Annotated in this window: 92 protein-coding genes and 5 pseudogenes (1 of these 97 running past the window's edge); 49 read left to right on the top strand and 48 right to left on the bottom strand. The window is 41.0% G+C overall.

Annotated features, from left to right (window positions below; genetic code table 11):
* The 7 genes and pseudogenes from cysN to BACFIN_RS20805 all read right to left on the bottom strand — a co-directional run.
* Nucleotides 1-1,400, bottom strand: partial view of a sulfate adenylyltransferase subunit CysN gene (cysN, locus tag BACFIN_RS09240; RefSeq protein WP_007753737.1) — the 5' portion only. The gene continues 61 nt to the left of window position 1, outside the view; only the first 1,400 of its 1,461 coding nucleotides appear in the window; the start codon lies at nucleotides 1,398-1,400; the stop codon falls past the left edge of the window.
* 12 nt (nucleotides 1,401-1,412) lie between these two features.
* Nucleotides 1,413-2,321: a sulfate adenylyltransferase subunit CysD gene (gene cysD / locus BACFIN_RS09245; protein WP_007753735.1), complete on the bottom strand. Its 909-nt coding sequence runs from the start codon at nucleotides 2,319-2,321 to the stop codon at nucleotides 1,413-1,415.
* A 73-nt stretch (nucleotides 2,322-2,394) separates the two neighbouring features.
* Nucleotides 2,395-3,003: an adenylyl-sulfate kinase gene (gene cysC, locus BACFIN_RS09250; RefSeq protein WP_007753733.1), complete on the bottom strand. Its 609-nt coding sequence runs from the start codon at nucleotides 3,001-3,003 to the stop codon at nucleotides 2,395-2,397.
* Nucleotides 3,004-3,019: 16 nt separating this feature from the next.
* Complete coding sequence (locus BACFIN_RS09255; protein ID WP_007753732.1) at nucleotides 3,020-4,573, bottom strand: SLC13 family permease; 1,554 nt, start codon at nucleotides 4,571-4,573, stop codon at nucleotides 3,020-3,022.
* Nucleotides 4,574-4,584: 11 nt separating this feature from the next.
* Nucleotides 4,585-5,412 carry a 3'(2'),5'-bisphosphate nucleotidase CysQ gene (cysQ, locus tag BACFIN_RS09260; RefSeq protein WP_007753728.1) on the bottom strand — a complete coding sequence of 276 codons (828 nt, stop codon included), beginning with the start codon at nucleotides 5,410-5,412 and terminating at the stop codon, nucleotides 4,585-4,587.
* 252 nt (nucleotides 5,413-5,664) lie between these two features.
* Entirely contained in the window at nucleotides 5,665-6,159 is a 495-nt protein-coding gene (locus tag BACFIN_RS09265) for an SPOR domain-containing protein (RefSeq protein ID WP_007753726.1), read from the bottom strand.
* Between the two features lie 117 nt (nucleotides 6,160-6,276).
* Nucleotides 6,277-7,048 (bottom strand): annotated as a pseudogene (locus tag BACFIN_RS20805) (SDR family oxidoreductase).
* 202 nt (nucleotides 7,049-7,250) lie between these two features.
* Here BACFIN_RS20805 and BACFIN_RS09275 point away from each other — a divergent pair.
* The 3 genes from BACFIN_RS09275 to BACFIN_RS09285 are packed head-to-tail and all read left to right on the top strand — an operon-like array spanning nucleotide 7,251 to nucleotide 8,118.
* A complete protein-coding gene (locus BACFIN_RS09275; RefSeq protein ID WP_007753720.1) occupies nucleotides 7,251-7,460 on the top strand; it encodes a YtxH domain-containing protein in 210 nt (69 codons plus the stop codon).
* Between the two features lie 31 nt (nucleotides 7,461-7,491).
* Nucleotides 7,492-7,854, top strand: coding sequence for a phage holin family protein (locus tag BACFIN_RS09280; protein ID WP_007753717.1), 363 nt, complete (start codon nucleotides 7,492-7,494; stop codon nucleotides 7,852-7,854).
* A gap of 3 nt (nucleotides 7,855-7,857) precedes the next feature.
* Nucleotides 7,858-8,118 (top strand): hypothetical protein, encoded by a 261-nt coding sequence (locus BACFIN_RS09285; protein WP_007753715.1) that lies wholly within the window; start codon nucleotides 7,858-7,860, stop codon nucleotides 8,116-8,118.
* Between the two features lie 73 nt (nucleotides 8,119-8,191).
* Here the strand turns inward: BACFIN_RS09285 and BACFIN_RS20800 are convergent.
* Nucleotides 8,192-8,539: pseudogene (locus BACFIN_RS20800) on the bottom strand (nucleotidyltransferase domain-containing protein).
* A 601-nt stretch (nucleotides 8,540-9,140) separates the two neighbouring features.
* Complete coding sequence (locus tag BACFIN_RS09290) at nucleotides 9,141-10,112, bottom strand: type I phosphomannose isomerase catalytic subunit (protein ID WP_007753704.1); 972 nt, start codon at nucleotides 10,110-10,112, stop codon at nucleotides 9,141-9,143.
* 164 nt (nucleotides 10,113-10,276) lie between these two features.
* On the opposite strand from BACFIN_RS09290, the gene BACFIN_RS09295 reads away from it, so the two are divergent.
* From BACFIN_RS09295 to galK, 3 genes are read left to right on the top strand one after another with little or no spacing between them, the layout of a single operon-like run.
* Nucleotides 10,277-11,374 carry an aldose epimerase family protein gene (locus tag BACFIN_RS09295; RefSeq protein ID WP_007753702.1) on the top strand — a complete coding sequence of 366 codons (1,098 nt, stop codon included), beginning with the start codon at nucleotides 10,277-10,279 and terminating at the stop codon, nucleotides 11,372-11,374.
* A 49-nt stretch (nucleotides 11,375-11,423) separates the two neighbouring features.
* Entirely contained in the window at nucleotides 11,424-12,734 is a 1,311-nt protein-coding gene (locus BACFIN_RS09300) for an MFS transporter (RefSeq protein WP_007753700.1), read from the top strand.
* Between the two features lie 38 nt (nucleotides 12,735-12,772).
* Nucleotides 12,773-13,927 carry a galactokinase gene (galK, locus tag BACFIN_RS09305; protein ID WP_007753699.1) on the top strand — a complete coding sequence of 385 codons (1,155 nt, stop codon included), beginning with the start codon at nucleotides 12,773-12,775 and terminating at the stop codon, nucleotides 13,925-13,927.
* Between the two features lie 283 nt (nucleotides 13,928-14,210).
* Here the strand turns inward: galK and BACFIN_RS09310 are convergent.
* The 4 genes and pseudogenes from BACFIN_RS09310 to BACFIN_RS23890 form a co-directional block, all read right to left on the bottom strand.
* Nucleotides 14,211-14,654: pseudogene (locus BACFIN_RS09310) on the bottom strand (family 43 glycosylhydrolase); the annotation flags it as partial.
* A gap of 8 nt (nucleotides 14,655-14,662) precedes the next feature.
* Nucleotides 14,663-16,645, bottom strand: a complete 1,983-nt coding sequence (locus BACFIN_RS09315; protein WP_007753695.1) for an alpha-L-arabinofuranosidase C-terminal domain-containing protein — start codon at nucleotides 16,643-16,645, stop codon at nucleotides 14,663-14,665.
* Between the two features lie 24 nt (nucleotides 16,646-16,669).
* Nucleotides 16,670-16,879: a lipocalin-like domain-containing protein gene (locus tag BACFIN_RS23895; RefSeq protein ID WP_007753693.1), complete on the bottom strand. Its 210-nt coding sequence runs from the start codon at nucleotides 16,877-16,879 to the stop codon at nucleotides 16,670-16,672.
* Between the two features lie 37 nt (nucleotides 16,880-16,916).
* Nucleotides 16,917-17,169, bottom strand: a pseudogene (locus BACFIN_RS23890) (lipocalin-like domain-containing protein); the annotation flags it as partial.
* A 331-nt stretch (nucleotides 17,170-17,500) separates the two neighbouring features.
* Between BACFIN_RS23890 and BACFIN_RS09320 the strand changes: the two are divergent.
* The 10 genes from BACFIN_RS09320 to rpiB all read left to right on the top strand — a co-directional run bounded on the left by BACFIN_RS09320 (nucleotide 17,501) and on the right by rpiB (nucleotide 31,597).
* On the top strand, nucleotides 17,501-18,640 hold the full coding sequence (locus BACFIN_RS09320; RefSeq protein WP_007753689.1) for an aldose epimerase family protein: 1,140 nt from the start codon (nucleotides 17,501-17,503) through the stop codon (nucleotides 18,638-18,640).
* 25 nt (nucleotides 18,641-18,665) lie between these two features.
* Nucleotides 18,666-20,360 carry a sodium:solute symporter gene (locus BACFIN_RS09325; protein WP_007753687.1) on the top strand — a complete coding sequence of 565 codons (1,695 nt, stop codon included), beginning with the start codon at nucleotides 18,666-18,668 and terminating at the stop codon, nucleotides 20,358-20,360.
* Between the two features lie 27 nt (nucleotides 20,361-20,387).
* Nucleotides 20,388-21,065 (top strand): NUDIX hydrolase, encoded by a 678-nt coding sequence (locus BACFIN_RS09330; RefSeq protein WP_007753685.1) that lies wholly within the window; start codon nucleotides 20,388-20,390, stop codon nucleotides 21,063-21,065.
* Between the two features lie 5 nt (nucleotides 21,066-21,070).
* Nucleotides 21,071-21,754 carry an L-ribulose-5-phosphate 4-epimerase gene (locus tag BACFIN_RS09335; RefSeq protein ID WP_007753683.1) on the top strand — a complete coding sequence of 228 codons (684 nt, stop codon included), beginning with the start codon at nucleotides 21,071-21,073 and terminating at the stop codon, nucleotides 21,752-21,754.
* 40 nt (nucleotides 21,755-21,794) lie between these two features.
* Nucleotides 21,795-23,321, top strand: a complete 1,527-nt coding sequence (gene araA, locus BACFIN_RS09340; RefSeq protein WP_007753681.1) for an L-arabinose isomerase — start codon at nucleotides 21,795-21,797, stop codon at nucleotides 23,319-23,321.
* A gap of 12 nt (nucleotides 23,322-23,333) precedes the next feature.
* The gene (locus tag BACFIN_RS09345; RefSeq protein ID WP_007753679.1) at nucleotides 23,334-24,929 is read left to right on the top strand and encodes a xylulokinase; all 1,596 of its coding nucleotides are present in this window, start codon (nucleotides 23,334-23,336) and stop codon (nucleotides 24,927-24,929) included.
* A 107-nt stretch (nucleotides 24,930-25,036) separates the two neighbouring features.
* Nucleotides 25,037-27,439: a beta-L-arabinofuranosidase gene (locus tag BACFIN_RS09350; protein ID WP_007753677.1), complete on the top strand. Its 2,403-nt coding sequence runs from the start codon at nucleotides 25,037-25,039 to the stop codon at nucleotides 27,437-27,439.
* Between the two features lie 28 nt (nucleotides 27,440-27,467).
* Entirely contained in the window at nucleotides 27,468-29,012 is a 1,545-nt protein-coding gene (locus BACFIN_RS09355) for an alpha-N-arabinofuranosidase (RefSeq protein ID WP_007753676.1), read from the top strand.
* Between the two features lie 141 nt (nucleotides 29,013-29,153).
* Complete coding sequence (locus BACFIN_RS09360; RefSeq protein WP_007753675.1) at nucleotides 29,154-31,163, top strand: transketolase family protein; 2,010 nt, start codon at nucleotides 29,154-29,156, stop codon at nucleotides 31,161-31,163.
* Entirely contained in the window at nucleotides 31,163-31,597 is a 435-nt protein-coding gene (gene rpiB / locus BACFIN_RS09365) for a ribose 5-phosphate isomerase B (RefSeq protein ID WP_007753674.1), read from the top strand. Before BACFIN_RS09360 ends, rpiB begins: the two co-directional genes overlap by 1 nt.
* A 68-nt stretch (nucleotides 31,598-31,665) precedes the next feature.
* On the opposite strand, the gene BACFIN_RS09370 is transcribed toward rpiB, so the two are convergent.
* The 9 genes from BACFIN_RS09370 to BACFIN_RS09410 form a co-directional block, all read right to left on the bottom strand.
* Nucleotides 31,666-32,142 (bottom strand): DUF456 domain-containing protein, encoded by a 477-nt coding sequence (locus tag BACFIN_RS09370; RefSeq protein ID WP_007753671.1) that lies wholly within the window; start codon nucleotides 32,140-32,142, stop codon nucleotides 31,666-31,668.
* Nucleotides 32,143-32,345: 203 nt separating this feature from the next.
* Nucleotides 32,346-34,694: a beta-galactosidase gene (locus BACFIN_RS09375; protein WP_007753670.1), complete on the bottom strand. Its 2,349-nt coding sequence runs from the start codon at nucleotides 34,692-34,694 to the stop codon at nucleotides 32,346-32,348.
* A gap of 326 nt (nucleotides 34,695-35,020) precedes the next feature.
* Nucleotides 35,021-36,382 carry an alpha-d-galacturonidase gene (locus tag BACFIN_RS09380; protein WP_007753668.1) on the bottom strand — a complete coding sequence of 454 codons (1,362 nt, stop codon included), beginning with the start codon at nucleotides 36,380-36,382 and terminating at the stop codon, nucleotides 35,021-35,023.
* Nucleotides 36,383-37,639, bottom strand: coding sequence for a DUF2264 domain-containing protein (locus tag BACFIN_RS09385; protein WP_374728451.1), 1,257 nt, complete (start codon nucleotides 37,637-37,639; stop codon nucleotides 36,383-36,385).
* A 27-nt stretch (nucleotides 37,640-37,666) separates the two neighbouring features.
* On the bottom strand, nucleotides 37,667-38,839 hold the full coding sequence (locus BACFIN_RS09390; RefSeq protein ID WP_032839609.1) for a glycoside hydrolase family 88/105 protein: 1,173 nt from the start codon (nucleotides 38,837-38,839) through the stop codon (nucleotides 37,667-37,669).
* 207 nt (nucleotides 38,840-39,046) lie between these two features.
* A complete protein-coding gene (locus tag BACFIN_RS09395; protein WP_007753656.1) occupies nucleotides 39,047-40,588 on the bottom strand; it encodes a hypothetical protein in 1,542 nt (513 codons plus the stop codon).
* A complete protein-coding gene (locus BACFIN_RS09400) occupies nucleotides 40,563-40,988 on the bottom strand; it encodes an ExbD/TolR family protein (protein ID WP_007753653.1) in 426 nt (141 codons plus the stop codon). The genes BACFIN_RS09395 and BACFIN_RS09400 overlap by 26 nt, the downstream gene beginning before the upstream one ends.
* 8 nt (nucleotides 40,989-40,996) lie before the next feature.
* The gene (locus tag BACFIN_RS09405; protein WP_007753646.1) at nucleotides 40,997-41,443 is read right to left on the bottom strand and encodes an ExbD/TolR family protein; all 447 of its coding nucleotides are present in this window, start codon (nucleotides 41,441-41,443) and stop codon (nucleotides 40,997-40,999) included.
* Nucleotides 41,427-42,815, bottom strand: a complete 1,389-nt coding sequence (locus BACFIN_RS09410; RefSeq protein WP_007753643.1) for a MotA/TolQ/ExbB proton channel family protein — start codon at nucleotides 42,813-42,815, stop codon at nucleotides 41,427-41,429. Before BACFIN_RS09410 ends, BACFIN_RS09405 begins: the two co-directional genes overlap by 17 nt.
* A gap of 288 nt (nucleotides 42,816-43,103) precedes the next feature.
* On the opposite strand from BACFIN_RS09410, the gene BACFIN_RS09415 reads away from it, so the two are divergent.
* The 3 genes from BACFIN_RS09415 to BACFIN_RS09425 are packed head-to-tail and all read left to right on the top strand — an operon-like array spanning nucleotide 43,104 to nucleotide 48,430.
* The gene (locus BACFIN_RS09415) at nucleotides 43,104-44,216 is read left to right on the top strand and encodes a carboxypeptidase-like regulatory domain-containing protein (protein ID WP_032839608.1); all 1,113 of its coding nucleotides are present in this window, start codon (nucleotides 43,104-43,106) and stop codon (nucleotides 44,214-44,216) included.
* Complete coding sequence (locus BACFIN_RS09420) at nucleotides 44,209-45,687, top strand: hypothetical protein (RefSeq protein WP_007753631.1); 1,479 nt, start codon at nucleotides 44,209-44,211, stop codon at nucleotides 45,685-45,687. Before BACFIN_RS09415 ends, BACFIN_RS09420 begins: the two co-directional genes overlap by 8 nt.
* A 4-nt stretch (nucleotides 45,688-45,691) precedes the next feature.
* Complete coding sequence (locus BACFIN_RS09425; RefSeq protein WP_007753629.1) at nucleotides 45,692-48,430, top strand: hypothetical protein; 2,739 nt, start codon at nucleotides 45,692-45,694, stop codon at nucleotides 48,428-48,430.
* A gap of 294 nt (nucleotides 48,431-48,724) precedes the next feature.
* On the opposite strand, the gene BACFIN_RS09430 is transcribed toward BACFIN_RS09425, so the two are convergent.
* From BACFIN_RS09430 to BACFIN_RS09515, 19 genes are all read right to left on the bottom strand, one after another.
* The gene (locus tag BACFIN_RS09430; protein WP_007753626.1) at nucleotides 48,725-49,603 is read right to left on the bottom strand and encodes a leucine-rich repeat domain-containing protein; all 879 of its coding nucleotides are present in this window, start codon (nucleotides 49,601-49,603) and stop codon (nucleotides 48,725-48,727) included.
* A 33-nt stretch (nucleotides 49,604-49,636) separates the two neighbouring features.
* A complete protein-coding gene (locus BACFIN_RS09435; protein WP_007753622.1) occupies nucleotides 49,637-50,182 on the bottom strand; it encodes a hypothetical protein in 546 nt (181 codons plus the stop codon).
* A gap of 124 nt (nucleotides 50,183-50,306) precedes the next feature.
* Entirely contained in the window at nucleotides 50,307-51,023 is a 717-nt protein-coding gene (locus BACFIN_RS21250) for a hypothetical protein (protein WP_007753620.1), read from the bottom strand.
* A 31-nt stretch (nucleotides 51,024-51,054) separates the two neighbouring features.
* Nucleotides 51,055-51,810 carry a hypothetical protein gene (locus BACFIN_RS09440; protein WP_007753618.1) on the bottom strand — a complete coding sequence of 252 codons (756 nt, stop codon included), beginning with the start codon at nucleotides 51,808-51,810 and terminating at the stop codon, nucleotides 51,055-51,057.
* A 12-nt stretch (nucleotides 51,811-51,822) separates the two neighbouring features.
* Nucleotides 51,823-52,512, bottom strand: a complete 690-nt coding sequence (locus BACFIN_RS09445; RefSeq protein ID WP_007753615.1) for a hypothetical protein — start codon at nucleotides 52,510-52,512, stop codon at nucleotides 51,823-51,825.
* Nucleotides 52,513-52,549: 37 nt separating this feature from the next.
* Nucleotides 52,550-53,305 carry a hypothetical protein gene (locus BACFIN_RS09450; RefSeq protein ID WP_007753613.1) on the bottom strand — a complete coding sequence of 252 codons (756 nt, stop codon included), beginning with the start codon at nucleotides 53,303-53,305 and terminating at the stop codon, nucleotides 52,550-52,552.
* Nucleotides 53,306-53,598: 293 nt separating this feature from the next.
* On the bottom strand, nucleotides 53,599-53,910 hold the full coding sequence (locus BACFIN_RS09455; protein WP_007753611.1) for a hypothetical protein: 312 nt from the start codon (nucleotides 53,908-53,910) through the stop codon (nucleotides 53,599-53,601).
* Nucleotides 53,903-55,696, bottom strand: coding sequence for an alkaline phosphatase family protein (locus BACFIN_RS09460; protein ID WP_007753609.1), 1,794 nt, complete (start codon nucleotides 55,694-55,696; stop codon nucleotides 53,903-53,905). Before BACFIN_RS09460 ends, BACFIN_RS09455 begins: the two co-directional genes overlap by 8 nt.
* Nucleotides 55,697-55,708: 12 nt before the next feature.
* Nucleotides 55,709-57,826: a M60 family metallopeptidase gene (locus tag BACFIN_RS09465; protein ID WP_007753607.1), complete on the bottom strand. Its 2,118-nt coding sequence runs from the start codon at nucleotides 57,824-57,826 to the stop codon at nucleotides 55,709-55,711.
* Between the two features lie 16 nt (nucleotides 57,827-57,842).
* A complete protein-coding gene (locus tag BACFIN_RS09470) occupies nucleotides 57,843-59,663 on the bottom strand; it encodes a LamG-like jellyroll fold domain-containing protein (RefSeq protein WP_007753605.1) in 1,821 nt (606 codons plus the stop codon).
* A gap of 20 nt (nucleotides 59,664-59,683) precedes the next feature.
* Nucleotides 59,684-61,408, bottom strand: coding sequence for a DUF5124 domain-containing protein (locus BACFIN_RS09475; protein ID WP_007753604.1), 1,725 nt, complete (start codon nucleotides 61,406-61,408; stop codon nucleotides 59,684-59,686).
* Between the two features lie 2 nt (nucleotides 61,409-61,410).
* On the bottom strand, nucleotides 61,411-62,166 hold the full coding sequence (locus BACFIN_RS09480) for a fasciclin domain-containing protein (RefSeq protein ID WP_007753603.1): 756 nt from the start codon (nucleotides 62,164-62,166) through the stop codon (nucleotides 61,411-61,413).
* A gap of 33 nt (nucleotides 62,167-62,199) precedes the next feature.
* Nucleotides 62,200-63,714: a RagB/SusD family nutrient uptake outer membrane protein gene (locus BACFIN_RS09485; protein ID WP_007753595.1), complete on the bottom strand. Its 1,515-nt coding sequence runs from the start codon at nucleotides 63,712-63,714 to the stop codon at nucleotides 62,200-62,202.
* Between the two features lie 18 nt (nucleotides 63,715-63,732).
* Nucleotides 63,733-66,930, bottom strand: coding sequence for a SusC/RagA family TonB-linked outer membrane protein (locus tag BACFIN_RS09490; protein ID WP_007753579.1), 3,198 nt, complete (start codon nucleotides 66,928-66,930; stop codon nucleotides 63,733-63,735).
* Nucleotides 66,931-66,950: 20 nt separating this feature from the next.
* Complete coding sequence (locus BACFIN_RS09495; RefSeq protein ID WP_007753578.1) at nucleotides 66,951-67,997, bottom strand: DUF5007 domain-containing protein; 1,047 nt, start codon at nucleotides 67,995-67,997, stop codon at nucleotides 66,951-66,953.
* On the bottom strand, nucleotides 67,984-68,769 hold the full coding sequence (locus tag BACFIN_RS09500; RefSeq protein ID WP_007753577.1) for a hypothetical protein: 786 nt from the start codon (nucleotides 68,767-68,769) through the stop codon (nucleotides 67,984-67,986). Before BACFIN_RS09500 ends, BACFIN_RS09495 begins: the two co-directional genes overlap by 14 nt.
* Before the next feature lie 77 nt (nucleotides 68,770-68,846).
* Nucleotides 68,847-70,394, bottom strand: coding sequence for a RagB/SusD family nutrient uptake outer membrane protein (locus BACFIN_RS09505; protein ID WP_050761266.1), 1,548 nt, complete (start codon nucleotides 70,392-70,394; stop codon nucleotides 68,847-68,849).
* Between the two features lie 17 nt (nucleotides 70,395-70,411).
* Nucleotides 70,412-73,384, bottom strand: coding sequence for a SusC/RagA family TonB-linked outer membrane protein (locus tag BACFIN_RS09510; protein WP_007753575.1), 2,973 nt, complete (start codon nucleotides 73,382-73,384; stop codon nucleotides 70,412-70,414).
* A 274-nt stretch (nucleotides 73,385-73,658) separates the two neighbouring features.
* Nucleotides 73,659-77,705 carry a hybrid sensor histidine kinase/response regulator transcription factor gene (locus BACFIN_RS09515; protein WP_007753574.1) on the bottom strand — a complete coding sequence of 1,349 codons (4,047 nt, stop codon included), beginning with the start codon at nucleotides 77,703-77,705 and terminating at the stop codon, nucleotides 73,659-73,661.
* A 305-nt stretch (nucleotides 77,706-78,010) separates the two neighbouring features.
* On the opposite strand from BACFIN_RS09515, the gene BACFIN_RS09520 reads away from it, so the two are divergent.
* The 3 genes from BACFIN_RS09520 to BACFIN_RS09530 are packed head-to-tail and all read left to right on the top strand — an operon-like array spanning nucleotide 78,011 to nucleotide 82,756.
* Nucleotides 78,011-79,468, top strand: coding sequence for a carbohydrate binding domain-containing protein (locus tag BACFIN_RS09520; RefSeq protein WP_007753566.1), 1,458 nt, complete (start codon nucleotides 78,011-78,013; stop codon nucleotides 79,466-79,468).
* Between the two features lie 7 nt (nucleotides 79,469-79,475).
* Nucleotides 79,476-80,960, top strand: a complete 1,485-nt coding sequence (locus tag BACFIN_RS09525) for a family 43 glycosylhydrolase (RefSeq protein ID WP_007753564.1) — start codon at nucleotides 79,476-79,478, stop codon at nucleotides 80,958-80,960.
* A 41-nt stretch (nucleotides 80,961-81,001) separates the two neighbouring features.
* The gene (locus BACFIN_RS09530; RefSeq protein ID WP_007753562.1) at nucleotides 81,002-82,756 is read left to right on the top strand and encodes a family 43 glycosylhydrolase; all 1,755 of its coding nucleotides are present in this window, start codon (nucleotides 81,002-81,004) and stop codon (nucleotides 82,754-82,756) included.
* Nucleotides 82,757-82,843: 87 nt separating this feature from the next.
* On the opposite strand, the gene BACFIN_RS09535 is transcribed toward BACFIN_RS09530, so the two are convergent.
* Nucleotides 82,844-84,928 (bottom strand): DUF5695 domain-containing protein, encoded by a 2,085-nt coding sequence (locus tag BACFIN_RS09535; RefSeq protein WP_007753560.1) that lies wholly within the window; start codon nucleotides 84,926-84,928, stop codon nucleotides 82,844-82,846.
* A 26-nt stretch (nucleotides 84,929-84,954) separates the two neighbouring features.
* A complete protein-coding gene (locus BACFIN_RS09540; RefSeq protein ID WP_007753558.1) occupies nucleotides 84,955-86,370 on the bottom strand; it encodes a family 43 glycosylhydrolase in 1,416 nt (471 codons plus the stop codon).
* A gap of 380 nt (nucleotides 86,371-86,750) precedes the next feature.
* On the opposite strand from BACFIN_RS09540, the gene BACFIN_RS09545 reads away from it, so the two are divergent.
* The 10 genes from BACFIN_RS09545 to BACFIN_RS23875 all read left to right on the top strand — a co-directional run bounded on the left by BACFIN_RS09545 (nucleotide 86,751) and on the right by BACFIN_RS23875 (nucleotide 96,116).
* A complete protein-coding gene (locus tag BACFIN_RS09545) occupies nucleotides 86,751-87,020 on the top strand; it encodes a hypothetical protein (protein ID WP_007753557.1) in 270 nt (89 codons plus the stop codon).
* 9 nt (nucleotides 87,021-87,029) lie between these two features.
* Complete coding sequence (locus tag BACFIN_RS09550; RefSeq protein WP_007753555.1) at nucleotides 87,030-87,584, top strand: 1-acyl-sn-glycerol-3-phosphate acyltransferase; 555 nt, start codon at nucleotides 87,030-87,032, stop codon at nucleotides 87,582-87,584.
* 12 nt (nucleotides 87,585-87,596) lie between these two features.
* Nucleotides 87,597-88,376, top strand: coding sequence for an amidohydrolase (locus BACFIN_RS09555; RefSeq protein ID WP_007753549.1), 780 nt, complete (start codon nucleotides 87,597-87,599; stop codon nucleotides 88,374-88,376).
* A 145-nt stretch (nucleotides 88,377-88,521) separates the two neighbouring features.
* Entirely contained in the window at nucleotides 88,522-90,513 is a 1,992-nt protein-coding gene (locus tag BACFIN_RS09560; protein WP_007753536.1) for a glucosamine-6-phosphate deaminase, read from the top strand.
* 216 nt (nucleotides 90,514-90,729) lie between these two features.
* Entirely contained in the window at nucleotides 90,730-93,633 is a 2,904-nt protein-coding gene (locus tag BACFIN_RS09565; RefSeq protein ID WP_007753532.1) for a golvesin C-terminal-like domain-containing protein, read from the top strand.
* Between the two features lie 78 nt (nucleotides 93,634-93,711).
* The gene (locus BACFIN_RS09570) at nucleotides 93,712-94,029 is read left to right on the top strand and encodes a hypothetical protein (protein ID WP_007753530.1); all 318 of its coding nucleotides are present in this window, start codon (nucleotides 93,712-93,714) and stop codon (nucleotides 94,027-94,029) included.
* Nucleotides 94,029-94,241: a sulfurtransferase TusA family protein gene (locus tag BACFIN_RS09575; protein ID WP_007753529.1), complete on the top strand. Its 213-nt coding sequence runs from the start codon at nucleotides 94,029-94,031 to the stop codon at nucleotides 94,239-94,241. Before BACFIN_RS09570 ends, BACFIN_RS09575 begins: the two co-directional genes overlap by 1 nt.
* A gap of 16 nt (nucleotides 94,242-94,257) precedes the next feature.
* Complete coding sequence (locus tag BACFIN_RS23885; protein WP_007753528.1) at nucleotides 94,258-95,202, top strand: radical SAM domain protein; 945 nt, start codon at nucleotides 94,258-94,260, stop codon at nucleotides 95,200-95,202.
* A complete protein-coding gene (locus BACFIN_RS23880) occupies nucleotides 95,199-95,828 on the top strand; it encodes a radical SAM protein (protein WP_007753527.1) in 630 nt (209 codons plus the stop codon). The genes BACFIN_RS23885 and BACFIN_RS23880 overlap by 4 nt, the downstream gene beginning before the upstream one ends.
* Before the next feature lie 9 nt (nucleotides 95,829-95,837).
* Nucleotides 95,838-96,116 carry a DUF3362 domain-containing protein gene (locus BACFIN_RS23875; RefSeq protein ID WP_007753526.1) on the top strand — a complete coding sequence of 93 codons (279 nt, stop codon included), beginning with the start codon at nucleotides 95,838-95,840 and terminating at the stop codon, nucleotides 96,114-96,116.
* Here the strand turns inward: BACFIN_RS23875 and mfd are convergent.
* On the bottom strand, nucleotides 96,099-99,470 hold the full coding sequence (gene mfd / locus BACFIN_RS09580) for a transcription-repair coupling factor (protein WP_007753525.1): 3,372 nt from the start codon (nucleotides 99,468-99,470) through the stop codon (nucleotides 96,099-96,101). The two genes, BACFIN_RS23875 and mfd, sit on opposite strands and share 18 nt — an antisense overlap.
* Nucleotides 99,471-99,805: 335 nt before the next feature.
* Between mfd and BACFIN_RS09585 the strand changes: the two genes are divergently transcribed.
* Genes BACFIN_RS09585 through BACFIN_RS09605 form a run of 5 tightly spaced genes read left to right on the top strand, consistent with a single transcriptional unit; the run spans nucleotide 99,806 to nucleotide 103,931 of the window.
* The gene (locus tag BACFIN_RS09585; protein ID WP_007753522.1) at nucleotides 99,806-100,549 is read left to right on the top strand and encodes a polyprenol monophosphomannose synthase; all 744 of its coding nucleotides are present in this window, start codon (nucleotides 99,806-99,808) and stop codon (nucleotides 100,547-100,549) included.
* Entirely contained in the window at nucleotides 100,546-101,883 is a 1,338-nt protein-coding gene (locus BACFIN_RS09590; protein ID WP_007753520.1) for a dihydroorotase, read from the top strand. Before BACFIN_RS09585 ends, BACFIN_RS09590 begins: the two co-directional genes overlap by 4 nt.
* Before the next feature lie 36 nt (nucleotides 101,884-101,919).
* The gene (locus BACFIN_RS09595) at nucleotides 101,920-102,831 is read left to right on the top strand and encodes a vitamin B12 dependent-methionine synthase activation domain-containing protein (RefSeq protein ID WP_007753518.1); all 912 of its coding nucleotides are present in this window, start codon (nucleotides 101,920-101,922) and stop codon (nucleotides 102,829-102,831) included.
* Between the two features lie 5 nt (nucleotides 102,832-102,836).
* Nucleotides 102,837-103,349, top strand: coding sequence for an RNA polymerase sigma factor (locus tag BACFIN_RS09600; protein WP_007753506.1), 513 nt, complete (start codon nucleotides 102,837-102,839; stop codon nucleotides 103,347-103,349).
* 6 nt (nucleotides 103,350-103,355) lie between these two features.
* Nucleotides 103,356-103,931, top strand: a complete 576-nt coding sequence (locus tag BACFIN_RS09605) for a hypothetical protein (protein ID WP_007753503.1) — start codon at nucleotides 103,356-103,358, stop codon at nucleotides 103,929-103,931.
* Nucleotides 103,932-103,950: 19 nt separating this feature from the next.
* Here the strand turns inward: BACFIN_RS09605 and BACFIN_RS09610 are convergent, their stop codons facing one another.
* The 3 genes from BACFIN_RS09610 to BACFIN_RS22665 all read right to left on the bottom strand — a co-directional run bounded on the left by BACFIN_RS09610 (nucleotide 103,951) and on the right by BACFIN_RS22665 (nucleotide 108,720).
* On the bottom strand, nucleotides 103,951-106,818 hold the full coding sequence (locus BACFIN_RS09610; protein ID WP_007753501.1) for an AAA family ATPase: 2,868 nt from the start codon (nucleotides 106,816-106,818) through the stop codon (nucleotides 103,951-103,953).
* Nucleotides 106,815-108,065, bottom strand: a complete 1,251-nt coding sequence (locus BACFIN_RS09615; RefSeq protein ID WP_007753500.1) for an exonuclease SbcCD subunit D — start codon at nucleotides 108,063-108,065, stop codon at nucleotides 106,815-106,817. The genes BACFIN_RS09610 and BACFIN_RS09615 overlap by 4 nt, the downstream gene beginning before the upstream one ends.
* Before the next feature lie 493 nt (nucleotides 108,066-108,558).
* Nucleotides 108,559-108,720: a hypothetical protein gene (locus BACFIN_RS22665; RefSeq protein ID WP_157037695.1), complete on the bottom strand. Its 162-nt coding sequence runs from the start codon at nucleotides 108,718-108,720 to the stop codon at nucleotides 108,559-108,561.
* A 452-nt stretch (nucleotides 108,721-109,172) separates the two neighbouring features.
* Between BACFIN_RS22665 and BACFIN_RS09620 the strand changes: the two genes are divergently transcribed.
* The 12 genes and pseudogenes from BACFIN_RS09620 to BACFIN_RS0219880 all read left to right on the top strand — a co-directional run bounded on the left by BACFIN_RS09620 (nucleotide 109,173) and on the right by BACFIN_RS0219880 (nucleotide 115,144).
* Complete coding sequence (locus tag BACFIN_RS09620) at nucleotides 109,173-109,508, top strand: hypothetical protein (RefSeq protein ID WP_005867698.1); 336 nt, start codon at nucleotides 109,173-109,175, stop codon at nucleotides 109,506-109,508.
* A gap of 7 nt (nucleotides 109,509-109,515) precedes the next feature.
* The gene (locus BACFIN_RS21765; protein ID WP_007753494.1) at nucleotides 109,516-109,731 is read left to right on the top strand and encodes a hypothetical protein; all 216 of its coding nucleotides are present in this window, start codon (nucleotides 109,516-109,518) and stop codon (nucleotides 109,729-109,731) included.
* Between the two features lie 11 nt (nucleotides 109,732-109,742).
* On the top strand, nucleotides 109,743-110,000 hold the full coding sequence (locus BACFIN_RS09625) for a DUF6926 domain-containing protein (protein WP_007753492.1): 258 nt from the start codon (nucleotides 109,743-109,745) through the stop codon (nucleotides 109,998-110,000).
* A gap of 4 nt (nucleotides 110,001-110,004) precedes the next feature.
* Entirely contained in the window at nucleotides 110,005-110,433 is a 429-nt protein-coding gene (locus BACFIN_RS09630; RefSeq protein WP_008645426.1) for a PcfK-like family protein, read from the top strand.
* Nucleotides 110,430-111,713, top strand: coding sequence for a PcfJ domain-containing protein (locus tag BACFIN_RS09635; RefSeq protein ID WP_007753487.1), 1,284 nt, complete (start codon nucleotides 110,430-110,432; stop codon nucleotides 111,711-111,713). Before BACFIN_RS09630 ends, BACFIN_RS09635 begins: the two co-directional genes overlap by 4 nt.
* Nucleotides 111,714-111,737: 24 nt before the next feature.
* Entirely contained in the window at nucleotides 111,738-111,995 is a 258-nt protein-coding gene (locus BACFIN_RS09640) for a hypothetical protein (protein WP_007753484.1), read from the top strand.
* Between the two features lie 18 nt (nucleotides 111,996-112,013).
* On the top strand, nucleotides 112,014-112,244 hold the full coding sequence (locus BACFIN_RS09645) for a DUF3873 domain-containing protein (RefSeq protein WP_007753482.1): 231 nt from the start codon (nucleotides 112,014-112,016) through the stop codon (nucleotides 112,242-112,244).
* Nucleotides 112,184-112,489, top strand: a complete 306-nt coding sequence (locus BACFIN_RS09650) for a DUF6956 domain-containing protein (RefSeq protein ID WP_072546547.1) — start codon at nucleotides 112,184-112,186, stop codon at nucleotides 112,487-112,489. Before BACFIN_RS09645 ends, BACFIN_RS09650 begins: the two co-directional genes overlap by 61 nt.
* Nucleotides 112,490-112,542: 53 nt before the next feature.
* Entirely contained in the window at nucleotides 112,543-112,851 is a 309-nt protein-coding gene (locus BACFIN_RS09655) for a hypothetical protein (RefSeq protein WP_008645427.1), read from the top strand.
* Nucleotides 112,852-112,969: 118 nt separating this feature from the next.
* Nucleotides 112,970-113,044: pseudogene (locus BACFIN_RS23975) on the top strand (DUF7688 family protein); the annotation flags it as partial.
* Nucleotides 113,045-113,189: 145 nt separating this feature from the next.
* Entirely contained in the window at nucleotides 113,190-114,578 is a 1,389-nt protein-coding gene (locus tag BACFIN_RS09660) for an ATP-binding protein (RefSeq protein ID WP_007753474.1), read from the top strand.
* Between the two features lie 11 nt (nucleotides 114,579-114,589).
* Nucleotides 114,590-115,144 carry a hypothetical protein gene (locus BACFIN_RS0219880; protein WP_232281654.1) on the top strand — a complete coding sequence of 185 codons (555 nt, stop codon included), beginning with the start codon at nucleotides 114,590-114,592 and terminating at the stop codon, nucleotides 115,142-115,144.
* A 12-nt stretch (nucleotides 115,145-115,156) separates the two neighbouring features.
* Here BACFIN_RS0219880 and BACFIN_RS09665 read toward each other — a convergent pair.
* On the bottom strand, nucleotides 115,157-115,343 hold a 187-nt coding region (locus BACFIN_RS09665), incomplete at its 5' end, for a transposase (RefSeq protein ID WP_007753466.1).

The following is a 115,343-nucleotide window of genomic DNA, read 5'->3' as shown; positions in this document are numbered from 1 at the left end:
GCTTCATAATGTTCCGGAGCAATTCCCAACTTCGGTAAGTCCAAAACAGGAATATCATCCGTATTGCTCATATCCTTCACCTCAACCCGATCGATAATCATACCGACAGCCGAAGTATTATTCGTAATAGGATCAATCAAGATAAATGAACCGCATGACTTATTCTTCTTATACGGATCAAAGAAAAGTTCTTTGGCAGTAGTCAGCACCACACGTGCAATCTGATTGAGCTGCAATGGCAAACTATCTGCCGTCAATTGTCCATTATCAACAGAAAGGTGTTCCATTGTGTTTACATCCACCTTATATTTAATCGCATCAATACGGGTACGGCTCAGATTAGTCGTTTGCTTGATAAAGAAAGACTTATTGATATCCATCGGTTCCTCGTCCATCCACACCATCATTGCCTCAAAATTACGGTCGATAATAGGCAAGTTATCCGGATGTACCAGCATTTCACCACGAGACACATCAATCTCATCTTCCAAAGTCAATGTAACAGATTGCGGTGGAAACGCATAATCCAACTCCCCGTCATAAGTTACGATACTTTTTACCTTAGACGTTTTTCCCGAAGGAAGTGCCATCACTGTATCCCCCTTACGGACAATACCGGATGCGACCTTACCGCAGAAACCTCTAAAGTCCAGATTCGGGCGAAGTACATATTGAACCGGGAAACGGAAATCAGACAGATTATGGTCATTATCAATATGAACGGTTTCCAGAAAATCCAACAAAGAGATTCCTTTATACCACGGAGTACGTTCCGATTTATCCACTACATTATCTCCATCCAAAGCGGAAAGAGGAATACAGTTCACATCAGGAATTCCCAACGGAGCAACGAATTTCTTGTATTCGGCAACAATCTCGTTGAACCGTTCTTCCGAGAAGTCCACCAAGTCCATCTTGTTTACGGCCAATACGACATGCTTGATACCCAACAGAGATACCAGGAAAGTATGGCGGCGTGTCTGTGTAATCACTCCCATACGGGCGTCTACCAGAATAATAGCTAAGTTAGCCGTAGATCCGCCGGTGATCATATTACGAGTATACTGCTCATGTCCCGGAGTATCCGCAATAATAAACTTACGGCCGTTGGTAGAAAAATAACGATAAGCCACATCAATCGTAATACCCTGTTCCCGTTCGGCTTTCAAACCATCGAGCAACAATGCGTAGTCTATATGCTCACCCGCATTTCCTACACGTTTGCTATCACGCTCCAACGCATCCAACTGGTCTTCGTACAATTTCTTACTGTCAAACAACAAACGTCCGATCAGCGTTGATTTCCCATCATCAACCGAACCGGCGGTCAACAGTCTCAGCAAGTCTTTCTGCTCATCCTTATCCAGAAAAGCCTTTATATCTAATTTATTATCTGCCATCACTTGTTACAATTAAAAGTATCCTTCACGTTTCTTCTGCTCCATACTCGCATCCTGGTCGAAGTCAATCACGCGAGTTGTTCGCTCACTCTTAGTAGTAGTCATCATTTCTTCCACAATCTCCTCAATTGTTGAAGCTCCGCTTTCTATAGCACCCGTCAATGGCCAACAACCCAACGTACGGAAACGGACCATCTTCATTTCAATCTGATCACGGTATTTTTCCGGCAAGCGGTCATCATCCGCCATAATCAGATTACCATCCATTTGTACTACCGGACGTTCCTTTGCATAATACAACGGGACAATCGGAATATTCTCCAGCCGAATGTACTGCCAGATATCCAACTCTGTCCAGTTACTCAACGGAAATACGCGAATACTTTCCCCCTTGTGTACACGGGCATTATAAATATCCCACAATTCAGGGCGCTGGTTTTTCGGATCCCACTGATGGAACTTATCCCGGAAAGAGAAAATACGTTCTTTCGCACGTGATTTCTCTTCATCACGACGGGCTCCCCCAAACGCTGCATCAAACTTATACTTATCCAGAGCACGAAGCAATGCCTGTGTCTTCATCAGATCAGTGTGTACTTTGCTTCCATGCGTAAAAGGTCCCACCCCTGCATTGAAAGCTTCCATATTACTTTCTACAATCAGATTCCATCCATATTTCTTTGCATATTCGTCACGGAACTGAATCATCTCCTTGAACTTCCATTTCGAATCGATATGCATCAAAGGGAATGGTACTTTACCCGGATAAAACGCTTTTTCCGCCAAACGTACCATCACCGAAGAATCTTTTCCGATACTGTAAAGCATCACCGGATTCTCAAATTCCGCCGCCACCTCGCGAATGATATGAATAGACTCTGCTTCGAGCTCTTTCAAGTGACTTAATTTATATTCTTCCATTTATTTTAAAAGTTATGAATTACGAATTATGAATTTGCCGACAACCGCATACCAATTCTTCATTCCTAATTCTTCATTTCACATTCTTCACTTTAGGTAAAATCAGCTCCAGCAAACGATTTACAGATTCTTCCAAACTTAGTTTAGAAGTATCCAACGACAAAGCCGGATGTTCCGGTATCTCAAAAGGCGCGGAGATTCCCGTAAAATTCTTTATTTCTCCTTTGCGGGCTTTCGCATACAAGCCCTTTACATCGCGTCTCTCACACTCCTCCAACGGGGTACTTACGAAAATTTCCAGAAAATCATCCTTTCCGATTATATTCGCTGCCATTTCGCGAATATCATTATTCGGACTGATAAAAGCAGCAATTGTTATAATGCCGCTGTCCAAAAACAACTTTGACACTTCGGCTATACGGCGAATGTTCTCCACCCGGTCGGTTTCCGAAAAGCCCAAATTATTATTAATTCCGCTACGGATATTATCCCCGTCCAGAATACGGCAAAGCAGTCCACGCTTATGCAGTTCGCGTTCCAATGCAATGGCAACTGTACTTTTCCCCGACCCGCTCAGTCCGGTAAACCATATCATGACACTATGCTGTCCCAAAAGCTCTTCTTTGTCTTGCCGTGTCATCATGCGGTCAAATATAGGATATATATGATTCTTTTCTTCCATCTATAAATTAGTTTTATTAAAAGTTCCAGATCATCGGGATCAGAATAACAGAAATTAAGAAGGTTATAATATTTAGCGGTAATCCGATACGCACAAAATCCATAAACTTATAGTTACCGATACCTTGCACAATCAGATTCGTCTGATAACCAATCGGTGTAGAGAAACTGGCAGATGCAGCCATACAAATCACCACAAAGAAAGGTGTCGGGCTGACTCCCATCTGTGTCGAGATCGACAGTGCCAAGGGAAACGCCAAAGCCGCCGCTGCATTATTGGTTATCAACTCCGTAAACAGATTTGTAATAATAAATAGCATTGCAAGCAACACGTGCGGACCGTAATCATCACTTAACCCAATGATGAACTTAGCAACGCAATCCGCCACTCCCGAATTTACCATCGCCTTACTGATCGCAAAAGCACAAGCAATCGTAATCAGGATATCCCACGAAATGTATTTAGTATATTTGCGGGCAGGAAACAGATTTGTCCATGCCATAATAATAGTAGTAATAGAAACAAAGAAGAACATATCCAGTTTGATATCCGGAAACATTTCCCTCACAATAGGAAGTTCACCCACTGTTGCACCTACAATCATCAACACCAAAAGAAACAAAGCAAACCAACGTTTTTTCTTTCCGGCAGTATCAGGGTCACTTCCATTTGTCAACAGCACGAATACGGAAGATTCTCCCCATGTCGGAATAAACGTATCATCAGCCATCACCACAAGAGTATCTCCTTCATGAAGCACTATATCTTCCAGATTCGTAACAAAACGTTGCCCGTTACGTGTCTTTATCTCCTTCACTTCCGCCCCATAATGGCGTTGGAAATTAAAATCCTTCAGTTTCTTATTAATACCGGGAAAACGCGCACCCAATACAGCCTCTACCCGGTGCAGCTTCTCCCCTTCCTCTACTTCCTCATCCGGCACCGCCGTATCCGGACGTGCATCCGGCAACAGACGCTTCGAAAAAACAAACAGATAAATAATACCGGCAATGGCTATAAAGATTCCTACCTTTCCAAGTTCAAACATCGAGAAGCCTTCGAACCCGGCATCCAATATCATACCATGCACCACCAGATTAGTAGAGGTACCGATCAGCGTACAAATACCACCCAGAATAGTGACATAAGAAAGAGGTATCAAGAATTTTGTAGCAGGAAGCTTCACCGAATTGGCCCAATGCTTGATTATAGGAGCAAAGATAACCACGACAGGAGTATTATTCAAGAAAGCGGAGATGAACGCCACCGAAGGTAAAAGACGCAACTGTGCCTTAAACACCGTTGTCTTCCCCTGAGGCAACAGCTTCTTTATCACCTGTCCCAGCGTACCCGACTGTCGGATCCCTTCACTCACCAGAAATAGCAAAGCAACAGTTATCATACCTTTGTTGCTAAAGCCTTCAAGCATCTCTTTGGGAGTCAGAATACCGGCACACAAAAATAATACCACTACTGAAAAAAGTATCATACCCGGACGCATCTTATCTGCAACCAAGGCAGCTACCATTCCTAATAGGGCCAATAGTACAAATACAATTTCAAATGTCATATAAACATCAATTAGTGTTCTCTCTTGGGCTCAACAATAAACCAAGGATTCAATAAGTCCTCCTTATTATATCGTAACGGTTCATCCTTTCCGGCTTGATACACTTCCATTCCAGCAGCACGTGCAATCGCATGTCCGGCAGCCGTATCCCACTCCATAGTCGGAGCAAAGCGCGGATACACGTCAGCCTCTCCTTCCGCCACCAGACAGATCTTCATAGAACTTCCACGCGATATCAACTCAATGCCACCGCGTTTCTTTTTCCTCAGGTCTGCAATATATTCTTCCGTTTCAGGCGACAAGTGCGAACGGGAAGCAACGACTATGAAATGATCGCGAGGATCATCCAAAGGCAACCGTTCCGAATCTTCGATCATCTGTTTCAATGTCAGCGTATTATCTTCCAGACCGACAAGACCGGAGCACTTATATGCTCCCACACCCTCAACCGCAAAATAGAGTATTCTCTTTACAGGCACATAAATAACCCCTATCACAGGCACCGAGTCTTGCACCAAAGCAATATTTACAGTAAATTCTCCATTACGCTTGATAAATTCCTTTGTACCATCCAAAGGATCCACAATCCATAACGTATCCCATTTACGGCGGACCTCATAATCCAGATGTCTCCCTTCTTCACTAAGGATCGGGAAAGGAGTCTTGCTCAAAACGGCAACAATTGCTTCATGTGCTTTTCTGTCCGCTATTGTCAGTGGAGAATTATCAGCCTTTCTTTCTATTTCAAAATCCGATGCCGGATCCTCATAAATAGACAGTATTTCTTCACTTGCTTTCAATGCTGCATCAATAGCAGCCATTACATATTTTTGTTCCATTTAATTCTTTTATTAAAACCTCATTTCCATCAAGGCTTTGAATTCTCCAAATTAAGAATTGACAAAAGTAAAAACTTTCTTTGCTATAAAAGTTTCCCCGCTGGCATTTATAACTTCTTTTAGTAGAAAGATAAAAATATCTAAATAGATATTCAACCCTTTCTTCAATAAAAAAGCAGTAACTTCCCAGTTACCGCCTTCTTATTTGGAAACAACATTTGTTCTTTCCAAGTATATATTACCAAAAAGAAATCAATAAACACGATACAGCAACCAGGCTCCCTGGAAATCCGAACGGTTCGGATACTTAGCTTTAAAAGCATCACGGGCTTCAGCTGCTGCAGCTTTATCGGCAAATGAACTTACGATAACACGATACATCGCCTTATCTGCATTGAACGCAATAGTTGACTGATAACCTTGTGCGTCCAACCAATCTTTCAGACCTTCCGCATTTGCTTTAACGCCAAAACTACCTGCCACTACACTATAATCTTTCAATCCCTCATTGCCGGAAACCACTGTAACTTTTTCCTGGCGAACGCCGGATGTATCTGCCACTTTAGGTGTTGCCACAGGAGCTGCCACTACCGGAGTCACTTCTACCGGAACTTCCACCTGCGGTTCCGCCAGTTCCTGCTGTTTTGCTTTCTCGTAAGCTTTCTTATAGGCGCTTTCGCTGGATTTACAAGATGCAAAAGCCAGCACCAAGCATACTCCCATTCCCAATACGACTAATTTTTTCATAATCCTATACTCATGTTTTAATTAATAATTCTATATCCTTGTCCATCTACATTTAGTTTCGGGCAACAAAATAATAGAAATTTTATCATCCGGCAAAGAAATCCGGCAAAAAAACCTCTATTCCGTCTTTTTCTTGTACGAAATAGTACCCGTAGCCTGATAAGTAGGCATTAAAAGCACTTCCGCAATCTGAATATGCTCGGGAGCCGATGCGGCAAAATAGACAGTCTCGGCAATATCATCTCCCGTCAACGGACGAATCCCTTTGTAAAAAATTATCAGCAGCCTCTTTATCTCCACGATAACGTACTACCGTAAAATTTGTTTCCACCATACCCGGCTTAATATTCGTTACTCTCAATGGTGTATCCACCAAGTCAATCCGCAAACCGTCCGACAGAGCTTTTACAGCAGCTTTAGTCGCACAATACACGCTTCCTCCGGGATAAGCGGCATCACCGGCAATGGAACCGATATTGACAACATGTCCGCGCCCGCGTTCCACCATACCAGGTACTACCATGCGTGTCATAGCCAGCAACCCTCTTATATTCGTATCGATCATGATGTCCCACTCATCCAAACTCCCCTCAAACTCCTTATCCACGCCAATCACCAGTCCGGCATTGTTGACCAGCACATCAATCGCTTTCCACTCTTCGGGCAAAGATTCCAAAGCTGCAGCAGCCTGCTTCCGGTCACGTACATCAAAAGGAAGTATATATACCCGCACACCATACATCTTTTCCAATTCAGCCTTCAGTTCCTCCAACTTCGACACGGTACGCGCATTCAAAATCAAGTTCCATCCCTCTTTTGCAAACTTACGGGCACAACCTTCACCAATTCCGCTACTGGCACCGGTAATAAAAACAATTTTAGCTTCCATTATGTTTCGATTTACAATATTAGTTAGCAAAAGTACGCCTTAAGTTATATTGATTAGCCTCGAAAGTCAGTTAAATAAGATTAAAACCGAAGAAGAAAAAAAATAAATATAAAACTGAGCACTTTTTTTTCGTTTTCATGAACAACCTTTCAATAAAAATGTTATATTTGTTGTATCATAATCATTTTAAACATTACAAATTATGAAAGGATTGAATGTATTAGCAGCTTTTCTGGGTGGTGCAGCCGTAGGCGCAGCCCTTGGTATTTTATTTGCTCCTGAGAAGGGAGAAGATACTCGTCATAAAATTGCAGAGATTCTCCGTAAGAAAGGTATCAAGCTCAACCGTAATGAGATGGAAAATCTTGTTGACGAGATTGCAGCTGAGATGAAAGGAGAAATAGCAGAGTAAATGAGTAACAACAGACTAAAACAGAGCGACCATGTTTGCAGACGATAAAAGTATTGAAAATTTCCAGCAGTTATTTTTCGAGTTCAAGAAATATTTAGAACTTCAGAAAGAATATACCAAATTAGAATTAACGGAAAAGTTAACCATACTATTCTCAACGTTAATCATGATATTAGTACTTATTATCTTAGGCATGGTAGCCCTGTTTTACCTGCTTTTTGCATTGGCTTACATATTAGAGCCATTGCTCGGTGGTCTCATGGCTAGTTTTGCCATTATTGCCGGTATCAACATTGTCCTAATCTTCCTAGTTATTATTTTCCGCAAGCAGCTCATCATCTCTCCGATGGTGAACTTCCTCGCTAATTTATTTTTAACCGATCCAAATAAATAAATTATGAGTGCACAAACACCAGCACAGAAAATTACTTTAGAAGAAATCGCAGAACGTAAAAAGAAACTTCTAAATGAGATTCATGTTCAAAAGAAAGCCATGACTGCCACAACACGCGAGATATTCGCTCCGCTAGCTCCGGCTACCAACAAAGCGGATGCCATTATGCGTTCGTTCAATACAGGCATGGCGATATTCGATGGGGTGGTAATGGGAATCAAGATTATGAGGAAGATACGTGCATACTTCAGGAATATGAGATAAAATAAGGGACTTCACTATATCCTACTTAAAAGTCAACAAATCCTCCATTTTAGAAATAAACATTACAGTCTTATCAATAAGCGGAAGAATTTCTTCTTCTGCACTTAACATAAATCACCCCCTCTCGTTCCACATTCTTGTAAAATGATGAAAAACTCCTTTCCATCCAGTCCTTAAAAGTATAAAGAATGGGATGAATTTGTATGTCAATAGTCCATCCAAGTTCCAAAAAGGATAAGAAATATAATCATGGTCATCTAATCCAACTTTATCTTTATTCAGTAAAATAAGAATATTCCCCATCCAAATCCTCCCTCGCATCTCCACGAGCTTGTGATCCGAATAAAATAACTTTAGCGCCAGATGGTATTGTCTTAGCTATTGTTTCTTTGATCAATCGTAATATTTCCTCTTTTTGCATATTAAAATACAATTAATAGCATCTTCACTACAAACGATAATAAGTAAACCTGAAAACACACAGCCTAAGCCACAATTATTTTCTTCTGAATGAAGAAATCATCTAAACATAGTACTCTAAAGCAATATATCAAAAAGGATTTATTTCTATAATTTTAAAACAATATTTTAACTCTGCCATAAATTTTTGCTGTGACTGAAATCCCCACTCTATTAATAAAAAATCAATTACCGAATCAATGCGTTCCTCCGCTCTAGGAAATATAATGAGATTATACTGACTCATTTCTCATACTTATTCATAAAAGAAGAAATACTACGATATTCTCCTCTCTTATACTATTTTAATCCAATACGGATATCTTCTTTCACATAATCAGGTATCTCTTTTGTATAGAACATACTAGAATAATAAGCACCTGCCTGTTCTTTAGCTGCTCCTTTGTACAGGCTTCCTCTTTTTTTCTATGTGAATAATCCTCTGTCATTTGTTCCTTTATTTTTTGCAAAGTTATCTCTTTAGAGATAAAAAGTCACCCGGCTTTGCCCATTATCATAACAGAACAAAGTCGGATGACTAAATTATGGCGATTAAGTATTAATTATACGTACGTTTCCAACAGTTTCACATTACCTCCTACGGGAGTAATAGTGACATCCTGCGTCGTAGCAGGCAGCAAGATCGATTCTCCCGCATTGACCGTCAGTTCATTACCTTCATTATCTTTCATCACACATGCTCCCTCCATACAGATAAAGATCACGAATGAGTCGAGTTCCGAATAATCGCAACTGATTTCTTCAGTCATGTCATACAAAGAAGTAGTGAAGTAAGGACAAGCCACCAATTCCACCGGTTCATCCTTCAAAGGTTCGTACTTCGTGCGATAATCATCCAATACCTCATAGTTGATGGCTTCACGGGCTAAATCAGTGTGAAGCTCACGGGTTTTACCATTCGCATCTTTACGGTTGAAGTCGTAGATACGGTAAGTGATGTCGGAAGTCTGCTGAATCTCGGCGATGAATGAACCTGCCCCGATACTGTGCACACGTCCGGCAGGAAGAAAGAACACATCACCCGGATGAATCTCGTATTCCTGCAATACGTCAGTGATCGTATTGTTCAACACACGTTCTTTATATTCTTTCGGAGTAATCTGTTCGGAAAATCCCGAACGCAACTTTGCTCCTTTGTCGGCATCTACCACATACCACATTTCTGTCTTACCCATTGAATTATGGCGTTTCTTCGCCAGTTCGTCTGTCGGGTGTACCTGGATGGACAAATCCTGTTTAGCATCGATAAACTTGATGAGCAACGGAAATTTGTTTCCGAAACGAGCATAGTTCGCTTCTCCCACCAATTCCTCGCGATACCTTCTTACCATATCAGCCAAGGTTAAACCTTTGTCCGGGCCATTCGCCACAACGGACTCATTGTCTTCAACGCCGGAAATCTCCCAGCTTTCTCCTACTCCCTTCAAGTCAGCGTTCAGATGCTTGAACGGAATAATTTTGTCGCCCCCCCAAAGCGTCTGCTTCAGAATGGGTTCGAATTTTAATGGATACATTTTTGTTTTTCTTGTTATAAACTTAGATTAAATTCGCTCGGATTGTTTCAATCCGGGAACAAACATACGAAAAATAGTTCAAATTTTAGACTATATTTAATAGGAATATTTGTGAGTAAGAAAGAATTTCCTTTTATTTGCAGGAAATTTTAATAATACCAGACATGAATAACACATTCCCAACAGAAGGGAATCTATCAGGGCTCAGCCGGAAAGATTTCCAAAAGGAGATAAACAATAAAGAGACTGATTTATTTATCCTCAAAAACAAGAAGGGAATGGAAGTAGCTGTAACAAATTACGGATGCGCCATTCTTTCTATTATGGTACCGGATAAAAACGGTAAGTATGCCAATGTGATTCTCGGACACGACAGTATCGACCATGTAATCAACAGTCCCGAACCTTTCCTGAGTACGACTATCGGACGTTACGGCAACCGCATTGCCAAAGGAAAATTCACCTTGTTCGGCGAAGAACATGAACTCACCATCAACAACGGACCGAACTCCCTGCATGGAGGACCTACCGGTTTCCATGCCCGCGTATGGGACGCTGTTCAGATTGATGAAGGCACAGTGCAATTCAATTATGTTTCCGCCGACGGCGAAGAGGGGTTCCCCGGTAATCTGGAAGTAGAAATGACTTACCGCCTGGATGACGAGGTGAATGCTCTGAATATTGAATATCGTGCTACAACGGACAAAGCTACAGTAGTCAATCTGACCAATCACGGTTTCTTCAATCTTGCCGGCATAGCCGCTCCCACTCCTACTGTCAACGACCATATCGTTACTATCAACGCTGATTTCTATACACCTATTGACGAAGTTTCCATCCCTACCGGAGAAATAGCCAAAGTAGAAGGTACACCGATGGATTTCCGTACTCCGCACACCGTAGGCGAACGTATCGATGATAAGTTCCAGCAATTGGTATTCGGCGCAGGATATGACCATTGCTACGTATTGAACAAGACAGAGAGCGGTTCGCTTGAGTTGGCCGCGACCTGCAAGGATCCGAAAAGCGGACGTCTCATGGAAGTATATACAACGGAAGCCGGTGTACAGCTTTATACCGGAAACTGGCTCAACGGATTCAAAGGCGCACACGGTGCTACCTTCCCTGCAAGAAGCGCTATCTGCTTTGAAGCTCAATGTTTCCCGGATACTCCGAACAAACCTCATTTTCCATCGGCTACCTTGCTACCGGGCGATGAGTACCAACAAATCACTATTTACAAATTTTCCGTAGAAGAATAACAATTAAAAATAACTAACCTAATTTATAAACTAACATTTTTTTTGAACCATGACACAAGAAAAAAAGAACGGTAAAATCATTGCAATCATTACGATGATTTTCCTTTTCGGTATGATTTCATTTGTTACTAACCTTGCTGCCCCTATGGGTATCGTGCTAAAAAATCAGTTCGACGTATCAAACGCATTAGGCATGCTGGGAAACTTCGGAAACTTCATTGCTTATGCAGTAATGGGTATTCCAAGCGGTATACTGCTGCAACGTGTGGGATATAAGAAAACAGCACTTATCGCAGTGGCTATCGGTTTCATAGGCGTAGGTATTCAATTCTTATCCGGTCATTCAAGCCCGGAAATGGCTTTTGCCGTTTATCTGATCGGTGCATTCGTTGCAGGTTTCTCCATGTGTCTGCTTAACACGGTCGTAAACCCGATGTTGAACAAACTTGGAGGTGAAGGCAACAAAGGAAATCAACTTATTCAGGTCGGTGGATCTTTCAACTCTGTAATGGCTACCATTACTCCGATGTTTGTAGGTATCCTTATCGCCGGTTCTATCGAAAAAGCGACTATCTCTCAGATATTCCCTGTGATGTATACCGCAATGGCTGTATTTGCTTTTGCATTCTTTGTTCTCCTGTTCGTACATATACCGGAACCCAATGCCGCTACTTCAACAGAACCTATTGGAAAATTGATGAAAGGCGCTTTGAAATTCCGCCATTTCATCTTAGGAGCTATTGCAATCTTTGTATATGTAGGTATTGAAGTGGGTGTGCCGGGTACTTTGAATTTGTTCTTGACAGATTCTGTAGAAAAAGGTGGAGCAGGTATAGCGTCTACAATCTCAGGATTCGTAGTAGGAACTTATTGGTTCTTAATGTTGGTCGGACGTCTGGCCGGTGCTTCACTAGGTGCCAAAGTCTCCAGTAAAGCTATGCTTACATTTACTTCCGGCTTAGGCTTGATCTTGGTAATCCTTGCTATCTTCTCATCTACTGAGACATTAGTGAATCTTCCTGTACTTCAACAAAGCGAAACGGGTGGTTTGTCTTTCGGATTTGCCGAAGTACCTATTAACGCCATGTATCTAGTTTTAGTCGGACTGTGTACTTCCATTATGTGGGGCGGTATCTTTAACCTTGCAGTAGAAGGACTGGGCAAATATCTTGCTGCAGCTTCCGGCTTATTCATGGTATTGGTTTGTGGTGGCGGTATCCTTCCTGTCATTCAGGGTATAGTTGCCGATATCGCAGGTTTCATGCCGAGCTACTGGGTTATTATCGCTGCTCTTGCTTATCTGCTGTTCTACGGTCTGGTAGGTTGCAAGAATGTAAACAAAGATATTCCTGTGGAATAATAATATACCAATTTATTCATCTTTAAAATATCAATATCATGGATACAGAATATGTAAGAAGTCGCTTTATCAAACACTTTGACGGAACTACTGGTTTTTTATATGCTTCTCCGGGCCGTATCAACCTGATCGGTGAGCATACCGACTACAATGGCGGATTCGTTTTTCCGGGTGCAGTAGACAAAGGTATGATTGCAGAAATCAAACCGAACGGTACTGACAAAGTAAGAGCGTACTCTATCGACTTGAAAGATTATGTAGAATTCGGCTTGAACGAGGAAGATGCTCCCCGTGCAAGTTGGGCAAGATATATTTTCGGTGTTTGCCGTGAAATGATCAAACGTGGCGTTGACGTAAAAGGATTCAATACGGCTTTCGCAGGTGATGTGCCCCTGGGTGCAGGTATGTCTTCTTCGGCTGCTTTGGAAAGTACATACGCTTTCGCATTGAACGAATTGTTCGGTGACAACAAGATAGATAAATTTGAACTGGCTAAGGTCGGTCAGGCTACAGAGCATAATTATTGTGGTGTGAACTGCGGTATCATGGACCAATTCGCTTCCGTATTCGGTAAAGCCGGCAGCTTGATCCGACTGGATTGCCGTTCATTGGAATATCAGTATTTTCCGTTCCATCCGGAAGGTTACCGTCTGGTGTTGATGGATTCAGTTGTCAAGCACGAATTGGCTTCTTCCGCTTACAACAAGCGCCGCCAAAGTTGTGAAGCTGCCGTTGCCGCTATCCAGAAGAAACATCCGCACGTAGAATTCCTGCGTGACTGTACGATGGAGATGTTGGAAGAGGCTAAAGCTGAAATCAGTGCCGAAGACTATATGCGTGCAGAATACGTAATCGAAGAAATCCAACGTGTATTGGACGTTTGCGATGCTTTGGAAAAAGATGATTACGAAACTGTAGGTAAGAAGATGTACGAAACTCATCACGGCATGAGCAAGCTGTACGAAGTAAGCTGCGAAGAACTCGACTTCCTGAACGACTGCGCTAAAGAATACGGTGTAACCGGTTCACGCGTTATGGGTGGCGGTTTCGGTGGTTGTACAATCAACCTTGTCAAGAACGAATTGTATGACAACTTCGTTGAAAAGACCAAAGCTGCGTTCAAAGCTAAATTCGGCAGAAGCCCGAAAGTGTACGATGTAGTAATCGGTGACGGTTCTCGCAGATTGGAATAAAAGACCATCCGGTTGTATCAGATAATTATGTAGGGCGGCTTTCCGTAATGGAGAGTCGCCCTTTTATATACCAAAATCATTTATACAATGATGAAGGAGAAATTATCGGAGAAAACCGTTTTTCGATGAAAGGACATGAGTCATCAGGAACTAATAAATTATTTGACTTAGCGGCTTTAGTTATCGGCCAATTGGATTTTGGTTATCCGTTAATTGTGGATGAACTTGATTCCAAGCTTCATCCGTTGCTAACCCAACATATAATTAAAGATTGAAGCACAGAGACAGGCGAATCCGACACAGCCACACCGATTGACTTTCCGGGAATCGTCTTATGTTCCACCGTCACATACCAGTAAAACTTACCGTCCCGTTCAATGACCTGACTTGCCCATGCTTCCCCCTTTGCCCAACTGAAATCTTTCGCTTTCAAAGGAACGGGATGCTCCGTCCATGTCTTCAAGTCGGGAGAAGAAAAGACACACCACTCATTGATTAAATAATGCTCATTGAGAGGGGGACACTCATCGTGTCCGTCATAAATATACACTTTCCCATCATGTACCATAGCAGCGGAATCACCTACATACTTATATTTTATAATGGGGTTTTCATTCGCAACAAACGTAGTATCATTCTGCGCCGACAGCCCGGTAAAGGCTGCCAGCACAAATGATAAAACAACTAATCTAACCCCAACCAACCTTGCTTTATTAAAACGAATCATGTTATCCTTTATTTCTTCGTAAATTTATAAACAGCGAATGTGTTCGGCTCCAGCTCGGCAGTAAACACGTGGCCCTGAATAGACACGGGTATTTCCTTTGGAGTGATGGCAAAAGGCTGTTCAAGCGTATTATCCTTGTCCAAATCAAGTGAGCGAAGCTTGATGCAACGGCCGTCAGATAATACGTTTTGTTTCTTCAAGCCTTCAAATTTCAACGAAACCGGTTGAGCCGTATCGGAAGTATTGGCTACTTTTACGATAAGCTCATTCTTATTCTTGTCGTACACCGCACTGGCGAAAAGCCCGTTCTGTCCTTCAGCTCCCGTCACATTTCTCTTGTTCATGGTAAGCGGAAGAACATTGGTCCCCTTATTATGGGCAAACAACTGTTGCACATAGTAGCTTACAGTGCGTACGGAATTCAGATTGTCGAACCAGATCATGTCCGGACACCATTGCCATCCTTCCACATGAGCGAAAAGCGGAGCGTATGTAGCCATATGGACAATATCGGCATTACGTTCCAAACCGGTCATAAAGGCAGCCTCGAGCAAGGCTGCGTGGAAATGATTCCATTTCTTACCTTTACCGTGACAAGCATATTCACCGGCAAAAACTTTCGGACCTTTGCGGTCGTAATTATCATAACGCGCACCTTGAGCCAAGAACCAACTTTCAGGGCGATAGAAATGCTCGTCTACCAAATCAGCTTTCAAGCGTTTCATTTCAGGCCACAGATAATCAAATTCTTTTCCTTCGGAATTAGGGCCGGAACTACCTACAATCTTCATATCCGGATAAGCCTTACGAATAGCCTTTATGAACGGTTCAAGACGTTCCGGATATTCTTTTCCCCATTGCTCGTTACCGATACCGATAAATTTCAGGTTGAAAGGAGCAGGATGTCCCATATCGGCGCGCACCTTTCCCCATGTAGAGTTCACATCACCATTGGCGAACTCAATCAGATCGAGTGCATCCTGAATATAACCGTCCAGATCGCAAACGGCAACGTGCGCTTTCGGATCGTTATTCTGGTATTGGCAGGAAAGACCGCAATTCAAAATAGGAAGCGGTTCGGCACCCATTTCTTCCGATAACAGGAAGTATTCATAGAATCCCAATCCGTAACTCTGATAATAATCCGGATAGAAACGATGGGTAAAAGTGTACTGCCAACGGTTCTCGTTCAAAGGTCGGTTTTCTACCGGACCCACCGATTTCTTCCAGTCATAACGGGTATTCAAATCAGTACCTTCCACAATGCAACCACCGGGAAAACGGAAGACTCCCGGATGGATATCTGCCAAAGCCTGTGCCAAGTCCTTGCGAAGTCCGTTTTCATGTCCTTTCCACGTTTCGACCGGGAAGAGAGAGATATGCTCCAGATCCACTGTTCCTTTGGAAGTAAGGAAAATACGAAGTGTCGATTTCGGCTGGGTCATACCCGGCTTCAAGATCAGCTGGTACTTCTTCCATTCTTTCGAATCGACTGTCAAATCAGCGGTGGCAAACGCCTGATGTTCACCCATAGATTTGGTATCCACCAATTCAATCCGCAATGTTTCTTTTCCGTTCCCCTGCGGCAGACGTGCCCAAACAGAGAAACGATACTCCTCCCCTTTTCGGACACCGATACCGAAGAAGCCTTCGTTATCCAGTCCGGTATGTTTATGGGCATGTCCCGGATTGGAAAGACGCACATAATGCGGATTCCGTTCAAAAGGACCGTCGTCCATCAAAGTTACTTTACCGTAAGTTTTCCATCCCATCAGGTTCTGCGGAAACTCAAACGAGCGGTTCTTCACCAGTTCGGCGTACAAGCCACCGTCGGCCGCATAGTTGATATCCTCAAAAAAAAGTCCGTACATGGTAGGCTGGATTTCCGCTCCCAGTTTCTTTGTCTGTATCACCATTTCATTGGTTTGCGCATGAAGTGCCATTCCGGCAGATAAGGCCACTACAGCCAATAAATTTGTGTATCTTCTCATGGTTTTCAATAAAAAATTATATAGTTATTCTATTCTTTTTCCCCAGACAGAACGTCCCCGACTATCGAGTCCGGTAAAGAGAATGGTTTCCGTCTCATTCTCCCAGTCGTGTCCTGCAAAGATAATCAGATTTTCTATCTTCTCCGTACCCAAATCAAGCATTAACAGATAGTTTTCGGTCAAAAAAGGCCACTTCCCGCTTGCAAGGACAAACTTTCCCTCCACATCAACCATTTCACCGTTGCAAGTACCGTCTTTTAATAAATGGAAGCGGGAAGAATCTGTCCGGCTTCCAACTGACGCTCATATCTCGGCTCCTGTACCCGTATGATCTCCCACTCCCCTGCCAGATCGGCTTCGGTGAAACGGCGTGACGGTGTGCCTGCATACCTTTCGGGAGAAACGACCAGCCAACCTTCCGGAGTAAAGGACAACTGGCGTAAATGCAGCACCATCAACTGATTCTGCGGAGAGAGGCGTCCCTGATGTGCCAGATAGTAATTTCCTTCCCCATCGGAGATCAGTGTATTTGTTCATCAATCATGGTACAAAAATACGCCCCGTTACACTAATCACAGGTGGACATACGAACACATATCATAAAAAACGCCCTTATTTCTCATGCAAAGAGAACACATAGACCGATATACATTCGCAACCGAATATTTTTCCTTTATCAGAAAAATATTTTTTTTATATCCGCCCTTTTATATATAATAATAAGGTATAACAATAAGTGCATTTTTTACGTTTTATGTTGTATAACATACATCAGTGTATTGAACACACCGAAACAAAGTGTTACTTTTACACCCGAATTAAGATAATCAACTCATTTACATAAAAAATATAACCATGAAAAAACATTTTCTACTAGCAGGATTTGCCACACTTATGCTCTTTGCGTGCAATAACAAGCCGGTTTCCGAGCTGACTCTATCAGGTCTTGATCCGGCAAAATTTCAAACAGAAGTAAATAATACCCAAACCAATCTTTATACTTTAAAGAATAAAGCAGGCATGGAAGTGTGCATTACTAATTTCGGAGGTCGTATCGTGTCTATCATGGTACCGGACAAAAACGGAAAGATGCAGGATGTAGTTTTAGGCTTCGATAGTATTGCCGACTATATCAATGTCCCCAGCGACTTCGGTGCTTCCATCGGACGTTATGCCAATCGTATCAATCAAGGACGTTTTGTTCTTGACGGTGATACCATCCAGCTACCACAAAACAATTTCGGGCACTGTCTGCACGGAGGTCCCAAGGGATGGCAATATCAAGTATATGAGGCAAATCTTATTGATCCGATGACATTGGAACTAACCCGTATCTCACCCGACGGTGATGAAAATTTTCCAGGTAATGTAACAGCCAAAGTCACTTACACACTGACAGAAGACAACGCTATCGATATTAAATATAGCGCAACTACCGACAAAAAGACGATCATCAACATGACCAACCACTCTTATTTCAACCTGGCCGGTAGTCCGTCGAAAGCCTCAACCGACAATATTCTGTATGTGAATGCAGACTACTATACTCCGGTAGACAGCACTTTCATGACAACAGGTGAAATTGCCCCGGTAAAAGATACTCCGATGGACTTCACGACTCCGAAAACAGTAGGGCAAGACATCAGTAACTATGATTTTGTCCAGTTGAAAAACGGAAACGGTTATGACCACAATTGGGTACTGAACACTAAGGGAGACATTTCGCAGGTAGCTGCCAAACTGACTTCACCGGAAAGCGGTATCACTCTGGAAGTATATACCAACGAACCGGGTATCCAGGTTTATACAGGTAACTTCCTCGACGGTACTGTAACCGGAAAGAAAGGGATCGTTTACAATCAACGTGCTTCCGTATGTCTGGAAACGCAACATTATCCGGACAGTCCCAACAAAGTTGATTGGCCTTCAGTAGTTCTGGAACCGGGACAAACCTATAACAGCGAATGTATTTTCAAATTCTCAGTAGAGAAATAATATTAACTTATAAATCATATTTATTGTGGAAGCATTAGATTGGGGGGTAATCGGCGTCTTTTTTTTGGCGCTGATCGGTATTATTGTTTGGGTAGTCAGACAAAAACAAAATGACTCGGCAGATTATTTCTTAGGCGGACGTGACGCAACTTGGCTCGCAATCGGAGCCTCTATCTTCGCATCAAACATCGGTTCGGAACACTTGATAGGACTGGCAGGTGCCGGAGCCTCCAGTGGTATGGCGATGGCTCATTGGGAAATTCAAGGATGGATGATTCTGATTTTGGGATGGGTGTTCGTTCCATTCTATACACGAAGCATGGTATACACAATGCCGGAATTCTTGGAACGACGTTATAACCCACAGTCACGTACGATCTTATCTGTTATTTCTTTAGTAAGTTATGTATTGACAAAAGTAGCTGTAACAGTCTATGCCGGTGGTTTGGTATTCCAACAGGTATTCGGTATCAAAGAACTTTGGGGAATCGACTTCTTCTGGATTGCTGCAATCGGATTGGTAGTTCTGACAGCACTTTATACTATCTTCGGGGGTATGAAATCCGTATTGTATACTTCTGTACTCCAGACTCCTATCCTTCTGCTTGGTTCCTTGATCATCCTCGTGCTTGGTTTTAAAGAATTGGGTGGCTGGGACGAAATGATGAAAGTTTGCGGTGCGGTAACTGTAAATGATTACGGAGATACAATGACTAATCTGATCCGTAGTAACGATGATCCGAACTTCCCTTGGCTGGGTGCTTTGATCGGTTCCGCCATTATCGGATTCTGGTATTGGTGTACTGACCAGTTTATCGTACAGCGTGTACTTTCCGGAAAGAATGAGATGGAAGCACGTCGCGGTACCATCTTCGGTGCTTACCTGAAACTGCTGCCTGTCTTCTTGTTTCTTATTCCGGGTATGATCGCATTTGCATTACATCAGAAATATATCGGTGCCGGTGGTGAAGGATTCCTTCCGTTACTGGCTAACGGAACAGCAAATGCCGATGCCGCTTTCCCCACTTTGGTCGCTAAATTGTTGCCGGCCGGTGTGAAAGGTCTGGTTGTATGCGGTATCCTTGCAGCTTTGATGAGTTCTTTAGCTTCTTTGTTCAACTCATCCGCCATGTTGTTTACTATTGACTTCTACAAACGTTTCAGACCGGAGACTCCGGAAAAGAAACTAGTAGGTATCGGCCAGATTGCAACAGTTGTAATTGTAATCTTAGGTATCCTTTGGATTCCTATCATGCGTAGTGTAGGTGATGTTCTTTATACTTATTTGCAGGATGTTCAGTCTGTATTGGCTCCGGGTATCGCAGCCGCTTTCTTATTGGGTATCTGCTGGAAGCGTACTTCCGCTCAAGGTGGTATGTGGGGATTGATAGCCGGTATGGTTATCGGCTTAACTCGTCTGGGTGCTAAAGTATATTATAGCAATGCCGGAGAAGTGGCAGACTCTACATTCAAATATCTGTTCTATGATATGAATTGGCTGTTCTTCTGCGGATGGATGTTCCTGTTCTGCATCATTATCGTAATCGCAGTCAGCCTGGCTACAAAAGCTCCGACAGCGGAAAAGATTCAAGGCTTGGTATTCGGTACGGCTACGAAAGAACAAAAAGCGGCTACACGTGCAAGTTGGAATCATTGGGATATTATCCATACAGCAATTATCCTGGCTATTACCGCAGCTTTCTACTGGTATTTCTGGTAACAATTAATTAACTAATATAAAAAAACGATGAACAATTATTATAGCTCGAATCCTAGCTTTCATGTAGGCATTGACTGCATCATTTTTGGATTTAACGATGGTGAATTAAGTCTGCTACTGCTGAAAAGAAATTTTGAACCTGCAATGGGCGAATGGTCTTTGATGGGAGGATTCGTGCAAGAAAACGAAAGTGTGGACGATGCGGCCAAACGTGTACTTGCGGAACTTACCGGATTGGAAAATGTGTATATGGAACAAGTGGGAACTTTCGGAGCGGTCGACCGTGATCCGGGAGAACGGGTAATCTCCGTCGCATACTATGCGTTGGTCAACGTCAATGAATATGACCGGAAACTAGTTCGGAAACATAACGCTTACTGGGTAAACATCAATGAACTTCCCCCACTGATTTTCGATCATCCTGCAATGGTGACAAAAGCAAAGGAGTTGATGAGACAAAAAGCTTCTACCGAACCTATCGGTTTCAACTTATTGCCTAAACTTTTCACACTATCCAAATTGCAGAGTTTATATGAAGCCATTTACGGTGAAACGATGGATAAGCGCAACTTCCGCAAGCGTGTTGCCGGAATGGATTATGTGGAAAAGACCGATAAGATAGATAAGCTATGTTCCAAACGAGGGGCAGCCTTATATAAGTTTAATAGCAAGGTTTATCGTAAAGATCCGAAATTCAAATTATAATCAATATGCTGGAAGAACTGAAAGAAAAAGTATTTCATGCCAATCTCGAATTGGTAAAGCATGGATTAGTCATCTTTACTTGGGGGAACGTTTCTGCCATCGACCGTGAAAGCGGATTGGTAGTAATCAAACCCAGTGGTGTAAGTTACGATGAAATGAAAGCAGAAGATATGGTAGTAGTGGATCTGGATGGCAAGGTCGTTGAAGGACGGCTGAAGCCATCTTCAGATACTCCGACTCACGTAGTACTCTACAAAGCATTCCCGGAAATCGGCGGAGTGGTACATACCCACTCTACCTATGCGACCGCTTGGGCGCAAGCCGGATGCGACATTCCGAACATCGGAACTACTCATGCCGATTATTTCCATGACGCTATCCCCTGCACGGCAGATATGACCGAAGCAGAAGTGAAAGGTGCCTACGAACTGGAGACCGGGAACGTGATCGTGAAGCGTTTTGAAGGTTTGAATCCTGTACATACACCGGGCGTGCTGGTAAAGAATCACGGTCCTTTCTCCTGGGGAAAAGACGCACACGATGCAGTACACAACGCCGTAGTAATGGAACAGGTAGCAAAAATGGCAAGTATCGCATACGCCGTTAATCCCAATTTAACAATGAATCCTCTGCTGATTGAAAAACATTTCAGTCGCAAGCATGGTCCGAATGCTTATTATGGACAATAATCAATTAAAAACTAGAAATTAAAAATTAAAGCAAAACATTATGAACGCATTTGATCAATATGAAGTATGGTTTGTAACAGGAGCACAGCTCCTGTACGGAGGTGACGCAGTAATCGCAGTAGACGCACACTCTAATGAAATGGTTAACGGGTTGAACAACTCCGGCAAACTCCCTGTAAAAGTGGTATACAAAGGAACTGCCAACTCTTCCAAAGAAGTGGAAGCTGTTTTCAAAGCTGCCAACAACGACGAGAAATGTGTCGGTGTCATCACTTGGATGCATACTTTCTCTCCTGCAAAAATGTGGATTCACGGTTTGCAACAGTTGAAGAAACCGTTGTTGCATCTGCATACTCAGTTCAACAAGGAAATTCCTTGGGATACAATGGACATGGACTTCATGAACCTGAATCAGTCGGCTCATGGCGACCGTGAATTCGGACACATCTGTACTCGTATGCGTATCCGTCGCAAAGTGGTAGTAGGTTATTGGAAAGACGAAGACACACTGCATAAGATTGCTGTATGGATGCGTGTTTGTGCAGGTTGGGCAGATTCTCAAGATATGCTGATCATTCGTTTTGGCGACCAGATGAACAATGTAGCCGTAACTGACGGTGACAAGGTGGAAGCGGAACAACGTATGGGTTATCATGTAGACTATTGTCCGGTAAGCGAACTGATGGAATATCACAAAGATATCAAGGACGCTGACGTAGACGCATTAGTAGCTACTTATTTCAAAGAATACGACCACGATGCTTCTTTGGAAGACAAATCAACCGAAGCTTATCAGAAGGTATGGAACGCCGCAAAAGCAGAATTGGCTCTTCGCGCTATCTTGAAAGCGAAAGGCGCAAAAGGATTCACAACCAATTTTGACGACTTGGGCGACTTGGAACATAACGGTTTCGACCAGATTCCGGGACTTGCTTCTCAACGTCTGATGGCGGAAGGTTATGGTTTCGGCGCCGAAGGCGACTGGAAATCCGCTGCTCTCTACCGCACTGTATGGGTAATGAATCAAGGACTTCCGAAAGGCTGTTCTTTCCTCGAAGATTACACATTGAACTTCAACGGTGCACAAAGTTCTATCTTACAATCACATATGTTGGAAGTTTGTCCGCTTATCGCAGCCAACAAACCTCGTCTGGAAGTGCACTTCCTCGGTATAGGTATTCGTAAGAGCCAGACAGCTCGTCTTGTCTTTACTTCTAAAGTCGGTACAGGTTGTACTGCAACTGTAGTAGACTTAGGCAACCGTTTCCGTCTGATTGTAAATGATGTGGAATGTATCGAACCGAAACCGCTGCCGAAATTACCGGTTGCTTCCGCTCTTTGGATTCCAATGCCTAACTTTGAAGTAGGTGCCGGTGCATGGATTCTGGCAGGTGGTACTCACCATTCTTGCTTCTCATATGATCTGACCGCTGAATACTGGGAAGATTATGCTGAAATCGCAGGTATCGAAATGGTACATATCAATAAAGATACGACTATCAGCTGCTTCAAGAAAGAGTTGCGCATGAATGAAGTATATTATATGTTGAATAAAGCACTTTGCTAAACACTATCCAACATGAAATCAGATGCAAAATCAACAATCGAAACAGGCAAAGCCATTCTTGGAATCGAACTCGGTTCTACACGGATAAAAGCCGTTTTGATTGATCAGGAAAACAAGCCGATTGCTCAAGGAAACCATACTTGGGAGAACCAGCTAGTTGACGGGCTTTGGACATACAGCATCGAAGCCATCTGGTCCGGTCTGCAAGATTGCTATGCCGATCTCCGCTCCAACGTGAAGAACTTATACGGCATAGAGATCGAGAACCTGGCAGCTATCGGTGTCAGTGCCATGATGCATGGTTATATGCCCTTCAATGCAAAAGAAGAAATCCTCGTACCTTTCCGTACCTGGAGAAATACGAATACCGGTCGCGCGGCAGCAGCTTTATCAGACCTGTTTGTCTACAACATTCCGTTGAGATGGAGTATTTCTCACTTGTACCAGGCAATTCTGGACAACGAAGCACATGTCAAAGACATTGACTTCCTGACTACTCTGGCAGGTTATGTGCATTGGCAGTTGACAGGCGAGAAAGTATTGGGCATAGGCGATGCATCCGGAATGCTCCCCATAGACCCGACCACCCACAACTATTCAGCCGAAATGGTGGCGAAATTCGACAAGCTGATTGCTCCTAATCAGTACAATTGGACACTGCAAGATATCCTGCCCAAGGTACTGTCGGCAGGTGAAAGTGCAGGTGTCCTTACACCTGAAGGAAGCAAGAAACTCGATGCATCCGGTCATTTGAAGGCAGGAATACCGGTATGTCCGCCGGAAGGAGACGCGGGTACCGGTATGGTTGCAACCAATGCTGTGAAACAACGTACAGGAAACGTATCGGCAGGAACATCCTCTTTCTCCATGATTGTATTGGAGAAAGAGTTGTCAAAGCCATACGAGATGATCGATATGGTCACCACTCCGGACGGAAGCCTGGTAGCTATGGTACATTGCAACAATTGCACATCCGATCTCAACGCATGGGTTAACTTGTTCAAAGAATACCAGGAGCTTCTGGGTATACCTGTAGACATGAACGAAATTTATAGCAAGCTCTATAACATTGCTCTCACAGGTGATGCCGATTGCGGAGGTCTACTCTCCTACAATTATATTTCAGGTGAGCCCGTCACAGGACTTGCAGAAGGAAGGCCCTTGTTTGTACGTTCTGCCAATGACAAGTTCAATCTGGCAAACTTCATGAGAAGCCATTTATACGCTTCCGTCGGAGTACTCAAGATTGGCAACGATATCCTGTTCAATGAAGAGAAAATCAAAGTGGACAGGATCACAGGTCACGGTGGATTATTCAAAACAAAGGGAGTAGGTCAAAGAATACTCGCAGCTGCCATCAACTCGCCTATTTCTGTAATGGAAACAGCCGGTGAAGGAGGTGCTTGGGGTATTGCCCTGCTCGGTTCTTACCTCGTGAACAATGAGAAAAAACAATCGCTTGCTGATTTTTTGGATGAGAAAGTATTTGTCGGAGACGCCGGTATCGAGGTATCGCCTACCGCTGAGGACGTAGCCGGTTTTAATACATACATCGAGAACTACAAGGCAGGATTGCCCATCGAAGAAGCAGCAGTGAAATTCAAATAGCCCTCATCATGGAGGGCTCTCCGCTTCTTTCTTAATCACCTAAGTATTAACATAAACTATTCCCATTCCCTCTCCGGAAAGGAGAGGGACAAGGGGAAACTATTATCATGAAAACCACACCGTTCATACTTGCACTTCTTCTATCCGCCTCACTGTCTAAAGCACAGAACGTTCCACAGGTTTCATACTTCCCCTTACAAGACGTCAAACTATTGGATAGCCCGTTCTTACAAGCCCAACAGACTGATTTGCATTACATACTCGCCCTTAATCCCGATCGCTTGCTGGCTCCTTTCTTACGCGAAGCGGGACTCACTCCGAAAGCTCCGAGTTATACAAATTGGGAAAACACCGGACTGGACGGACACATCGGCGGACATTATTTATCCGCACTCTCCATGATGTATGCCGCTACCGGAGATACCGCAATTTACAACCGGCTTAACTATATGCTTGACGAGCTATACCGTGCCCAACAAGCTGTCGGAACAGGTTTTATCGGAGGAACTCCGGGCAGTCTCCAACTTTGGAAAGAAATTAAAGCAGGTAATATCCGTGCCGGAGGTTTCGACCTCAATGGCAAATGGGTGCCTCTCTACAATATACACAAGACATACGCCGGATTACGGGACGCCTACCTCTATACAGGCAGCGACCAGGCACGCCGGATGTTGATTGCTTTTACAGATTGGATGATCGACATAACTTCCGGTCTGAGCGATCAGCAAATACAAGACATGCTCCGTAGCGAACATAGCGGACTAAACGAGACTTTCGCTGACGTAGCTGCAATTACGGGAGATAAAAAGTACTTGGAACTGGCACGTCGGTTCTCCCATAAGATTATCCTTGATCCGCTTATCAAAGATAAAGACCGACTGACAGGCATGCACGCCAACACCCAAATACCGAAAGTGATCGGTTACAAACGAATCGCCGAACTTTCACAGGACGACAAAAATTGGAATCACGCCGAAGAATGGGATCATGCAGCCCGTTTCTTCTGGAATACGGTTGTCAACAATCGCTCTGTCTGTATCGGAGGGAATAGTGTACGCGAGCATTTCCACCCGGCCGATAATTTTACCTCCATGATAAACGATGTGCAAGGGCCGGAGACCTGCAATACCTACAATATGCTCCGCCTTACTAAAATGCTTTATCAGAACTCTCACAATCCCTGCAATATAAATGAGCCCGACCCCAACTACATCAACTATTACGAACGTGCGCTTTACAACCATATCTTAGCGTCTCAAGAGCCGGATAAAGGCGGATTTGTATACTTCACTCCTATGCGACCGGGACATTACCGCGTTTATTCACAACCGGAAACATCTATGTGGTGTTGTGTCGGCTCTGGTCTGGAGAACCATACCAAATACGGTGAATTCATTTATGCGCATCAGAAAGATACGCTTTATGTCAATCTTTTCATCCCCTCACAACTGAACTGGAAAGAACAAGGCGTCATCTTGACACAGGAAACCCGCTTTCCCGATGACAATAAGGTTACTTTGCGAATAGATAAAGCTTCTAAGAAACAACGTACTTTAATGATACGCATTCCGGAATGGGCTAACCAATCTTCCAACTATTCAATTAGCATTAATGGGAAGAAAGAAACGTTTCCCACGAAAAAAGGAAATCAATATCTTCCTCTTTCCCGTAAATGGAAAAAAGGAGACGTCATAACCTTCAACCTGCCGATGAAAGTCACTATTGAACAAATCCCCGACAAGAAAGATTATTATGCTTTCTTATACGGTCCTATCGTTCTTGCAGCTTCCACAGGCACAGAACATCTCGATGGTCTGTATGCCGATGACAGTCGCGGCGGACATATCGCACATGGCAAACAAATTCCTTTGCAGGAAGTCCCGATGTTGATAGGAGCTCCCAATTCAATATGCAAAGATCTTCACAAAGAAAAGGGGAACCGGATCGCTTTCCGCTACAATGGAGATGTCTATCCGGCACAAGGCAAAGCATTGGAACTCGTTCCTTTCTTCCGCCTGCATAATTCCCGTTATGCCATTTACTTCCGGCAGACAAGTGAAGAGCGCTTCAAAGCCATTCAGGAAGAAATGGCAACAGCCGAACGAGAAACGGCCGAATTAGCCAATCAAACTATTGATCTTATCTTTCCCGGTGAACAGCAGCCGGAGTCTGACCATGCTATCCAATATGAGCAGGCAGAAACCGGAACGGATAAAGACAGACACTTCCGCCGTGCCAAAGGTTGGTTCGGCTATCAACTGAAAGTAAAAGAGGAAGCAAGCCGTCTCCTGATTACGATACGGAAAGATGACCGGAACAAAATGGCTATCCTCTTGAATAATGAAAAGTTGGCTGTTAAACCGACAATCAGTGAAGCGGACAAAGGCGGTTTTATTACTCTTTCTTATGCCCTGCCCCAAAAGTTGAACACGGGCAATTGTCCGATACGTTTCATCCCTGACGGGACGGAATGGACTCCTGCCATCTACGAAGTACGTTTGCTAAAATAAAAAAACAATCATTAAACAAATACCATTTATGAAAGCAAAATTATTAGTCAGCACAGCCTTTTTGGCAGCTTCAGTATCTCTTTCTGCACAAAAGAGCGCTACCATCACTTTACACGCCGATCAAGGTAAAGAAATTATCCCCAAAGAAATTTACGGTCAGTTTGCCGAACATTTGGGTTCATGTATCTACGGCGGTCTTTGGGTAGGCGAGAATTCGGATATTCCTAATATAAAGGGATATCGCACAGATGTATTCAATGCATTAAAAGAACTCGCCGTTCCTGTTCTTCGTTGGCCGGGTGGTTGTTTTGCCGATGAATACCACTGGATGGACGGTATCGGTCCCAAAGAGAACCGCCCGAAGATGGTAAATAACAACTGGGGAGGAACCATTGAAGACAATAGTTTCGGTACTCATGAGTTTCTAAACCTGTGTGAAATGCTGGGTTGCGAACCATACGTCAGTGGAAATGTAGGCAGCGGTACGGTAGAGGAACTCGCCAAATGGGTAGAATATATGACATCTGACGGTGACTCTCCTATGGCGAACCTTCGCCGCAAAAACGGGCGCGACAAAGCATGGAAGATTAAATATCTGGGTGTAGGAAATGAAAGTTGGGGATGTGGCGGCAGTATGCGTCCCGAATACTATGCAGACCTGTACCGTCGTTACTCCACCTATTGCCGCAACTATGACGACAACCGTCTCTTCAAGATTGCCAGCGGAGCCAGTGATTACGACTATAACTGGACTGATGTATTGATGAATCGTGTAGGACACCGTATGCAAGGTCTTTCTCTTCATTATTACACCGTAACGGGCTGGAGTGGCAGTAAAACTTCCGCTACTCAATTCAACAAAGACGACTATTATTGGACAATGGGCAAATGCCTTGAAGTGGAAGAAGTCCTCAAAAAACATTGCGCCATCATGGACAAATATGACAAGGATAAAAAAATCGCCCTTTTACTCGACGAATGGGGAACTTGGTGGGACGAAGAACCCGGAACCATCAGAGGACACCTCTATCAGCAAAACACATTGCGCGACGCTTTCGTTGCCTCTTTGAGCCTTGACGTATTTCATAAATACACCGATCGTCTGAAAATGGCAAATATCGCACAAGTTGTCAATGTACTTCAATCCATGATTCTGACAAAAGGAAAAGAGATGGTACTGACTCCCAGCTATTATGTTTTCAAAATGTATAAGGTACATCAAGACGCCACTTATCTCCCTATCGACCTGGAGTGTGAAAAGATGAATGTACGCGATAACCGTACCGTACCGATGGTAAGCGCCACAGCCTCCAAAGACAAAAACGGTGTTATCCATATTTCCCTTTCAAACGTAAATGCCGATGAAACACAGGAAATCACCATCAATCTGGGAGACACAAAGGCAAAGAAAGCTACCGGAGAAATCCTGACCTCTGCAAAACTCACCGATTACAATTCTTTTGAAAATCCTAATATTGTAAAACCGGCACCTTTCAAAGAGGTAAAAATCAATAAAGGCACAATGAAGGTAAAACTTCCTGCTAAGTCGATTGTTACTTTAGAGTTACAGTAAATCAAGGGCTATTACTTATTGTATTATAAACAAGAAGACAAGTAAAATGGTAACAAAAAAGATAGCTCTTTTGGATTGTTAAATCCACATAAAGAGTTATCTTTGCCAACAATCTTACAGAAATCAATTAATTTTAATAATATGAACGATAATAAACTTATGAATCGTGCAGCGGATAACATCCGTATTCTTGCTGCTTCAATGGTTGAGAAAGCCAATTCCGGTCACCCGGGTGGCGCCATGGGTGGTGCTGACTTTGTGAATGTACTCTTTTCTGAGTTTTTAGTATATGATCCGGAGAATCCCCGCTGGGAAGGACGCGACCGTTTCTTCCTCGATCCGGGACATATGTCTCCAATGCTTTATTCAACATTGGCACTGACCGGTAAATTCACATTGGATGAATTGAAAGAATTCCGCCAATGGGGAAGCCCCACTCCGGGACATCCGGAAGTGGACATCATGCGTGGTATCGAAAATACTTCCGGTCCGCTGGGACAAGGACACACTTTTGCAGTAGGTGCTGCCATTGCCGCTAAATTTCTGAAAGCACGCTTCAACGAAGTGATGAATCAGACTATCTACGCTTATATCTCTGATGGCGGTATCCAGGAAGAGATTTCTCAAGGTTCCGGACGTATTGCCGGTGCATTGGGTCTGGATAATCTGATCATGTTCTACGACTCCAACGACATTCAGCTTTCTACAGAAACGAAAGATGTAACTATAGAAGATACTGCCATGAAGTATGAGGCATGGGGATGGAAAGTACTGAGTATCAATGGTAATGATCCTGACGAAATCCGTGCAGCGATCAAAGAGGCACAGGCGGAAAAGGAACGTCCGACATTGATTATCGGTAAGACTGTGATGGGTAAAGGCGCACGCAAAGCGGACGGTAGCAGCTATGAAGCTAACTGCGCTACACACGGTGCTCCTCTCGGTGGCGACGCATATGTAAATACAATTAAGAATTTAGGCGGTGATCCTACCAACCCGTTCGTTATATTCCCGGAAGTAGCCGAACTGTATGCAAAACGTGCAGAAGAATTGAAAAAGATCGTAGCTGAAAGATATGCAGTGAAAGCCGCATGGGCAAAAGCTAATCCGGAACTTGCAGCCAAACTGGAACTGTTCTTCTCCGGCAAAGCTCCGAAAGTGGATTGGGCCGCTATCGAACAGAAAGCAGGCAGCGCTACTCGCGCCGCATCGGCAACCGTATTAGGTGCTCTCGCTACACAAGTAGAAAATATGATTGTAGCTTCTGCCGACCTTTCCAACTCTGACAAGACCGACGGTTTCTTGAAAAAGACTCATTCGTTCAAGAAAGGCGATTTCAGCGGAGCATTCTTCCAGGCAGGTGTATCTGAACTGTCAATGGCTTGTATCTGTATCGGTATGTCGCTTCACGGTGGTGTAATCGCAGCTTGCGGCACATTCTTCGTATTCTCCGATTACATGAAACCTGCCGTACGTATGGCTGCATTGATGGAACAACCCGTGAAGTTCATTTGGACACACGATGCGTTCCGTGTAGGCGAAGACGGCCCTACTCACGAACCGGTAGAACAGGAAGCACAAATCCGCTTGATGGAAAAGCTTAAAAACCACAAGGGACACAACTCTATGTTGGTACTCCGTCCGGCAGATGCAGAAGAAACAACTATCGCATGGAAACTTGCAATGGAGAATATGTCCACTCCGACAGGTCTGATTTTCTCCCGCCAGAATATTGCTAACTTACCGGAAGGAACAGATTACGAACAAGCAGCGAAAGGCGCTTATATCGTGGCCGGTTCTGACGAAAACCCGGATGTAGTTTTAGTAGCTTCCGGTTCTGAAGTTTCCACTTTGGTAGCCGGTACAGAGTTGCTCCGCAAAGATGGTGTAAAAGTACGTATTGTATCTGCTCCGTCTGAGGGGCTGTTCCGTAACCAATCCAAAGAATACCAAGAATCTGTTCTCCCTGCAAATGCCAAGATTTTCGGTTTGACCGCCGGTTTGCCTGTTACTCTTCAGGGTCTGGTAGGCTGCCATGGCAAAGTATGGGGCTTGGAATCTTTTGGTTTCTCCGCACCTTACAAAGTACTGGATGAGAAACTTGGATTCACAGCCGAAAATGTATATAACCAAGTAAAAGCAATGCTCTAATGAAAACAATCGGATTAGCATGCGACCACGCCGGTTTTGAACTGAAAGAATATGTTCGCGGCTGGCTGGAAGTAAAAGGCTGGGCATACAAAGACTTCGGGACCACCTCTGCAGCAAGTGTAGATTATCCGGATTATGCCCACCCGCTGGCTCTTGCAGTGGAATCGGGTGAATGTTATCCCGGTATTGCTATCTGCGGCAGTGGAAACGGAATCAATATGACACTGAACAAGCATCAGGGGATTCGTGCAGCTCTTTGCTGGAATGCAGAGATTGCGCATTTGGCACGTCAGCACAATGACGCCAATATCTTGGTCATGCCGGGACGCTTCATCAGCACAGAAGAAGCGGACATGATTTTAACCGAGTTTTTCTCTACCGAGTTTGAAGGGGGACGTCATCAGAAACGTATCGACAAGATTCCGGTGAAATGAGCCTAAAATAAAGTAAACAAAGCAGTAAAGCTGTTCTTCTTTCAGGAGAGCAGCTTTATTTATATTTATCAAACAAAACCGGCAATAAACTGATAACAGAAATAACCGCAGACAACCAGTTTTAACAAGGTTCCCAATATGAATCCTATCAAGGAACCGAATCCTGATTTAAGCGCCTGTGAGAAATCCTTATTTCCCAGCAGTTCCCCAATGACAGCTCCCAGAAACGGACCGAGAATAATCCCCCATGGTAAGAAAAGAAGACCGGCAAGAGTACCTATTATACATCCCCAATTTCCCCACTTACTGCCACCACTGTATTTACTGCCCAACATTGGAGTAAAATAATCCAGGACCTGTAATACAACCACAATCAGCAACCATACAATTAGTTGCGTAGTACTGTACCCCACCTTATCTGTACAATGAAGAATAAACAGTCCCAAATAAGCAATAGGAGGACCAGGAAGAAACGGAAGAATACAACCGGCTAATCCGGCAATCATACAGAGAGCACCAATGAAAATCAAAATAACGTCCAGCATAATCTGTTCAAATTTAATTCTGTATAGATTAGATAGAATACCATCTACAAAAATACAAAAAGAAAAGTAAAAGAAAAACCGTCACTCACGTGAAAGTAATTCTTTTACTTCTCTATAACTTAATGAACAAACTTAATAATTAACCTTATGACTTAAATGTCTTCAGTGTACATCATAAACATACAATTATCTTATTATTCCCATTAGATTTTAAAGGGTGTCATTTTCAGATATACCCGATAATCTTTAATCATACCTGTCTTACCGGCTTCTGCTCTCGGCAAATATGAAAATCCGGTTACTACCTTATCTTCACCAAGATTAATCACAATCTGATGCGGGAATTTATGTTTGGCAGCCGAAGAATAGCTTGTGTGCCAAAAGGTAGATTCCTGCAAGTCGAACACATTCGTTGCAATATTATTCGCTTCTTCTGTTTCCTCACTATCTGCATAAACAACTTTCCAATGTTGACGTGACAAGGGTTTCCCATCAGCTCCCAGTAACTCCAACTCAGCAATAGCTGCAAAATCTTTCCCATCATGTGCATTCAATGCTTCGAGACAGAAGAAACGAGTTTCCACCTCTTTTCCAAACTTCACATGTTGCCAACCATTACCCGCCCTGAAAGAACCTTTATAAACGGGTGTTTCTCCGCTCAAGTCCAAGTTCTCACCTACTTTACGATGTGCATAGGCAGCACCATGAACGCGTAAATTATCGAGAATAGGTTGTTGCAAGCCTGCCGTTTCCGGTTGTACAGGTCCAGCCATATCCAATATAATCACTTCATTCTCTCCTTTCTTCAACCAACATCCCGGCACATATAAGGTTTGTTGTGGCCCAATTTCCCAGTAACGTCCAATAGCATAACCGTTCACCCAAACCATACCTTTACTCCAGGTAGTCATATTCAAGAATGTATCACCTGTTTTGTCCAACGTAAAGGTTCCCCGATAGTAGGCAGGATATTTCTGGGGATTATCCTGTTTTACAAATTTCTTATTTTGCGCAAAAGCATAATCAACCGGAATATTATAAACTTTCCAGTTCTTCAATGAAGTAATAACACCATTATTCGACTGGACTTCCACTTTTTCAGTGATACCCTTCCAATCATAAATGCCTTTACCAAAATTCATACGCCCCATTGCTTCTACCAAAATATCCAGCTGGGCCCCTTCTTTCATTGGAGGAAGAATAACCGTACCTTCACCTTTTAAACGACTCAACGTAGCTAACTTCCTGCCATCCAAGAAAACTTGCGCCCAGTCATGAGCCTCTGTGATTGTCAGAGTCTGTTCCTCTTTAGATGCCGGTAGTGTAGTCCGGTACAGAATACTTCCCCATCCTTGATCAAACGCCTCCATTGACTGAATATTTTCACTAATCTTTGGCTCCGGCAAATTATCAAACAGTATCGCCACTTCATCCAACTTGAATGACGGAATGGCAATAGTCGGAACAGAATCCGGAATTTCCGGCAATGACTCGCCTTCGGGTAAATAGTTACTTAACAAATTGCGTACCTCAAAATATTTGGGAGTGACTTTTCCTGATTCATTGATGGGAGCATCATAATCATAAGACGTACACGTCGGAGAGAAATTAGGGAAATTTGCTCCTCCCCAATGTCCGAAACTAGTACCTCCATGAGTCATATACAAACTAAATGAAATATTCCGGTCAAGCATTTCTTTCATTCCTTTTACCAAATCCTCCGCACTACGTGTCTCATGCTTCGCTCCCCAATGATCGAACCATCCGGACCAAAACTCACTACACATCAACGGAATATCAGGACGGAGTTCTTGCAACCGCTTAAATTGATCGTCAATATTAGCCCCTGTACCAAAGTTGATTGTCCAAAGCAAATCATCCAATGCATTATTCTCAAAGTTCGAATTCCAGTCACATTGGAATAAAGGAACTCCTGTGAAACCTGCTTGCTTTACAATATCACGTATTTCGGCAATGTATGGTTTGTCTATTCCGAATGATCCATATTCATTCTCAACCTGTACCATAATGATATTGCCACCTTTACTAATCTGGAGATCGGTAAGCTGTTTACCCACTTCATTCATGAACAATTTCACCCGCTCCATATAATACGGATCCTGTTCACGAAGCTTGATGTCCTTCTTCTTTAATAACCACCAAGGCAATCCACCCATTTCCCACTCTGCACAAACATACGGTCCGGGACGAACGATCACATACATTCCGTTTTCCTGCGCCAGCCGACAGAAAGCCGCAATATCTTTTTGACCGGTAAAGTCATATTTTCCCTCTTCCGGCTCATGAAAATTCCAAAAGACATAAAGACAAATGGTATTCATACCTAATGCCTTACACATTTTGATACGATGCTCCCAATACTCTTTTGGTATACGGGGATAATGAATTTCGGCTGCTTTTACCACAAACGGGTTTCCGTTAAGTAAAAATGTCTTGTCCCCTATTTCAAATGTCTCTTTCGAAGATTGGGAACAGGAAGTGCTGAAAACAGTCACTAATAAAATAAGCAAATACAATAAAGGTTTCTTCATTTTCTAATCTATTGTTTTCATGATACAATACTATTTCCAAATAAATCCACCATCGGTCAATGTTTCCATTCAGACCGACAGCGAATTTGCAAATCAATCGATGTGTTACCTAAAAACTAAAACTATTACCTATTGAAAACTAAATGCATTGCAAAGATGAGATATTCTTTTTATACAAAGGTCTTCAAATCGGTCAAAACAGGACAATATTCATTCAATATAGTTTAAATCTTACTTTTTAACAGCGATTTTTTTATTCATTATAAAAAAATCCCGCCAATACATTTTACAGTATTGACGGGACCAACATATATAATAAAGGTTAGTTAGTGTAATGAACCGTATGTCACATTATCCTCCTTTACGTTCTTAACGTTATGGACTTTTTTCACAAAATCGTTCACCTTATCCACATGTACGTCTTTTATAACCACATTTCTGACAGGCAATTTTGCGTCCCCCTTTAACTCATATATCGCATCAGCAGAATCACAAATCACATTTTTCAAATAAATGCCATCAATACGAGTAATACGTTCTTCATAAGTAGGAACAAGCTCCCTCCACTGATAGAGTACATCTGTATCTATTTCCAATACACGTTGCACATGCCCTGTTCTTATATTTTCCATGTGAATATTTTCAACAAACGCTCCTCGTCTATGATTTGTCTTCACAAAGAAAAGTCGTCGTACAGATTGTGGTGCTTTACAATCATGCATATACACATTACGAATACCACCTGAAATTTCACTGCCAATTCCTAATAAAGTATGCCCTTCCAAAATATTACAATTACGAATTACAATATTTTCAGTCGGAGTGTTTAATCTCCAGGCGTCACGATTACGACCGGCCTTAATCACCACCGCATCATCACCTTGGTCAAAGGTACAATCCTCCACTAAAAAATTACGAGTCATCTCCAAATCAATACCGTCATTATTGTGTCCATGCGCTTTAACATCCAGATTACGTACTATCCCGCCATTGCACATATACATATGAATCGTCCAAAAGGGGCTTTCACGAATCTTAAAACTATCAAGCAGTACATTCTCGCAACGATTAAAATGTATCAGATGCGGACGAAGATGGTTCTCACCTACCGCCATCTGTCGTTTTTCAACAGGTACATCTTTGGATGCCATCGTATACAACTTTCTAAGTGCATCCATGTGAGCCTTAGGACGGGCAAACCACTTCTTCCAACAATCCATCTTCGGACTTAACAGACCTGTTCCTGTAATAGCCACATTCTTGCACTCAAGAGCATAAATCAAAGGTGAATAGTTATAACATTCCATCCCCTCCCAAGACGTCATTACGGCTGGCAAATAATGAGAAGGATTATCCGTAAAACGTAGTACCGCCCCTTCAGCCAAATACAAGTTTACATTACTCTTGAGATGGATTGGTCCGGTCAACCATTCTCCTTCAGGTATAACTACTCTCCCACCTCCTGCCTGATTACAAGCAGCTATAGCACCCGCAATTGCATCAGAAACATCCGCCTCTCCTCCTTTTACAGCACCATAATTTACAATGGAGAAATCTTGATCAGGATATATAAACTCTTTTATTGGCTTCATTGAAAATGGCGCATCCACTTTCACATATTTGAATTGTCCCCACAGAGTTGCAAAAGAGACAGCCAACAGTCCTATAGTAAATAAAAATTTCTTCATTTAATAATGTATTGCATGATCCTTGGGAAATTCATGTCCACTCCACGCCTTTTTAGAGGTCCAGTCTTGAGGTTTTGAAGTCCAAAAAGAATGATTGGCAGGAAGTCCTAATGGTAGAAATACTTCTGATGTAATATACATACTTCCATTATTACTATACCAATCCGCTAGCCCGGTCTGATGCCCGGCAAAGCCTAATTGCAAAAATCCTTTCTCATTGAAATTACCATCAACAGCAAACAAACGTTTCATGACGCAAGTTAAAGCATTACGTACCTGGCCTTCCGGAAGTTCTTCGGGCAGCATTTCTTTCCAGCAAAGCATTGACAATGGCTGAAAAACTCCCAAACGATAAGTCATCGAACGACCGAATACCGGAAAAGATGCTTCAGGAAATATAAAACGTTCCAAAATCATTCCGAAACGCTGCATGCGTTTCTTAGCCAAATCTTCTGTTTTCTTTTGCATCTCCAAACTACGGTCATGCAACATTACTTTATGATCGTTGACAGTCTGCATTACTTGTACAAACATAGGTTGAATCACATAACTATTATAGTAATCGAATGCAAAAGTTTCTCCATCCGAATACCAGCCATCACCTACATACCACTCTTCTGCTTTTCGAACAGCTGTATGAATGCGGAACAAATCGTATTGTGCATCGGCTTCCATCAAAAAAGATTCAATCATAGCTGAAAACAATAGCCAATTTGTGTATGGCGGATCAATCCGACGCAATAACTGAAATTCTTTAATATAACGTTGTTTTGTCACTTCATCCAATGGTTCCCAAAGCTGCTTTTTAGCACGAAGAAAGCTACTGGCAATGTAAGCTGCATCTACCAAAGGCTGTCCTTCATTTCTCCATAAGAGATAATCAGGGCTATCCGGGTCAACAGCATGTGCGTAGCTCTTCAAAGCCCATTCCCGCAATTGCTTACGCATTTTACCCTCTTCCGTATCATCGTCGGGCAAGGAAAGCCAGGGAGCAATACCGGACATCAGACGCCCGAAACACTCCATGTAAGTCACATCCTTACTGCGTCCATCCCATGTCGGACTGATTTCCACCTGCATATTTTTCTTCAACTCCCCTTTGCTCATATTACTCAATACAGGAGCAGCAATCTTATATGCCATCTGTGCCCAATATTCACGGTCACTGATTTCCTTTTCTACCTTCCCCTTTTTAGCATAAGTTACTGTACTGAACACACACAATAAAATGAAGACCAGGATATTTTTATTTTTCATCATTACATTCAAATATAAAAAACAATTTTAATTATTCAGATATTTCACCATTTCAGAACCCGCCAACAGGAAAGCTCCTACCCCAAAGTCCGCAGTCGTCTCCGGTCCTACATTCTTATGTTGGTCTGCTCTTTCACCGATTGGTTGTACATAGCCTATCTTTCCATTGGGTTGCAAGGCTATTTCAGTCAAGTATTTCCAACCTTGTTTTATAACAGGTTCATAAGTTGATTTATCCAAAAATCCATTATTCACACCCCAAAGATACCCATAGGTAAAGAAAGCTGTCCCACTTGTTTCACGTCCCGGAGCCTGCACCGGATCCAACAAACTACGGGTCCAGTATCCTTCTTCCTGTTGTGCAGCAGCCAATGATTTAGCCATAGCTTGGTATATGGTAATATATTCAGCACGATGTGCATCATTTTCGGGTAGGTCCTGCAAAACTTTAGCCAAACCTGCAAACACCCAACCGTTACCCCTAGACCAAAAGTCTTTCAATCCTTGATTTGTCTTATGTTTCGGGTAGATGTATTTTCCATCGCGATAAAACAGGGCACTCTCCTCATCATACATGAGATTTTTAGCATAAGTAAAGTACTCATAGAGTTTATCCAAATATTGCTGATTACCTGTAACCTTATAAAGTTTGGTCATCACCGGCATTACCATATACAATCCGTCTGCCCACCACCAATAGTCATTATTGGGAGTTGACATTTCATATTCCATCACTTCCTTGGCACGGGCTATTTTATACTCTGCCGGCTCACGGTCCATGTTATACAAGTCAATATAAGTCTGGAAACAAATCTGCCAATCTCCAAAGAGAACATGTTCCATCGTTTCACCATAATTATATTTCCACTTGGATTTATCATCAGAAGTAGCTCCCTTCCATTGGTTCTTTTCAGCCCATGCTTCCGAATACTTCTTGTAAGTCTCATTACCGGTTACTTCATAAGCTGCAATATTTCCGGTATGATAAGCAGCCGGATGCCAAAAGGCAAATGCCGGTTCTGGATTCTCCGCCTGCCAATAGTCATTTACCTTCTTAATAGTCTCAATAACCTTTGACTTCGTCCATACACTATCGGTAATTGCTTCATTCTGATTGTTACTCTTACCTGATTTACATCCTGCCATGCTAATACTGAAAACACAGCTTAATACCCAAAAAGAAATTTTTCTAAAGTTCATTAATTATACAGTTTTTCGTGGTTATTATTACAATGCAAAGATGCACCCTTTTTAGGACAGAAACGTCCTAAAATGAATCAAAACCGTACAAAAATCATTCAATGCATATAAAAAGAAAGTTATGGAAGGCACATAAAGCCTTCACATAACTTCTACCAATAATTAATCCTTAAACAATCTTTCTATTAAAACTAAACACACATCTATCTATTTACTTTGGGGAATAATCAAAAAACTAAACCCACACGGTCCGCCACCTCCATTTTCCAACCGAACCAATACTTTATTCCATCCCTGTCGGAACTGAAAAGGAGCAATATGTTCATCAATATTATACCAACTAGTGCCATAATCACGCCATACATCTTTTCCATTAATCCATACACGTCCACTATCATCCGTGCCAATAGCCACCAACATTGTGGTTGCCTCATCAAAATAAAGTTCTGTATAGGCATAGTAGGTCGAATGTCCCGTAGTCACAGGCGGTACATTATGCATTGATTCACTCTGCATAAACTTCCATCGAAGTGCTCCGTCAAGCCGTACTTCATCACCAATAACTTTCAATGGATCAGAATCTGTCTCTGCAATACCTGTACCAACTTGCCCATCAGTGTACACTGCATCAAAATCAATAGATATTTCAGGCGGATGAACAATGGAGAAATCCTCTCGACCAAAGCTCTCCCAAGGCCCAATCATATACCATGTATTGATATAAAGCCATCCCTTACGCTTAGCGTCTTTTGAAAAACGCCGCCCCGGCAAAGCCTGTGCCCGTACCATCTCTTTACTCAATTTCGAACCGGAATAGGCACTGAACGTACCTGTGCCACCTCCTGGAGCAGAAACTTCTCCACTACCTCCCATACCACTACCAGTGCCATTTCCACTACCACCCAATCCTCCACTACCCGGCTTGCCATTACCTTGCCCCATACCCGGATTTCCAGCCTGCCGCACTGCACCAAAAAGACCTTCCAAACGTGATTGCGCTAATCCAGCCTGCCGGGTAGCCTGCCCGAGTAATCCACGATAGTTATTCAAATCAGCAGTACTCTCTATCTGCAATCCTCCACTCGCATTACTACTCGCCGAAGTCATCCACTCATTTCCCCTCAACTGCATTTTTATCAATTCATCAAAACCTGGCATACGCGAAACACCCGCTTTCAACGAACTATATACTTCGGGAAACGACTGTCCTTTAGACAATGATTGTTTAGCAGCATTCACTGCCAAATGGTTTTGCTGAATCTCCGCCTCATAATCACGCAATGCACTGTAGAGTTCTTCCACCGAAGCATTGACCGGCGGATTATCTGCTTGAGGAATCGCCCGTGCTTTCGATGTATCATTTGCATCATCAGGAGCCCCCCAAGGCAGTTTTCTCTTTTCAACCTTCGTTAACAGATCATCTTTCCGCCGTCTCATTGTTTCGGCCATCGTCCGAAACTTTTTAATTTGTTCGCCCAAATTTTTCTTTACCAAGAGCTCTGATTGCTCCACTAACTGCCTGGCGTAATTAGCAGGCAACGCTCGTTGTGCCTGCTCCTGTTTCATCTTTTCAGTCAAATTCTTCCGGGAGTTTTGATTTTTCTGCTGTTTCATATGCAGATTCATAGCCTCCTGATCCGGTGATGGCATCATCCATATATAAAGTGCACCTCCCGCAAAACAAATCAGAGCTATCAGCCATGATAAGAAAACCGTCAGACGGCTACTCCCTGTTGTAGTTTTCGTCATATGTCCTGATTCCTATATTACTTAAATTATAAAACTGACAAGCATCCATCACTTCCACAAACCGTCCGAATGGAGTATGCCTGTCCATATCAATACGGATACGCTTTCCCGGATCGGTAATGCACGTCTGTCGCAATTGTTCCATCATAAAATTAGTAGAACAAGGTTGCCCATCCCAATAAAAATTTCCTTCCGCATCCAGTCCCACAATCGCTTGCTTATCATCCGGCTTTAATTTAATAGCCGATTGGGAAGTAGGCAAGTCCACAGGAATATCCCTGTTTTTCACTTTTGTCATAGTAGACACCAAAAAGAATATAAGTAACAGGAACACACAGTCTATCAAAGGAGACATCGAAACTTCCGGTTCCTCTTCGTTATTAAATAATGATAATCTCATAGGCTTATTCAATAAGGTTTACTTCCAAGACGTACACGTGTATGCGTGAACCCCTGTATCTGGCACTGATCAAATATCTCAATCACAGTATTCACCGGCACTGTGCGGTAGGCTGTCACATCAATATTCGTTTCCACTCCCCGGCTATTACGCAAATCAACCAGAAAAGCATCCAAATCTTTCAGTGGCACGTAAACACTCTCACCCGAATAGGCATCATGTCCCACCACCTGATAAATTTTCTTCTTCTCATCCACAGCGATAATCACAGCCTCTTCTCCTGATCGAGTGGTAGACAGGCTCGAAGTCATCGTAGGAAGTGTCAGCGGAATCTGCATTTCCCATTTTTTCATCATCGTAGTCACCAAAAAGAAGATAAGCAATAGAAATACACAATCTATCAATGGAGACATTTGCACTTCTACCTTGTCATCTTCATCATAGTTCAGTCTCATGATTTTCCTCCTTATTATCCAGATATAATTTGGTTATCACATTTTCCACTTCTACTTCCACCAATGAAGCCATACGCATGATACGGTTTTTGATAATAAAATACAATGCGATGGCAGGAGCTGCTATAATCAAACCGGCAGCAGTTGTTATCAATGCTTTGGAGATAGAATCGGATAAAATAGATGCACCACCTTCATCACCATAAAGAGCCACCAAACCGAATGCCTCGATCATACCGACAACTGTTCCTAACAGACCAATCAACGGAGCCAATGAAGCAATAACAGACAGAGGATAAATACGCGCCAGATGGGTACGGATGTCACGTGCAGCCATATCACCTGCAGTTTGGCTGACAGCCTCACGCCCGGCTTTCACATGCTCAAATATGAACCGTAACGAATTCGCCAGTGTAGAAGGATATTTATCACAAGCAGCCAATGCTCCTTTCAAATCACCGTTTACCAAACATTCATTGACACTCTTACATAAAGGTTCCGGAGCCAAACGACCTTGGCGCGAAGTAATCAGTCGTTGGAGCGCAATAACAAGTGCAATTAATCCCAATAAATATAAAGGATACATCATTGAACCACCTGCTTTAATTTGTGCTCCCCAATCTATTTGCACACCTTGATCGGCAGCAACACTATCTGTTGCAGCTTCATCATACATCAGAGCATCATCTCTTTCCTCAACTGGTACGGCTGTAGCAATCTCGCTTGGAAGCACTTTGGGAGCATTTTTTATATCCTCCTGCGTCTTTGCCAAAAAGATTTCATCAAAGCCGGCATCCCGTCTTTCAGGACAAATAAATGATATTCCGGTTAAAGTGATATTACCGAAGTCTTTCCAAAGGTCACGTGTCATTACCACCCAATGTCCGGGCATATCGCCAAGATTAAGACCTTTCAACTGATTGATCAGATCTTTCGGTTTTCCGGCAATGTAGGAAAAGTCATACTTCTTTCCCTTTTGACCGGCAGATTCTTCGGAAACATTAAATTGCATCCCGATTTGCTCCCCTCCCCATTTTATCCATGCAAAAGTAATATAACGATATTCACCCGGTCCAGGATTCTCACGAATAGGAATAGACAATCCTGTTAACTCGGCAGGACTTTTAGAGGCTTCTACATATATGTAGTTTTCAGACTTCTTCGAATATCCTCCATGTCGAACATATCTATGATCCGACTTAGTCCACTGTGCGCCATCTGGTACTCTTGTACTAAACAACTCATATAAACCTTTACCTGTTTTACCATTAGTCTGCGCACCAACCTGCAATGTAAAGAGCAATGCTGCTCCTAAAACGAACATCATCATAATGTTCTTCTTTAAATAAGTTTTCATACCTGTGTAGTCCATGTTATTCTAATTTATTTCTTATACTTAATTATCCGAATTCACAATTGCAAAGTTGGGAAAAATCTGATATATTGATGTACTCAAATAACTCAAAAAGGTTCAACTTTTCAAAAGTTCGTTGACAAAAGGTCTATTAATCACTCAAAATGGTCCAAGAATAAACCAAACATGAAATTGTCACTAAATAATAGTTGCAGATATTCATTTGATAAGATACTTTTGTGTAAATCCAATTATATTTTATACATGAGAAAATATCCGCTACACAATTTAAAAATCACATTTCTCATGCTGGAGATATTCTTCTCCTGCAACATCATTCATGGACAAATATTAAAAGGGAAAATAATAGATTCCTCTACTTTGGAACCCATTCCGTTTGCAACCATCTATGTGACTCCTGATATTAGCAAAAGCACTACCACCAACATAAACGGAGAATTCAGCCTAAACGAGATTTTATCACAAGACTCAATAAGAGTCTCTTATGTGGGATATGAAACACAAACATTAAAATATCCTTTTGATTGGAAAAACGGTTGGATCATCTCTCTAAAAAGCCAAACTTACAAGCTGCCACAAGTTATTGTCAGCAATATCAACCTAAGACAATTAGTGAAGAACATACGAAAAAAATGGAAACATAATTACCCTTCCCACTATCCAATACTAGAAGGAACCTATCGTAAGCAAGAAATTGAAGACAATGAACTTGTTACCCTTGGGCAATGTCGTATGACATTGCAGATGCCCACCGCCAACAAACTGGAATCTGGCGAAAGACCTAAAGTAAACATCAAAAACAGAATGATACTGAACCCTATAGAAACATCTGGCAGAAACCAGTTAGGAGTATTTCTTTGTATAGAACCTATGCCCTATCCTTTCTTTATAGAATTAGCCTCTGATAGTTATGATAATTATTTATGGCTAATAGAACAAATAATCCCAGAAAGCGATAATAATGAAACTTACAAAATAAGGTATCAAGGTATCAAAGCTCCCTACTTACAACACAGAGGGTATTTCTATGTCTCTAAAAAAGACAATGCACTTCTCTCCGCGCATATCGAACGACCGGTCAGCGATCTTCCTTGCAGCAATCCGGACGTTTTTTTTCATTCTACCCGCTATGTATGGGATATATTCTATCATAAGGTAGATGAAAAATACCAATATTCTTATATGAGAACAGAATATATCACGAAATATTCTAATCAACTCACAAATAAAGAATCTGAATATAGAATCGTCATCGATTATCTGGTCGATAAAAGGACTCCGGTCAAAAAGTCGACAACAGCTTTCAATACCTATCTCCACGATCCATTTAGAAATATTCGAGAGATTCCCATAAAACTAATCACATCATTTACCAAAATATTGCCAGATTATGAATAAGATACAGACTTTCGTTTTCATTCTATCCGTATTTCTTTCTATCGAAGCAATACACGCACAGATTAATAACAATATGGATAAGTCTATTATTATATCCACTTCTGAAGATCTTTACCAACTTGCCTGTAAGGTAAACCAAGGAAATAGTTTTGATGGTGTGCATATAAAATTGGCTAATGACTTGCTTCTAAATGATACTACCGGGTGGCAACAATGGAAAAAAGGAAACTCCCGGCTCCGTCCATGGACACCTATTGGGAATGCTCAATCTCCTTTCCGAGGTGACTTCGATGGACAAGGACATACGATCTATGGAATATATATGAACGAAAGCAGTAATAATCAGATTTATCAAGGATTATTCGGATTCTTAGAAGATGGCAGTATATCTCATGTCCATATCCGCTCTTCTTTTTTTATTGGTCATAATTTCGTAGGTGCTATATGCGGGTACATAAAAGGAACCTATCTAAAGGGAATAGCACAAATCGATCATTGCAGTAATAACTCAAGTGTAGAAAGTTCACGCAACCACGCGGGAGGTATCGTAGGGTTTTCAGAAGGTTGCAACCGGATCATTAATTGCAGTAACAATGGTATGGTTAAGGCTAAACGGTGCGCAGGAGGAATTGCAGGCTACTTCCAAGATGGCACAATCATTAACTGCTACAACAGAGGGCGCATTCATATCCTCTACGAATCAGCCGGAGGAATCATTGGCGAATATTACGAGAATCCTTACAGAGGGTTTACCGAATCTGATACGATTGCCAATTGCTATAATACAGGAATTGTGAGCGGACGAGATGTTGTAGGTGGCATCATTGGTAATCTTCAACTCTATTCCAAAGAATTTGTCCCACAAAAGATACATATTGATAACTGCTACAACGCTGGTATGTTGAAGAGTACCTATCCGGTAACCACGGATGGACTTATAGGATGCTACACATATTATCAAACAGAGCAAGAAGTATTCAGTTCTTTAAAATTGAATAGAGGAAGTCTTAAAAAACAACTAAAAAATATGATACCACAAATTGTTTATGGGCTCAATCCTCGTAATAGCCTCACAACAAAGGAAGATAACGATCTTAACGATCCTGCCCACATACATAGAGGAACAGGCACTGTCCGGCGTATAGAACGATATAGCGCGAAAAGTTATTGGAGTGATCTGTGTTGTAGTCCTGTCAATCTCACTCAACCACGTTTCAATACCCATAAAATAGCAGAAGAATATTGGAGTGAATTGATGCGATACTCCCAACATTGTAAGCAATTCGAACGTTGTGAGGACGCATCAATGAAAGCCCATGCATTTGTCAAACGACTCAACAAATGGGTAAAAGAAGAAGAAAAAAAACTGAAAAAAAAGAAAAGACAAACATCTTTATACTTAGAGTGGCAAACAGATGCAGAAAAAATCAATGAAGGTTATCCTATATTCATAGAATCAGAAAAGAATTAAAACAATGAAAAAAATATATTTGCTTTCATTCATCATTCTACTACTGTGCTATATCCAACCGGTAAAAAGCCAACACACGCTAACGAATCCGTCTTTACAAAGCAAACATCTCAACAATGTGGCACAACAAATCAATCTGTATTTCCAAGAAAAGATTCACTTACATATTGACAAAAACACTTATCTGACCACAGACACAATATGGCTCAGAGCCTATCTGGTACATGCAACTTTCCATACTCCATTACCTATCAGCAGATATACCTATATCGAGCTTATCAATCCCTTGGGAGCTATCGTGGAACGCATACAACTCAAAGCACGCAGACGGCTCTTCTTTGGACATATTGCTTTATCTGACACATTACCCGATGGTGATTATACTCTAAGGGCATATACTGATTATATGGCAAACACTACTAAAGATTATCTTTTCAAGAGAAAAATTAAAATCATTTCTCCCAAATGGGGCAATGTAAAAATGAAAGTAACCACAAAAGGAACTACACCAAACAGCTCACAACTCATTTTCCAATTTAATCATAACGATTCTCTTTTCTCTGTTCATCACCTTGAAGCCATCCTAAAAAAAGGAAAGAGTCATATTCCCGAAAGACAAAAACGAAAAGATCAGTTCGAAGTAGAATTTACGGAGAAAGTGATGGAAACGAATAGGAGTTTTCGCCTCCGACTAACAGACCGATTGGACAATAAATACGAGCGTTTTTTACCTATAGCCACTGATAAAGAACAGTACAATGTGTTCTTTTACCCCGAAGGAGGCAGTCTGGTTAACGGAGTTTCTAACCGGATAGCCATCAAAGCAATAGGAAATAGTGGGAATACAACAGCTCTCTCTCTTTGCATACGTGATGACGCAGGTGATTCTCTGACTGTTGCTACGACTAAAACAAGTGGTGTGGGAGTTTTTGAAATAGTGCCACAAAACGGCAAACAATATTATGCCCACTGTATGAATCTATACGGTACTTCAAAAATCATCCCGTTACCCAATGCCCGCAGCTCTTATGGACTTAGAATAGAAGCAACAGACTCTACTTTTCAAGCGCACCTACAAACTTCAACCGCCGGCATATCACAACCACTTTACTTGATAGCTCATGTTCGCGGAGCCATCGTATCATCCCAGTTATGGAAAAATCAGCAAACAGATATTATTCTCGACAAGAAACTTTTCCCCGAAGGGATTATTCAATTTATGTTATTGGACCAACAACTAAACCCTCTATGCGAACGGTTGGTCTTCTCCAAAAACTATCGTACAGGAAATTGCTATATTACAACAAACAAAACCGAATATGGTAAACGAGAGTCCATAACAGTAAACCTCACAATTAATGACCCTACAGGTAATCCTGTACAAAACTATTTTTCTGTTTCTGTTACCGATGCTGAAACAACTTCTCCGGACACTTGTCACACTATACAAAGTTCACTTCTACTTACTAACGAACTAAAAGGAAATATCTCCAGTCCGGCTTTATGGCTCACTGATGAAAAAAAAGAGGCTCTCGACTACCTAATGATGACTCATAAATGGGAACGCTATTCGATTCCAGCTATATTAAAAGGACAGTACGAAATCCCTCATGCAAAACCCGAACAAGACATGTGTATTCAAGGAAAAACATATACTCAACGACCTTTTATCGGCAATATAGGAAAGACTTCGGACAGGCATGCTGTAATTGTTACAGGTACGAAAAACATGGCTGGATATCAAGAGATTGTAATGACAAACTCAAACGGAGAATTCAAATTCGATCAATTAGATTTCCCTGAAAATTCAGGTTTCCGTATTCTTGTTCGTCAATCCGAAGGAAAAGTAACAGACAGCCTGAATATCATCCCCAAAAGATTCCCAGTACCCAATGATCCGTTTCCCCAAGAACCTCTACAAGAATCAATCTTTTCCAATGCTGAATCGGAGAATCTGACTAATTTCCAACGCATCGGCAACAGACATTACCTATTACATGAAGTGAAAATAAAATCTCCCTACTGGGGAACTTCCAATTACCAAACTCTAACAGAAAAAGAGATCAGTCTTGCCAATGACATGAAACAAGTACTACAAAAAATGGGATTGAAAAACATCATGCGTGACTACAATTCTTTCCAATACTTTCACAATGGTACACCTGTTGTAATCTTTTTAGATAATTATTTATGTGATCCCAGCGTACTTATCAACTGGCTTAGCCCTGAATATTTACGTGAAATTACTTTTATAACAGATGTAAACCGCAGCTATGTTAATGAAATGCTGAAAGGTACCCGCGAATGGAGTACAAAGTTACTTGATGAATATGGGCAAAAAGATCTATGTGAGCTTCTTCTTCAAATTGACCGTACAAAAAACAAAGTAGCCGTACTTAATGCCACTACTAAGTCTAACTTCGATTCACGCTGTTTCGGATTCAACAGTAATAAGTATATCTCCCCTTGGAAATATGGAAAAACGCAACTCTCCATTTACCCACTAGGCTACCAACTTCCAGTTGAATTCTACTCTCCTCAATATGATAATATCTCTTCAAAAGAAAACCTTGTACCAGACCTGCGCACTACATTATTTTGGAAGCCTAATATAAAAACGGATATTAACGGACGAGCAACCTTTACATTTTATACTTCCGACAATCCCGGACCATTTTTCATCATTGTAGAAGGAATCACAGATAAAGGAGAAATGATACGAGCTACAAAATTAGTTCATTAATACACGGTTATGGATAAAATTCTTCTGCCTAACAGCGATTGGAGTTATTACTAACAGTAAGGCAGGAAATATGATACTGCAATAATAACTTGTCTGACACCCGGGTCTCGTGCTGCCTGACACCCGGGTGTCAGCATGTTCAACACCCGGGTGTTGGTATGTATGAGACCCGGGTGTCGTACAAGTTAATTCTACTAAGTGGAATAGACGCAAAGCTATACTATTCTAGTTCTGTATAGTATAAGTTTACTCCATGTTTATACCGTTTCAAAGTTACTTTTGATTATCCTATATTTATGGCAGTACCTTATATTTTGAAGAAGTACTTAGTATAATACGAACAGCGTTTCCGGGTAGTTGTCTCAATTTTCCCTGATATTCGACACGGCCCGCCCCCGTTCCCCGATGTTTATTAAAACTTATCTTTTCAAAACCTTCCTTTGAAAGAATAATCTTCAAAGAAAGGCTCCCTTTAAATCTTTTTGTCTTATACCTATAGTCAATATCATCATCACACATCAAAGATTCCAAATTAGTATTATGCAACAAATTAAGTTCTGTAATAAGAGTAGAACAGACATCCAAAGACCGCAATTTTATGTTTTCTTTTAAATCCAAAGAACTTATGGTATTTCCCGAACAGTCCAGTTGCTCCAACTCTTTATTGCCACTTACATCTATAGAAGAAAGTCCATTAGACTGACATACCAATAGATTCAGATGTGGGAACTTTCTAAAATCTATCGGTTGAGATAAATCCGATTCTGAGTAATCAAGCTCTTTTAAATAATTCATATTTTGCTCCGCTGTTTGTTCCGGCAATGTCAATGACTTTAGTTGACGATAGTCATTTCCTTCTACCATAATACCACCACCTGTACCGCCTTGGTTTCCACAAACTATAGAATACAGCTTTTTAAGGTGAGCAAAGTCTAATGCATGAATATAATTACCCGCACAATTCACAATCTCCAATTGCAAATTGGCAGAAAGATCTAAACTTTGCAACTTACACCATCTACAGTTTAACTCTTTCAAATAAGGCAGACGACTAAGATCTAGTGATTCCAAAGAATTCCCATTACATATCAACTTACTCACCCCATCCCGCAATTGGCGGTTATCCGGTAAAATAAGTTGGACCAATGTCCCTCCTCTCGGATCTCCATCCATCTGAAAACGTTCTTTTTGTCTATTCACTACAATCTACTTCAAACTGATATTTCGATGCAGATCGAGTTTTGACAAGAAATTTCCGGAACAATCTAATATTTCTAAACGACGATTATTCCTTAAATCAAGTCCCCTCAAAGAACAACCAACGCATTTCAGCACACGTAACAGCTTATTGTGGTTGACATCCAGCATCTCACCAACATAATAATTTTGTATTTCAATTACTTCCAATTTTGGGTTTCCAGACAAATCCAACAATATAGAATCCGTTTTGGAGAAAAGGCTCCTTTTTAAGGATAACTCACGAAGATTCACAAAGCATTCCAGCCCACTCAATGAATACAATAAACAGTCAGTATTATTCATCTTTATCTGCAACCTGGTAACAGCCTCAACTTCGGAACGCATAATACAAGCAGTATCTGCTATAATTTTCAAGTTCTTCAGTTCCTGTCGAAAAACTAAACTAGCAAACTTAGATGTAATATCTTCATCTTTCAGTTTATCTTTCGCTGTCATTTGACTACTACCAATAGTCAGCAACAGAATAATCGCCCATATTAATGTCTGTTTCATAATTTCTATATTACCATACAATAATAATCTTAAAGTATTTTCTTATCTTTCCAGATAAACCTCTAATGGTTCCATTCCCCACTTATCTTGATTATTTTTATGACAGCAATACACTTTTTTGTCTTTAAAAAAAACATATTACAGGAAAAGAATAACGATCTCTAACCAAAGCGAAAAACATCCCATCATCCGAATGGTTCCTCGCAAATTCGACTTCTTCGTATCTAAGCCCTCCTAATCCGATACTCCATGATTCGGTCCCCTTTGCACTTCTTATTTTCTCTATAAGCTTATCAGCGAACTCTTGCCCGAAAAGCTCTACATTCGCTCTATACATCTTTGGATTCATATCCTTTGTAAAATGACTATTATCAGTATATACAGCCCGAAAATACATCGTCTCTCCTTTTTCATTTTGCCCATAAAAACAGACTATATCTTTACTCATTTGAAAGAGTTCCGCATCTTCGTTCATATCTTTCCACGTCCTTGATACTACAATTGTCGGCACGAATTTGACTGTCGATTTTAAATATGGAAATAATCCTTGTTTATATCCAGTCCGCTCTAACGCTATATCAGAAGCTAGCCGTTTGAGTATAGTATCTTGGATATTTCTATCTACATCAGAAAGTAACTTACATCCAAGAGTAAGCCGGTTAATGAGTAAGTTCTTTTTTGTCACTTTAGTACTAGCACCAACTTCTGTAGCCAACTTACAAGGTGCTCCTTGAGCAACTCCATTCAAAGGGATAACCACCCCTAAGACAGCCATTTCAGAAACTAAATATTTCAGGAATAGTCCCCCTGACAATTTAAATTTCAAGCTAAAATGCTTCATAAGGTATCTCCTCTTCTTCCGAAAAAAATCATTATCTTCTTAAATAATCCTCCAATGGTCTCATACCCAACTCGTGCTGTTGCATTTCACAACAATAATAAGGCTTGTTATTCACAAAGAAACAGACACGTGGATATGTTCTCCCTCTGGTCAGAATGAAAAAAGAACCATCATCAGAATGTTCTCTTGCATATTCAAATTTTTTATGTCCCGGGTCTTGTGGGGATACTACAATAATTTCCCATCGTTCAGGACCTTTGGCATTTCTCAATTTCTCAATTACCCTATCAGCATACTCTTGCCCGAACATCTCAACCTGGTCTCTATACATCCGAGGATTAGTTTCTTTTGTAAAATTACTCCTGTCTGTATATAAAGCATAGAAGTACAGAGTCTCCCCTTTTTCATTCTGTCCATAGAAGCTAGCAAAATCTTTTTGAGGCATCAGTATTTTATCAGAATCTGTAATAGACGGTAAAGATGGCGTATCAATTACCGGTACAAATTTTATAGTAGAATCTATTAAAGGCAAAGACAAGCCTTTTCTATGATTATACCAGTCTCTGGCTATATTAAGTTTTAATCGTTCAAGTACAGTATCTTGAGCATTCTCATCTATTTCAATAAGTAAACTGCAGTTGGGAGTTAGATTGCTAATCGCACGAGTTATTGCAATATCTTTTTGAATAACCTGATTAGAAACATTATTAACGTATACGCCTTGTTCACTGCATGAAAAGAGCACTAATTGAACAAAAGAGAAAAACAATAAATATGTTGATTTCATAATTAGATAATTTTATTTACAGTATATTATATTATATGTATCATTAATTTCAGTAAGTGTAACTTCTCTTATACTTTCAAACGCTGGGTTCATTAAGTATATTTTTGATTTAGGATCATCCCAACTATTATTATACAGTTTAGATCCTAGAAAAACAACACAATGTCCTGTATTTCCATCCATATCAATAAAAAAAGTAATTGATGGATTACCCTCATCGTTTTTAGAAATCTTCCTTATAAAACTTCCCATACTAGATTCTGAAAACCCTTCAGACAAAAGATATGCATCCAAGGACTCTCCAGAGACACCAAATTTCTCATAAATATCTGAAGAGTTACAAGTTTCATCAGCATCAGCCTCCAGTTTATCTATAGCATCTTTAAAGTCCTCATCACTTACTAATTGATATGGATTAGATGCACCATTCATATAAAAGCGATGCAGAAAATTAAAACAATGAGTACATTGCGGCAGACTCGTATTTAAAGACTCCAAGCATGCATAAACACACCAATATTCATACTTTTGAGTGATCCTTGTTACTGCACTACTGAAATCGATTTCTTTAGTCAACTCGCTGCTTGCTCCCTGAGCAAACCCATTCAAAGGAATTATTATTCCAAAGATTGCAAACTTTAGAACTAGATATTTCAGTATTACACACCTTGACAATTTAAATTTCAGACTAAAATGTTTCATAAGACACTCCCCCCCTCTTTCCACCAAAGTGAAACCGTTACCTCCTTAAACAATTCTCCAATGGCTCCATACCCAACTCGTGCTGTTGCATTTCACAACAATAATAAGGCTTGTTATTCACAAAGAAACAGACACGTGGATATGTTCTCCCTCTGGTCAGAATGAAAAAAGAACCATCATCAGAATGTTCTCTTGCATATTCAAATTCTTTATATCCCGGGTCTTGTGGGGATACTACAATAATTTCCCATCGTTCAGGACCTTTGGCATTTCTCAATTTCTCAATCACCCTATCAGCATATTCTTGCCCGAACAGTTCAACCTGGTCTCTATACATCCGAGGATTAGTTTCTTTTGTAAAATTACTCCTGTCTGTATATAAAGCATAGAAGTACAGAGTCTCCCCTTTTTCATTCTGTCCATAGAAGCTAGCAAAATCTTTTTGAGGCATCAGTATTTTATCAGAATCTGTAATAGACGGTAAAGATGGCGTATCAATTACCGGTACAAATTTTATAGTAGAATCTATTAAAGGCAAAGACAAGCCTTTTCTATGACTATACCATTCTCTGGCTATATTAAGTTTTAATCGTTCAAGTACAGTATCTTGAGCATTTTTATCAATCTCAGTGAGTAAACTACATCCTGGCGTTAATTGATTAATCGCACGAGTAACTACCATATCCTTTTTTATTATTTGTTTTGAAGTACTGTCAGCGTATACACCTTGTTCACTGCATGAAAGACACACTAACTGCACAAAAAATAAGATTAATAAATATATTGTTCTCATAATACTACTATTTACTATAAACCATTGAATATGTATTGTTTAAATCAGTAAGAGTGAATTCTCTCTCAAATCCAAAATAAGAATCCATCAGATAAATCCTTGAATTACAATCATCCCAACTATTATTAGATACTTTTAAAATTAACAAATTTACTCATATTACACCTCCCTTCTAACATCCTTTGCAATATAAACATTTTCATACATTTATCCTAAAACCAAACGTAGACAAATAAGAAAAGCACCTCATTTGTCTACGTTTAATAACAATATAAACATTCAACGAACCTCAATTACACATAAAGTCTTCGGATAAACTCTGTTAAATGATACTCATCTTCAACTCTCATCTTTTTCTTTATACGATACCTTCTTGTCCGAAAAGAAGCTAACAAGACATGAAACTGACGAGCAATCTTTTCATGAGAAACTTCTAATCGCAATAGAACAATAATATGAATATCCTCTTCCGATAGCAAAGGGTAATCCTGTCGTAGTTTAACAACAAAGTTATCCTGTTTTTTATTAAGATGTTGTTCCACGGTTTCCCAATCATCTTCTTTTATTTGAGGAAAGATATCCTTCCACAGTTCTGAGTCATTCATCTTCGGGCAAATCTCGCCATTCTTCAGAACTTGCATAATTATTTATAAATTTAAAACCATCCAGAATTGTATTTGTCGACATATTCAACCAATAAAGAACTTGTGGAACAACCAGCGTGTTCTCCATTATTAGATTACCAGTTGACACATAAGTCGGAAACGTATTAGGTAACTCAACAAATGCTTTCTCTTTAAATGTTCCGCTATTTTGTTTATCCAGATTGACATATAACAAATCTAATCCATCCGCTATTTGATTTTTGATAACCAGCGTATCTTGTTTACTAGCATCTTTCACTTCATCCGGATTCAATTTCCAGTATGCAAGTAAATCTTTAAAATGGGCATCATTTGATGATATATCTAATAACGCAGCCTGCTGTGTCAGCTCATTTTCTGTAAGTGCTTTTTTCCATAACCGAATTTCTGATACATAAAATGAAGTGGGAACATGGTCGCAAATACGCAATGGAGATTTGTTATCTGCTACTCCACGAACATCTTTAGTACCTTTTTTCATTATCTTACCATCTAAAGCAACAATCCATTCTCGTGATTGAGCATTGTTCATTGGAGCAACACTAAAACCATAATTATGCCATTGAGGATCATTAAATGCTGCCACCGCTTCTTCTAAAGCTCCAGTAGATCCCTCAATACGAAGAGAAGCGGTTTCTCTTTGCCGAAAAATTCCCCAACTGCCGCTTTTTGAGAAAATAGCATTCCAATTATCACCTTTGTAAGATCCATCCTTACGGGGATTCATACGCATGATAAATTCCACAGAAAAACTAGAATTTTCCCCTATTGCATATTTAATGTTTGTAGAAACCGTATCTAAAACAATTCCTTGTGCTTTGGACGAGTCAAAATAAGCTCCATACATTTTTTTTCCTAGCATCCTCTGTTCCGTATAATGCGGATAGTAGAATATCCCAAACGTATTTCGTTCCTCTGGGGAGTTTCCCCCATAACTACCGTCTTCTTTTCCACCATGATTAGATGTTACAACAACCAGCCAGTCCTCATAAAAAGCATTTTTTCTTTCATCAATTGCCTGCAAGAATTCACCAATATATGCATCTATATGCTGAAGCGCTGTGATATAATTGGCATTATTGGCGGAAAATCCTCCTGATTTACCTGCTTCTAACATACCCGAGAAACTTAATAGCGTAAAATTAAAATCACTATTTTTCAGATGTTCCAATATCACGTTTTTGGTTTCCTCATCATTCGCAGTAGTTACGGTCTTTTGTGCTGCATTCAATAAATTCTTATTCAACTTGTCCCAAGGGGTTACGCATAATGTCGGGTTTTCTGAATCATTATCTGCAATATGATGTAGAATCGTTGGATATTGAATCACTTTCTCATTCGGATTACTCGGATCGTATTCCATATTGGCCACATACGACTCATCTGTAATCTGATGTTTTTCAGGATTTACTCCAGTCATCATAGTTGCCCAAGTTACAGGGTCCTCACTACCCTCTTTCTGTAAAGTGCGGTTATCACTTAACCCCACCCATGAGTATTTACTATGTTTCAGCATTTTGGCAATAGTACCATCCTGAGGCATCTTCTTCTCTACTATACTTCCGACCGCTCCATCTATATTGATCCAAAGAACTTTACGGTGGATAGTTGTTGATATCACAGAATCAGAGTCAAACCCATCCTCTGCAATCCCATCCGGTGCCTCATACGTAGTACAAGAATAATGAAGGGAAATGATAAGTAATCCGACTACCCCAACAATAACTATATTTATAAGCTTTTTCATATATGATTTCTTTTATGGTTTCTTGTAATAAGTTCCAAACTCTGCGAAAGAATGGTACTTCTTCTGATTTGCTTTTTCTTCCTCTGTCAAATCTGAATCACTTTTAAACACGATCGTATTGGGATTTGAGATTTTAAGACGAAGATATCTGGCTTGAGTTCTCGGGCAATCAAAGAAACGCTCGTTCTTCAAGTTTGCCCTCACTACATTGGGGTCAGTAACCTGCAGCAACGTTTCCCATGGAGCATTGATATCATAAGGATCGGCAACTTCAGAGCCAATATATTCAACATGAACATCAGCCAGGCACTGATTGGAATAACCATTTGCCAAATATACTCCATCAATATCAGAGACTTTGTTCAAATCAAAAATGATATAATAAGGCAACTCCAAAGGTTTGTCATTAATCTTACCAGAACTCCAATTAGTCTTCTTTTCCCCATCAATCAAATATTCAGGTTTTCTGGAATCACCATCATAATTTACGCCATAATCTTTATCATACGCAGACACTTTCCAGTCTCTACGACTATGCCGATAACAATATGAAGATGCATCATAGTCCTTTACCTGTTGAGGATTCAACGGATTATACTCCCATATTTTCTTATCCATTAACGGGTATTGTTCGGCATATTTTCTATCTTCGTCCAACTGCTCCACTCCCCAATAATCAAAGAATGGACATAAATTCTGTTTAAAATAGTCACATAATCTGCGAAAAACATAACTTAGAGTTGAGTTATCAATCGACCGTTCCTCTTTTGCCTTCAGATTCAGGTATTCCATCGCTTCCCAATTGTTATTGTCATAATTAGCCAATTGAATAAGGCTTAACAAGTCGAATGCTTTATATGCTGTCTTATCATCATACTTGGTTGCAGCATCCTCTTTCGCCCATTTACTTGAATCAGCCATAGCATACTCAATAGCTTTAGGGAATAAAGTAGTTATATTCTCTTCACCAGGGAAGATTTCACCAAAGGCATTCTCTTTTGAGAAATTCTTCTTTCCTATCCGGTACAAAGGGATTGCATTAGCCACTGCCCGATAATCAGCAGGCCAAGGATTATTACGTGATCGATAAGTACACATTGAATTGATTGCGCTCAACAAAGCCACAGAATTACCAGTTCTCAATGTTCTAAGGTTTAACATTTCTTCCAGCATATACGTGTTGTTTATCGCAACTATTGCATAGTCGCTATTACGCAAATACAGGTTTCCCAAAACTTGTACATCCAACACAACCCGAAAAGGAAACTCCGGAGCACGCTCCTTTTCTTCCGCATCCTTGTCAATCTTTAATCCATAATATTCGAAGAAAAACTCTTCAATTGCTTCATCCCATTCTTTACCGACTTCCTGCAGGGTGGATGAAATACTTTCCAAATTATCAAGTACACGATCTTTCTGTACGGTAAAAGCGAAATGTTTTCCTCTTATTTCCAACCAAGGAACAGTGGTCTCTGATATTCTTCTCTTCCAATCTTGCAAGTCCGTCTCTCCTATTACAAAATCTGGTGATTTATATACTCCTTCTATTTTTAAAGAACAAGTACCGGAAGCGTTCAGCCCTAAACTTTTTTTAATCCAGATAGGTCCTCCCAATGGATTCTTTATTATATTCTTTCCTGGGAACAAAGCTTTAGCAACATATACCAAAGGCATACGTTGATAAGGGGCCAATTCTGTAAGATCATCCATGTGTGAGCCTACAATTACGCTAAGTCCCATCGTATTATCTTCCACAGTGATAGCTACCTGCTCACCGGCTCCGGCATAAAGTCCCGTACTATAAATCGGCTGTGGCACTTTAGATACTCCTAAAGTGATGGAATCAATATATTGCTTATTCAAATCAAGCTCAATTGTAGCGTTAATCCGTTCTTCTTTCGCTGTATCTACCAATCCCGGAAAAATACGTGCCTTTTCGTACATACTGACATCGATCCCCCCTTCGGTATCTATTGTAATATCCGGCTCACTGGCACCATTATTATCTATACCGTCAGTTATATCGTATTTATAAGCTGTATCACATCCTCCGAGCCACACAGATGTGCCCAAAACGAATAGAAGAATGAATACACAGCTTCTTTTGTTTTTCAATATATTCTTACTCATAACAGTCTATTTATATTTAGTTTTCTTCCATAAAAGTGTATTCAAATGTTTTCCCTACACCTTCAAATTCCCATTCTGAAATAGAAAGTCCCAACCATTGCATAGCTTGTAAAGGGATATCTACATTATTGAAAACAGCTTGATAATAAGAGTCATCCGGAGCCGGAGCTAAGTGCTCTTCAGCAGAATTACCGGTTGTCCATGTTTGATCGGCAAAGGTTATATCAGATTTTCCTGCATATGAATCTGCATATTGCGAAACATTCTTCAAGATAGGATTTTCCAAGTCCTCTTCCCGATCGCATGGCCAGTAACCAATTAAATGATCCCAATATTCATTTTTCACTTCCTCCAGTTTAGTTACTCCGTGATTTTTCTTTATAAATTCTTCAGGTAATGCTACATCATAAAATTGAAGATTCGTCACACAGAATCCAGCGTCACTCTCATTCGGGGAATTCTCTATTTTCCCAATTGTTAACGGGTAATCCGGACACGTCAAGTCTGTTGGTAAAGTCATATTCTGTTGATCTCTATGCGTACTGTAATTCCCGTCTATATAGGCCCTGAACCGAACAGCCTCTCTATCAAATACAAGTGTAACAGTATGCCATTTACCATCCGTACTTACCCAAGGATCAGTGGATTGCTGACTAGTCCACACATCCCGATTTCCAACACGAAATTTAATACGTCCCCCATCACCATGTACATTCCAACCTTTATTACCTTTATGTTTATTGGATTTGGAAAGAATATTCACCTTATTATTCTTTTTAGTGGTAGAGTAATACATAAACTGTACAGTATATGACTTATTATTTTCCATCTCAAATAATTTCGGATCAGCTACAGTAGCAACTGAATTTTGATTATTTCCAGCATACAAAGGAGTAAAATATTTGTAATTAAGTTCACTAGCACTTGGTTTTCCAAGCACTTTGCCTACAAATCGAGAATTATACATCAGTGTAAATGTATTCAGTCGCGGGTCGTCATAATATGAATCAGACTGAACAGTTCCAGAATAAGTACCTCCATAAGTAGAAGTTACAATAATCAACCAGTTTTCTTTTCTATAGTTTTCTCTAGATTCCAAAGCTGTCCGCATTTCACCAATATAGGTATCAATCTCCTGTATAGCTTCAATTACAGTCATTGTAGGATTACCCGAACCATCATAAAAAGCATCCGCAGCACCAGCCTTTTGCACCCCATTAAATTCTACAAGGATAACATCTGACGGCAGATCTGTATCCGAATTAATTTCAGCAATAACAGCACTCTTCACTTGCTGATCACTGTCTAATGTCCGGGCAATATCTGCATTGTTACGAAATGCCTGATAAAAACGATTATCCGCTGTATACAAGCTAATTTTCTTTTCATTATCAAGCTGTTTGATTCTACTTAAAAAAGAAGGAATCTCCAACTCTTCAATAGGTTTCACCTCGCCAGTCGATTCTTCATCCAACCCAATCCCATGAGTTGTAACTCCCGTCATCATATTTGCCCATCCCCGTTCATTGGTAAATACAGGTAACGCTTTATGGCGACTGTCCGCTAAACCCTCAAAAGTGACCACAGCATTGTCTCTCATCGAACGAATATAAGGGACCTTCTGTGTTGTGTAAGCTTCATTTACTGCTTTTCCGGATGCACCATCAATTACAACACATAAAACATGTCCCGTCTGTGCTTGGTTTCCCGATTCCGGATATTCATTTGTTGTCAGCCTCTCTAATGAGTTATCGCAAGACATCATTGTCCATGTTGTCATTCCTATAAAGAGGATTTTGGCAAAAAGACTTGTTTGTATCTTTCTTTTTCTATTCATTTTCAAAGTATATTTTAAGATTAATCAAAGTCAACTTCTATTTTTACTATATTATCCACCTGTTCGCCATTAAAACGATAAAAATCGCCCATTAATAACAAACCGTTATCATTTGTTGATGTTTTGGTTTCAATTACCTGGTTCAATTCACCCAAAAACAGGCCGGGAACATTAAATTTCTGCATGGCTTCACCTTCCATTGTCAATATCAGGAAACCCTGTCGTGTAATGCCATCATACTTTGTGAAAGTACCCGACATTACAACAAAATCATGATCATTTAGAATAGTAGCAAAGTTAGCTGTTCCGCCTTCCATCTTTCTAAGTTTAAAAGTCGGATCAACCGTACCGTCATGATTCAGCATAACTACGCCAGAGCATGGAACACCATTGAATTCAGTAAACATACCCACAAGCATTGCTTTCTTCCGTTTCTTATTATAACGTATCTTGGTTATCGTTCCATTGGCTCCTGTTCCTATATTTTGTAGAAATTGCTGATCGATGTTACCGTTTTTATCGATTCGTACGATATTATTCACGTTTATTCCATCAAAAGAATTAATGCTACCTACAATAACAACACCATCTTCCTCATCCATATAAGCATCTTGAACCACTCCATTGACACCTTCCTTGTTTTTACGATAATCCTCGTCCAGTGCCCCTAAATTATTCATGCGCAATACTGTTTTGACAGGAGTGAATTCATACGCCAATTCTTCCGCATATGATCTGTCTATATCTATTTTACAATACTGGGTAATGTTTCCTACTGCAATTACTTTGTCATCTGATGTAACAAATGTGGCTACAGGTGCTTCTTTCGTTCCTCCATTAAATCGAGTGATTCTGGTTGATATCAGCCGTCCATTTTTGATACTTGGAAGCTGTTTATTATCAAACATCATTCCAATACCATGATCCACTTTCATCATATTATTCACCGAAGTGGGCTGTTCACGCTGTACAGGGTAATACTGTGTAAACTTTCCAGAGATTAAAACGTTTGGATTATTTCCTGACTTATCATTATTAAAATAAGAAATCGATTTGGCATAATAGCTATAAGAACCGCCTTCACCTGAATTAGGATTCTTAAGATCATGACCGATCCCCTGACCACTATCTATTTTATAATAAGTTCCGTTCCATCCACCGGCTACACTTCCTTTATTATCAATCCAGGCTATGCAACGAATACGAGCGTCGCTACTTGTCAATGGCATAAAGTTACCTACTAAATGATAATGTTCCTTTTGAGACCAATGTTCCAAACAACTATAAATTGCACCCGGAATACGCTTTTGAACTACATACCCTTTATCAACGCTTACATTACCCAACACAGTAAGTTTAGGACCATAGAAAATCTGTCCATTCAACAAGATATGTGCAATTCCGGAACTAAGACTTTCCGGAACTTTTACTGTAATTGTTGTATCAGTAGCTAATACTATTTCCGCTTTTTCATTGGAGATAAAAAAACTAAAATCCGGTTTTCCTTGCTGATTGAACCATTTAGATAATCCTTTAGCCTTATAAGTAACCAACTCACCCGGATAAGCCCTATCAGGCGAAGGAGCATCAACTAAAAATCTTATACCGTAAGGCTCTTTTCCCCCGGCATACGGATCGCCTTCTATTTCTTCATCAGAATTGCATCCTGCGAAAGACAGGACTACACAAAGACACATCAGCATCTTTATCAAACGGGATTCTATCTCATATTGATATGCTTTCATAGTTATTCTGTTTTATTAAATTGAGAAAGTTCATCAATGCCCTCTTCTATCGCTTTTAAAGCAAATAATCTTCTGTCAAAACCAAAATCATGATCGGTCATACGAAGTACATGAACAACTCCATTCTTGGGTTGTATATCCGATGTGGCTACATATGCATTCTTTAAATCACTCACAGTAATATCATATATATACGAATAAAGTATCTGGCGGGGGCCCACATATTTCACTCCATTAGCATCACCATACACCACTCCTACATTCATTGGCAGTCCACCATACGTAATGAATGTCTGTCCCGGATAAGCAGCAATCGCAGTCGTATCAATTTGAGGAATATCTTTAAGCGTATATTTATCTTTAAGTATATACATAGATAAATATTCCCTCCATACAGAAGGTTTTATCTGCTTCAGATTCTTAATACTGTCATTACCCATTTGATACCACATTTTATTCAGCAGAGCGACACTTCTGCGGATAGACCAGTTAGTCGGTGCAAAGAATGTTACATTTTCTTCCTCAAATACCTCTTCCATATTTGCAAGCCTGATAATTTCAATAAGATCGGAAAAATAATCATTTTTAGGATCATCTTTAGGGGATCTTGACTGGAGAAACTCCATTATTGTTCCATCATAATATGGATTACTTTTTCCTCCATCTATCAGATAACTATCGTTTGTACAATTACTCATAAATATAGGTATGGTAATAACAGCAATAACTAGCTGCCATATCTTTATCTTACTTTTCATATCCTTGTTTTTATAATTACGTATTTATTCTATTTACTCCCAAAAAAGATTGAGCTGTATATTCGTATTATTTTTCAGCACATCTCTATGTAAAGGCCATGTCCATGCACCTACATTAAAATCCGTACGCCTGATCGGATGCGCACAATATGCGATATTAGAAATTTTTCCGGTTCGTACCAGATCATAATAATAATGCCCTTCTCCAATCAGTTCTCTTTGTCGTTCCCAAAATATAGCATCCTGCAACTCTTTTCCTGAAGAGAAGCTTTCTGACGCACCGGCTCTATGACGAATCCGGTTCAATAACTCATTAGCTTTTGTATCATTGGTCCCTAAAGCCGCCAGTGCTTCAGCGTATAGCAATAACGCTCCGGCATACCGGAAAACAATCTGGTTTCCCGAATTAGAAGTTATACTATTGTTTCCATAATAATCAATATTCAAAAACTTTATTATTTCGGTACGATTCACACTGGAAGCCGAATACATATTTTCATCGAACCAATATGATTTCCGTAAATCTTCTTCCATATAAGGGAAGATCTTCTCTATATAGTTACCATCATAATAATACATGGGATTCTCGTTGGCTCCTTTATGTCTATAAACTACATTATTAGAGAATACAGCTATCGATGAAAAGACTTCATTGGAAGCATTGATATTTTGTGCTATTTCAAAAAGGCCCTCGTTAGATCCTCCCTTGAACACATTTGAGATCCGGCTTATTTCTAACAGTTCATAAGCTCCGTCATTCTGTTCCAACTGTTCGCCCAAATTAACCACATTCTGATAATAAGTTGTTTTATTTTGTTCATCGAATTGAGCCAACCAGAGATTGATATGCATCATCAACGCAATGACCGATCCACGAGATGCTCTTACTCCTTTTTTTGCATTTGAATTATATGTCCAAGGTAAAAAACAGTCTTCAGGACTATTGCCTAAAGCTCCTGTTCTTAAGTCTTCTAGACAACTTTGAAGCACAGTAACCATGTTAGTTCGTGGCAAAGATGCTGAATTATACGCTATCGTATAATAGGGAACATCACCAAAAGCTCTCACCATAAAGAAATAAGCCAAATTTCTAAGAAAGACAGCCTCTGCTTTGAACATCCGATATTCTTCTTCAGTAAGAGCAGAGACTTGATCTATCTCTTTAACCAAGATATTGGCAGTCTGTATAACTTCATAAAATGGTTTCCATTTAGTAGTCTCTCCAAAAGGGGTATTGGGAGAATTTCTTAACTCATTCATTTCATTTCCTGCCAAGTAAGTAACCCTTCTACCTTCATCATTATTATTATATGGCGAGATAGAGGCGCAACGCATATCACCACTTGCAGTAAGAAATGCACCATTGCCCATAGTTGCCTTTCTCAAATTAGAGTAAGCGCTCATCAAGAAGCCTTCCACATTGGCGGCATTGCCATCAATCCAGAATTCGTCACCGGGAAGTTTATCTTCGCTCTTTACTTCCAACAAGCCACAACTTGTCAGCAGAAACGAACAAGCCGCTATTATTAAAGAATATATTTTTTTCATAATCACTGATTTATCCGTTTAAAAATCAATTGAAATTCCCATTGTATAGTTACGACTATTCGGATATCCTCCTGATACATCATACCCCAAACTATTTACATTTTCCGGATTTACACCTGAATATTTGGAGAAGGTGTAAATGTTATTTACACTAGCATTCAACTGTACCCGTTCTACTCTCAAAAAGTCCAATACTTTTTTAGGTAAAACATAAGAGATTGAAACGCCATTAATTTTCAGGAAAGATCCGTCTTCCATGAAGAGTGTCTGGTCCGGACGGAAAAAATTCACCTGATGATCGGCTGTTCCTCCACGAATGTAATCGAACGGATTGGGATACTTGGCATATATATGATCTTCTTTCCAAAAATCAAATGCTTCTATAGGCGTTATCGCCCCACTCCCATTCAGGTCTTTTGAAAGAGGATTTCCATAAGCAGCAAAGCGATCGGCTAATGCTTTATTGATAATATCCCTTTTTATCGTGAAAGAAAAGTTTGTGTTGATGGAGAATGATTTATATCTCAAGTTCGCATTAAATCCACCTGTCAACCGAGGTTGAGAGTTACCAACTACCACCTTATCTTTATCATCTATTATATAGTCTCCATTAACATCCACCCATATCGGGTCGCCAGCCTGCATATAAACATATCCGTTATTTTTATTATTAGCAGCTTTCATTCGTTCACCGGTAGCCGGATTTACCGGTACATCTTCATCTCTTGCATAAACTCCTTTATTCACCAATAAATAATTTGCTAATGCATTCGACCCTAAACGGTTGATTATTTTAGCGTCACTATTAATGATTTGCCTGGCCTCATTCGGCAACTTAGCGATCACATCCTTATTCATAGCCAATGACAGTGATAAATCTAACGTCCAGGGGCTCTGCTGAGGTAATGGTCGACCGCCAATTAATATTTCAAATCCATAATTCACCAAACTTGTTTCAATACTTCTTACTTTTTCAAATGCATTATGGTCAGCTAGTTCTATATCACTCAATTGGTTATCAGTCTGTCTGTAATATAAGTCACCTGTAAAACGGAGTCTGCTATTGAAGAGACTCAACTCTGTACCCAAATTCCATGTAGTAGAAGTAACCGGTTTCAAGTTGTCATTTGGTAACAAACCGTAATCAATCGGAATTATAGGCATACCATTATATGTATCATTCCCTAGTAGATAAGTACCCCAAATGTCATACCGGGTAGCTCTGTACTTAGTTGTTCGTCCCCAACTAACACGCAATGCGCCTGTGCTCAATTGGTTCCAATTATCAGCAAAAGCTTCACGACTAAAGTTCCATTTAAATCCGAGTGACGGACTAATGGTCCATTTTATTTTCTTACCATATGTGGAATTCGCTTCAGGACGTATATTAGGAGTGAATATATAACGTTCACCTCGTGGACCTATCGAACCTAAATTAAAGCTTGGATCTATAATGAAAGAAAGGGTGTTTTCATCCTCTACAAATGAGGTAGTTCCCTCTGATTTACTATGCATCGATCCAGGTCCCCAAATATAATCACTACCTCCTCCTACTAATTTAACCGTATTATGACTTCTTTTGTTAGTCGAAATTTCTACACCAGCCCGAAGTCCTAATCTGAATATTCTAAAATCCAATGACCTGGCTAAAACGGTACGTGCATATAAATTATAACTGTTCTGACTCAAATTATACCATTCGGACCTATTATTATTTAATATTCCTGGCGTAAACGTCTCTCTTTCAGTCGTATTATATTTATATCCAAAGATCCCATCAAGTGTAAATTCATAAGGTAGTTTGTATACCATACGTATGCTCGCATCGTATGCAGTATTTACATTATTATCGTCCACAGAAAATGCTGCTAACGCTTCGCTGGCTGATATATACATAGACGGCGGAGGTAATAATGAAGAAGCTGACGATCCCTTTGCAACACCTGATTGAGTAAAAGCATTACCACTACCCTGACTGTTCAGTGTGAACGTTGCGGAAACATTGACATCCATCTCAAATTTATCATTCGGACTATAACCTAATCGCGCCTTAAGACCATACCGATTGAAATCCGTATTTTTCACAATTCCTTTTTCGGTATAATAATTACCATTAATCAAGTAATTGAATTTTGAAGTACCTCCAGAGAAACTCAAGTTATGTGTTTGATTATGAGTCACACCATAAAAACGTCCTTGCCAGTCTGTATTATTATTCCAATAAGGATTCAAGCTATCTGCCAATGCCGGAAAATTATGTATTTCATTGTGCCCGAAATAACTGGAAGTGTCATTCTGTAATATTTGCATGATACGCATATTCCTTTCAGCATTACCAATAGCAACATCTCTCAATCTTGGAGGAGTTTTAATCACATAATTACCCGAATAAGAAACTTTGGGAGGGCCATTACCTCTCTTCGTTTCGATAATAATTACACCATAAGCACCTTTAGAACCATATAAGGAGGTTGCGGCAGCATCTTTTAAAATTTCCATTCTCTGAATGTTTTCAAAAGGTATCATGGAAAGCGGGCTCACAGTAGCTCCTGACAATAAACCTGACGCATCGACATCAGAGTTCATGTCTATATTTTCCAAAGGAATTCCATCGACCACAAAAAGAGGTGCTGACGAACCTAGTACAAAATCTTCTCCTTGCTTGGTTATTGAAATATCCGAAATACCACGTAATGTAAAACTAGGCACCCCCCCCGGTGTACCATTCTGTATCTGTATATTCAACCCGGGAACACGACCTTGCAACAACTCCATGGCATTTGCCACCGGAGTATTTACAAGATCTTCTGCTTCAACAACCTGTACAGAAGCGGTCACAGCCGCCCTACTCTTTTTCTGATAGCCGACAACTACCGTCTCATCCAGCATGTTTTCCGATAAGCTCATCAATACAGTCATCTTAGACATTTCTTTCGTGATTTTCCTAACAACCGGTTCGTAGCCTACATACGTAAATGTAACATTTGCCGGCACAGGCACCTGCAATGTAAATTCACCATCTTTATTAGTGGAAATTGAGTGTCGTGAATCAATTTTCCCCGATTTATCGCGTACGACTACCGAAACATATGGAAGTGGCTGATTGTCATTCTTGTCTTTAACAACTCCACTTATGAGCACCTCTTGTGCAAAAGCTTCTAATGAAGCAAACAGACACAACAAGCCCAATATGATATATTTATGTATCTTTTTCATATAAATTCATCTAACAAAGTTTATTCATAATCCCTAAATTCCGGAGCACCTTCTGCAAACACAACGATAACTTCCCAATGCGCTTCTTTGTAAATTCCAAATTCTATTTCGAAATACGAATCTAAACGATATCCCATAGCAGTAATTCTATCATACGCAAAACGCAGTTTAAGCAAATTACCTTCACTATTGGTATACTTAGAAGGAACTTGAACCAAAGGCATAGGATATACAACGTCATATTTTACATAATCAGCCCCCATCTCCTTATTGAATCCATGAATCAATTCGTCCCATTTTGTTTGATTAAATTTCTCTGGCGAAATAGGAGTATAATCTGAATTATAAAAGCGAAAAGTCAGAGTTTTAGTTTTATCTGTATTTTCCTTATTCTCCCGCAGATAGACTTGTATTTTTTCGGACGAAGTGTAACTCCCTGACTCCAATACAATGGAACGGGCCGCAGTTGCCGGAATATAATCTTTATCTTTTATCAGACCGGTTTCCGAATCATAAATGGAAGGTTCAAAATCACTCTCTCTCAAAGGTACTAACTGCAAATTATTAAAATATTTATATCCACCTTTATTCTCAACCTTTACATCAAACAAATAGCCTTTACTTGGAGAGCAATTAACAAATGCCGACATAGCATTAGAATACATCACAAATTCTCCTGAATGTTTACGTATCTGAAATAGCGGACGATATTCTAGCGTTCTTTTGGCTTCAATTTCTTCAAGAGTTTTCTCTGTTCCAAGATAAGGACTTTTCCATACGGTTACCGGAAACACATCAGTCAGCTCTGGTGCCGGACTACCATCTGCCTTCACTATACGAGTTATTTCAAATGTCAAAGGGAGCGTTGAATTTCCTGATTGAAAATTATTTGAGAACAAAGTTGTTCTACCCAATACCGGTTTATATAGCTGTTGAGTAAAATTAACTTCCCGATCAAATGCTTCTTGTACATCAGGCAAGAATTTTTCAACACACGAGGTATTCAGAAAAAAGTATGCTCCTATTCCGAGAATGCAAAAGAACTTTATGAATCTATTTTTTCTCATTTCCGTAGTCTTTAAAATAATTAATAAACTTATCGTAACCGAAATTATGTTGATTGGTCAGAAGATGAATAACTGCATTACGAGTATAAATATCATGCCAAACAACGTTTGTAGATTTCCATAAATCTTTCAACTGACTGTTATTCATATCACTAAGAGTGAAATTTCGGACTCCTTCTCCCACAATGCCGGAAGCCGTCTGCCGAGTACAAGATACATTCATTTGATATTTATATTTGTATGACTCTAAAGAAAGACTTTCTTGTGCTTCTATGATCTTTTTCGTATCATACTTTCCTGTGAATATATATCGGCAAAGTAATGTGTCTACGCATGCTCTATAATCATAATGCCTTATCTCAATGATAGGATTCTCCGGATCATCCTTATTAGGAATTTCAATTTCAACATCAAAGGGTTCAATAAGTAACTCTTTAAAAAAAAGTGCTTTCCCTAGTTTCTTTTGTTCGCGATAAGTGTTGAGCTGGTCAAATGAATATTCGAAACATTCATTCGGTACAGCAAACACGGTAAAATACTCATCGTCTTTTTCCAACTGTTCTTTTAAACCGGGAACAGCATTGATAATGACAAGCATTGAATCATATTTCTGATTAAACAAATGGCTTGCCTCATCGGAAAGATATTCCAAAAAAGTGCCATCATACTCTTCAACTTCAACCGGCGGAGTGTAAGCAACTGACTCATAATCCCGGCAAGCACCGAAAAGTACTATAATTATTACTCCAATTATTATTGCGGATTTATTCATAGTATATATTTTTAATTTACGTATTTATATCAATCTAATATCTGGTGAAATCTGTTCCAAAACAAAAGTTTTCAGAATCATTGCCAGTAAGTATTTTGCTCAATCATAGAATTGCTAAGAATATCCTGATCAATAGGCCAGTAAATACCTCCTTCATTGATTAGTTTTCGTAGCTTTGTATCATTATTCAACAATTTCTCCTGACGTATCCGGTCGTACCATCGCCAACCCTCTCCCATAAGTTCTCTTCTTCTCTCCTCAAAAACAGCTTGAATAACTTTTGACTTATCACTATTAAAATCCTTTTTATAAGACACTGTACTCATTCCTCTGGCAGTTCTGATTGTATTAAGATGTACTAGTGCCTGTTCCGGTTGATTTATTGCACACAAAGCTTCAGCGCGAAGTAATGTGATGTCTTCAAGACGGCTGAATACCAGCGCTGATCCGAAAATAGCATAATCATTAGTCGCAGCATTACCATTCTGAATGACTTTAATCTTACTAAAAATAGGATATTGAGATTCAACATTATGAACATAACTGGTATAATATTTACCACTCTTAGAATCAATGCCGAACCTTTGATCATCTACATTATTAAATATGGAAAACAAACTATCTTTTGAAACGTACATATCAGGAGTACTTTTCTGCACAAGCGGAGCAGCTAATGTCAATCCTTCAAGATGTCCATTCTGTGATGCCTCGCTTTCATTATGATCAAAAGTAAACCCTACGATACGGGATACCCTCCAGTCGGAGTTGGTGAGAAAGAGTCCCTGTGAGGAGGTAAGATCTGCTACACCAATATATTTTGCCTCTACACGACTCGCATTGTCCATAATATACGCAGCATAAGTTTCTGCATTCAAATAATTTCCTTCCCAAGCTGCGATGTGTGCAAGAATTGCATATACAGACAATTTATTCAATAAGATGCCTTGCCAGTCTTTCCCTTCTTTACCATAATAAAGGCTTGTTTTAGAGCCTAACTGGAAAGGTAGTACTGTTGCTGCATTTTCTAGTTCTTCTTTCGCATAGCTCAACACAAGTTTGGCGTCCGTCCGCTCCATCCTAGGAAAAGAACCATTATCATACGAATAAGTAACTAAAGGAACATCTCCCCATATGCGTACCATATTGAAGTAAGCAAAAGCTCTTAGTACTCTAGCTTGTGCTATATCCAACATCAGATTTTCCTCTGAATAGGATTTATCTTTCTCAAAAGTTCCCGGAGCCTTTTCTATAAAAATAGAAGCTGCGTTTATAACAGCATAAAATCTTCTCCAATTAGAAATTTCCTTCATTATCGGAAATGGCTCGTTCAGATTGTTATCTACGACTGCCTGAAGATCAAGACGATCAGTTACACTAAAATCTCCTCCGCGTAAATCACCACAAATCCAATATGCATTATTTTCAACTAAAGCAGCTCGCATCAAGCCATATACTCCCATCAATGCAGCACGAGTATCTTCAAGAGTACTCCATTGCTGATCTTCCTTAGCTATACGTTTGGATTCTACATCTAAAAAATCATTACAGGAAGCAAGTATCATGGAAAAGCCAACACCCAATAACAGTAAAAAGTGCGTTGTTTTTCGATATAAATTACTGAACATATTACTATATTTTGAGGTTAAAATTTGAAACGTAAGCCTAAGGATGCAGAACGAGGAATAGGCATAGAGTAGCCATCATAATTGCCATTGAAACCAACTAATTCAGGGTCGTTGCCAGAGAAACCTGTAATAGTAAACAAATTGTTGGCTGTCAAGTAGAAATAAAGACTTTTGACTATCCGGTTCTTTTCTCCTTTTAATGGAAGAGTATAGCCTACAGTCACATTTCTCAATTTTAAATATGAAAGTTTTTCTAAGAATAAATCTTGCTCTGCTCTATATGGATGCACTTTACTCAACGGATTATAGATAGGATAATCATCTTTCTGATTCGGCAATTCTTGCCAAAAGAATATTTCTTTTACAGAACGGATGGACTTCGTACGATCTAATGTCATAAAATCATAACGCTGTTGATCTCTGACATTCAGTGCGCTATGCCCCAAAGCAAAAAAACAATGAAAGCTAAAATCAAACTGTTTATATTTAAATTGATTAGTTAATCCTCCTGTAAACCGAGGAAGTGCATGACCTTTCAACACTCGGTCATTATCATCAATTATATTATCTCCATTAACATCTGTCCACTTCGGATCACCTTTTTGGAAGGGAACTCCATTTATACTCAACGGTTTACCATCCTTAACCGGAACCTCACTGTTATCAGCATAGATCCCATTATTCTGATAAATCCAGAAAGCATCAACCGACTTGCCTACTTCAAATTTACGACTATTGGTAACAACTTCATTCAATCCTGAAGGTAGTTTTTTCAACTCATTCTGGTTGAAACTCATATTCAAAGAAATATCCCAACTTAAACGATTCGGATCATTTATAGCAAGCGGAGAAACCGATACGTTCATTTCGGCACCTCTATTGGATATTTCCATTCCATTAACAAACCTGTATTTATATCCAAACTCTTGATATACAGGCATCTGAAGAATAATATCTTTTTCCCGGTTTTCATAAAAACTAAGCCCGATATTAACACGGTTATTTAAGAAAGAGGCATTCAAATCAATACCTAATTTATCCGAATAAGGCCATCCCATACCATAATCTACCCAGCCTATTGAATAAGGACGAGTTACTGTTGCAAAACCATTGGAAGAAGATATCATTGATTGTCCACTCCATCCCAACTCTGACGAAACATAGTTGGGACCTAATGTAAATCTGTCTGATTGTACTAGATGCCCTAAGCGTGCCCATGAAGCTTTTAATGACAGTTTAGAAAAAAGAGTTGAATTATTAAAAAATTGTTTTCTCAAGTCCCATCCTAAAGAAAAAGCAGGAGAAAACAACCAGCGTTTATCCAACTGAACATTAGAAGCACCATCGTATCTTATTAATGCACTTGCATATAAAAGCTTTTTAAAATTATAATCCAAAGCAAATGAAGTAGAAACCAACCGTGTTTCCAATCGGTCCGCAAAACGATAAACTCTTGTAAAACCTCCTGAGTTACTGGTCGTTTTTGTATCGTCTTCTCCATCATATCCCTTACTATAATTATAATGATAGTAATCACTTTGTATCGAACCATCCCAACGAAGATCTAATGCATGAGCAGGAGTCAAATCAAATAAATATCCAGCTGAAGCGTTACCAATCAATCGTCTGTTGTATCCTGAATAATCAGAAACAAAACTGACAGACTCCATAAGGGTAGAAGGCCAGAATACATGACGCACATTAGTATTATAATCCAGAAGAACTCCAACATTCACATGAAAGCGATTTTTGATATAGCGCATAGATAAATAGCCATTCAACAAATTGTTCAGATTTTCTTCTTTGGTCAAATTATCATAACCAAGAAAACGCTCATAGGCTCCACCACTAGGCGCAATTGGGGTAGACAAATCAGGTAAATATTCCATCTCCGTCAAACGATCCAAGAAGTTTTTGTTTCTTTTACGATCAATTCTATTCGCATTGATATAAGTACTCACAGTAAAACCTGATATAGGAGTTATATTCAAAGCAAAACCAATGTTATATTTGGTATTTCCCACATTTTTTATAACTCCGGACTCCTCGGTAAGTCCTAATGTAAATATATAATTAGCCAATGAGTTTTCACCTCCAATGGATGCGCTCACATTATATAGAGGAGAAGATTTATAATAGGAATCAGCCCAGTCTGGTTCTCCAAAATAAGATGATTCTCTTGGATCTGCTAAATAAGAAGGATAATATTGTTGTTCAGCAGGTATCTTATAAGTATCATAAAACTTTTGTCGAAATGCCCTTTCATATCCTCCATTAGTCATTTTTACTTTAGAAGGAGCAAAAACAATTCCTCCAGACGCATTAATAGAGACATTGCTACCACCATAGTATCCATCTTTTGTCACAATCCAGATAGCACCGTTAGCTGCCAAAGGGCCTAATTTAGCTAAAGCCAGAGGATCTTTAATAACTTCAATAGATTCAATGGCCTGCATATCCAATCCGGCTAGAATATTAGTTGCACTCCCAATAGGATTTACATCGTATTGTTTTATATCATACATATACGGATGATCCAAAGAAAGCGGAATACCATTTACATAAACAGCCGGTTGAACGCCCGAAACATCTTTATTGGAAAAAATCGGAGATGAAATTCCCCTAATCAACATGCTTTGTATACTCCCTGATTCACCATTGTTTTCCTGGGTATACACACCGGATGCATTTCCTTTAAGCAACTGTTGAATAGAGAGAAATTGAGAGCGTTGCAAATTCTTAATATCGACAGTATCATTCGTCTTATCAGAATCCATTCCCCGATTTACAACTAAACGAGGTCCTACATTAAAAAGTAATTTTTCTTTTCTTGAAAACTTTCTTTTTCTATAGACTCCCAAAGAATCAGAATTCTCAGGAGGAGTATTTGACTTGGATGCTATTGTCCCACCAAATCCTAAAAAGCCTACAGCGACAAGTAAACGGCAAAAAGGCTTTTGCAAAGAAAAATCAGGTAAAGTTACCACCATGCTATTAGATTTATAAGTTTTTTAGATCATATAAGTATTAGTTATGCATTAATTGCAGTACAAAAGTGCGAGTTATCCAATAAAAAGAAGTCCTATAATCATTCAGAAACGTACAATTTTGAATCATAATTGCCATAATTTATAATAGGTTTAAAAATCATGCAACATTAGTCCAGAAATCATGCAGAGGGTATAAAAGAAACTTATATATAGAAAGGTACACACCTTACATTAAGATACGTACCTATCCTTATAGACTCATACATTTTCTATTCTAACAAGACTTTTGATATTCTTTGGGAGTTACACCAAAATCTTCCTTAAAACAAGTTGCGAAGTATTTTGGATTAGAAAAACCACATTCATAAGCAACCTCTGCAATAGACATTGATTTGTTTTTCAATAATTGGCTACCATACTTTAATCTTATGTTCCGAATAAACTCAATCGGTGACAATCCTGTCGCTATTTTCATCTTTCTATAAAGCGTAGATTTGGATACAGCCAAAGCATCCGCTAACTGAACAACATCAAAATCTCCCTTTACCATATTAGATTCTATAACAGAAACAACCTTATCAAGAAAATCTTTATCAATGGAAGAAGTCTCCAAAGAATCAATATCGACTTCTACATTAGTGCGAAATTCCTCTTGCTTACTTTTTTTATAAATTATAAAATTATTAATACGAGCTTCCAGTATTTTTAATTCAAACGGCTTGGATATATATCCATCTGCTCCTGCATTGTAACACTCAATACGATCTTCCGCCGTATTTTTAGCCGTTAACAAAATAACAGGAATATGACTGGTTTCCAAATTAGATTTTATGTTACGACATAATTCCAAGCCATCCATTTCAGGCATCATCACATCACTTATGATAATATCTATTTCATTATCCTTTATTATATCCAAAGCCTCCAGCCCATTTTTTGCAACGAGAACATGGTATTGTCTGGATAAAATTTTCTCCATAAGGTACAATAATTCTTCATTGTCTTCAACCAATAATAAATGATTGTCATTGACTTGTACATCTTCGACTACTCCTGGCTTTTCTAAGTCCTCATGCTCAAAAATCATAGCCGCCTTTTTATCATTAACCGGAGTTTCTCCTGTTATCAACTCATTTTCTTGATAACTGTCTTTATCAATAGGAAAATATATAGTAAAAGTACTACCTTTAGTTAGTTCGCTTTCTACCTCTATCGTTCCATGATGCAATTCAACCAAATCTTTTGTTAATGATAATCCAATCCCATTAGATTCACTTTCGTCTCCTTTATGTGCTGTATAAAACCTTTTAAAGATATTTTCCAAATCACCAGGAGCAATACCCTCACCTGTGTCAACAACTTGAATACGTAAATGAGTGTGTTCAGCTTCCTGATAGGATTTCATTATTAATTTTATTTCCCCACCCTCACTTGTATATTTACAAGCATTAGACAATAAATTAGATACAATTTTATCGATCTTATCTCTATCAAAATAAGCTATTAAATGTTTGTCTTCTGTAGAAAAAATAAATGTTTGACTTTTTTTCCTTATTAATGGCGCAAAATTAACCTTGCATACATCATCTATAAATGAAACAATATCACTTTTCGAAACAGATAACTTCATGTTTCCACTTTCCACCTTACGAAAATCCAGAATCTGCTGCAATAATCTTCGCAATTTGTTCACATTGGAACGGATCATACTTAATTGAGAGATTCGACTACCATTCGTCATCTCTGCATCATCAATCAAACATGTAATGATAGTAAGCGGAGTCAATAAATCGTGTGAGATATTTGTGAAATAACGTAATTTAGTCTGAACCAGTTCTTCTGATTTTTCTCGGTCGATTTGTGCTATCCTTAGCTCATGACGTAATTGTAAACGTCTCTTCATTCTTCGAAAAAAAAGATATAAAGATAAAATAACCAACACAACGTAGAACATATAAGCCCACCAAGTTTCATAAAACGCAGGTTCCTTAGATACTTGAATTTCTGCAATATAATTGCTCCACAATCCATTTGTATCTGTTGTCTTCAAATAAAATGTCCGTTTACCTTTAGGAAGCTGATTATAGAATGCAAACTGACGGTCGCCTCTAACATACACCCAATCATCATCAACCCCCTCCATCTTATATGCATACTTAATTTTATCTGGAAATGCATAGTTTAAGGAAGAAAAATCTATCTCAATATTCTTATCTCCCGCATCGAAAGAAATAGTCTGGCTCCTCAAATTGAAACGTTGATTATCCTTTTCCAAAAGACTGGAGACACCATCTATCTTCACATCTGCCACCATTGCTCTAATTCTACGAGGATTATCAGACAAATGTTCATAAGGAGTAAATACCGAAATCCCTTTATTTCCTCCATAAAGAATTTTTCCAGAACGAGTTTTCAAATAAGAATTAGGCATAAATGAGTTTACCATTACATCATCCATTGTTGAGTAATCCATAATACCACCATTTTTAGGATCATACTCAATAACTCGTTTATTGGTAGAAATCCAAATATGCCCTAACTGATCTGTTATAATATTAAAAATACCTTCTTCGAGCATATCAAACATATTGGATAAGTTTTCAACTTTCTTCGTCCGAGGATCATATGTAAACACATCACCATCCAGACTCCCCATCCACACCAAGCCATTATCATCTATACAAATTGCTCCTATGTTATCACTAACCAATTTATCTGTTTGAGTAGTCAGATTTTTTAAACCTTTCTTTTCAAATGTCAGATTAGAAGACACTATAGCATTATATACACCTTGTTTTCTTGTACCAATCCATAAAGTTCCGTCTTTGCCTTCCCCAATCCCAGTTATATCCATTGACGGAAATTTTGTATCTTGAAGATTTTTCTCTTTTTCTGGTTTAACCAAAATACCTTTAGTTGTTACAACCCAAAGATTATGTTTGCTGTCTTCATAAAAAATGCGTGGAAATCCCGGATTATCTGCATAGTTACTCAAATTTAAGGTCCCTAATAGTTCTATCCTATCCTTTTCTTTTTTCACTCTATAAATTTCCGGATAATATTCAGATCCCAACCAAATTTCATTCAATAATGGAACAGATATGATACAACTAATATTTCTCAAATTGGGCACATTTTTCAAAGAAGGAATATCTGTATAAAGTTGAAGTTTATTTGTTCCAGGATTGAAGATCCCTACTCCCCAACGATTTTGGTCAATCCACAGATCACCATCACCATCTTCATAAATATTTTTTATATTTGTGATAAAACCAGTTTTTTCACGAATAGAAGGAAAAGAATAGTTTTGAATTAAAGGTTTATTTAAATCAATCATGGACAATCCTTCGTTAAAAGCTGCAATCCATAAATTACCAGATTTATCTTTTACTATCTCACTAAAAATATTATTCAATTTAGAAGATATAGAAGATATATCAACACTATTTATCACGTCTCCCGGACGTTTTTGAAGAGCATAAAGACCTTGTGTAGATACAATCCATATATACCCATACTTATCATCTTGAGTTATACTAAAACAACCACTTTCATCCCAATGCTCATCACTTTTTATATCTACATGCCTATACATCAAATCCTGTTTTTCTTCAGGATTAAACAAAAAAATTCCACTTTCCCAAGTCAATATCCAATGCTGTTTCTTATCATCCTGAAAAACTCTAAACGGGTTATTTAATGTTCCGATCTGAGGCATAGCAACAAATGTATCCTTTTTCGAATCATATCGGTGTAATCCCCTCTCCCATAAAGTTACCCAAATTTTTTTATCAGCATCTTCATATATAGAATTCACGCTAGTAACAGGTAAAGCAGAATCATATCTTTTACAAAAAGAAAAATCGGCAGAGCAACGAAATACAGATGTCAATGTTCCAATCCAAATCCACCCTTCACTATCTACAATCATTGTTCTAATTTCTTGATCCTTCAATTCATTATGTTCAACTGGAGTTATTTGATAAGTTCTCTTATTCAGAATATTAATCCCTTTTTTAGTACCTATAAATAAATACCCATTCCTATTCTCTGTAATACAAGTAATTTCATTATTCGTTAAAAGATCCGGAGTCTTTAATCCGGAACGAAAGACTAATACCCGATAACCATCGTAACGACATAGGCCATCTTTAGTTCCCAACCACAAAAAACCTTCTCGGTCACAATGAACCCGTAATACAGTACTAGAAGGCAAATAATTATTTAATGGAAGAGTAGTCACCGACATTTGTTGTGCAAAAGCACATGAGAGCATTTGAATAAAAACAAGTATTATATATAATTTCATTTTGTGTTTCATAGTAACACTCAGTATAAAGATGTATTTCTGATGCAATATTAAACAAAAGAAGCTTTTAACGATACTCAAATCTCTTAAAATATACTAATAAAAGGCTAACAAAGATACATGTGGTCGATTTTTAAACCTTTCTGAACGATTTTTGCCCTTTATCAAATAGATAATTCAAAATTAAACGCATTTGACTTATTATAGTACTCCTAATTAAATAGGATTCTGCAATTTTGCAAACGAAAAATAAATAAATGGCGTTTTGAACAAAAATTCAATCATTAAACAATTAACTTATAAAACATTTCTGTATCATGAAAAAGAGATATGTAAAAATCATGTTCCTATCAATGGCATTACTAGTAATTAGTACAGCAGCCACTTATGCAGTTCAGCCTAAAGATGAACCTAAAGAAACAGTACAAACACCAACAGATGAGCATCTGCCATCATTAACAATCAATGGTACAAATGAGTCATCTTCCTTCTTTGTAGATTCTAAAGCATTACCCGGAAAAGAAATAACGATTACTGCTCCGAATGGATTTACTGTAACTCCAACTATAATACCAGCCAACTCAGGAAAACAAAAAGTAACCGTAACCCTGAACAGTACTAAAATACTGACTGAAGGAAAAATCATTCTAAGAAGCAGAGATACCCGTTCTTATGTAAGTGTAAAAGGATATGGAACGGAGCTTCCTGTAAAAGAGATTGCTGCATCTCCTGTTTATATGAAAGGAAATGATACAGAATTCACTAAAAAATTTACTCCCAACACTAAAGGATATACAATTGAATTCAGAATAAAAACAGATGATTCGGAGAAAAGTTTTTATCCTTATTTCGTAAATGAAAAAGGTTATGGATTTAAAGCATATATCACCTCTAATGAAATCGGATTGTTTAATGCATATAAAAAAGAGATCAACAATCCGGCTACAAATGGGAAAACAGGAGGAAAAGGTAAGTTCTATAATCATGATGGCCAAGCACACACTTATCGCTTTGCCATAACGCCAGACAATCGCGCCTTTATCTATAGAGATGGAATTCCTGTGGATTCTGTTCGCATTATGGACTATGCTCCACAACCCTATTTTGCAGGAGAAGTTGGCGAAGCTGTAGAGAATCTATTAAAGAATCCGAACTTTGAAGGAGAATTTGACATTAATCCAGAAACGAAATTAGCTACTAGAATTGAAGGATGGGATATCGTTATTGGTGACCGTTGGAATTCAGAACAACAGATTCTTCCAGAAGAAATAGATAACAATCAGGATTTGGATAACCACATTTTTGAGATCAGACCTTACAAATGGGCAACAGGTTGGAGTGATGGTATTTTAATGCAAGTGGTAGATGTTGCACCTAACGAAACTTACACATTATCTGCCTTATTAAAGGGAGGAATAGCCAAGAAAGAAGGAAAACTCACAGGTAAAATGATTATAGAAGAAGTCGAAGATCCAGAGAAAAAAGTTATCACTGAAATAGCTAGTGACAATTGGGAAACTTATTCAATGGACTATACAACTTCTGCCACATGCAAACAGATACGTGTATCTTTCACTGTAGGACGTGGAGGCTGGGGAAATGATATCAGCGCTGTTTGTGTGGACAATGCCAAACTTACTGGAGTATCACGCACTTATTCACCTAAATTTGGTTTCGTGGATAACACTGCAGATATAGAATACTTCGCTATTGATGAATCCGGTGCCTATGCCCCTACACAACCTGAAATAACAATTAATATAAAGAATCAGTAATAAAAACATGAGAATCATTTTATTTATCAGCTTTATTATCTCATCCATTTTAACATTTTCACAAAATACCCAGATTAATCCGGGTATTTTGTGGAATGATATAGATGGAGAACAAATCAATGCCCATGGAGGATGCGTTGTCTTTGAAAATGGAATTTATTATTTATTTGGAGAAGACCGAACCGGTTTCATATCAAATGGAGTAAGTTGTTACCAGTCTAAAGACTTATATAATTGGAAACGCCTTGGCCTTTCTTTAAAAACTACGGGAGAACCCAAAGACGATTTGAACGACATATCACACGGACGTCTGTTCGAACGCCCCAAGGTAATCTATAATCCTAAAACAAAAAAATGGGTGATGTGGAGTCATTGGGAAGCAAACAATGGTGATTATAGCGCAGCACGGGTTTGCGTAGCCACTAGCGATAAAATAGAAGGTCCTTATAAATTATATAAAACTTTCCGCCCTAATAAAAATGAATCACGTGATCAGACTTTATTCGTAGACACAGATGGAAAAGCATACCACTTCTGTTCAACAGATATGAATACTAATATAAATATCTCTCTACTTAAAGATGATTTTCTGGAACCTACTTCCACTGAAACCAAGATTCTAAAAGAACTTAAATATGAAGCACCTGCCATTTTTAAGGTAGGAGATATTTATTATGGAGTATTCTCCGGGTGCACAGGTTGGGATCCTAATCCGGGAAGAACCGCCTATACTTTTAATATTTTAGGTGAATGGAGTACAGGAGCAAACTTTGCTGTTGACAAACTAAAGCAAGTCACATACAACTCACAAAGCAATTATGTCTTCCAATTACCCAACAAAGAAAAAGCATATATCTACATGGGAGATCGCTGGAATCGAAATAGTCCGGAAAAGTCACATCTTGTATGGTTGCCTATTAGTATGCGTTCCGGATATCCTATAGTTAAATGGTATGACAACTGGAATTTAAGTGTATTTGATAACATGTACCGTTATAAACGAGCAGAAAGTATTATATCCGGCAATATATACGCATTATTAGAAAAAACATCCGATCGTCTGATTTCAAAACCTGTTAATGGATTTAGCATAGCTGATGATGACGATGAGATCAACATAAATTTTGAGTTTATCAAAACTCAAAATCCGAATGTATATAAATTAAAGGATATTAAAACCGGAAAATATTTAGAATCAATGTATGGCACTTTGCGCCTGAATCCAGAAAAGAAAGATGATGTACAATGTTGGATATTCAACTTACAAGAAGATGGTTTCTATCTAATTCAAAATGCTAAAGATAAGAAATACATAACTGTTTCTGGCTCAAATACATTTAATGGCACAAACCTGTACCTTACAGAATATTCAAAAAAATTAATGCAGGATTTCGCGGTATATTTTGATTCTAATAGATATAAATACAAAGAAGCTGATTTATTTTCTGCAACTTATAGAACTAATAATTTGAAACTAATGGGGGATAGATAACTGTTCCAGTTGCATTTCAAATAATAAAATCCAATTATATTATGAATACCCAAAGTCAACAGACAAAAGTTTGTTTCTTATTCTTTGTTATGTGGTTATACAGCTTGCCAATGTTTTACTCTGTAGCAGCTCAGCCGAAAGAAAAAAATACCGGAGCTATTAATACTTGGGCGGTCACAGCTACTGTATTCAAACTTGCAGGCGAGACAGAAGTCCGAAATGTTAAGCTGAATTGGATGCAACGGGAAGATGCAAACCTTTATAAAATATACAGGGATAGCAACTTAATCGGAGAAGCCAAAGGAAATACATATGACGATTATGATCTAGCAGTCGGTAAAACTTTTACCTACTATGTAGAAGCATTTAAAGACGGGAAAAAAGTAGCAACTGCAGAATCTCAACAGGCTACGACATTCACTCCTAGTGGAAAAGGAAAAGTTTATGATAATCTGAATGGCAAATACATTACTACAGAATCATCAAATAAACCAGGAGGAATGAAAATCGGTAACCTTTATTTTTCCTATAAAATAGAAAATACGGAGAAGACTGTTGATGGACAACAACTCAAAGGATGGCTAGTCACTGAAAGTTACTCTAAAACAGGATTAAATGGAAGTTGGAGTACTCCTAGAGAGTTGGCCTTTTATCCGAATGTCAAAATGGAAGGTAATGCGTTCCGATATAATCCAAAGACAGGAAAAGTCGTATTATCTTCGCATTATGAAGATGAAAATGGATACACAGCAGCTAAAATCTATCTAGCGCAAATTACCCCTAAAGGTAAACTTGAAGTAGGTACTATGGAACGCCCATTAGGACATGATTCAAGAGATCAATCGCTTTTTATTGATGATGATAATACGGCATATCTTCTTTCTGCCACTAACACAAACAGTGATATAAATATATATAAATTGGATGCCTCCTGGACAAAACCAGTCGAATTAGTCAATACAATATGCAAAGGATTACATAGAGAAACTCCTGCAATTATCAAAAAAGACGGAGAATACTACTTCTTCAGTTCAAAGGCTTCCGGATGGTATCCAAGCCAAACGATGTATACCTCAACAACTGACTTGGCAGGTGAATGGACACCTATAAGAGAAATCGGTAATAATACAACTTTTGATGCACAGTTTAACAGAATTAGTAAAGTAGGAACGACTTATGGAGTATGGAGCTATCATTGGGGGGCACAACGGAAATATAAAACTCCGGACGGTAACTTTCCCAGAATCTCTATTGCTGCATTTAATAAAGGGTATGCTTCCATGGATTATTACAGATATTTGGAATTCAATGACAATTATGGAATTATCCCTGTACAAAATGGTAAGAATTTGACATTAAACGTTCCTGTTACATCTGCTGTATCTGGAGCAAAAGGAGTCAAAGCTGACTGTATTACGGATGGAGCAAGCTTAGACTCCTCTACTTACTTCCAAAAAAGTTCAAATGCTACTATAGGTACACCTTATATGTTCACTGTAGACATGCAGAAAAAAGCTAGAATTTCAGAAATTAATCTTTCCACAAGATTAGTCAATGGCTCTGAAGCAGCCTATAAATACACAATTGAAGGGAGTCCGGATGGCAAAAGTTACAAAATGCTTGTGGATGGTAGAACAAATTGGCAAGTGGGATTTCTGATTCTGAATGTAGAAGATCCTACAGCCTATAGATATTTACGTCTACGCATCTATGGTGTTGTCAATGTACATAAAGGTAATTCCGCAATGTGGGCTGACGGCATTTACGAATTTACAGCTTTGGGTATCCCAGAATAACAAGTAAATAGATAAAGTCACAATAAAGCCGGTTAACTTCAAACATTAACCGGCTTTATTGTTATCTAAAAAGCTTGCTATCACTCACTAATAAATATCCTTATTCACTAATAGATAATAAACTAATGCCCAATCCTGATCATTAGCATAAGGATCATAAAATCCGGCTTTCACGCCATTTACTCTATTGGGATAGATATAAGCACAAGAGGCTTTACCATCTTCAAAGAACAGGCAAAGATTGTTTCTTACAATATTTTCGGCACGTCTTTTATAAGTATTGTCTCCAACACATTGTGCATACAGATAAAAAGCAGCTCCTGTTAATGTACTCCAATAATGAGGAAAGGTATCTCCCCACATCTCCCGTTTTCCAAACCAGTAACCATCCCAATGCCGGATTGCAATTTCATTCAGATGATAACTTGGTTGATTCCCATTAAACGCTTCCAATGTCGGCATTTGCTGTTTAGCTCCATCTAAATATTTTTGAATTCCCGTTTCCATATAAAGCTGTAACAAAAAGATAATTGAGGGAGCTACAATTGCTTGTTCATAATTAACCTCACTTGCCGGATAATTCAGTCCGTTTTTCACAAAAGTATCTCCAACCTGTATATAATCATTCTTCAGAGTTTCATATTCAACATCCATATCGGCAGCTTTCAATGTTTGCAACCCTAAATGCACAGGAATCCCTATAGCATAAAAACCATGCCCGAACTGACGAAACATAGACCGTAAAGTCATATAGCCATCTACTGCATATTGCTTGTCTCCTGTGATTTTGTACATTTGAAAATAGAAATCCGCAACCCATGCATAGTTATATGCTCTATTTCTTCCCTTACGATCAACAGAAGAAAATGTCTTGTAATCACTTTCCTGCAATCTATTACGTAGAAATTTTGCATATTTCAACAAAGCTATTTTTATATGATCATTAGGATGTAGCTGATAATATTTAGCCAACAAAACTCCCATTCCGACACGTTCGGCACCCTCATCCCGATCAACAGGATTACAGTTGCGAGTATTATTCAAATATATTTCATTCTTTTCGTTATCATAAACCATGAAAGCATCTTTACGTGTATTGGACTCTTTCATCTGCTGATGGTCACAAATGAAGTCAACCCGTTTTTTTATCAAGCTGTCCACATTATCAATAACCAAACAAGTTACGTGCGTTTGTTTTCCCTTCCCATAAAAAATATCAAAACGATTCTCTCCTAATTGATCCATCTTAACTTCTGCTATCCACAAGTTACCTCGCTTTTTCATCGGAATATGAATATCCTGATTTTTTAATACGCATTTCTGAATGGAAGTTTCAGCAGCCAGCTCTATACATGCCTTCTCCCCCTTTTCAAACACATATTTATTACAAGAAACAAATACACTTCCCTTTTCCAACAGTTTCTGACGAAAATCGTCTATGCCTTTATGAGCAAATAAACACCAGGACATCGAATATTCTTTCCCGGGCATCAATTGCAAATCCGGCAAATTCAGAGCTATAATACCTCTTGTATGAGAATTGCCTTTATCTCTGCCACGCTCCCATATCTCATAACCTTTAACTGCTCCTTTAGTCAACACTAACCCCAAGTGTGGTGCATGGCCTCCCATTCGAAGAGCATTTACATAAGCGGCATTTTCTCCTTCCCAAATATGGGTATTGGTACGTGTATTTATGCATGTACGCGAACCCGGATAATTGTCATTAAATGGCGTATAGACGCCTATATCAACAAGTGCCACCTTATCCTTTCCCTGATTTCGAAACGTATACTCTTCTATAAGCTCATCCTCTACCATTTTTCTTTTCACACATATACGTATGTCACCTGCCATATAAACAAGCTCGTTTCCTTCTTGCTTCATTTCTGCAGGGATTTCCCAAGATACTTTTTCTTTCCGATTTCCCTTTACTTGAGTCGCATATCCTAATCCCCATCCATAATTCTCCTTGACCCACCGATATTGACTTCCGTCAGTAACTACCAACCAGTTCATCTTCTGTGGGTCGTTCGCAATACTTAATGTTTGCAAGGCTCCTGTTTGAGGATTCACCTGATAGTTAATTTTCTGTGCCGAAACAAATGTACACATCGTTCCGAAAAACAGGAAGCCACAAAACTTAGGTAACATCTTCTTTACTTTTTCCATTTTATTTTTTTACCATGATTAATATATTATTCAAAAACAACTATTTTATCCAATGTAACCAGACAATCGTCACTACCATATCGAGCTTTTGTCTTGTCCGTCCACACTGGTGAAATTCCTGTAACCTCAACTCTCAAAATATATTTTCCTTTAATAAAACTTGGAGTCACGATTCGGATAGCTGACTCCGGATATTTACTATAAAAATCAATTAATGACGAATAAAGGGTTTTACCTTTTCTATTAAGTACACTCACCTTTGCATATCCACCATGAGAATTGGCTTCTCCTATTATAGCTGCCTGCGTACCTTTAAAAGGAATGTTCAATACACTATTTTTCAAGTTTGAGCACAACTGTTCCCCTCTCCTTTCCCATCCTGCTTCAGATCGTATTTTCCGGAGAGATAATATTTGACCATTATCCAGTGCATCCACCTGTGATAATGTTTTTATATCCCATGCCTGCCAATATTCCGGTATGGAAAGTTTTCCCTTATCCGCTTGCATAGGCATCCAGACATAAGTGGCAGCTGAAGCCTGATGAGGAAAGGACCAGCGATCTCCCATAAACATTGGAATTGTATCTTTTCCATGTGTCAAAGGAAAGACAAAAGTAGTCTGTGAATTATACGTTAATTTACCTTCAGGGACAAACAAACCACCCTTCTTCCACGGACCGCCCACTGCCGGAGCTGTGAAATAATAATTATCATTCTTTTCCCAACTTGTCTTATTTGAAAACAAAAAATAATAAATGCCCTCCTTTTTAAACATGGCAGGCGACTCGCCACCAGGCGCCATATTCTTCACGAGTCTTTTTTCTGCAGAATGATAATCCTCGCTAAGACGATAGATATCTCCTTCATGAATCAGCAAATAGCCTGTCCCATCGGTATCCTGAAAAGTTCCCATATCCCACATTCGGATAGGTTCATTCCCTATTTTAAAAGGTCCTTGGAATATGTACTCACCATTAATAGTTTTACTAGTGGCATACCCGATACAAGGATCACAGTATTTCGTATCATCGGTATGCATATACATCACATATTCTCCAGTAGAAGGGCACTTCATGACCTTCACACGTTCACCAATCCTATTAGGACCTAACAATCCCTCTTTTTGTATTGGAAGCACGATACGTTCAAATTTCCAATTAGATAAATCGTCGGACGAATAGCAACTAAAACCAACAAAAGAATTCGTTTCATCCGAACGGTATTCCCCGAATAAATAATACCGTCCGGCATCTTCCACAATACATGCTCCATGAGCATTTACAATTTTTCCCTGATCATCAAACCAAGGAATACCATTACATATTATTTTCTCCTGATTTTGCGCACAACTGCTCTGACTCACCAAACTAAAAGACGTCCAAAGTAATATCATAGATATAAAATAGGAATGTCTCTTCTCCATCAAAAAACTTAAATTCATTGTCTTCCTTTTAATTTATTTAGATAAAAATTTGCCTGCTTATCACCTAGAAATAAGAATACTGTAAAAATACTCCTTTTATCTATTCCAAAGGTTCAATAATCTGTCAAAAAGGAATAGAAATAAATAAAATTCTCCACATATTCATACCATTATACAATATCAGGACAAATTCCATTCAATAACGTCTAAATTTAATTCATATCATATATCCCATACTTTGATTTAATACCACAATAAAGAAATGTTTATATACATATAAAAAAGATATTAAAAAACTCCCTTATCTTATTTTTTCCCCGTATAATTCGCCTAAATCAAAGAAAGTAACTATCTTTACCAAAAATATTTTTTATTATTCACCATTAAATGTAAAGATTATGGCAAGTAGAAGAGAACTCAAAAAGAATGTAAACTATATCGCAGGAGAATTGTTCACCGAGTGTTTAATCAACAGTATGTTTATACCTGGTACTGACAAAAGTAAGGCCGACGAGCTAATGGCGGAAGTGTTGAAAATGCAGGATGAATTTGTATGCCGCATCAGTCACACCGAACCGGGAAATGTGAAAGGTTTTTATAAGAAATTCCGTGCAGACTTTAATGCAAAAGTAAACGAGATTATTGAAGCGATCGGAAAATTGAACTAAAAAAACAGAATGAAGAAAGCAATTTATAGCTTTATCTATTACCGCCTATTGGGGTGGAAGACAAACGTTACGGTAACCAATTATGATAAATGCGTGATTTGCGCCGCTCCACACACTACGAACCTTGACTTATTTATTGGAAAACTATTTTACGGTGCTTTAGGCCGTAAGACTAGTTTCATGATGAAGAAAGAATGGTTTTTCTTTCCACTCGGACTTTTTTTCAAAGCAGTCGGTGGGATTCCCGTAGACCGTAGTCGAAAAACTTCGTTGGTGGATCAGATGGTCAAACATTTCAACGAATGCAAAAAGTTTCATTTGGCTATCACGCCCGAAGGAACCCGCAAGGCAAATCCAAATTGGAAAAAGGGTTTTTATTATATCGCCTTGAAAGCGCAAGTACCCATCGTATTGATCGGTATCGATTACAGCAAAAAGATGATTTCGGCAACGAAAGCCATCATGCCGTCGGGAGATATTGATAAAGACATGAGAGAAATCAAACTTTATTTCAAGGACTTTCAAGGAAAACATCCTGAGAATTTTGCCCTTGGCGAGATTTAATCACTAAACAGTGTGGATTCAATCCGTATTTCCATAGTACAAACCGATATCGTTTGGGAAAACAAACAGGAAAATCTCCGTCTGCTCCACAAGAAACTGCAAAGTCTCTGTGGAACAACGGAGATTGTTGTTTTACCGGAAATGTTTTCTACCGGCTTCAGTATGCAGAGCAAAACATTGGCAGAACCTAATTCCGGTGAAACCATTACCACTCTCAAACTATGGGCCAGGCAATTCCAGATAGCCATCTGCGGAAGTTATATCGCAACGGATAACGGGTTGTTCTACAATCGGGCATTTGTTCTGACACCGGAAGGAGAAGAATTCTATTACGACAAACGGCATTTGTTCCGCATGGGACGGGAAGCCGAACATTTCTCCGCCGGCACGAAACGGCTTATCCTTCCCTACCTCGAATGGAACATTTGTCTGCAAGTCTGCTACGACCTTCGTTTCCCGGTATGGAGCCGAAATATAAACAATGAGTATGACTTATTGATATATGTAGCCAACTGGCCTATTCCCCGCCGTCCGGTATGGGATACGTTGCTTCGAGCTCGAGCGTTCGAGAATCAGTGCTATGTATGCGGTGTCAACCGGACAGGAACCGACGGTTACCATTTGGAGTATAATGGAGGAAGTAAAATCTATTCAGCTTTCGGAGAAGAGATAGCCTCGCTGCCCGACGGCCGGGAAGGAATAGCTACGGCAACTCTCAACCTGTCCGCTCTCCGTCAATTCAGAGAAAAATTTCCGGTATGGAAAGATGCAGACGAATTTCATCTGTCATAGTTGCTATCAAACAAATGTTAAAAACCAATTAAAACGACAACAATACCGCAAAGCAGGTAGTTAATTATATAAACCTCTTTTGTATCTTTGTCGTGAAAATACAGTCGTAAGAATTCTAATCTTACATAACTTAATTAACAACTTTATGAAAACAAATCTTAGTTCTCAAATCAGTCTCCACCGGGTCTCCCCCAGATATTACAGACCGGAGAATGCTTTTGAAAAATCAGTCTTGACAAGACTAGAAAAAATTCCTACGGACATTTACGAATCTGTAGAAGAAGGCGCTAACTACATTGCCCGCGAAATAGCACAAACCATCCGCGAAAAACAAAAAGCCGGACGTTTCTGCGTATTGGCTCTTCCGGGAGGAGATTCTCCCAGACACGTATATACGGAACTTATTCGCATGCACAAGGAAGAAGGACTCAGCTTCCGTAATGTGATCGTATTTAATATGTACGAATATTATCCATTGGCTCCTGATGCAGTCAACAGCAATTTCAACGCTTTGAAGAATATGCTGTTGGATCATATCGACATCGACAAGCAGAATATATTCACTCCCAACGGAAGTATTGCCAAAGATACAATCTTTGAATATTGCCGTCTCTACGAACAACGTATCGAAAGTTTCGGAGGCATTGATATTGCTTTACTGGGTATCGGCCGTGTGGGTAACATCGCATTCAACGAACCGGGTTCACGCTTGAACTCTACCACCCGTCTGATTTTATTGGATAACGCCTCGCGCAATGAAGCATCCAGAATTTTCGGAACAATGGATAATACTCCGATCAGTTCTATCACGATGGGAGTAGCTACCATTCTCAGTGCAAAGAAAGTATATCTGCTTGCATGGGGCGAGAACAAAGCAGCTATGATTAAAGAATGTGTGGAAGGTGCGATCACCGATACTATTCCTGCTTCTTATCTGCAAACTCACAACAATGCACATGTAGCGCTTGACCTTTCGGCAGCCATGAATCTGACACGCATCCAACGTCCGTGGCTGGTAACTTCCTGCGAATGGAATGACAAGTTGATCCGTAGCGCTATTGTCTGGTTGTGCCAGTTGACAGGCAAACCTATTTTGAAACTGACTAACAAGGATTATAATGAAAACGGTCTGAGTGAACTGTTGGCTCTTTATGGTTCTGCATACAATGTAAATATCAAGATCTTCAATGATTTGCAGCACACCATCACCGGATGGCCGGGCGGCAAGCCGAATGCTGACGACACCTATCGTCCCGAACGTGCAAAACCCTACCCGAAACGTGTGATTATTTTCTCTCCCCATCCTGATGATGACGTTATCTCTATGGGTGGAACTCTCCGCCGTCTGGTAGAGCAGAAACATGAAGTACACGTGGCATACGAAACTTCCGGCAATATCGCTGTAGGTGATGAAGAAGTAATTCGTTTCATGCACTTCATCAACGGATTCAACCAGATCTTCAACAATAGTGAGGACCAGGTTATCAATGAAAAGTACGCAGAAATACGTAATTTCCTGAAAGCGAAGAAAGACGGTGATATGGACAGCCGTGACATACTGACTATCAAAGGTCTGATCCGTCGCGGTGAAGCCCGTACTGCTTGTACATATAATAACATTCCATTGGAACGTTGCCACTTCCTTGATCTGCCTTTCTACGAAACGGGTAAGATTCAAAAGAATCCGATCAGCGAAGCCGACGTAGAAATCGTACGTAACCTGCTCCGTGAAGTGAAACCTCATCAGATTTTCGTAGCCGGTGACTTGGCCGACCCGCACGGTACTCACCGTGTATGTACGGATGCAGTATTCGCTGCCATCGACCTTGAAAAAGAAGAAGGTGCCAAGTGGCTGAAAGACTGCCGTATCTGGATGTATCGCGGCGCCTGGGCCGAATGGGAAATTGAGAACATTGAAATGGCAGTGCCTATCAGCCCGGAAGAACTTCGCGCAAAACGTAATTCTATCTTGAAGCATCAGTCGCAGATGGAAAGCGCTCCTTTCTTGGGTAACGATGAACGTCTGTTCTGGCAACGCAGCGAGGACCGTAATCGCGGTACAGCTGCATTGTATGACAAATTGGGCTTGGCTTCATACGAGGCAATGGAAGCGTTTGTTGAATACATTCCGCTATAAGGAAAGAAGGTATTCTTGATTAAGAGAATATAAAACAATAAAAGAAGAGTGGGAAGTGGGATACTTCTCGCTCTTTTTTGTTTATTTTTGCGGAGTAATTCACCACAGAGGAAAGGAGGACACAGAGGACTTCATAAATAAAAGAATTATGTAGTTTCCACATTTACCCCTCTGTGTCCTCCTTTCCTCTGTGGTGAGTATAAAAAAGCAGCAAGTATGAAGATAATAGTGTTTTTCCTATGCCTTACATTGGGAGTAAATTTCCTTTCTGCTCAGGACATTGAAAGGAATGTAAAAGAACGATTGACAGATTATTTCGGCAGATATACCACAACGGCGAAAATCAGTACACCTAAGCTGAAAAGTGTTGATATAGATTATGAACGCAAAACGATTGCTATCCATGCTTCGGAAAGTTTTGCTTATCAGCCTTTTCGACCGGAGACTGTAGAAGCTGTTTACAATCAAGTGAAGGAGCTGCTTCCGGGACCTGTCCACTACTATCGACTCACTATCTTTGCAGATGGAAAGCCCATTGAGGAACTTATCCCGAATATTTATCGGAACAAGAAAAAGGATAAGGAACGGATGTCCTTGAAAACCGATTATAAAGACAAAGCGTGGGTAAAGAACATTTCACGCCCCAATGAAATATCACGAGGATTGCAAGACCGCCATATCGCAATCTGGCAAAGTCACGGCAATTATTTCAAGAACGACAAGAATGAATGGGGATGGCAACGCCCCCGTCTGTTTTGCACAACGGAAGATCTGTTCACACAGTCGTTTGTCCTTCCGTACGTAATCCCGATGTTGGAAAACGCAGGTGCAATCGTCTACACTCCCCGCGAACGGGATACTCAGAAAAATGAGATCATTGTGGACAACGATACACCTAATGCTTCTCTTTATCTGGAAGTAGGAAGCAAAAAAGCACATTGGGCTACTGCTCCGATAAAAGGCTTCGCTCAAAAGAAGGCGATTTATAGAGATGGAGAAAATCCCTTCACAGATGGGACCTGCCGCTTTATTCCGACCGAAAGAAAGAAGAAGAATAAAGACCAGGCTTTCGCCGAATGGGTGCCTACCCTACCGGCAAAAGGAGAATACGCGGTTTATGTCTCTTACCGGACATTGCCTAATAGCGTGAACGACGCCAGATATCTTGTTTTCCACAATGGAGGGGTGACCGAATTCAAAGTGAATCAAAAGATAGGCGGAGGCACTTGGGTTTATCTGGGCACATTCGAGTTTGACAAAGGCAATAACGATTACGGCATGGTAGTGCTAAGCAACGAGAGTAGCGAGCACGGCGTAGTATGCGCAGATGCGGTACGTTTCGGAGGAGGAATGGGAAATATTGAGCGAGGAGGAAAGACAAGCGGTTTGCCCCGTTATCTGGAAGGGGCACGCTACTCTGCCCAATGGGCGGGAATGCCATACGAGGTATATGCGGGGCGGAAAGGTGAAAATGATTATGCGGATGACATCAATACACGCTCCAACACAATTAATTATTTATCCGGAGGTTCTGTCTATAATCCGCAACAACCCGGTTTAGGTATTCCTTTGGAAATGACAATGGCGCTGCATAGCGATGCGGGATGCAGCAAAACGGATGAGCTGATCGGCTCATTGGGGATATACACCACTGATTTTAATAATGGAAAACTGAACACAGGAATCGACCGGTATGCCTCACGGGATTTGGCCGATATTCTACTCACTCAGATTCAGAAAGATATATATTCAAGTTATAATCTGTCTTGGACACGACGCAGTATGTGGAACCGCAATTACAGCGAGACGCGTCTTCCGGCTACTCCTTCTACCATTATCGAATTACTTTCCCATCAGAACTTTGCCGATATGCAGTTGGGACATGATCCGAATTTCAAGTTTACGGTGGGACGTGCCATCTATAAAGGTATCTTGCAGTTTGTTGCCGGCCAGCATGACAAAGAATATGTAGTGCAACCTCTTCCTGTCAGCAATTTTACTATCCGCTTCGGAAAGAAAAAGAATACGTTGGAGCTTTCGTGGAAAGGTGAAAACGATCCGCAAGAACCCACCGCACAGCCACGTGAATACATTGTATACACACGCATTGGCTATGGTGGTTTCGACAACGGTACATTAGTCAGCAAGACGTCCCATACCGTCAAAATAGAACCGGGACTCGTTTATTCCTTTAAAGTAACTGCCGTAAACCGGGGTGGTGAAAGCTTCCCGTCCGAGATACTCTCTGCTTATAAGGCCAAACGCGAGCGGGAAAGAGTATTGATAATCAACGGATTCGACAGAGTCAGCGGACCGGCTGTCATTAATACGTTTGACAAAGCAGGATTCGACCTGGAACAAGATCCCGGAGTTCCTTATTTATCAAACATCTCATTCAGTGGAGCGCAAATAGGATTCGACCGGGCACAGGCCGGGAAAGAAGGAGAAGGCAGTCTGGGATATAGCGGAAGCGAGTTGGAGGGAATGAAAATAGCAGGTAACACATTCGACTATCCTTTCATTCATGGAAAAGCGATTCAAGCCGCTGGCAAATATAGTTTCGTGTCATGCAGCGACGAGGCTGTGGAAAACGGTACAGTCACACTGGAAGATTATCCGGTTGTGGACTACATTTTGGGAATGGAGAAAGAAGATCCGGTCCATAAAGTATACTACAAAACATTTTCTTCGGCCATGCAACGGATCATCACCAGTTATTGCCAGTCGGGAGGAAATCTATTTGTCAGCGGTGCATACGTGGGAAGCGATATGAGTGGAACACAGGGGAACCGGGAATTTACGGAGAAGATCTTAAAATACGGTTATCAAAGCAGCATGACGGACAAGAGTTCAAACCGCATTAACGGGTTGGGACGTACGATTACCATACCGAGAGCACCTAATGAAACCAGCTATGCCGTCCCTGCTCCCGACTGTATCGTTCCGGTAGATACGGCATTTCCTGTCTTTACATACGTTCCCGGCAACCAAAGCGCAGGTATCGCTTATAAAGGAAACTACCGTACCTTTGTATTGGGATTTCCTTTTGAAAGCATACAATCGGAAGCCGACCGGGCAACTATCATGGCAGGTATACTGGGATTCTTTACGCAGAGATAAAAAATATCCCTTTTTTTAATCTGCTTTTCATTTTAAGTTCTATCTTTGCTACTATAATAACCCTTAAAACTAGAAAAGATGTATACTATACAAGCAAATCCCAGCGGTACACGCAGCATAGAGGTCTCTAATGAGAATCTGAGAACGATCGAGAAATATGCATTGTTCCGCCATCTCATTGATAGTACCGGCATTGTAGACGAAGCGGTTTTGGACAAGTTGAAACTAAACATCCGTTCCCTCATCGCCAGTCAGGAAGAAGACAGCAAGGACTTGCTGGACCTTTGTATTGATGTGATTTACCACAATAATATGAAGGCATTCGGCTTGCAACAGCTTATCAAGCTCTATCTGACGTGGCTTTCCAGTCCGGAAACGGAAGAAGAGGAGGCATAATGATTACAGTAAATACTTGCGGAATCACAGCCTATAGTCCGCTGATTCCTGCAATAAAAGCGATGTGTAATGCGTCTCCCGGTGAAACACTGGAGATTATCATGAACCATGCCGATGCGTTTCAGGATCTGAAGGAATATCTGTCCGAACAAGGCATCGGTTTCCGCGAAATTTATGACGGAGAACAAATGACAGTACAGTTCACCGTATAATGCGTATCTTTGCAGCATGAAAGAATATCGATTGACTGACTGGTTACCTACTACCAAAAAAGAAATAGAACTTCGCGGATGGAATGAACTGGACATCATCCTTTTCAGTGCGGACGCGTACGTAGATCACCCTTCTTTTGGTGCAGCCGTTATCGGCCGCATTCTCGAAGCGGAAGGTTTGAAAATAGCCATTGTACCCCAACCTAACTGGCGCGATGACTTGCGCGATTTCAAAAAGTTGGGGCGTCCGCGCCTGTTCTTTGGCATTTCCGGCGGGTGCATGGACTCGATGGTAAACAAATATACCGCCAACAAACGATTGCGTAGCGAAGATGCGTATACACCGGACGGGCGTCCGGATATGCGGCCGGACTATCCTTCTACTGTTTACAGTCAGATTCTCAAGAGACTTTATCCGGATGTTCCTGTCATCTTGGGAGGAATTGAGGCCAGCATGAGGCGGTTAAGCCATTATGATTATTGGCAGGATAAGGTACAGAAAAGCATTTTATGCGATAGTGGAGCGGACTTGCTTATTTATGGAATGGGCGAAAAGCCGATTGTCGAATTAACCCGTAAAATAAAAGGTTTGCTGCCGACAGAAGACGCCGTATGCACTGTCAACGATTTAAAAACAATCATCGGAACGATTCCTCAAACAGCCTATCTTTGCCGTGCCTCTGAGTGGACTTCCGATACGGAAGATATACAACTCTATTCGCATGAGGAATGCCTTGCAGACAAAAAGAAACAGGCAAGCAATTTCCGGCATATCGAAGAAGAGTCCAATAAATATGCGGCTTCACGCATCACGCAAGCTGTCGGAAACAAAGTCGTAGTCGTCAATCCTCCTTATCCCCCGATGAGCCCCAGGAAGAAATTGACCGTTCTTTCGATTTGCCCTATACCCGTATGCCTCATCCCAAATATAAAGGGAAGCGGATTCCGGCATACGATATGATAAAATTCTCCATCAATATCCATCGGGGATGTTTTGGCGGGTGTGCATTCTGCACCATTTCCGCACATCAAGGAAAATTCATCGTCAGCCGCAGCAAAGAATCCATACTGAGGGAAGTAAAAGAGGTAACTCAGTTACCGGACTTTAAAGGATACTTAAGCGATTTGGGTGGTCCTTCCGCCAATATGTATCAGATGAAAGGGAAAGATGAGTCTATCTGTAAGAAATGCAAGCGTCCGTCCTGTATCCATCCGAAAGTCTGCCCGAACCTGAACTCAGACCATCGTCCGTTATTGGATATTTATCACGCGGTAGATGCCTTGCCCGGCATTAAGAAATCATTTATAGGCAGCGGGGTACGTTATGACTTATTATTGCATCGTAGTAAAGATGAGGCCATCAACCGCAGTACCGCCGAATATACCCGCGAATTGATTGTCAAGCACGTTAGTGGCCGACTGAAAGTTGCTCCGGAACATACAAGTGAACGGGTATTATCCGTAATGCGCAAACCTCCTTTCGAGCAGTTTGAAACATTCAAAAGGATATTCGACCGAATCAATAAAGAGGAAAACCTGCGCCAGCAACTGATTCCGTATTTTATTTCCTCGCATCCCGGATGCTAAGAAGAAGATATGGCGGAACTTGCCGTTATTACCAAACGGCTGGATTTTCATTTGGAACAAGTGCAGGACTTTACCCCCACTCCTATGACAGTAGCCACGGAAGCATGGTACACAGGATACCATCCCTACACGCTGGAACCGATATTCAGCGCAAAGACTCAACGGGAAAAACTGGCACAACGTCAATTCTTCTTCTGGTACAAGCCGGAAGAACGGAAAAATATCATTAATGAATTGAGACGTATCGGACGGGGGGATTTGATAGATAAGCTATACAGAAAGAGGTAACGCAACAATCTCCTGCAATACATTAACCGCTGTCTCCACATTCGACACATCTTTAATCAGCATACTCCGTTTCCCGTTCTGCTCGCGAAGATCGCAACGGCGGGTATACTTCATCATATAATCAATCACCTTTCCGAAAGCCTGGCTCTGATAGAACGGGCTATCCGGATTGGACACAAAGAACAATGTCATGCGTCCACCCTTCAAGAATATCTTCTCCGCTCCCAAACGTGCCGCCAACCGGCGCAGAGGAACGATACGGAGCAATTCTTCCGTTTCCGGAGGAACAGGGCCGAAGCGGTCTTCCAGACGAGAACGGAAAGCTGCAACGTCTTTGTCCAATGTCAGACTGTCCAATTCGCGATAAAGCAACATACGCTCACTGCTACCGGTCACATAATTCGCCGGTAATAACAACTCCAAATCACTTTCCACCTGACATTCATCCACAAATCCTTCACCGCTGATCTGCCCTTCCCCTTTGATTTCTTCCGCATACAAATCTGCAAATTCATCGTTCTTCAGTTCATGAACAGCCTCACTGAGAATCTTCTGATACGTCTCATATCCCAAGTCGGCAACAAATCCGCTTTGTTCCGCCCCCAACAGATTACCGGCTCCGCGAATATCCAAATCCTGCATGGCAATGTGAATACCGCTTCCCAAATCGCTAAAGTTCTCAATCGCTTGAAGGCGCCGCTTTCCCTCTGCGGTAAGACTGCTTAACGGAGGAGCCAACAGATAACAGAACGCTTTCTTATTGCTACGTCCTACCCGCCCACGCATCTGATGAAGATCGCTCAAGCCGAAATTCTGCGCTTGATTGATTATAATCGTATTTGCATTCGGGATATCAATACCGCTCTCAATAATGGTAGTCGCCAAAAGGACATCATAATCATAATTGACAAAATCCAAAATAATCTTTTCCAATTGCGCCGGCTCCATCTGTCCGTGACCGATAGCTACACGGCAATCCGGAATGTGACGCTCAATCATCGCTTTCAGTTCCGGCAAATTAGCTATCCGATTATTGACAAAGAACACCTGACCGTTACGGCTCATTTCAAAATTAATCGCATCCGTAATCACCTCCTCATTAAAGGTATGCACCTCTGTCTGAATCGGATAACGGTTAGGCGGAGGCGTAGAGATAACACTCAGATCGCGCGCACCCATCAGCGAGAACTGAAGCGTACGGGGAATCGGAGTAGCGGTCATTGTCAATGTGTCCACGTTCACTTTCAGTTGCCGCAACTTTTCCTTTACAGAGACTCCGAATTTCTGTTCTTCATCAACAATCAGCAATCCCAAGTCTTTAAATTGGACGTCTTTTCCCAAGATGCGGTGAGTACCTATCAGTATATTGACATCCCCCTCCTTCAATCCTTTCAATACTGCCTTGGATTGTGCGGCCGTACGTGCACGGCTCAAATATTCCACCCTGCAAGGCAATCCTTTCAAGCGGTCGCGGAATGTCTGGAAATGCTGGTAAGCAAGCACCGTAGTCGGCACAAGCACAGCCACCTGTTTATTATCGGCAACCGCCTTGAAAGCCGCACGGATGGCAACCTCTGTCTTTCCAAATCCCACATCCCCACAGACCAGACGATCCATCGGACGATCACTCTCCATATCCGCCTTGACATCAATTGTCGCTTTGCTCTGGTCTGGTGTATCTTCATAAATAAAGGAAGCTTCCAGCTCACGCTGCAAGAAACTATCCGGACTATAAGAGAAGCCCTTTTCCTGGCGGCGCTGCGAATACAGCTTAATCAGATCACGGGCAATATCTTTTATCTTACTCTTTGTACGCTCTTTCAGTTTCTCCCACGCACCCGTGCCCAATTTATTAAGTCGGGGAGCCTCTCCCTCTTTTCCTTTGTATTTGGAAACTTTGTGCAAAGAATGAATAGAAACAAATACCACATCATCATTCTGAAAAACCAGTTTCAGGACTTCTTGCGTAGTATCTCCATTCGGAATGCGCACCAGACCGGAGAAACGTCCGATACCATGATCCGTATGCACCACATAATCGCCCGGAGTAAACTGGTTCAATTCTTTCAAGGAAAGGGCCACCTTTCCCGAACGGGCTTTATCACTCTTCAGATTATACTTATGGAAACGGTCGAATAACTGATGATCTGTAAACACACACAGCCTCAACGTATTATCAACGAACCCTTCGTGAATGGTACGCTCAACAGGAGTAAATTGTATCTTATCACCACGATCCTCAAAAATAGCCTTGATACGATCCGTTTGCTTCGTGCTGTCGCTACATATATAAAGCAGATAACCTTTCTCCAGATACTCTTTGAAAGAGGAAGCCACCAAATCGAAATTCTTATGAAAGATAGGCTGGGCGGATGTACTGAAAGAGACATTGGCTTCCGGCGTTCCGGTTGGCTTGTTACCAAATTCCAACCGACGGAAATCAAGAGCGCGTACAGTAAACTCACTGCCATCGATCAATTTTCCCTCCAACGTAATTCCCCCATTCTCTTCGGCCTCCTGAACGGCTATTGCCTGCGGAGTCAACGCCTCATCATGCACCACTTGGATTCGCTCGCGCAACCAAAGAAAGTCACGCATGGCGAGCACGGTTTCTTTCGGAATAAAATCCAGAAAAGAAGTGGTTACCTCTCCCGTCACTGCCAAATCCGGAACGATAGACACTTCCTTTTTCTTCTCACGGGACAACTGAGACTCCACCTCAAAGGTACGGACACTCTCTACTTCATCACCGAAAAAGTCAATACGATAAGGATATTCCGAAGCAAAAGAGAAAACATCGATTATGCTGCCACGAACGGCATATTGTCCCGGCTCATATACATAATCCACATATTCAAAACCATAACTATGCAACACATCCGTTATAAAAGTAGTATCCACCTTTTCACCCACACTCAGTTTCAAGGTCTTATTGCTCAGTTCCTTACGGGATACCACTTTCTCAGCCAACGCATCGGGATAAGTGACGATACACAATCCTTTCTCTCCTTTCTGCAGACGGCTCAGCACCTCCGTACGCAAAATCTCATTGGCTGCGTCTTTCTGTCCGTACTTGATGGAACGCCGGAAAGAAGATGGGAAAAAAAGCACCGTTTCCGAGCCTAATATCTGTGTCAGGTCGTGATAAAAATACCCGGCTTCTTCAAGATCACCCAAGATAAACACAAACGGGCAACCACCCTCTTGCACCAATACAGAAGAAAAAAGGGAAGCAGCAGACGCATACAGTCCTCCACAAAAAACAGTTTGAACAGAAGTGTCCTTCAACAAGCGCTTCATTACTGCCGTATTGGGGTGGGCAGCATATTGTTGTTGCAACTCAGTTATTGTCATACCTATAAAATTTCACCGCAAAAGTACAAAAAAGATTGGGAGTACATACTTTAAAAATGGAAGTATTATCAAGAAATACACAGTAAGAATTACCGAGCTATGGGCTCAGCGCCATTGAGACGTGGGCTGAGTCTCGGTGAAGCGTGGGCTCAGTATCGCTCAGGCGTGGGCTTAGTATCAGTCAGACGTGGGCTTACCTCCCGTAAGGTGTGGGCTTAATTCCGGTGAGGTACGGAGTTATCCATAATGAGCCGCAGAACACGTTAAATATTCCTTAGTTCATCTATAACTAAAGGAAAAGAACTACTTTTGCTCTTAAATATTATAGTATCTATATGCAGACATCAGACAGCATTGTAATTATTCCTACTTATAACGAACGAGAGAATATCGAAAATATTATCCGTGCCGTTTTCGGACTTCCCAAAGTATTCCATATTCTGGTAATAGAAGACGGTTCGCCCGACGGAACGGCAACTATTGTAAAAACCCTGCAACAAGAGTTTCCCGAACGCTTGTTTATGATCGAGCGTAAAGGGAAGTTAGGATTAGGAACCGCCTACATCACCGGATTCAAATGGGCATTGGAACATACATACGAATATATCTTTGAGATGGACGCCGATTTCAGCCATAATCCGAACGATTTGCCCCGTCTGTACCAGGCCTGTGCGGAACAGGGAGGCGACGTATCCATCGGTTCCCGGTACGTCAGTGGGGTAAACGTAGTAAACTGGCCGATGGGACGTGTGCTCATGTCCTATTTCGCTTCCAAGTATGTGCGGTTTATCACGGGAATCCCCGTGCACGACACTACCGCCGGATTCGTCTGCTACCGTCGCCAGGTATTGGAAACGATAGATTTAGACCACATCCGCTTCAAAGGATACGCCTTTCAGATTGAGATGAAATTCACGGCTTATAAGTGCGGCTTCAAAATCATTGAAGTTCCGGTAATATTCATCAATCGCGAATTGGGTACTTCCAAGATGAATAGCAGTATCTTTGGAGAAGCCATATTCGGTGTGATTAAATTAAAAGTAAATAGTTGGTTCCATAAATTCCCGCAAAAGAAATGAAACGTACACTGATTCAAAATGCCATTATTGTCAACGAAGGAAGAACTGTTCCGGGTTCGGTTGTGATTGAAGACGAGAAAATCGCCGAGATATTGGTTGGTGAAGAAAAAGCGTCTGCCCCCTGTGATGAAATAATAGATGCAACCGGATGTTATCTTTTGCCGGGTGCCATTGACGAGCACGTACACTTCCGCGATCCCGGTCTTACCCATAAGGCGGATATTATCACCGAAAGCCGTGCTGCTGCGGCGGGTGGCGTCACCTCAATCATGGATATGCCGAATACCAATCCACAGACTACCACTTTGGAAGCTCTTGATGAGAAATTCGCTTTATTAAGCGAGAAATCCGCCGTCAACTATTCCTGTTATTTCGGAGCAACCAACAACAATTACACTCAGTTTGCAAAGTTGGACAAACACCGTGTCTGTGGCGTTAAACTGTTCATGGGTTCAAGTACCGGTAATATGCTGGTAGACCGGATGGCCAGTCTGCGCAATATCTTTGGCGGTACCGATTTGCTTATCGCCGCCCATTGTGAAGATCAGGGAATCATCAAAGAAAATACGGATAAATTTAAGAAAGAGTACGGAGAAGATGCCCCGCTGTCCCTTCATCCGCTCCTACGTTCGGAGGAAGCCTGTTACCGTTCTTCGGAGCTGGCGATACAACTGGCACGTGAAACAAATGCCCGCCTGCATATCATGCACATCTCTACTGCCAAAGAACTCAGTCTGTTCTCAAACGCTCCTCTGTCACAAAAACGAATCACGGCAGAAGCCTGTGTTTCTCATCTGCTTTTCACAGAGGAAGATTACCGGACACTGGGCGCACGCATCAAATGCAACCCCGCCATCAAAACAGCAAAAGACCGGAAGGCCCTGCAGGAGGCTGTCAATAGCGGTTTGATAGACGCCATCGCAACAGACCACGCTCCGCACCTACTAAGCGAGAAAGAAGGAGGAGCATTGAAAGCAATGTCGGGAATGCCAATGATTCAGTTTTCACTGGTCAGTATGCTGGAACTAGTGGACAAAGGAGTATTTACAATAGAGAAAGTGGTAGAAAAGATGGCTCATGCTCCTGCCCAAATGTACGAAATACAGAATCGGGGATTCATCCGGAAAGGTTATCAGGCAGACCTTGTGTTAGTACGTCCGGACAGCAATTGGACGGTAACGGCAGACTGCATTTTAAGTAAATGCAAATGGAGCCCGTTGGAGGGACATACATTCAATTGGAGAGTAGAAAAGACTTTTGCAAACGGGCATCTGCTATGTAATAACGGAGAGATAGACGAGAACTATCGTGGACAAGAGTTAAGGTTCAGATAGTAAGTGAATTTCTCAAACAGAAAAACAAGCCACATTATGCAACCTACAGTCTTATCTTATAAAATACATACGGTCGCCCCCTACATCAACTGGATTTACTTTTTCCACGCATGGGGGTTCCAACCGCGTTTCGCGGCTATCACCAACATTCACGGATGCGATGCCTGCCGTGCCGTATGGCTGACCACTTTTCCGGAAGAAGAACGGAATAAAGCCTCCGAAGCCATGCAGCTTTTCAAAGAGGCCAACCGTATGCTGGATCTGCTCGACAAGGATTACGAAGTAAAGACAATCTTCAAGCTCTGTAAAGCAAACTCCGACGGAGACAATCTGGTGATTGAAAAGGAACAAAACCAATACATCACGTTTCCTTTACTCCGCCAGCAAACACCTAAAAGAGACGGCAGTCCATTCCTTTGTTTAAGTGACTTTGTGCGCCCGTCATCTTCCGGCATAGCCGATACGATCGGCGCTTTCGCCGCTTCCATCGATGCGGATATGGAAGGGCTTTACGAGCAAGATCCCTACAAACATTTGCTTGTCCAAACTCTTTCCGACCGTCTGGCTGAAGCTGCTACGGAAAAGATGCATGAGTATGTACGAAAAGAAGTATGGGGATATGCGAAAGATGAGAATTTAAGCATTGAGGATTTGCTAGTTGAAAAATATCAAGGTATTCGTCCGGCGGTCGGTTATCCGTCTTTGCCCGACCAATCCGTCAATTTCCTATTGGACGAACTATTGGATATGAAACGGATAGGTATCTCACTGACCGAAAACGGAGCAATGTATCCTCACGCGTCCGTCTGCGGACTTATGTTCTCACATCCGGCTTCCGAATATTTTTCAGTAGGGAAGATTGGAGAAGACCAACTCGAAGATTATGCCCGCCGCCGGAATAAGAGTGTGGCAGAGATACGCAAATTCCTGGCTGCCAATTTACAATAACGCTCATGAGGGAACAGTCGGCAGAAACAGACAGACCTGTTGAACAAGAATTCTTGTCAGTCATCCGTGAATATGAACGGGTGATCTATAAGGTGTGTTATCTGTACGCCAATCCCAATGCCCCTCTCAACGACCTTTACCAGGATGTTGTGCTGAACCTTTGGAAAGCCTATCCAAAATACAGGAAAGAGTGTAAAATATCGACATGGATTTATCGTATTGCCCTCAACACCTGCATCAGTTTTTATCGCAAGGAAAAGAATATACCGGAAATTGTCAGCCTCACCAAAGAGATTGACTGGAGTATCGAAGCGCATGATCCGGTCAATGAAATGCTGAAACAGCTTTACCGGATGATCAATCAATTGGGGCAACTCGACAAATCCATCATCCTGCTCTATCTCGAAGAGAAGAGTTACGAGGAGATTGCGGAGATTACCGGACTGACGGTAACGAATGTGGCTACCAAGTTAAGCCGCATCAAAGACAAACTAAAAAAAATGAAAAAGGAAGACTAAAGATATATGGAACTGGAAGAATTGAAGAAATCCTGGAATGCACTCGATGAGCACCTGAAAGACAAAGAGCTCATTAAAGAAGAGGAACTTTCGAAATTGCTGGGACATACCGGCAAGGGCATTCATGCCATTGCCAATCTGAACATAAAGCTGATTCTGATTTCCCTGCCGATACTGATCCTGTTCCTGGCGGAAGTCCTGTTGCACAACAGGCTGAACCCTATCTATATCATTATCCTTCTAGCCTGGATTCCCGCACTTTGCTGGGATATCGTCACTACCCGCTACCTCCAACGGACCCGAATAGACGAAATGCCTTTGATAGAAGTAATCAGCCGTGTCAACCGCATCCACCGATGGACCATCAGAGAGCGTCTGTTTGCCATCTTTTTCCTTCTGGTATTGGCTGTTCTTTCATTCATTTACTGGCAAGTATGGCAATACGGTATAGGCATGATTTCCTTTTTTGTCCTGTTATGGGGAGGCGGTCTAGGACTGATCTTATGGATTTACCGCAAGAAGTTCCTAAACCGTATCCACGAAATCAAAAAGAATCTGAACGAATTAAACGAATTCAGATAATAAAGAGGAAAGAGTGTGCTTATCCTACAACACTAAGCACACTCTTTCCATTCACTTTCTTGTGTACCTGCACTTGAACGGAAATCCGTTCGCTCATTTCCTGCACATGAGAGATCACGCCTATTTTTCTTCCCTGCATTTGCAGTTGCTCCAATGCTTCCATAGCCGTACGCAGGCTTTCCGCATCCAAAGATCCGAACCCTTCGTCTATGAAAAGCGACTCCACCTTCAAATTATTGCTGGATAAAGATGACAATCCCAATGCCAATGCCAGCGAGATTAAGAATGATTCGCCTCCGGAAAGGGAATAAACCGTTCGTATCTCATCACACATATCACAGTCGACAACCTGCAAGGCCAATGTACCGGGAACCTGTTGCAATTTATAGCGTTTGGAAAGATAAGACAAATGTTTGTTGGCATGAAGCAATAACAGATTCAAGGTATAACTTTGCGCTATGACTTTGAATTTTGCTCCATCTGCACTGCCAATCAGCTTATTCAACTTTGCCCAACGGTCGGCAACCGATTGTTTCTCTGAAAGTTCTTTTGCTATCTGCTCCACCGCCGCTTTATTCTTAGCCTGCTGCAACAAACGGGCTTCAATAATGGAAAGGCTGCGTTCCGTATTCAGATTCTCCTCCTGTTGTTTCTTTATTGCTTCCGGAAGCTGTTCGGGGAATTCAATTTGCTTCTGCCGCACTTGCAACTCTTCAATAGACGAAGCAATCTGTTTCAGCTCTCCTTGCAAGCCGGAAAGTCCGTTTTGAGCCGTCTCTACCTCCTTACGGGCTTTCTCCAACGCCAGATTCAATTCTCCTTCCCGCCTTGCTACGGCGGCTTCCGCCTCATCGGCACTCTTTCCTTTCAATAAGCCCGAACGTTCCCGACGAAGTGTATCCAATGCTTTCTCTATCACCTCAAAACGCTTTTGTTCGGCAATCGCGGCATTCTGTAATAGCACCGACTGTTCATTGGCAGCCGATACCTTTTGCATGGCTAAACGGCATCGGGAAACATTCTCACGCAAGGCTTCATAATGCGAACGCAGCTTCTTTATCTCTTCATCACCCCGCTGCCATTCCGCATACAGATTACGGTATTCTAAAATAAGCTTCGCCAGTTCTCCCAAGCGTTGTTGTATCTGTTCCTCATTTCCGGTGTCGGTGCTTTCTTTTTGGAAAGCCGACAATTGTTCACGTACCTGCCCCGCAATCATCTTCTGATGTGCCAAATCACGTTGCAAGGCAATGCTCCGGTTGTTCACCTGCTGATAAACCGCTGTTGCCGCATTATACTCCTGCTCCATATTCCGGAAAAGAGTATCCACCACTTCCTGTTCCCGATGATACGGATGCGAAGTACTACCACAAACCGGACAGGCTTCTCCTTCCTCCAACTGCCGCCTCAAAGCTTTCACATCCTTCCCTACCGCCATGCGGGCGTTTTCATAAAGACGTTGTACTGTTTTCAAGGCAACTTCCCGTTCCGAAAGCTCCTTCGAACAATCTGCCGCCTCTTTTTCCAAATGCTCTATTTCCGACATCGCCTTCTTCAACGCTTCCGTCAATTGCCGGATATTCTGCTGACGTGCCAATTCTTTCTGCAACTTGACCTGTTCTTCAGCTAACGACGGATATCCGAAAGCATTCAACCGCTCCAGGCGTTTTTCGTTCGTTTCTATTCCGGCAGACAAATTTCCCTCTTCCTGCCGTAACGTTTCTTCCACCTGTTCAAGACGCAGACTGTCTTCCGTCCCTGCAACATTCAATAGACGACGTAAGGTCTGATAAGACAAATGCAACTGTTCCTCAACCATCCGTTTTCTCTTGTCCTGCTCCTGCACCTGCTTGCGGGCTGCCTGCAATAGTTGTTGAGACTGTATATAGCCCTCTTGTTGGGACTGTATCTGCACATCCAGTTGACGGGCTCGCTTCAAGTCTGGCTGTATAGCTTCCCATTGGGCTTTGAAACGAACCAAACCTTCCTCCTGCGAGGCCAATATGTCCAAAGCGGTCTTTAGTCTGGCCTGTTCTCCTTGTTCCTCTTTCTGCTTCTTTGTCCGGAGCTCCTCTTGCGTCTTCAATGAACGTACAACATTCAACTGCGCATTCTGTTCCGCCAGCAATTTGATTCCTTCCGAACGCTTTTCAGCCAACAACTCTTTTTCTTTCTGCAAGGCAAGCTGTTCCTCTTCCGGAATCAATTCAATCACACTCATCTTATTATGAATCAAAGCTACCTCTTCCTGCGCTGCCTTATTCCGGGCAAACACTTCCTGCGAAATGAAAGAATACACTCCGGTCCCCGTCAGTTTTTCAAGTAACTCCGCCTTAGCCGCTCCTTTAGATTTCAAGAAAGTGGCAAAGTCATTCTGAGCTAACAATACGGTACGGGTAAACTGCTCATACGTCAACCCGATCAACTCAACCAATTGCGCCAGCAACTCCTTTTTCGTCCCTTGAAATTCTTTCCCCGTATCCAGCTCCTTCACCTCCATCATTTGCGGCTGCAAAGAGCCGCTCACTTTATTCCGTGTACGTCTCACCGACCAACAAGAGCGGTAACGGTGTCCGTCTACTCCCAGAAAATCAACTTCTGCATAACCGTCACTTGTGCCACGACGCAACAGGTTACGCACATCGGACTGATTAATCCGGTTATCCCCTACATCCGCCAGATTCACACTTTCCACCGAAGCGGCGAAACGGGGCGCTTTATCATACAACGCCAGACATAACGCGTCCAACAAGGTTGACTTTCCCGCTCCCGTAGGACCAGAAATAGCGAATATACCAGCCGAGCACAATGGCTCAGCGGTGAAATCCACTTCCACCGTCCCTTCAATGGAAGTAAGATTCTTCAATCGTATAGCTAATATTTTCATCTTTCCTCCTCTTCTTTACGGGTGGCAACCAAATAGGCTTCTTGAAACAAATCAACCAAATCCTCCGGCATTTCTGACTGATAAATCTTCTCAAATGCAGACTGTGCAATCTGCAACGGTGACATCTCCTGTAATCCTTTTTTCCAGTCTGTCTCCTCTTTCTCCACATTTTCCGCACCGGTACGGTAAGAAGAGACAATGCGTGCCAGGCGATAATTCTTATCCGCCAGAACATCCTCTATCTCCTGCCGGAGCATGGGTTCGGGCTCTTCCAGCAAAACCTTCACTTCCAGATAGGGAGCGGTTCCTTCCGTCTCCGGCAATTCGCCCAACATCTCCAATATCTTTTCAGGCAATTCCGGCTCACCGCTCGGCACACTTATCAAAGGTATTGATTTCGGACATTCTATCCGTCGGATGTCTACCGCACACCCTCCGTCAAAAGCCACCATTACCACTCCGTGATGATAATGCCTTTCGGCAAAAGACATCGGAATCGGACTTCCCGCATAGCGTACATTCTCCCGGCCGGATACCCGTTGCGCTTTATGAATATGTCCTAGAGCCGTATAAGCGATCTGTTCGGGAAAAGCCTCCGGTGACACGCACTCCAGTCCGCCTATCACTGTGCGTTCACTATAATCCTTTTCTGCAATCTCCGAACCGGTAGCTTGCAGATGACCTATGGCAAGAATGGCCTGATTCGGCTTACGGCGTTTCCACAACTTTCGCAGAAGCTGCGTATAAAGTTCACGAACCCCTTCCGAATATGGATTCCCCTCTGTCTGCACTACCGGATAGTCTCCTTGACGCAAAAAAGGAACCGCCATACAAAGTAATTCAACTTCTCCCTGCCGGTTCTTCAGTTCCACGCATAGATGGTCGTAATCAACCGCTCCGCCTTCCAACTTACGTACCACTCCCCTGACCTCTGTTCTCATAGCCTGCAACAAAGGTAAAGGAGCTTCCAGACGTGCCGCCGAATCATGATTTCCGGCAACAATCACAATTTGCAGATTGGGATTCTCCGCCGTAACCCGGTATATAAACCGATAATATATACTTTGGGAAGCAGCCGAAGGATTGGAAACATCAAACACGTCTCCGGCTATAATCAATGCATCAATCTCCTGCCGGAGGATTTCTCCCGCCAGCCAATCTAAAAACGCCTCATGCTCCTCTGTACGGTCATAACCGAAGAACGTTTGCCCCAAGTGCCAATCGGCAGTATGTAATATACGTATCATATTTTTAACAGCTATCTCTAATAACGAGAGACAAAAATAACACAATCGAAAAGATTATATGGTATCCGCATCTCTTTTTTACAATAATCATGTATATTTGCAATGTGAAGTTACGAAAAGAGTGTATTTTATTGGAAATGAGCGTATGTTAATCGCTCATGATAGTAATAGGTTACGATTTAGTTAGTTATCTGCTGCATTATTCTTCTGCGCGTTGCGTAACCTTCAAAGAACTCTTCGTATGCAAAAGTAACAATAAAACGGGAGATTTTGATATGAATCTCCCTGATTTTTTTTCTATCTCATACAAGTTTTTCCGTAAAAGCGGCTTTATTCGGGCACACCATCGTACAAAAGGATTTTGAACGAACGTGTGCCGACTATCGCATAAGCGGAGAAAAGGGCTTTGCCTCACGCCTAAACAACAGTTTAGACTGATGAGGCAAGGCCCATTTCTTTTATGCTTATGCCAAAGAGGTGCTTTTACGGCTTTTCAGATGATTTTTCTTTTTCGCTGTTCCTTTGAGCCGGAAGCGGAAAGCCGTGTATGACCGCTTGTCCATAAATGGAGCAAGCCGTCACCCACAGCAGGCAAACCGGGAAGAATGATTTTATCTACCCGCCCCGACACGTCCGGCCGGACAGATAAAACCATACTTCCTTGCAGGTGGTTTGCCCGGTTTCACACTACCGGATATGTTCTTTTCTTTTGATGGAGATTCCATTTTTCACGGATTTCCCTTTTGAAGTTTTCCTGCCAAATCTGCCTCTACTTCCGTTTACCTCCATTTTCGCGCCTTTCAGTGAGCCGCATCAAGCAGTCATTTTCGTGCTGGGTGCAAAGGTAACTCCGGGATTGTACGGGAAAGCAAGGTCAAGCCTCCTGTTTTCTGGGAAAATCTCCAGCCCTTCGGGTAGTATTTTCCCGAAAAACCTTGCATTCCCTAATCCCTACCTTTTTAGGCACCCGAAACGAAAACGACCGATGCGACAGAAAGACGCATTAAAAAAATGTCGGATAAACGAGAGGCAGATAAGATAGTTTGAAACTCAACTCCCTCAGCTCTTGAATCCGCATTAAAATAAAAAATCAAAAACAAAACGGATATGAGAACAGCAATAGCAACAAAATTCGTGGCTTGGGAAGTGCCGACATTGGACGCACTGAAAGGCAGCAAGGTTTACATCCTACGTGAGAAACTGAACAACGGAGGGCAGATGAACCGAGAAGAAAAGGATTGGCTCACCGAAAAAGTGAACAGCAACACCTATTTCAAGAGCGCAGTCCCCTTGCAAGGCTGGAGGTTTGACTTCTCCGACATTCTCCGAACCTACATCGTGAAGCAATACGGACATTGGGCGGAATACAAGGCTACCGACAAGACCGCACTCCGCAATTTCCTTTACGGCAGGATTGACAGCATCGTGGAACTTAACAAATGATACGGCTATGACAGCAACGGTATACTTCAGACAAATGACGCAATACATGGGGCTTGCGATATGCACCCTAATCGTGCGCACCACCCTTTGGGTGTTAGGCATCCTTTGGGGTATCGTAAGAGAGATAATAAACGGAGTGTTCCGAGTGGCGATAGGCATAATCGTGGCTGTCCTTTCCACTATCGCCTTCTTCGGCTTCATCCTTTGGTTATTCACCCTTTAATCCTTACCGACATGAACAAGACAACGGAAAAAATGCCTACATGGAGTTTATGTTACCTCATAAATGGGGACGCAACAGGATTGACGGACAATGAAATCCTCTTGATTGATAGATGGATGAATGATTGGCAGGTACAAATCGTTTCACCCGTTACGGATGAGGAAGGAAACGCACAACCATACTTTTCACGCTATCCGCTTTTCGGACTTCCTGCCGAAGTGGAGGACTGCGACATACTTTATTTGAATGACAACCCATCAAAAATATAGCGATATGAAAACGACAGACCATTTCAAGAGAACGATACAGATGTATTTGGAGCAACGTGCGACGGAAGATGCGCTCTTTGCCAAGAACTACCGCAACCCTGCCAAGAACATAGACGATTGCGTGACCTACATTCTGAACTATGTGCAGAAAAGCGGTTGCAACGGCTTCACGGACGGGGAGATATACGGACAAGCCATACACTACTATGACGAGAACGAGATAGAGGTGGGCAAGCCTATCCAGTGTCAGATAGCCGTGAACCACGTGGTGGAACTTACCGCAGAGGAAAGGGCGGAAGCACGTCAGAACGCAATCCGACAATACCAAGACGAGGAACTCCGCAAGTTGCAGAACCGCAACAAGCCGAGAACCGCCACCAAAGCGACCACCCAAGAAGTACAACAACCCTCATTATTTGATTTAGGCTTATGAAACCGAGAACACACATACAGCAGGAAGTCGCACATCTGAGCAAGCGACTACCGAGATTGACCGCCACGCAAAAGGCATACGCTTTCCGTCATTGCTTCAAGCACTACGCAATCAAGAGAGCGGACGGCACGAACATCTGTACCGAGTGCGGACATTCGTGGAAGAGCGACCACGACCTTGCAGACACCCTTTGCGGATGCACCTGCCCCCATTGCGGTATGCAGTTGGAAGCGTTGCGCACCCGAAAGAGCGTTTTCAGCGAGAATGAATACTTCTCCATTGTCACCACCAGCAAGCAGTATCAAGTGATACGCTTCTTCTTCGTCAAGTCCCGATACAAGGCAGGGCAAGCAGCCGAGTATTCCATTTATGAAGTGGTGCAGAGGTGGATTTCGCCCAAAGGCACAACCACCACCGTTGCCCGACTTCGTGGTATGTCAATGTTGTATTACGACCAATGGGCGGAATACAGCGACATGGAGGTGCGCAAGAACAACGGACTTCACGCATACGATATAGCACCTATGTGTACCTATCCCCGACAGCGTTTCATCCCCGAACTGAAACGCAACGGTTTCAACGGGGACTATCACAACACACTGCCGTATGACCTTTTCACGGCTATCCTTTCCGACAGCCGAGCCGAAACACTCTTGAAGGCAGGGCAATACGCCATGTTGAGCTACTATATTCGCAGTTCCTTTGACATGGAGCAATATTGGGCATCCGTCAAGATTTGCATCCGCAACGGTTACACCATTTCAGACGGCTCCGTATGGTGCGACACCATAGATCTCCTGCGTCATTTTGGCAAGGACACGAACAGCCCGAAATACGTCTGCCCTGCCGACCTCAAAGCGGAACACGACAAGTTGGTGGCAAAGCGCAACCTGCAAAGGGAGCGTGAGCGGACGGAACAGCAACGGCAAAAGGCGATTGAGGACGAGAAGAACTATCTGAAAGACAAAGGAATGTTCTTCGGGTTGATGTTCTCCGACAACCTTATCCTTATCAAAGTTATTGAGAGCGTGGAGGAAATGGAAGCAGAGGGAAAAGCCATGCACCATTGCGTGGGTGGCTACCATAGAAGAAAAGACTCCCTAATCCTCTCCGCCACCATTGACGGAAAGCGGATTGAGACGATAGAGGTTTCACTGACAACGCTGAAAGTGGTACAGAGCAGAGGGGCATGCAATTCCAACACCGAGTACCACGACCGCATCATCCGACTTGTGGAAGACAATGCCGGACTGATACAACAGCGGATGAACGCAGCATAATATCAACCTATAATACAAAATGATATGGAAGTAAGATTTGAAAGCATGGTATGCTTGTGGGACGATAAAATCCCCACGATGTTCCTTGAATTTATGAACCTCCTCACTCTTTGTCAGAGTGAGGGGCAGTTAAGGGCGGGCGTCAAGGATTTCGCCAAGAAGCACGAACTTGACAAGTTCTTTCATTACGGCTTCGGCTCACACCATTTCTACCTGCACCAACGCTACACAAGCGCCCCCGAAATGGTGATGCAGAACAGAGTGCTGTCAGTACATTTCTAACCATCAAAAGCAACGATTATGGCAACACGAATGACCATCAACGGAGTTAGCACCTGCACAGAGGCAGGTACGGAGAAGTACGAGAAATTCCAAACGGGTATCGGCAGGCGCAAGCGGACACTTGTGCAGTACGACTACCGCCACACGGACGGGGAATTATTCTCTTGTGTGAAACCCACGTTGGACGAGTGCCGAGCCGCACGGGACAAGTGGCTGACGGCAAAAAGAGGAAAGGAGGACAAGCGATGAACGAATCAGGCTACCAAACGCTGATAGTCAAGTTCAGCAAGCCCATCACGGAATTGGACGGCATCTTTGACGATGCCGAAGCGTGGGGAGTTGAAACCCTTAAAGGATGGGTAGAGGACTACGAGAGCAGTCGGTTTACCGCCATTGACAGCCATACGGCAGTCATAACGAGCGAGTATAATATGGAGTGTGTGAAAACATGGTTGGAAAGGAACACCCCCATAGCCGAGAAAACAGAATTTTGAACATTCGGGCGGTGTCCGCACCGCCCGAACATAGCACCCAAAGAAGAATGAATATGATAGCAAAGACAATTTTGGAGCAGATAGGTGGCAGACGCTTTGCCGCCATGACGGGGAGCAAAGACTTCATAGACATGGGCAACGGCTTACGCATGAGCCTTGCGAGGAACAAGACGAGTGCCAACCGCCTTGACATCATCTATGATGCAGGGGCAGACCTCTACAATATGCGCTTCTACCGCAGGACGTTCAGCAAAAAGACATTCGAGTGCAAGACGAAAGACATAGAAACGCACGAGGGGATATATTGCGATATGCTGGAGGAAATGTTCACGATGGTGACGGGGCTTTACACCCGTTTTTAAGGGAGGTGGGCGGCGAAAGCCGCCTACTTTCTTTCATGAGCATGATGGCGGATAAGAAAGTAGGCAAAGAAACCTTTGTCCTAATCTACGATAGTATTTACAAAAACAAGTTTTTATCATGGAAGCAATCAGACAGAACGGAAAAATTATCTTGCACAGCAATGACGGAACAAGCATGAAGATGATTTTCAAAAAAACAGAGTTTTTATTTGAGAAAGAGTAAGATATCGACATTATTCTCAAAGAATTATTACTTTATTGGAGAAACCGTCACATATAACTGATATAAATCATTCAATGATAACAACTAATCCCAAAAATTTCCGTAACTTTGTACTATGTTAAAAGCATTACAGATACAAGAACTTGTGAAAGGAGGCGAAGGCTATAATGTGGACTTCAAACGTAGTGTGCCTTCTAAGGTTAAGGAAATCTCCGATGAGGTTGCGAGCTTTGCCAATGCAGCTGGTGGTTATGTTCTTATCGGAGTTGATAATAATAATCAGATTATTGGCGCAGAGATTGATAACAATAAACGTTCTGCCATTCAAGATACGATTGGTGAAATTTCTCCTGCATTGAGATGTGAGTTTTATCCTGTTGATGTCGAAGGTAAACAGGTATGGGTCATTGACGTTCCTAGTGGTAAAGATAAGCCATATATTACGGGAGGTGTTATATACGTTAGAGAAGGAGCCAATTGTCAGAAACTTCGTTCTGCTGAAGAGATACGGGCATTCTTTGCTGAGTGCGCCAAGATTTTTTATGATGCCATTCCTTGTCGATGGTTTAATATTGATAAAGATATTGAGCCTCGCAATTTACAAACCTTTATGGAAATGGCAAATCTTTCAGATACATTGCCTCTCAGAAGGCTATTTGAAAGTCTTGAACTCTTGACAGAGGAAGGTATTGCTAAAAATGCCACGGCTCTCTTCTTTGGACGCGAGCCAGAGCACAAATTTCCCCATGCAATTATCAGGTGTCTTCGTTTCAAAGGACTTGATAAGGTGCATATCATAGATGACAAAACTTTTGGTAGTCCTCTTTATCAGCAATATATTAATGCTCTTTCGTGGATAGAGAGTAAACTTGAAGTTGAATACATTATCAAAGGTACAGGACCCCGTGAAGAAATATGGGAAATTCCTCTTGATGTTTTTAAAGAGTCCATTATGAACGCCATTTGTCACCGCGACTTATATGAAGAGGGTGGTACAATTATGGTGGAGGTATATGATAATCGAGTTGAAATATCAAATCCCGGTGGATTATTACCAATAGTAGCGGCAGAATTTGGTCATAAGAGCATGAGTCGTAATCCTCTCATCTTTGGACTCTTCACAAGAATGCAGGTTGTTGAAAAAGTAGGATCCGGCATTCCCCGTATGCGTAGATTGATGAAAGAAGCTGGGTTACCAGAGCCGAAATTTGACACCCAAGGCTTCTTTACAGTCACCTTCATGAAGCGGGTTAAGACCAATAATTTCACAGATGGCACATTAAATGGCACATTAAATGGCACATTAAATGGCACTGAGCAATTAGTCTTTGATTGTATCAAAGCTACTCCTGGCATAACAGCGAACACTTTGATTCAGCAAACAAATAAAAGTGTCAGAACAATACGAAGAATAGTTAAACGGCTCATTGATAATGGAATAATAGAGCATAAAGGTTCCAAGAAAACAGGAGGTTACTATATTCTCTATTCTTATAACGACTAAATTGTGATAATATGCCATTTACCATTGTTTGTGATCGTAGTTTTCATCAACCTCACATTAGATTATTACGTATTCGACCTAATAATCTTCAGTTAACAATCCGCCATATATTTGTCTCTCTTGCAAATATGAGTTGGATTGATTCATTTTTGCCAGAATATCTTAGACAGTCTTTATATGCAAGAGTAGAACCTACCGTTAGAACGATAGCAAATCACCTTAATGATGGTAACCTTACCGCTGTGGATTCTCATTCCGGGGAACTTGTCGTTTCAGAACTTGCACGGCAAGGAGTTGTTAATCGTTATGGGTACCTTGATATACCTATAGGAGAGCTCATTGCTACTCAGGTAGCTCAAAATCCGGGTTTTGACTTCTATTCGGTAAATCTAAATGACATTATTCTGTTTGGAGAATCAAAATATGTTGCTGCAAGGACTGCTCATAATGATGCCTTAAAACAAATTGTTAATTTTAAGAGAGATCAGAAGGATGATAAAGATTTAGTTACAGTTCATCCTTTTGTTCCCGAAGGTAGGCGAAATGGGGTCAACGTAACAATCTGAGGGATTCTATATTTAAGCATATAATTTAGCAAGTCTATATAAGAAAAAAGCTCTATCTCTTACTCCTCTGAACTGTGCTCTAAATGCTTTGATTTTAGCATTGAATGACTCTGCTGCGGCATTGGTTGCCCTCCTTTCAAAGAAATTGATTATATCCAGATAATGTGTTTGTATAGAACGTGCGACCCTTCCAAAGGTG

The organism is Bacteroides finegoldii DSM 17565, from assembly GCF_000156195.1.
Lineage (GTDB): Bacteria > Bacteroidota > Bacteroidia > Bacteroidales > Bacteroidaceae > Bacteroides > Bacteroides finegoldii.
Note: the sequence above shows the minus strand (reverse complement) of the source record. Positions and strands in the feature narration are given on the sequence as shown.

What these genes read in the sequence shown, in the direction of transcription:
- cysD (WP_007753735.1), bottom strand. Translation starts at nt 2,321, where the DNA reads ATGGAAGAATATAAATTAAGTCACTTGAAAGAGCTCGAAGCAGAGTCT.
- cysC (WP_007753733.1), bottom strand. Translation starts at nt 3,003, where the DNA reads ATGGAAGAAAAGAATCATATATATCCTATATTTGACCGCATGATGACA.
- BACFIN_RS09255 (WP_007753732.1), bottom strand. Translation starts at nt 4,573, where the DNA reads ATGACATTTGAAATTGTATTTGTACTATTGGCCCTATTAGGAATGGTA.
- cysQ (WP_007753728.1), bottom strand. Translation starts at nt 5,412, where the DNA reads ATGGAACAAAAATATGTAATGGCTGCTATTGATGCAGCATTGAAAGCA.
- BACFIN_RS09265 (WP_007753726.1), bottom strand. Translation starts at nt 6,159, where the DNA reads ATGAAAAAATTAGTCGTATTGGGAATGGGAGTATGCTTGGTGCTGGCT.
- BACFIN_RS09275 (WP_007753720.1), top strand. Translation starts at nt 7,251, where the DNA reads ATGAAAGGATTGAATGTATTAGCAGCTTTTCTGGGTGGTGCAGCCGTA.
- BACFIN_RS09280 (WP_007753717.1), top strand. Translation starts at nt 7,492, where the DNA reads ATGTTTGCAGACGATAAAAGTATTGAAAATTTCCAGCAGTTATTTTTC.
- BACFIN_RS09285 (WP_007753715.1), top strand. Translation starts at nt 7,858, where the DNA reads ATGAGTGCACAAACACCAGCACAGAAAATTACTTTAGAAGAAATCGCA.
- BACFIN_RS09290 (WP_007753704.1), bottom strand. Translation starts at nt 10,112, where the DNA reads ATGTATCCATTAAAATTCGAACCCATTCTGAAGCAGACGCTTTGGGGG.
- BACFIN_RS09295 (WP_007753702.1), top strand. Translation starts at nt 10,277, where the DNA reads ATGAATAACACATTCCCAACAGAAGGGAATCTATCAGGGCTCAGCCGG.
- BACFIN_RS09300 (WP_007753700.1), top strand. Translation starts at nt 11,424, where the DNA reads ATGACACAAGAAAAAAAGAACGGTAAAATCATTGCAATCATTACGATG.
- galK (WP_007753699.1), top strand. Translation starts at nt 12,773, where the DNA reads ATGGATACAGAATATGTAAGAAGTCGCTTTATCAAACACTTTGACGGA.
- BACFIN_RS09315 (WP_007753695.1), bottom strand. Translation starts at nt 16,645, where the DNA reads ATGAGAAGATACACAAATTTATTGGCTGTAGTGGCCTTATCTGCCGGA.
- BACFIN_RS23895 (WP_007753693.1), bottom strand. Translation starts at nt 16,879, where the DNA reads ATGGTTGATGTGGAGGGAAAGTTTGTCCTTGCAAGCGGGAAGTGGCCT.
- BACFIN_RS09320 (WP_007753689.1), top strand. Translation starts at nt 17,501, where the DNA reads ATGAAAAAACATTTTCTACTAGCAGGATTTGCCACACTTATGCTCTTT.
- BACFIN_RS09330 (WP_007753685.1), top strand. Translation starts at nt 20,388, where the DNA reads ATGAACAATTATTATAGCTCGAATCCTAGCTTTCATGTAGGCATTGAC.
- BACFIN_RS09335 (WP_007753683.1), top strand. Translation starts at nt 21,071, where the DNA reads ATGCTGGAAGAACTGAAAGAAAAAGTATTTCATGCCAATCTCGAATTG.
- araA (WP_007753681.1), top strand. Translation starts at nt 21,795, where the DNA reads ATGAACGCATTTGATCAATATGAAGTATGGTTTGTAACAGGAGCACAG.
- BACFIN_RS09345 (WP_007753679.1), top strand. Translation starts at nt 23,334, where the DNA reads ATGAAATCAGATGCAAAATCAACAATCGAAACAGGCAAAGCCATTCTT.
- BACFIN_RS09350 (WP_007753677.1), top strand. Translation starts at nt 25,037, where the DNA reads ATGAAAACCACACCGTTCATACTTGCACTTCTTCTATCCGCCTCACTG.
- BACFIN_RS09355 (WP_007753676.1), top strand. Translation starts at nt 27,468, where the DNA reads ATGAAAGCAAAATTATTAGTCAGCACAGCCTTTTTGGCAGCTTCAGTA.
- BACFIN_RS09360 (WP_007753675.1), top strand. Translation starts at nt 29,154, where the DNA reads ATGAACGATAATAAACTTATGAATCGTGCAGCGGATAACATCCGTATT.
- rpiB (WP_007753674.1), top strand. Translation starts at nt 31,163, where the DNA reads ATGAAAACAATCGGATTAGCATGCGACCACGCCGGTTTTGAACTGAAA.
- BACFIN_RS09370 (WP_007753671.1), bottom strand. Translation starts at nt 32,142, where the DNA reads ATGCTGGACGTTATTTTGATTTTCATTGGTGCTCTCTGTATGATTGCC.
- BACFIN_RS09375 (WP_007753670.1), bottom strand. Translation starts at nt 34,694, where the DNA reads ATGAAGAAACCTTTATTGTATTTGCTTATTTTATTAGTGACTGTTTTC.
- BACFIN_RS09380 (WP_007753668.1), bottom strand. Translation starts at nt 36,382, where the DNA reads ATGAAGAAATTTTTATTTACTATAGGACTGTTGGCTGTCTCTTTTGCA.
- BACFIN_RS09385 (WP_374728451.1), bottom strand. Translation starts at nt 37,639, where the DNA reads ATGAAAAATAAAAATATCCTGGTCTTCATTTTATTGTGTGTGTTCAGT.
- BACFIN_RS09390 (WP_032839609.1), bottom strand. Translation starts at nt 38,839, where the DNA reads ATGAACTTTAGAAAAATTTCTTTTTGGGTATTAAGCTGTGTTTTCAGT.
- BACFIN_RS09395 (WP_007753656.1), bottom strand. Translation starts at nt 40,588, where the DNA reads ATGACGAAAACTACAACAGGGAGTAGCCGTCTGACGGTTTTCTTATCA.
- BACFIN_RS09400 (WP_007753653.1), bottom strand. Translation starts at nt 40,988, where the DNA reads ATGAGATTATCATTATTTAATAACGAAGAGGAACCGGAAGTTTCGATG.
- BACFIN_RS09405 (WP_007753646.1), bottom strand. Translation starts at nt 41,443, where the DNA reads ATGAGACTGAACTATGATGAAGATGACAAGGTAGAAGTGCAAATGTCT.
- BACFIN_RS09410 (WP_007753643.1), bottom strand. Translation starts at nt 42,815, where the DNA reads ATGGACTACACAGGTATGAAAACTTATTTAAAGAAGAACATTATGATG.
- BACFIN_RS09415 (WP_032839608.1), top strand. Translation starts at nt 43,104, where the DNA reads ATGCTGGAGATATTCTTCTCCTGCAACATCATTCATGGACAAATATTA.
- BACFIN_RS09420 (WP_007753631.1), top strand. Translation starts at nt 44,209, where the DNA reads ATGAATAAGATACAGACTTTCGTTTTCATTCTATCCGTATTTCTTTCT.
- BACFIN_RS09425 (WP_007753629.1), top strand. Translation starts at nt 45,692, where the DNA reads ATGAAAAAAATATATTTGCTTTCATTCATCATTCTACTACTGTGCTAT.
- BACFIN_RS09430 (WP_007753626.1), bottom strand. Translation starts at nt 49,603, where the DNA reads ATGGATGGAGATCCGAGAGGAGGGACATTGGTCCAACTTATTTTACCG.
- BACFIN_RS09435 (WP_007753622.1), bottom strand. Translation starts at nt 50,182, where the DNA reads ATGAAACAGACATTAATATGGGCGATTATTCTGTTGCTGACTATTGGT.
- BACFIN_RS21250 (WP_007753620.1), bottom strand. Translation starts at nt 51,023, where the DNA reads ATGAAGCATTTTAGCTTGAAATTTAAATTGTCAGGGGGACTATTCCTG.
- BACFIN_RS09440 (WP_007753618.1), bottom strand. Translation starts at nt 51,810, where the DNA reads ATGAAATCAACATATTTATTGTTTTTCTCTTTTGTTCAATTAGTGCTC.
- BACFIN_RS09445 (WP_007753615.1), bottom strand. Translation starts at nt 52,512, where the DNA reads ATGAAACATTTTAGTCTGAAATTTAAATTGTCAAGGTGTGTAATACTG.
- BACFIN_RS09450 (WP_007753613.1), bottom strand. Translation starts at nt 53,305, where the DNA reads ATGAGAACAATATATTTATTAATCTTATTTTTTGTGCAGTTAGTGTGT.
- BACFIN_RS09455 (WP_007753611.1), bottom strand. Translation starts at nt 53,910, where the DNA reads ATGAATGACTCAGAACTGTGGAAGGATATCTTTCCTCAAATAAAAGAA.
- BACFIN_RS09460 (WP_007753609.1), bottom strand. Translation starts at nt 55,696, where the DNA reads ATGAAAAAGCTTATAAATATAGTTATTGTTGGGGTAGTCGGATTACTT.
- BACFIN_RS09465 (WP_007753607.1), bottom strand. Translation starts at nt 57,826, where the DNA reads ATGAGTAAGAATATATTGAAAAACAAAAGAAGCTGTGTATTCATTCTT.
- BACFIN_RS09470 (WP_007753605.1), bottom strand. Translation starts at nt 59,663, where the DNA reads ATGAATAGAAAAAGAAAGATACAAACAAGTCTTTTTGCCAAAATCCTC.
- BACFIN_RS09475 (WP_007753604.1), bottom strand. Translation starts at nt 61,408, where the DNA reads ATGAAAGCATATCAATATGAGATAGAATCCCGTTTGATAAAGATGCTG.
- BACFIN_RS09480 (WP_007753603.1), bottom strand. Translation starts at nt 62,166, where the DNA reads ATGAAAAGTAAGATAAAGATATGGCAGCTAGTTATTGCTGTTATTACC.
- BACFIN_RS09485 (WP_007753595.1), bottom strand. Translation starts at nt 63,714, where the DNA reads ATGAAAAAAATATATTCTTTAATAATAGCGGCTTGTTCGTTTCTGCTG.
- BACFIN_RS09490 (WP_007753579.1), bottom strand. Translation starts at nt 66,930, where the DNA reads ATGAAAAAGATACATAAATATATCATATTGGGCTTGTTGTGTCTGTTT.
- BACFIN_RS09495 (WP_007753578.1), bottom strand. Translation starts at nt 67,997, where the DNA reads ATGAGAAAAAATAGATTCATAAAGTTCTTTTGCATTCTCGGAATAGGA.
- BACFIN_RS09500 (WP_007753577.1), bottom strand. Translation starts at nt 68,769, where the DNA reads ATGAATAAATCCGCAATAATAATTGGAGTAATAATTATAGTACTTTTC.
- BACFIN_RS09505 (WP_050761266.1), bottom strand. Translation starts at nt 70,394, where the DNA reads ATGTTCAGTAATTTATATCGAAAAACAACGCACTTTTTACTGTTATTG.
- BACFIN_RS09510 (WP_007753575.1), bottom strand. Translation starts at nt 73,384, where the DNA reads ATGGTGGTAACTTTACCTGATTTTTCTTTGCAAAAGCCTTTTTGCCGT.
- BACFIN_RS09515 (WP_007753574.1), bottom strand. Translation starts at nt 77,705, where the DNA reads ATGAAACACAAAATGAAATTATATATAATACTTGTTTTTATTCAAATG.
- BACFIN_RS09520 (WP_007753566.1), top strand. Translation starts at nt 78,011, where the DNA reads ATGAAAAAGAGATATGTAAAAATCATGTTCCTATCAATGGCATTACTA.
- BACFIN_RS09525 (WP_007753564.1), top strand. Translation starts at nt 79,476, where the DNA reads ATGAGAATCATTTTATTTATCAGCTTTATTATCTCATCCATTTTAACA.
- BACFIN_RS09530 (WP_007753562.1), top strand. Translation starts at nt 81,002, where the DNA reads ATGAATACCCAAAGTCAACAGACAAAAGTTTGTTTCTTATTCTTTGTT.
- BACFIN_RS09535 (WP_007753560.1), bottom strand. Translation starts at nt 84,928, where the DNA reads ATGGAAAAAGTAAAGAAGATGTTACCTAAGTTTTGTGGCTTCCTGTTT.
- BACFIN_RS09540 (WP_007753558.1), bottom strand. Translation starts at nt 86,370, where the DNA reads ATGAATTTAAGTTTTTTGATGGAGAAGAGACATTCCTATTTTATATCT.
- BACFIN_RS09545 (WP_007753557.1), top strand. Translation starts at nt 86,751, where the DNA reads ATGGCAAGTAGAAGAGAACTCAAAAAGAATGTAAACTATATCGCAGGA.
- BACFIN_RS09550 (WP_007753555.1), top strand. Translation starts at nt 87,030, where the DNA reads ATGAAGAAAGCAATTTATAGCTTTATCTATTACCGCCTATTGGGGTGG.
- BACFIN_RS09560 (WP_007753536.1), top strand. Translation starts at nt 88,522, where the DNA reads ATGAAAACAAATCTTAGTTCTCAAATCAGTCTCCACCGGGTCTCCCCC.
- BACFIN_RS09565 (WP_007753532.1), top strand. Translation starts at nt 90,730, where the DNA reads ATGAAGATAATAGTGTTTTTCCTATGCCTTACATTGGGAGTAAATTTC.
- BACFIN_RS09570 (WP_007753530.1), top strand. Translation starts at nt 93,712, where the DNA reads ATGTATACTATACAAGCAAATCCCAGCGGTACACGCAGCATAGAGGTC.
- BACFIN_RS09575 (WP_007753529.1), top strand. Translation starts at nt 94,029, where the DNA reads ATGATTACAGTAAATACTTGCGGAATCACAGCCTATAGTCCGCTGATT.
- BACFIN_RS23885 (WP_007753528.1), top strand. Translation starts at nt 94,258, where the DNA reads ATGAAAGAATATCGATTGACTGACTGGTTACCTACTACCAAAAAAGAA.
- BACFIN_RS23880 (WP_007753527.1), top strand. Translation starts at nt 95,199, where the DNA reads ATGATAAAATTCTCCATCAATATCCATCGGGGATGTTTTGGCGGGTGT.
- BACFIN_RS23875 (WP_007753526.1), top strand. Translation starts at nt 95,838, where the DNA reads ATGGCGGAACTTGCCGTTATTACCAAACGGCTGGATTTTCATTTGGAA.
- mfd (WP_007753525.1), bottom strand. Translation starts at nt 99,470, where the DNA reads ATGACAATAACTGAGTTGCAACAACAATATGCTGCCCACCCCAATACG.
- BACFIN_RS09585 (WP_007753522.1), top strand. Translation starts at nt 99,806, where the DNA reads ATGCAGACATCAGACAGCATTGTAATTATTCCTACTTATAACGAACGA.
- BACFIN_RS09590 (WP_007753520.1), top strand. Translation starts at nt 100,546, where the DNA reads ATGAAACGTACACTGATTCAAAATGCCATTATTGTCAACGAAGGAAGA.
- BACFIN_RS09595 (WP_007753518.1), top strand. Translation starts at nt 101,920, where the DNA reads ATGCAACCTACAGTCTTATCTTATAAAATACATACGGTCGCCCCCTAC.
- BACFIN_RS09600 (WP_007753506.1), top strand. Translation starts at nt 102,837, where the DNA reads ATGAGGGAACAGTCGGCAGAAACAGACAGACCTGTTGAACAAGAATTC.
- BACFIN_RS09605 (WP_007753503.1), top strand. Translation starts at nt 103,356, where the DNA reads ATGGAACTGGAAGAATTGAAGAAATCCTGGAATGCACTCGATGAGCAC.
- BACFIN_RS09610 (WP_007753501.1), bottom strand. Translation starts at nt 106,818, where the DNA reads ATGAAAATATTAGCTATACGATTGAAGAATCTTACTTCCATTGAAGGG.
- BACFIN_RS09615 (WP_007753500.1), bottom strand. Translation starts at nt 108,065, where the DNA reads ATGATACGTATATTACATACTGCCGATTGGCACTTGGGGCAAACGTTC.
- BACFIN_RS22665 (WP_157037695.1), bottom strand. Translation starts at nt 108,720, where the DNA reads ATGGTTTTATCTGTCCGGCCGGACGTGTCGGGGCGGGTAGATAAAATC.
- BACFIN_RS09620 (WP_005867698.1), top strand. Translation starts at nt 109,173, where the DNA reads ATGAGAACAGCAATAGCAACAAAATTCGTGGCTTGGGAAGTGCCGACA.
- BACFIN_RS21765 (WP_007753494.1), top strand. Translation starts at nt 109,516, where the DNA reads ATGACAGCAACGGTATACTTCAGACAAATGACGCAATACATGGGGCTT.
- BACFIN_RS09625 (WP_007753492.1), top strand. Translation starts at nt 109,743, where the DNA reads ATGAACAAGACAACGGAAAAAATGCCTACATGGAGTTTATGTTACCTC.
- BACFIN_RS09630 (WP_008645426.1), top strand. Translation starts at nt 110,005, where the DNA reads ATGAAAACGACAGACCATTTCAAGAGAACGATACAGATGTATTTGGAG.
- BACFIN_RS09635 (WP_007753487.1), top strand. Translation starts at nt 110,430, where the DNA reads ATGAAACCGAGAACACACATACAGCAGGAAGTCGCACATCTGAGCAAG.
- BACFIN_RS09640 (WP_007753484.1), top strand. Translation starts at nt 111,738, where the DNA reads ATGGAAGTAAGATTTGAAAGCATGGTATGCTTGTGGGACGATAAAATC.
- BACFIN_RS09645 (WP_007753482.1), top strand. Translation starts at nt 112,014, where the DNA reads ATGGCAACACGAATGACCATCAACGGAGTTAGCACCTGCACAGAGGCA.
- BACFIN_RS09655 (WP_008645427.1), top strand. Translation starts at nt 112,543, where the DNA reads ATGATAGCAAAGACAATTTTGGAGCAGATAGGTGGCAGACGCTTTGCC.
- BACFIN_RS09660 (WP_007753474.1), top strand. Translation starts at nt 113,190, where the DNA reads ATGTTAAAAGCATTACAGATACAAGAACTTGTGAAAGGAGGCGAAGGC.
- BACFIN_RS0219880 (WP_232281654.1), top strand. Translation starts at nt 114,590, where the DNA reads ATGCCATTTACCATTGTTTGTGATCGTAGTTTTCATCAACCTCACATT.